Origin of the sequence: Capnocytophaga sp. oral taxon 335 str. F0486, from assembly GCF_000277665.1 — a bacterium.
Lineage (GTDB): Bacteria > Bacteroidota > Bacteroidia > Flavobacteriales > Flavobacteriaceae > Capnocytophaga > Capnocytophaga ochracea.
This window is the reverse complement of the sequence record NZ_AKFR01000006.1, coordinates 1-82,596: the sequence shown is the minus strand read 5'-3', so window position 1 is coordinate 82,596 and position 82,596 is coordinate 1. Positions and strand designations below refer to the sequence as shown.

The following is an 82,596-nucleotide window of genomic DNA, read 5'->3' as shown; positions in this document are numbered from 1 at the left end:
TTGAATAAGTAAATCATTATTATTCAATATCATAAAGAACTTATCTCTCCCTATTTTTGCTACCTGATGTATCTTATCTGATAACATATAATAAAGCTTCTTTCCTCCTATCTTGGGCAGTTCTCGACGTATTTCCTGTACCATCTCAATAATTATACTCTCACTGAGTGCTACCTCCTTAAACGATTTAACTGCTTTATAATGAGCTTGTCTACTAATACCAAAACACTTGCAAAGAGCGCTTATCTTTTCTGTTTTGGAAAGTACTTCAATAACTCTTGTTCTAACTTTTTTTTTATTTCATCGCCCATTCCTGTTTCCTGACCAAGAATTTGAAAATAAGTCTTATAAACTTTATTCTCTAAAGTCGTTTCAGCAAAAGCCTCTTTAAGGGCTTTTAACTCCTTTTTAAGAGCTTGAAGCTCCCCGATTTCATCAATTGTTTCCACGCGTACTATTTTATTTAATAAGTGATTTTTACCATACTTTTTAAGCCATTTTTGAATCGTTGTACTTCCTCCAATGCCGTACTTGCGTCGGCAGTTTTCAATACTCAATCCGTTTCTCTCAATCTCTTCTACGATACTCAACTTAAAGCAATCACTGTACCGAACTGTTTCTTTCCTCCCTATTGTCATATCTTTTTATGGTTTTTAGTGTAAACCTATTTCAGGATATGACACTATGGCCTAAGGGCTAATGCCTTTTCTCTAATTTCCTAATTCTCTAATTTTCTCATTTCCTAATTATTTCATACCTTTGCACTTTCTTAACTTATTATTTTAATAAAACAATGGCTCGTGTATTAACAGGCATTCAAAGTACAGGTACTCCCCACTTAGGGAATATCCTCGGAGCAATCCTCCCCGCAGTGCAAATGGCATCAGACCCTTCTAACGAATCGTTTCTGTTCATTGCCGATATGCACTCCCTTACTCAAATAAAAGACGGTGCGCAACTCCGCGCCAACACTTATAGCGTTGCTGCCACTTGGTTGGCTTTCGGTTTAGATACTGATAAAGTAACCTTTTACCGCCAGAGCGATGTACCACAAACCGCTGAACTCTCGTGGTACTTGTCCTGTTTTTTTCCTTACCAACGCCTCACCCTCGCCCATTCGTTTAAAGACAAAATGGACTATCTGCAAGACGTAAATGCTGGGCTCTTCACTTACCCTATGCTAATGGCAGCCGACATACTCTTGTATGATGCTGAGGTCGTACCTGTGGGTAAAGACCAGTTGCAACACCTCGAAATTACGCGCGATGTAGCTTCTCGTTTCAATCACCAAATGGGCGAAACCTTCGTATTGCCACAAGCTAAAATAGAGGAGAAAATAATGATTATACCAGGTACCGACGGCGAAAAGATGAGCAAGTCACGCAACAATTTTATCAATATTTTCTTGCCCGAAAAACAACTCCGCAAGCAAATAATGGCAATCCAAACCGATAGTACTCCTTTGGAAGCACCCAAAGACCCCAATACTTGCAACGTGATGAGACTCTACCGCCTGTTAGCTTCTCCTGAGCAAATACTAACGATGGAAGAAGCTTATCGCGCAGGAGGTTATGGCTTCGGTCAAGCCAAACAAACCCTTTACGAACTCATATTAGAAAAATTTGCGACCCCACGCGAGCGCTACGTTTACTATATGGAGCATCTAAGCGAACTCGATGCTATATTAAAAGAAGGTGCTGCCAAAGCACACCGCATAGCCGATGAAACTTTGCGCAGGGTACGCGCCAAAATAGGATATTAAAATGACAAAATTAAAAGCTGGCGTCCTCGGTGCAGGACATTTAGGAAAGATACATTTGCGATTGCTCAACCAATCCGAAAAATACGAACTCGTAGGATTCTACGACCCCGATGAAGCAAACGCTAAAAAAGTAAGCGAAGAGTTTGGCTACAAGCGTTTCGATAGTATAGATGCGCTCATCGCCGAATGTGATATGGTAGATGTCGTAACCCCTACCCTCAACCATTTTATGTGTGCCGAAAAGATTATCAAAGCAGGCAAGCACCTCTTTATCGAAAAACCTATCGCCACTACGGTAGAAGAGGCCGAAGCGATTATCGCTCTTGCCAAAGAACACCACGTGAAAGGACAAGTAGGACACGTAGAGCGCTTCAATCCGGCTTTTATTGCCGTACGCGACCAAATTCACAACCCTATGTTCATCGAGGCACACCGCTTAGCTGAGTTCAACCCTCGTGGTACCGATGTGCCCGTAGTACTCGACCTGATGATTCACGATATCGATGTAATCCTAAGCGTCGTAAAATCTAAGGTAAAACACATTTCGGCAAGTAGTGCAATGGTTATTAGTCATTCCCCCGATATTACTAATGCCCGCTTGGAGTTTGAAAACGGTTGTGTAGCCAATATCACTGCCAGTCGTATCTCTATGAAGAATATGCGCAAAAGCCGTTTCTTCCAGAAAGACGCTTATATATCCGTAGACTTTTTGGAGAAAAAAGTAGAAGTAGTGAAGATGAAAGACGCTCCAGAAGTACCAGGAGACTTCGATATGATACTCCAAAATGCAGAAGGAGAGCGTCGTCAAATCTATTTCGAATATCCCGAAATACAAAATAATAATGCTATCTTAGACGAGCTCGAAAGCTTTGCCAATGCCATAGTAAACGATACGACCCCTATGGTCACTCTCGAACAAGGCACCGAAGCCCTCCGAATTGCCAAGAAAATAGTAAGTTTATGAAACATATCATCACATTGCTCGCTTCTGTGGGACTCGCTTTCTCCCTAAAAGCACAATCTACTACCGATTTTAACATTAGGTACGAAACCTTTATCAAAGGGGATATCAAAATTATAGGGAATAACATTCTTAACTGTAAAGAAAAACGCAATAGCCCTAACGACCCTTATAACGACCGTAGCCCGAAAGCTAAACTCAACGACGAGTTCGATATGCAATACATCGATATCGATGCTGACCCTAATACGTTTTCATCTAGTAGTGCGAATTTCTCTTACGAAGGAACAGGCGGAAAGGTAGCTTATGCAGGTTTGTATTGGTCGGCTACCTATCCATATGCTAAGGGCACCCTAAGAGGTAATAAAAATATCCCTGTTGATACTAATAGAGGAGACGCCAGTAGTGTACTACTGAAAATACCCGAAACCAATACCTATACTCCTATCGCTGGTGAACTTATTTACGACGGACGCACCGACGATGAGCTAAAAAATTCAGCGCCTTATGTGTATTACGCCAATATCACCAATCTTTTAGCTCCGGCAACTAAAATAGAAGGCGATTATACCGTAGCCAATGTAAAAGCTGCTTTGGGGCAAATTGAAGGCGGTTCGGCAGCAGGCTGGGCGTTAGTAATAGTATACGAAAACCCCGATAGCAATGTGAAGAAAATCATTACTTACGATGGCTTTTCGGCTATTACTAATGAGGCTTCCAAAACCTTTACTTTTAGTGGATTTAAAACCCCTGAGGCAGGCGACTTTAAAACGCGTATTATGGGAGTAGCCCTCGAAGGCGACTTTAATATGGCAGGTGATAACGTAGCCGTTGGTGTACCTGCCAGCGGTAAAACCTCCTCTTTGGAAAGCAAATGGCGCCCTAATCAAAACTTTTTTAGCAGTGCCATTACAAATAACGATGAGATAGTAAAAACACGCACCCCTAACAGCGAAAACACCTTAGGCTTTGATATCTTCCGTATGGATATCAAAAACGACAATCAATACCTGATTCCTAACAACACCAATTCATTAGATTTGAGTTATACACGTAGTCGCGACCGTTATTATTTGTTCCTTACCGCTTTGGAAATAGAAAATAATCCAAAGGAGATTACCCAAATACACCGTTCAACGAGAATAAGCAAACTGAAAGTCACCGATACTCAGCAGGGTTATTATGTGGTAGTGGGAGTCTTCTTAAACTTCAATAATGTAAACAAACGGGTAGAAGAAATGAAGAAATGGGGTTATGATGCCCAAGTGTATTACAATAAAGACCAAGTACTAAACTACATTTATATAGCCCGTTATAATACCTATGACGAAGCTATGAAAAAGGTAGAAGAAGTACGCGAAAACACCGAAATCCCCGATCCGTGGATATTAGATGTGGCTAATTACGAATAATAAATGCTAAACAAAGATACACAGATAGCCTTGCAGAAGGGGGAACTCCTCCCCCTGATGGAGGCTTTTTATACCTTACAAGGCGAAGGTTTCTACAAAGGAACAGCAGCTTATTTCATTCGCTTAGGCGGTTGTGATGTGGGTTGCCATTGGTGTGATGTAAAGGATAGTTGGCAAGCCGAAGCTCACCCCTTAGTGCCCGTAGATACCATTGTAGCCGAAGCCTTAACACACTCCAAAACCATCATTATTACAGGGGGTGAACCACTGATGTGGAACTTAACTTTACTTACCGAAAAGCTGAGAGCAGGAGGTGCACGCACTCATATAGAGACCTCAGGAGCACACCCGTTATCAGGCTCTTGGGATTGGATATGCCTATCGCCTAAAAAAATAAAACGTCCCGTAGGAGACGTTCTTCAAAAAACTAATGAGCTCAAAATGGTAATCTATAACAATCACGATTTTATTTTTGCCGAAGAAATGGCATCGCAAGTATCGCCTGAGTGCTTACTTTACCTCCAACCCGAGTGGAGCAAACGCGCTGAGATAATGCCTAAAATTGTAGATTACGTAATGGCTCACCCTCAGTGGAAAGCCTCTTTACAAATGCATAAATACTTTGACATTAGATAATTAGAAAATGAGATAATTAGAAAATGTGAAGCTACCCAATCATTTTTTTAATTTACTAATCTGCTAATTTTGCAAGGTAATCAAAATGTTCACCTTCGGCGATGAGTTCGCATTGTAAGCCTACTGAAATTGCTACGTTTTGTAAAGTGTTGTAATCTACATACATCCAGGGGAAGGGCTTTTCTTTTCGACCTTTATACTTCACCACGTAATCTACTTCTCCGTAATAATCGAAATAGAGCGGTACATCATAACTGCCATCGGGGTTCTCATCGAACATATAGATAATATCAGAAGAATCGGTGAGGATTTGTCCGTGTGGAGCTAAGAGTGTTTTCAGATGAGCATAAAAAGCACCCATTTGTTTCAATCGTCCACACATACCTGCACCATTCATCAGTAAGAGAATAGTGTCGTACTGCCCTGTTGTTTCCAATACATTCTGCACTTTGGCATTGCGTAAACCTCTCAACAGGCACGCTTCAATAGCCTTAGGTGATAGGTCGATAGAATGTACTTCAAGCTTGCGTTCGTTCTGCAAATAGAGTCCGTGAGAGCCTGCTCCACACCCCACTTCCAATACTTTCCCTTTTGCCATTTGTAGGGCTTTTTGCTCTAACGCAGGCATCTGTTCAAAGGAACGAAACAAATAAGGCAAGGGCAATACATCTTCTTCGGAAATGGTAGTTTCCGTTTTGATATCTTCGGTGTATTGCCCTTGCTGATAATCTAAAATAGCTTGTCCGAATAAGTCTTTCATTAGTTATCCCACTCCAATAAACGGCGTTCGCCTTCTATTTTTTGAATATCGGTGATGTCTTGCGACATTTCAATCACGCCTTTGTAGTTCTTTTCTTTATCGCGCACAGCAAAATAACGCACATAGATAAGGCGACCGCGATAATTGAACCAGAAATTAGCTTCGTTTTGAGTACCTGCTTTGAAGTTCTCTACGATTTTAAGCACCGTGCCCACGCTCTTAGGAGGGTGGCAGAACTTCACTTCACGCCCTATGATACCGGCACTGCGAGGGAATACGCGTTCTTCGCCACGGTTGTAGAAAATCACACGATCGTGTTCATCTACAAAAGTAATATCAATAGGGAGGGTTTTGAGCAAGAGGTTTACCTGTTCAACCGTCATATAACCCTCGTCGTAATGCGTAGCATCGTCGCTAAATTGCACATCGGTGCGGGGTTCCGTATCCATTGAAGGGTGTACGTACACCGGTTCGCCGGGGTTGCTATTAGGGTAAGGGGCAGGTTCTTCTTTCAGCATCCAACCTATTTCCTCTTCGCCTTTGCGCATTTCAATCCAATCTTCTTCGGTGAGTAATTGCAAGGCGTTAGGGAACAGGATATTCGCTTCTACATTTAGCAAACGACCTAAGTTATCTTCGATATAGCGCACATTGGTTTGCGCCGCATCAAGGTCTTTTTCTTCTAAGTTTTTGCGTACCAAGCGGAAGATATCGCGAATGGTGTCGTGGAAAGACCACATATTTTGTGAAGGATTCGTCCAACCGCGTTTTTCTAAGAAAGGGAAGAGCTGGTTTTCCTTGCGAGCAAAGTGTTTTTCTACCGTTGCCAAATGGTTGAACACGTTGTAGAATTTCTGATAGTCGGTATGAGGGTCTATGCTGAGCAACTCGTCCATAAGTGAGTAAATAAGTTCAGCTTCAAGCATATAGGTATGCACGGGGTGTCCTGCGGGTAAAGTTTGTTCCATAAATGATTTTATTTTAGGACGCAAAGGTATGAAATAATTAGGAAATTAGAAAATTAAAGAATTAGGTACGAGTCGTACCGGCAGTCGTAGCACGACGGGCGGGAAATTAACAAGTGAGAGAATTAGCAAATGAGTAGTGATAAAAATAGTTTTTTGACAGGTCAGACTTTATCGAGCAAATCGGACAGGTTAGAGGTATAGCGATAACTCTTTCTTATCAATCTGGGAATTCTAGTTTTAGTTGTATGTACATTGGCTTCTTTACTTCTTCTTTTTCGGGTTCGTTGTTGAGGTGAGAAAGCGAGATGCCTAAGAGTCGTACTGATTCGGCAGGGCGTTCTTGATAGAGCAGTTCTTTGATGTGCAAGAGTATGTCGTCTTTACTACTTATGAAATCTTTAAGGGTTTTACTGCGCGTTTGCACCGTAAAGTTACTGTATTTGATTTTCAGGGTAACGGTTTTGCCGGCTACTTGCTGTTTGTCGAGACGACGGGCTACATCTTCGGCTATATGGTCGAGTTCGCGTAGCATATACACTTCGCTGGTGAGGTTCTCGACAAAAGTTTCTTCTGCACCTACTGATTTGCGTATTCTGAAAGGCTGTACCTCACTGCGGTGAATGCCTCGTGAGAGTTCGTAGTAATAATGACCACTATTACCAAAATTCCGCTCTAAGAACTCCAATGATTTCTCGCGCAAGTCCTTCCCTTTAAATATCCCCAGCTGGTACATCTTCTCGGCTGTTACTTTGCCAATGCCGTAGAACTTGCGCACATCGAGTCTGTCTAAAAAATCTTGCACTTCGGCTTCGGTGATGGTGGTTTGTCCGTTGGGCTTACGGTAGTCGCTGGCGATTTTAGCGATAAACTTATTTACCGAAATGCCTGCCGAAGCCGTGAGTCCGGTTTGTTGGAAGATGCGTTGGCGAATCTCTTGGGCGATAAGGGTAGCCGAAGGGTTGCTCTTTTTGTTTACGGTTACGTCTAAGTAAGCTTCATCAAGGGAAAGAGGTTCGACCAAATCAGTATATTCGTGGAAAATAGCGCGTATTTGCATCGATATTTGCTTGTAGCGCTCGAATCGAGGTTTTACAAAAATGAGATGTGGGCACAGTTTGCGCGCTTGCGCCCCGCTGATAGCACTACGCACCCCAAACTTGCGCGCCTCGTAGCTGGCAGTAGCAACCACACCGCGTGGTTCCCCTCCGCCTACTGCAATTGCTTTCCCACGCAGTTCGGGGTAGTCGAGCTGTTCTACCGAAGCATAGAAGGCGTCCATATCGATATGTATGATTTTTCTGTTCAAGGGATTAGGATTCAGTAATTAGATTGCTTCAAACCTCTTGCCTGGAAGGGGTTTTATCACTCCTTTGATTTCCATTTGAAAGAGGAGATTGGAGAGTTGGTAGATGGGCATTTGGCACCCCAAGGCGAGCTCGTCTAAACTTTGTTTGCCATTGGCTTTGAGAAATGCGCTAATAGTTTCTTCCTCAGGAGAAAGAGTTACAAAAAGTTCTTGCTGTACGGCTTTTGGGGCTGGGGTATCCCAACCTAATTGGTATATGAGGTCTTTGGCTGAGGTGAGTAGGGTTGCTTTACCGTTGCGTATCAGTTCATTGCACCCCATACTATACGGGTCGGTGGTGCGCCCTGGCACGGCAAATACTTCGCGATTGTAGGAGAAAGCTATATCGGCAGTGACTAAGCTACCTCCTTTTAGTCCCGACTCAACAACTACGGTCGCCTGTGAAAGCCCTGCGATAATGCGATTACGGCTGAGGAAATTCTTTCTATCGAACGGACTCTGGCTACTGAAATCGGTGATGAAACCGCCGTTTTCTTCCATTGCCTCACAATACTTACTATGAGTAGCGGGGTAGATAGTATTGAGTCCGTGAGCAAGACAAGCCACCGTTTGTAGGCGGTGTTTCATCGCTGCCTTATGGGCGGTAATATCTACTCCATAGGCATACCCACTGACGATTACCACATCTAACGAGGCGAGTTCTTCGATGAGTTTTTCGCAAAAAGCTGTGCCATAGCTGGTAATATTGCGAGTGCCTACAATACTGAGCAGTCGTTTATTTTGCAAGTGGATATTTCCTTTTTGGTAAAACAGTATAGGGCTATCTACACATTGTTTGAGAGAGGAGGGATACTGTTCATCGGTATAGGTTATAATGCTGATGTTTTGCTTTTGAGTGAATTGCAATTCGGTTTCTGCTTCGTGCAAACACCGAGCACTGAGTATGTTTTGAGTAATCTTAGAGCCAATACCTGTTACCTTCTCTAAGGCACTTTTGGGTTGAGCGAATACGTTTTGAGCACTTCCAAAGTGGGAGATAAGCTTCTTGGCAGTTATATCGCCTATGAGAGGGATTTTCTTTAAGGCAATAAGATACAACAAATCGTCTTTCATAATAAAGTATTAATGCGTAGTGCAAAGGTATAAATATTTTTTGAAATGGATATAATTTTCCTCACCCCCGTTCCCCCTCTCCAAAGGCGAGGGGGACAAGCTACAAAGGAGGAATGAGGAAATGAGGAAATGAGGAAATGAGGGAATGAGAAAATGAGGAAATTTGGAAATGAGAAAATGAGGAAATGAGAAAATGAGGAAATGAGAAAATGAGGGAATGAGAAAATGAGGAAATGAGGAGGTGTGAGGCATTACGTCCTCACCCCCGTTCCCCCTCTCCAAAGGCGAGGGGGACAAGCTACAAAGGAGGAATGTGGGGACGGTGATTATTGTTAAAACATATTATTAAAATAAAAAAAGAAGTATATTTGCGGGCTTTTGCCTATTTAACTGTATTTGGCTTTGAAACATTTGGTATACGACAGTACTTTTGAGGGGTTCCTCACAGCGGTATTTGCTGTTTTTGAGTATCGTTACAACGAGGTGACTATTGTAGCGAGACATCGGTTTGCGCCTTTGCTTTTTGGCGAGGAGGAAACGGTGTATACCAATGCTAAGAAAGCGCAACGGGTACTTACCAAAATAGAACAGTGTTGGGGTAAAGAAGGGGTGGCGATTGTGCTAAGGGCTTTCTTATCGGAAGAAACACATATGGAAGACTACTTATTGGAGGCTATTAGGCTGATGGTGAAATACCCTGAGGGGAAAGTGTTGGAGAACTTTGCCCATAGGGCTATTGCCTCTATACACAAAGCGGCTAAGAGTGTGGGGCGTGAAGTACACCGAATGAAAGAGTTTGTGCGTTTTGAAAAGGTAGGCGAACTTTACTTTGCCAAAATAGTACCTGAGTATGATGTGTTGCCACTGGTTGTTCCTCATTTCAAAACGCGTTTTTCTGACCAACAGTGGGTGCTTTACGACCCTGAACGGGGTTATGGTTTTATTTACAATCTACACGAGGTGTTGCCTTTTACTCCTGCGGATAAGCATTTTGGAGCACTTACTCCGGCTACTGCTGATGCTTATCAAACGCTTTGGAAGACTTATTTTCAGCATATTAACATAGCCGAGCGCAAGAACGCAAAATACCAAATGAGGAATATGCCGAAACGCTATTGGCAGTACTTACCGGAAGTGTAATTTAGTTTCTTTCAAAATAATTTGCGTAGTTCGACTCTATTTACTACTTTTGTCGCCGTTAAAAAAGTGTTTGAGGGCATACAGAGGGGGGAATGAGAGAATGAGAAAATTAGCAAATGAGAAAATGAGAGAATGAGAAAATGAGAAAATGAAAAAATGAGAGAATGAGAAAATGGGGTAAATGCCAATAATGCCAAAAATACCAGAAATGTCAATAATACCACCACCAAGGGAATGGACGGGACGGACAGGTTAGAGGAGGGGTTGGAGGTTTCGGAAGGAAACGGAAAAGTTCGGAAGAGGAGAAGAAGGGGTTTTGATGAAAAAAGGCTATGAGATGGGTGTGGTTAGCTTATAGAGAGCTTATAGGAAGCTTATACGAATCTTGGACGATTGGTATAGAAAGGGTATATAAATAGTTGACTCATAATATAATACAACAACGCTAAAAATGTTAAAAACAGGGTTTCGAGGCGAAAGAAAAGGGAAGAGGTGATAGGCCTTAGGCCATAGGCACTAGGAGGAAGTGTGACGGGAAAGAGAATTAGCAAATTAGCAAATTTGGAGATTAGGAAATTTGTGAGAGGAGTTTAGTGGGTGTGTGGTGGTGGAAAACCAAAAGAAACCTCCCCCTTCTCACATACTCCGCTCTCGCGGACTTCCTCTATGAGGGGGAATGTAGTGACGGAAAAGCGATTGAAAGATAGTTTTTTGACCTGCTGGACTTATGGGAGGAGTGGGACGAGAGTGATGACTTTATTAATGTATATAAAATGTTTATAAGAGGTATTGTTTACCAATAAGACCGTTTATGAAAAAATATGTAATAGCGTGGGGGTTCTTCCTCTGCTGCTTTGTGGGCGCTTTCGCCCAAATGATTAGTGTATCGGGCAAAGTAACCGATGTGACAAACCACCCTTTGGAAGGTGCAGCAGTAGTAGTTAAAAACGACAATATACTGCTATCTATGGGAACCCTTACCGATATCAAAGGGGAATTTCGGATTTCTGCAAAAGCAGGAGAAGTGATAAGGATTTCGTACTTAGGTATGAAATCACGTGAATTTACCGTTTCGGCTGAACAACCTTTCTTAAAAGTGCATTTGGAACCGGAGATTATCACTTTAAGTTCTACCGATGTAGTGGCTACGGGCTACCAAAATCTTCACAAAGAGCAAACTACTTCAGCTTATACCAAAATAAGGACAGACCAGCTCAACCGTCAGCTTAATAGAACCGTACAAGAGGCTATTGAGGGACAAATAGCAGGTGTGCGCTTTACAAAAGACCCTTTTACAGGGAAAGAGGTGCCTATACTGCGCGGGGTAGGTACTTTTTCGGGCAATGTGGGCTATTCGCCTTTGGTGGTGATTGACGATATCCCTACCGATACGCCATTAGAAGATATCAACCCCAAAGATATCGAGTCGGTAACGGTACTGAAAGACGCTGCTGCGACGGCTATCTACGGGGTGCGCGCTGCCAATGGGGTGATTGTGATTGTTACCAAAAAGGGCTTACAGAATGGTTTGCGTATCAACGTGCACACCGACCTGTTCTATACTTTCAAACCTAATATGAGCCGTATGCGCTACGCTTCGACGTCCGATCTTATCGACCTCGAAACGGCTTTCTACCAAAGCAAATTGGCTGATAGCAATGGCAATGTAGATGACCTTTTTGCTTCCTACGGAGAAATTGGGGGCAGGCAAACAGTGAGGTATTACTCGCCTCTCTTCCAGCTATACCGCGACCAAGCCAAAGGAAAACTCAGCCAGCAAGAGGTGAACAGTACGCTTAACGAGTGGCGCAACCGCGATTACCTTCGCGACTTCAAGCGTTATGTGTGGCAACCTATCATCAGCAAACGCTACAATATAAGCGTAGAAAGTGGTAATAACCGCAGTCAGAATTACGCTTCGTTGCAATATGAAGACACCGATGAGCGTATTGTTACCGAAAAGACGCGCGCTCTGAACCTTTATTTAAAAAACACTTACCAGCTCACGCCTTGGCTAAAAAGTACCATAGGGGTGAATGGCAGATATACCGCTGTTGATGCCGTAGCTGAACAAGTGCGGAATTTGTATACCGATTACTTAAAGCAACCGCGTTACACTCGGCTATTGGGAACAAATCCGTATGCGGGTTTTAATTTAGTTGCCCCCATAAACGGACATATTTTAGAACAAATTGCGGACAACGATGCTTTCCGCTCGTATAGCTTCAATTTATTGGAATCGATAGCGCAAGAACATCAAAAACAGTACAACCTCAGTTTGCGTCCGTTTGCAAATCTGCAAGTATCTATCCTCAAAGGCTTGCAATACCAAAGCTATTTTCAATATGAGTTAAACACTCGCAACAGTGAAACTTTCTTTGGCAAAGACACTTATTATATGCGTTTGCGCCACAACCAATTGGTAAAACAAGACGCTACTACTCAAAAATTCTCTTCTGAACTGCCCGAAGGCGGTTATTACGAACAGGAGAAAGGGCAAACACAGCATTATACCTTCCGTCAGCAGTTGGATTTCAATCGCACTTTTGCGGAGGCACACAATGTGACAGCGCTATTGGGCTTCGAGATGCGTCAGCACTACACCCCGCGCAATACTAAGGAAATGCAATATGGTTACGACGAGCAAACGCTCTCCTTCCCTACCCTGAACTGGAAAGACCTCTACAATCCGGGTGTTACTAGCTATCTCTACGGCAGGCAGTCGCTATCGCTGAGCCGTAATCAGCAAAGCGAGACCAAACACCGCTTTATCTCTTTTTATAGCACGTTGGGCTATTCATACCATCAGAAATACAACCTCACAGGGAGTGTGCGCGTAGACCAAGCTGATATGTTTGGGGCAGACCCCAAGTACAAATACCGTCCGCTATGGTCAGTAGGCGGTAGCTGGAATTTGCATCGCGAAGATTTCTTCTATGGTAATGTGGTAAACTTGCTAAAACTGCGCCTTACCTATGGTGTCAGTGGTAATGTAGACCAAACTACTACGCCTTTCTTACGCGGACGTTTGCTTACCGATGTGCGAGGCGCTTACCCTAGCCAACAGTATTTACAGTTCAACGATACCGATTTGCCTAACCCTAAATTACGTTGGGAAAAGACTGAAACCACCAATTTAGGTATTGACTTCGGTATGTGGTATTGGCTCTCAGGAAGTATCGACCTTTATCGTCGTTACAGTTCTGACCTGTTGGTACTGACCGAACTCGACCCTACCGTAGGTGCTCAAAGACGACTCATCAATAACGGAGCTTTACTGAACAAAGGAATAGAAGTGAGTTTGAATGCTACACGTGAGTTAGCCAAAGATTTGCAACTTACTGTAAGAACTACTTTTGCCTACAACAAAAATACCATTGAGAAAGTGAGTAGCAAGCCTACTAATGCTGTGGAATACGCTCGTAACCCCTTGCGTTATTACAAACAAGGAGACGACTTTAACTCGCTTTATGCCTATCGGTACAAGGGAACCACCAATGGCTACCCTATTTATTTAGACGAAAACGGCAACCCTAATACCACTTTCGACGCCAATGGAGTGCCCACTATTAAAGATATCATAAGCGAAGATGCCCTCGTAAGATTAGGAACGATGAACCCCACCTTTAACGGAGCCCTTAGCTTGCAACTGCGCTATAAGGCTTTTGAGTTCGGTACGATGTTTATATATGCGGGTGGACATAAACTTCGCAAAGACACTTATTCCATCAATCAAGAAAGCGAAACCCATCGAGATATTACCCAACGTTGGACAGCTACGAACCCCACTGATATGCCTCGTATGTCGTTCGATTATCCAGCGACTTTGAGACGCACTGCTAATACGGTGAATACACTTTGGCAACTCGGCGACAATCACGTGGTAAACGCCGATTATATCAAATGGCGCAATGTGTTATTTTCGTGTTATATTCCTAAAAACATTTGCGAGAAATTGCGCTTACAAGAGGCTAAAATTACCGCTCAGCTCAACAACCTACTCACTTGGTGTGCTGCTGGCGACGATATAGACCCCGAAACCTATCACCTCAACTCTGGAAGACGCGCTCTGCCCGTAGCAACAGCAGCGTTTTTCGGTATATCATTTAGTTTTTAGCCATAAATCACAAACTTTGTAAAAGTTCTTAGATTTTGACAAAGTGAAAGTAATATAAAAGCCTAACCCCCGTTCCCCCTTTCCGAAAGAAAGGGGGCAATCCATAAAAGTAACAATATATTGTTAATCAATTACTATTATTTTACAATGAAAAGAATTGAAACCATCATATTCATAGCCCTGTTTTTCAGCGCTTGCGACAAATACACCGACCTCACTCCCAAAGGTGAAAAGATTATCAACACCGCCGAGGAATACTACGATTTGGTAGTACTCCCCACTAAAAACTACCCTCCTTTTAACTTCCGCACTTTGGTAGACGACAACTGGGTGAAGGAGAGTAGTATCATCGGTAAGACACCCGACTTGAACAGCATCAACTTCTATTACGAAGAAAGTGCCCCGCGTGCCGATTACATCGAGTCGTCACCCTTTTATAACAATGTATACAGCTATATAGGTAGGTGGAATATGATTATCACTACCGTTGATAAAGCCAAAGGCGATGCGTCACTAAAAGCACGTGCCAAAGCCGAAGCCCGCTTGCTAAGAGCTTTTGATTATTTTATGCTGGTAAACGTTTACGCCAAAGGCTACGACCCTACCACAGCAGCTACCGATGGTGGTGTGTGCCTAATGCGTGAATTCGACTTAGAAGCTCACCCTACCAAAGCTACCGTAAAAGAAGTGTATGATTTTATTCAAGAAGATATTGAGGCGGCGTTACCTCTTTTGCAAGAACACCCTGTGAATGTATATCACCCCTCATTAGCTTTTGGCTATGCCTTGAAAGCCAGAGTGCACCTATTCAGAAGAGAATATCAGCAGGCATTAGTGGCAGCCCAAAAGAGTCTGTCGTACAACAACCAACTCATAGATATGGTGGCTTATGAGGCAAGTCCTACCCCTATCACAGTAGATAAAAACCTCGAAGTGCTCAACTTAGCCTATATGAACGGACATACCGAGATGAATATTTGGTACATCTACCCCGTGAGTCCTGAGTTTTGCAACCTTTTTGATGCCGAAAACGATATGCGCTTCAAGCTCTTCTTCAATAAGAACCACCGTTATAACGATAAAGGTTCGGGTACTGCCAACTGGGATATGCTCGCCACTAAGTTCTTCTACCCTACCGTAGGAATGAAAACAGGTGAGATGTACCTTACTTTAGCCGAGTGCAAAGCGCGCTTGGGCAACCTCAGTGGGGCGATGCAAACCGTAAATATCCTCCGTAGCAAACGCATAAAAGGCAATGGTGCGACCCTTGCTACCCCTGCTACTACTGAGGAGACCGTAAAACTCATCATCGACGAGCGCCGTAGAGAGCTCGCTATGGGCTTTAATCGCTTTTTCGATTTAAAACGATTGAACACCGAGAGTGCTTATGCCAAAACCTTGCAACGCACCTTCCCTCTGGTGAATACCACCGTACCGCAACGCACCTATACCCTGCCTCCCAATTCGCCTATGTACATCGTTCCCTTTCCTAAGGACGTAATGGAGAAGAACCCATCGCTTACACAGAATTATTAATCAAAATAACGACAACTGTCCACCGAAAAGCTCCTTATGCTTGTTGTGGCTATTAGCGATAAGCAAATGGCGAAGTTTGGCGGGTTCCATACTGCCTGCCAACGGCGTAGCCCCGCTACAAGTGATGAAGTATTTTGCTCTGTTTAAGGTTACCCCTATTTGTTTGAGCGAGTAATACGTGAGCTTCTGAAAAGTACGCGCCGCAAGTATCTTCTGTACCGACCGTACTCCCACCCCTGGAACGCGCAAGAGCATTTCACGCGGAGCCGTGTTCACATCTACGGGGAAAAGATGAGGGTGACGCAATGCCCACGCTAATTTAGGGTCTATTTCCAAATCGAGGAACGGTTGCCGAGCATCTAAAATCTCATCAGGAGCAAAGCCGTAGTAACGCATCAGCCAATCGGCTTGGTATAGGCGGTTTTCTCTCACTATGGGCACTTGGCTGTGGATAGACGGCAACCTACTATCCTGCAATACCGGCACATAACCCGAATAATACACTCGCTTCATTTCAAGCTTGTCATACATATAGCTGGCAACCTTTATAATCTTATGGTCGGTTTCGTCAGTCGCGCCTATAATCATTTGGGTGGTCTGTCCGGCAGGCGCAAACTTAGGCGTATGCTTAAACTTCTTCTTTTCAAGCGAATGCATTGCCAACTCGTTCTTCACCTGTTGCATCGGGGTAAGCATCTGCCGGTGGTCTTTCTCTGGCGCAAGCAGTTTCAACCCCTCTTTGGTAGGTATTTCAAGATTAACGGACAGACGGTCGGCATAAAGCCCTGCTTCGTGAATCAGTTCTTCGCTTGCCCCAGGTATTGTTTTCAGGTGAATATAACCGTTAAAGCGCTCTTCTGTCCGCAACTTCTTAGCCACACGCACCAATCGTTCCATCGTAGTATTAGGGTCTTTGAACACTCCCGAACTCAAGAACAGCCCCTCGATGTAATTCCGTCGGTAGAAATTAATAGTAAGGTCTACCACTTCCTGCACACTAAAAGCAGCGCGCTGTATATCGTTACTGCGTCGCGACACACAATAAATACAATCGTAGATACAGTGGTTCGTAAGTAAGATTTTGAGCAAAGAAATACACCTGCCGTCCTCAGTAAACGAGTGGCAGATACCGAAGTTCGCAGCGTTGCCCAATTCACCTTTCACCGCCTTACGAGCACTCCCACTACTCGAGCAAGACACGTCGTATTTGGCAGCATCAGCAAGGATAGCTAGCTTTTCTTTGATACGTTCAAAATCCATTTAATTTATTTTAGTATAACGAATCACGAGTGCAAATATACTACTTTTTTCTGAGATAAACAAGAAAAAATAATAAGCAAAAGAACTCACCAATTTCACAAAGTGAAGCCTAGATTTTTATTCAGCTTCTATAACGTAAACCATACTTCTTTAAAGGTTTAATTCCCCTCGCCCAACCCAAAATAAAACCTCTTAAATACCCTCCTTTTCTTCAAAAGTTGTATCTTTGCCAAAAATTCTTAGTTTTCTGCTTAAAATGAAGATTGCTATTTACATACGTCAGTACTCCGAGGAAAACGAAGCCATTCTCAATGAGCTTTTTACCCTTCTATTGCCCTCCGATAAGGTGTTTATAGAACGCGAAATCCTCAGCGACCTCAACGATCGCTCCGAGCAATTCCTCAAAGCAAAATCTTTTGCTTCCTTCGAAGACCTCAACTCCTCTTACGATGTAATGCTCACTATTGGTGGCGACGGCACATTGCTCAAAGGGGTTACTTATGTACGAAACCTGCAAATCCCCATTCTCGGTATCAATGCAGGACGCTTGGGCTTCTTGGCAAATGCACATAAAGACGACCTGAAAAACGTACTAACACAACTCCGCGAACGAAATTACAAAGTAGTAGAACGCTCCGTTATCGAAGCCGTTTACGCCGATACAGGCGAACCCGTAGCCCCTGTGAACTTCGCTCTGAACGAAATAACCTTTACTCGTAAAGATACCGCCTCTATGATTACTATCGATACTGAACTCAACGGCGATTTCCTCTCCTCCTATTGGGCTGACGGGCTCATCATCTCCACCCCCACAGGCTCCACAGGCTACTCTCTTAGCTGTGGCGGACCTGTAATACTCCCTACTGCCAAAAACTTTGTGATTACCCCCATCGCCCCTCACAACCTCAACGCGCGCCCGCTGGTAATCCCCGAAGATACCGAAGTAAAACTCACTGTATCAGGCAGAGAAAAGAAGTTTTTAATGTCGCTCGACTCACATATCAAGCCCATTGCTAACAAACACTCCATTATAGTCCGTAAAGCTCCCTTTGTCGTGAAAATGATACGCCTCGACGGAGACAGCTTTATAAACACCCTGCGCTATAAACTACTCTGGGGTGAAGACCGACGTAACAAGTAACTAAAAAAATGAAAGGATATATTTTCGACTTAGATGGTGTGCTCGTCGACACCGCAAAATACCACTATATCGCCTGGAAAACCATTGCCAAAGAATTTAATTTTGAGCTCACTCCTCAGCATAACGAACAGCTGAAAGGCATCGGGCGCGAAGTCTCTTTGCACCAAATCCTCCAATGGGCAGGCAAAACACTCTCCGAAACCGACTTTACCGATACCGCCTTGCGCAAAAACAAATTGTACTTAGAGCAAATCAGTAGTATCGATAGCTCCGAGTTACTCCCTGGTGTGTTAAACTTCTTACAGCTCCTCAAAGCCCATCACAAAAAGATAGCCTTGGGCTCTGCAAGCCGTAATGCCCATTTAGTGTTGGAGCGCACCGGCATTCTCCCCCTATTCGATGCTATTGTCGATGGCACAATGGTAAGCAAAGCCAAACCCGACCCCGAAGTATTCCTCAAAGCCGCCGAAGGTTTAGGGCTTCCCCCTGCTGATTGTTGTGTATTCGAAGACGCTCCCGCAGGCGTACAAGCCGCCAAGAGTGCCGGAATGAAAGTAATAGGAGTCGGCAATCCCGAAGTCCTTAAAGCCGCCGACACCGTGATTCCCAACTTTTTAAATATGAAGATATAAGCACCCAATGTAGCTAATAGTTGGAGAAACCTCTCAGAGACTCTCCAACTAATTTCCTAATTTTCTAATTTGCTAATTTGCCAATTCTCTAATTTTTCTTCTCCTTTTCCGTCACTACATTCCCCCTCTCCTTGGGAGAGGGACGGGGTGAGGATTCTTTTTCTTTCGCCTCGAAACCCCGTTTTTACCATTTTTAGCACTGTTGTATTGTACTATGAGTCAATTACTTATATACCCTTCCTATACCAATCGTCCAAGATTCGTATAAGCTTCCTATAAGCTCTCTATAAGCTAACCCCACCCTCCTTACACCCTTTTTTCATCAAAAACCCTTCCTCTCCTCTTCCGAATCCCTCCGTTTCCTTCCGAATTCCTCAACCTCTCCTCTGACCTGTCCGACCCGTCCATTTCCCTTGCTGGTATTATTGGCATTTCTGGTATTATTAGCATTTACTCCATTTTCTCATTTCCTCATTTTCTAATTCTCTAATCTGCTAATTTCCTCATTCTCTCATTTTCTCATTCTCTCATTTCCTAATTTCCTAATTTTTACCGCTCTTTTGGCATTTTTGGTATTATCAGTATTATTCCCTATCTTTGCACCATAAATAAACAAACTAATGGAAAACAACAGACAAAAGAAAATAGCAGGCATTATTCAAGAAGAATTAGCCAAAGTGTTGCAGCAATCCATACGCGATGCAGGGCAACAAAACCTACTCATCTCGGTAACCAAAGTAAATGTAACCGTCGATTTATCAGTAGCCAAGGTGTACCTCAGTGTATTTCCAGAAGCAAAGGCAGCTGAGGTGCTCAAAGGTGTAACCTCTAATGCGCCCCTCATCAAGCACGAACTGTCGCAAATCACCAAACACCAATTCCGTCGTATGCCCGAGTTGTTTTTTTATATTGACGATTCTTTGCAATACATCGAGGGTATTGAGCAATCCCTCAAAGAGGAAGAAAACCCCATCGAAAACCGAGACTTGCTCTACAAAAGAAAAATGACGTAAAAATAAAAGTTTGCTAATTTAACCTGCAAAAAATGGAAAACCAAAAAGGAGAAATCTTATTCTATCAGCGAGAAGATGGGTCAGCCCAAATAGATGTAAGACTTGAAGAGGATACCGTATGGCTTACACAAGCACAATTAGTTATACTATATCAATCCAGCAAAGCTAATGTAAGTGAACACATCAAGCATATTTTTGAAGAAGGAGAACTCATTGAAAATTCAGTTGTTCGGAAATTCCGAACAACTGCTCCTGATGGGAAAAACTACATTACAAAACACTATAATCTTGATATGATTATCTCTGTTGGCTATCGGATAAAAAGTAGTATTGCTACTCGCTTTCGCCAATGGGCAACACAACGACTGAAAGAATACATCATAAAAGGTTTTACGATGGACGATGAGCGCCTCAAAGGCAATGGAGGAGGTGATTATTGGAAAGAACTACTCAATAGAATTCGCGATATTCGTTCAAGTGAAAAAGCTTTATACCGCCAAGTGTTAGATTTGTATGCTACCAGTAAAGATTACGACCCTAAAAGTGAAACAACTCTCACTTTTTTCAAAGTAGTACAAAACAAACTGCATTACGCCAGTAGCCTGCAAACTTCAGCTGAACTCATTTATAACAGAGCTGATAGTACCAAAGATTTTATGGGACTCACTACTTTTAAAGGAGCATTACCTACTTTGAACGAAGCTAAAATCGCTAAAAACTATCTCACCGAAGAAGAATTATTTCGCCTAAACCGTCTTGTTTCAGCTTTTTTTGATTTGGCTGAACTTAAAGCACAAACACAAAGCCCTATGTATATGCAAGATTGGGTAGATGAATTAGATAAATTTTCAGCCAATTATGGCAAAGGCGTATTAAAAGGAGCGGGAACTATTAGTCACGACGAAGCTGAGAAAAAAGCAACACGAGAATACCGCACTTATGAAGCCAGAACCCTTTCACCTATTGAAGAATCATACTTAGAGAGTTTAAAAGTATTAGAAAAGAACACAGCTAAATTATTAAAGAAATAAAATGCTTTTAAAACAATTATTACAAGAGAAAGAAACAAAGCTAAAGGGCGGTATTTATCACCGCACTCAGATAGATTTTTGCTATAATTCCAATCATATAGAAGGTAGCCAGCTCACACACGAACAAACGCGCTATATTTTCGAAACCAATACCATTGGCATTACCCAGCAAGCAGTAAAAATTGATGATATTCTCGAAGCTATTAATCATTTTAAGGCTTTTGATGCAATGTTGGAATGCGCTACTGAACCTCTTACCCAAGAGATGATTAAAACCTTTCACGGCATTCTCAAAGCAGATACTTCCGATAGCAATAAAGATTGGTTTGCGATAGGCGACTATAAGAAACTACCTAACGAAGTAGGAGGCAATGCCACCACTCTGCCTGAAAATGTAGAACAGGAAATGACCGCTTTGTTAGTCGATTACCACCAAAAACAAACCAAAACCTTTCGTGATTTGGTCGATTTTCATTGGCGTATTGAAACCATTCACCCCTTTCAAGACGGCAACGGACGCATAGGGCGTTTGTTGCTCTTTAAAGAATGTTTGGCTAACAACATAGTTCCTTTTATCATTACCGAACAACTCCGTTGGTTCTACTATCGCGGGCTACAAAATTGGGAACAAACAGAAGGCTTTTTGCTCGACACTTGCTTAACAGCGCAAGATGAGTACAAGGCAGTAATGACGTATTTTAGAATTTGCTAATTCCCAAATTTTGCCAATTTGCTAATTACTCCATATCTTTGCACCTGTCATTAACCACTAACCATTAATCACTAATCATTAACAATGACTTCTATTTTCTACATAGCAAGGCGTTATATGTTCGCCAAAAGTTCGCAGAACGTTATCAACATCATCAATAGGGTTACGGCTTTTGTGGTAGTGTTGGGCGGTGCTGCCCTCTTTATTGTGCTCGCCGGCTTCGCAGGTCTCAAAAACTTTACGCTTTCCTTCTCCTCTACTTTCGACCCCGACCTAAAAGTGTTTCCCAAAACAGGAAAATACCTATCACTCACCGATCAAGATACACTCAAATTAAGCCAACTCTCATCGGTAGCACACTTTACCAAAGTGTTAGAAGAACAGGTGTTTCTCACTCACAACCAAAAGAACCACATCGCCTATATCAAGGGAGTAGATGCTGAGTACCCCAAAGTAAACGATGTCGATAGTATCCTCGTGCTGGGCAATTGGGAGCTCTCACCTCCCAGTGTGATAGTGGGCGCTACTATTTTCAATAATCTCGGTTTAAATCTCCTCGATGGTTCTTCCCCCCTACAAATAGTAGTTCCCAAGGCAGGCAAAGGCAGTATCCTAAACGACCCAATGCCCTACCGTCAAGCCTTTTCAGTAGTACAAGGCATCTACCAACTCACAGAAGAATTAGATAAGAAATACGTATTTTCATCATTAGACGAAGCCCAATTCTTATTGGGGCTAAGTAAGAAGCAGGTCTCAGCGATAGAAGTGAAATTAGCCCCCAATGCTGATGAAAAGCAAGTCGCCGAACAGCTCTCACAGCTCTTTCAAGAGCCCGTAGTAGTCAAGAACCGCGTACAGCTAAACGATGCGCTTTACCGTATGCTCAATACCGAAAATATAGCGGTGTATCTGATTTTCATCTTGGTACTCATCATTGCACTTTTCAACCTTGTAGGTGCTATCATTATGATGATACTCGACAAGAAAGACGACCTGCAAACGCTCTATGCGCTCGGTATGAACGAAAAACAAATGCGACAGATATTCTTCTGGCAAGGCACGATGGCATCGGTAATCGGCGCTCTGATAGGCATTGCCTTAGGCGTTGCGGTAGTCCTCTTACAACAACATTTCCAGTTTGTAATGATAAGCCCTACCTTAGCCTACCCTGTCGCCATTACTCCTTTAAATGTACTCATTGTATTGGCTACGATTGTAGTTTTGGGCGTTTTAGCCTCTTTAGTAGCTTCCTCACGAGTACGAGTAAAATAAAAAGAAATAATAGACCTTCTTTTTTTGGCGCAATTATTGCAGGATAATCACACACCCAATGATTTTTGAAAATGAATTTAATAATAGACGAAGGTAATACGTCCATAAAAGTAGCACTGTTCAAAAAAGGAATACAAACATTCTTTCTTTCCTTTGCCAAAGAGGGTTTTCAAGAATCTTTTTTAAGCAAAGTACCTTTAAACGAGGTAACTCATTGCATCATCGCTTCGGTGGTAACTGGGGTTAAAGAGCGTTTCTCTTTCTTAGAACAACTCCTGCCAGATGTGTTATACCTCACTGCTGAAACCCCTGTGCCTTTCGTCAATAAGTATGCAACCCCTCTCTCGTTAGGTATCGACCGTTTGGCTCTGGTAGCAGGTGCGGTAACACGTTTCCCCAACCGCAACGTACTTATCATCGATGCGGGTACCTGCATTACTTTCGATATAGTTACCGATAGAAAAGAGTACCTCGGAGGAGCTATCGCCCCAGGCATAGCAATGCGCCTAAAAGCGATGCACCATTTCACTTCCAAACTGCCATTAGTATCCGAACAGCTTTTTGATACTGAACAGTTTATAGGAAATACTACCGAAAGCTGTATGCTCTCAGGTGTCTATCACAATGTGGTGTGCGAAATCGAGGGAGTGATTAAAAAATACGAAGGAAAATTCCCTTCGCTTATCACTATTTTAACAGGGGGTAATCAAAATTATTTGCAAGAAAGAATAAAAAATCAGATATTTGCAGGCTCATACGTGTTGCTCGAGGGGCTGAATGCCATCTTAGAATATCAAACAAAAGAAGGAGAGGCACACGTTACTAATATTGGATAAATATTTATGAACAAGAAACTAATCACACTTATTAGTGCTTTATTTACAACCGTTTACGTGAGTTTTGCGCAACAAACTACTGAGTCGCCTTACTCTTTTTACGGAGTCGGTGAACGCAATTTTAACGGTATAGCCGAGGAAAGTGCTATGGGCGGAATTGGTGTCTATGCCGATTCTACTCGTATCAATATGCAGAATCCTGCCTCACTTTCGCACTTAAAATTCACCGCTTTTTCAGCCGGATTTACAATGCAAAGCAAAAATATTGTTACAAATGAAACAAAAATAGGTACTAAATCCTCCGCCTTCGATTATTTTACACTCGGGTTCCCTATTCTCGAAAACTTTGGGGTATCGTTTGGGTTGGTGCCTTACTCATCGGTAGGTTATAAACTCAAGCACACCACAAGCGAAACAGTAAACCAGTTTGAAGGAAAAGGAAATGTGAATCAGTTTTTTCTTTCCTCTGGGGTAAAAATATTCGGCGGATTCAGTTTAGGAGCTTCTTTTCGTTATAACTTTGGAACCATCGATATGACCGACCTCTTGCAACAAAAAGATGTACAATTCTATACCCAAGAGTTTAGCAAATCACGCCTAAAAGGAGGTGCTTTTAACTTAGGTTTGTATTACGAAGAGACTTTGAAACACCGCTTGCGTTTGTATACCTCATTGGTATATACGCCGCAAAGCAAACTGTCTTCTGAAAACCAACGCAATATCTCTACCTTAGGCTATGTAACAGGAAACAACAGGCGTTCCGCACCACAATTGGCAATACGCGAAACACGTGCTTTAGATTTAGAAGCCTTAGGGCTCAAAAACACCTCACTTACCTTGCCCACTCAAATAGAGTTTGGATTAGGTTTAGGAGAACACCAAAAATGGTTTACAGGGATTGAGTATACCTATGCCAATACAAAAGCATTTTCAAATCCATTCCTTACTACCACCAATGTCAGTTATACCGACGGATACAAAATAGCCTTAGGAGGTTTTTGGATTCCTAACTACAATTCCTATTCAAGTTACTGGAAAAGAGTAACCTACCGTATAGGTTTGCGCTATGAAAATACAGGAATTGTGCTCAATAACGAAAACATAAACGACTTTGGCACGTCTTTTGGACTTAGTTTACCCGTAAAAGGATTTTCAAATCTTACCCTTGTGGGAGAATACGGCATAAGAGGTACTACCTCAGCCAATTTAGTAAAGGAAAATTATTTCAACTTAAAAATAGGTTTCACTTTAAACGATAAGTGGTTCCAACGAACAAAATATCAATAAAAAACAAACAAAGAATGAGAAGAAGAATTTTATTAGCCACAGTAGTTGCAAGTTTCTTTTATGCTGCCTATGCACAAGCACAAGATTGCAAAAACAACGAAGAATTAAAGCAAAAACTCTCTATATTTAGTGAGTATGCCAAAGCCAAAAATTACAAAGAGGCTTATCCTGTATGGAAGGAAGTATATACCCAATGTCCTTCTTTACACTATGCTACCTTTGCCTATGGCGAACGCATCTTGCAAGACAAAATGAATACAACCACAGGTGCTGAAAAGACTCAAAATGCCAAAGAATTGTTACAACTCTATACCGATTATAACAAAACATTCCCTACACGTCTTTCAGCTACTGAAATGCGTATTCGTCAAGCCCTCTTGATGTTCGACGAAAAAATAGGAACAGATAAAGAGATTTACGATCTTTTGCACAAAGCCTTTACCGAAGATAAAGCTAACTTTAAAAACGAAAAGGCTCTGTACTTGTACTTCTCTGAATTAGTTTCTTTACACGAAAAAGGACAAAAAGAATTGCAAGAAGTATTCGATGCTTATGACAACGTATCCGATAAAATTCAAGACGAAAAGAATGAGCTTTCTGAAACTATCAACAAGTATTTAGCTCAAGAAGAAGCAGGTACTCTTAGCGAAAAAGACAAAAGGCTCTTGGACGGTTGTCGTAAACGCGTAGATAACTACGAAACTATTGCAGAGAGCGTAGATGCTAAACTCGGTCAGCTTGCTGATTGTAAAAACCTTATTCCTCTTTACACCAAGAACTTTGAGGCAAATAAGAACAATGAAGAATGGTTGCGCCGTGCAGCAGGTAAAATGTCAGATAAAGATTGTACCAAAGACCCTCTATTCGTGAAAATCGTAACCTCATTGCACAACGTAAAACCGTCAGCAAACTCAGCTTACTATTTAGGGGTAATGAATGACAAAGCAGGAAACTCTTCTAGAGCCATTCAGTACTACAATGAGTCAGTGAACTTAGAGACAGACAACTTTAAGAAATCAAAATTGCTCATTCGTATCGCCTCTAAACACAGCAAAGCACAAGCGGTTGCCTATGCTCAAAAAGCACTTTCTTACAACCCTTCAAACTCCGACGCTTATCGTATTATGGCACACGCCTACGCAAGCTCAGCTAATGAATGTGGTAGTACTCCTTTTGAAAAAAGAGCCGTTTATTGGTTAGCTGCTAAAACTGCTCGTAAAGGAGGTTTGGAAAGTTTAGCTGCTCGTTACGATGCTTTAGCTCCTTCAAAAGTAGATGTATTTGAATCTGGTTTAGCAGGTAAAAACATTACTTTTAAATGCTGGATAGGACAATCTATCACAGTGCCACGTTTGTAAAACATATGAAGGTATTGATTTTAGATATTACGAAAAGTATTGCCGTACTAATAAGTATGGCAATGCTTTTTTCGTGTAATAACGATATGCGCAATCTCCAACAGCTGAGCATTCAAAAGAAATTCCCGCAAGGAGAAGCCTTTGATTTTAAACTCGTATACACCGATTCTACTAAGGTGGTTGCTGTTGTTACCAGTAAATTAAATAAAGATTTTACCAATCAGCGTATGCCGTACTCTGAATTCCCCGAAGGGGTGAAAGTAGAGTTTTACGACCAAGCACGACATAAAAATATCGTAGAGGCTAACTACGGCATTATCTATCCGAGCTCCGATATGGTAGAACTGCGCGACAATGTAGTACTCACTACTTATGACGGTAAGAAACTAAAAACATCTCAGCTCTTTTGGGACCAAAAAGAAGATTGGATTTTTACCGATAGAGAATTTAGTTTTACCGATGAAACTAAAGGTACTGTTACTAATGGTATAGGTATGGATTTCGACAAGAAATTTTCGACTGTAAAAGCGCATAAAACTACAGGTATCTTAGCTATTGAAGATAACGAAGAAGAATAACAATATAAAATAGTATGAACGCACGTATATTTTTTGAATATGCCTATTTGGCAATCGCTCTTTACTGTGCCTATGAGGTTTATAACTTGTGGGGCACTGCTGACCGCACTCAGTGGTATTTGTACATCGCCTTTGCTTTGGGAGCCTTGGCAATGTTTTGGTTCAGACGTCAAACCCGGCTTAAACGCAAAAAATAATGATTGATATTATTGGTTATGCTGCTTCACTTTTTGTAGTGCTCAGCTTTTTGATTAAAGATAATCTTGTGTATATACGCCTTACTAATTTGGTGGGGTGCGCTCTCTTTGTTGTTTACGGTTACTTAATTAATAGTATTCCGGTGATACTGCCTAACAGCTTTTTAATAATAGTACAAATAGTGTATATTTGGCGAGAATTACGCAAGAAGAAATAAAAGAACTTTCTTGCATAATTATTATTTATCTTCATATAAAATCTTTCAATAAAAAAACGTTTCTTCCTATACAAAAACACCCTACTTTTGCACCCGTAAAACAAAATACAATATTATATGTCATTTGTAGGAAAACAATTCCCCAATATCGAAGTGAATGCTATGAGCGACCTTGGGGATACATTCAAAATAAACGTGCTTTCAGAAGCTGTGAACAACAAAAAGAAAGTTCTTCTTTTCTGGTATCCTAAAGATTTTACCTTTGTATGCCCTACTGAGCTTCACGCTTTCCAAGAAGCTTTGGCTGAGTTTGAGAAACGCAATGTGAAAGTAATAGGTGCTTCTTGCGATACTGCCGAAGTACACTTTGCTTGGCTCAATACTCCTAAAAACAATGGAGGTATAGAAGGCGTAACTTACCCTATCCTTGCTGATAGCAACCGCAACCTCGCTCGTATTTTAGGTATTCTCGACTCTCGTGAAATTTACGACGAAACAGCTGATGCTTACCTTCTTGAAGGTGATGATGTAACTTTCCGTGCTACTTATCTTATCGATGAAACGGGAAAAGTATTTCACGAAAGTATTAACGATATGCCATTAGGGCGCAATGTAAAAGAATATTTGCGTTTGGTAGATGCTTATACTCACGTACAACAACACGGTGAAGTATGCCCTGCTAACTGGGAAGAAGGTAAAGAGGCTATGCACGCTGACCGCAAAGGAGTAGCCAGCTACTTGGCTTCTCACTAAAAAGTAAACAACACTCTTATAGATAACTTGATCATTGTAAGGAACTCATTCTCCCCCTCTTCTCTTTGCGAGAGGGGGGATGAGAATGAGAAAATCACACACTAAAAAACTCATCACTATTTTATTTTTATAATGACAGAACTTACCCAAGATAACTTGCAAGAAATAATAGCTTCTAATCCTCTTGTATTCGTACAATACGGCGCAGGATGGTGTGGTAATTGCAAGATAATGAAACCAAAGTTTAAAAAGTATGCCAGCGAAACTCCTAATGCTACTTTTATTTATGTAGATGCAGAAGCTTTCACAGAGTCGCGTAAATTAGCCAAAGTAGATAATTTGCCTACCTTCGCTGCTTTTAAAAACGGTACTTTGGTGAACCAAATACAAACGAATAAAGCCGAACTCTTAAAGCAATTTATAGATGAGATTACCGGTAATTAAACACATCGTTCAATTTATTGAGACAAACGACCAAGATTACGTGAATGAGACGATAGAAACGCTCGAAAATCTCATAGAATGTGAGCAACTCAAAGATGAGGAGCTGGACGTAATAGGCGAATTGCTCTCCAACTTCTACGGAGCTATCGAGGTAGACAATATGATTAAACAAGGTACTCCACAGAAAGACGCCCTTAACAGCTTTATGAAGCGTGTAGTAGGGTCTATTGACAAGTAAAATTATTATTATTTCTTTCACTAACTAGAAACGAAAGAGCCGTTCAGAGATGTCTGAACGGCTTTTTCTATTTTATATACTCCCAAAGGTAAGACGAAGAAAGATTAGACCGACACAACATCAGTTTGAGTTAAAGTAAGCTGTGAAAGCTCGGGAGTTGAGGTATGTTAGAACGTTAAATATTTGTTAAACACTTTGCTTTATATCTCTTTTATAACTACCTTTGTGGGGTAATTTAACTACAAAACGGAATTATTCATTTTAAAAACGTATATATTATGAAACAAAGAGTACCTGTATCACAAATTATGAGTAAGGAGTTAGTAACTCTTACTCCTACTCAATCGCTTTATGAGGCTGAGCGACTGTTTAAGAAGCATAATATTCGCCATATTCCTGTGGTAGAAGGAGATAAGCTTATAGGTATCGTAAGCTATTCTGACCTTTTGCGCATTAGTTTTGCTGATATGACTGATGGCGAAGAGGAGGTTACTTCGGTGGTGTATGATATGTATACTATTCCACAGATTATGGCTAAAACACCTCTTACGGTGAGTGCTGATACCTCGATTAAAGAAGTGGCTGAAATATTAGCCGACCAAAGTTTTCACTCTATACCGGTGGTAGATAACGGCAAGTTAGTGGGATTGGTTACAACCACTGACCTTATTAAATATCTTTTGGAACAATACTAAGTGCGAGCCATACAGACGGTGTGAGCCACACGGGCGGAGAAAATTAGCAAATGAGAAAATGAGAGAATTAGAAAATGGGGTACGAGCTACAAGCTCGCACTAGCGGAGGGTGTACCCCTAAAAGTGACATATCTGAGGAAGCGGAATGAAACGGAGAAATTCAAAAGGTAGCTGAGAGGAATTTTGGTGAAAAAAGGGTGTAAGAAGGGTGGGGTTAGCTTATAGAAAGCTTATAGGAAGCTTATACGAATCTTGGACGATTGGTATAGAAAGGGTGTGTAAGTGGTTGATTCATACCATAATACAACAAGGCTAAAAATGCCAAAAACGAGGTTTCGAGGCGAAAGAAAGAGGAAGAGGCACTAGGCCTTAGGCACTAGGGGGAAACACCCCCCTCTCACATACTCCGCTCTCGCGGACTTCCTCGCTACCCTCAGCTGTTCTCATTTCTAACAACTAACTACTAATGAATAAAATTTGCTGATTAACAATTTATTATTACTTTTGCATCTAAATTCATAAAATATTACATCCAATGAAAAAAATTTTATTCAGTATCGCAGCAATGGCAATGCTTGTAGGCTGTGGCAGTAAAGACGATGATACCCCTCCTAATGGCGGTAATGGTACTACTACTCCTACTACCCAAAGTGACTACTTGCCTACTAAAAAAGTAAGTACTATTTCTTGTAACTTCATTATAGTGGAAATAGACTATACAGGTGGTGCTCCTGCCCCTTCTCTTGAAAGTACCTTAGAACCCTCTCTCAACGGTCAAAAATTTGTAGCAAAAACTTTGAACTTTGCTTATGAATACGATGAAAAAGGAAGAATCAAAAAGATTACTAGAAAGGAAGAGGGCAAAAGTGATAATGTAAAAACATTTATTTATGGAGATAGCTCTGTGAAAATAACTTTTCCCAATGAAGATACAGGGGGTGTAGAAAATTTTGAAGTAGGACTCAATGCCACTGGTAATATGTTAGGTTTAGGAACTTACGACAGCAAGGAACGATTAACAAATGTTCCAAAAATAGGGGATTTTGAGTGGACAAATGACAATTTGACTAAGATTAGTGAAAAGAGAAATTGGGACGGTAAAATTACCACCTTTGAAAATCAGCTTTCTTATAACAACAACTTGAACAAAAATAAGTTTTTGTTGTACAACTTTGAAGGGGATATCGTGGGTAGTTATATGCAGTATTTTGACTTTCGAATAGGTTGGATACAAGGAGTGGCTCCTAAGAACTTGTTACAACAAATGGTTTTAACAAAAGATGGCACTGCATTAAATTATACTCATAACTATACTTATACTTTTGACAACGACGGTTTTGTAAAGACTATCAACGAAACCCGAAATGCAAGAGCTGGTAGTAATACAGGTCTTGGTTATTTTACTGATGCTGATTATTTAACAAAATTAAACACACTTATTACTAACATTCAAAATGGTACTGAGAAAAGCAAAAAGTACCAATTGATAAGCGATAAAAGTGATGAAAAAGTGTTTGATATTATTATCCCTATAAAAGTAGAGAAAGATAAGAATGGTAAAACTATCGACTTAACAGTGAATAAAGTAGCTCGCCACACTTTCAAACTTAAAACTAAAAATGGAACACAAGTAATAGATAATATTGGTATTGATATTAGTTATAACAGTGATATGACTACTACTTATCAGTTGAATTACTAATATTTCTAATAGACAAATAATAAAAAAGCGACTCGAAAATGAGTCGCTTTTTTGTTGCAAACTTTGCAAAGTTAATATGAATACTAAATCTTCACTTTCAAACCTACAAACACGGTGCGAGGTAGCGAAGGACCATAGATGTAATCGGCGTCGCGTTCAGCACCTTTATCGAAATCTTTTTGATATTGGTTGAAGAGGTTTTTGATACCGCAACTCACTTCTAAGGGAAAGAAAGTTTGGAATTTAAACTCATAAGCGGTGTTCACGCCTACGTCCCACATTGCAGGAGTGGTCTCCAAACGCGTATCAGGAATATATCCCTTTAAGTGAGTGGTTTTCATACTACCTGTATATACAGTTACAAAGTTGATATCCCAATTAGGGCGTGGTTTATAAGTTGCCATTAGGTTGCCATACACACTTGGCGTGCGGAGAATTTCATCGGTATAGACGTTTTCTTCGGGGTTTTGCACACTATTGTATTTAGAACTTTGGATAGTAGTGGCGAGTTGTAGCATAAATTTGGGATTGGGGCTATACTTCACTTCTATATTTACTCCCTTCACTACGGCACCATCGGAATTGCGTTTCTCACGGATAGGCAATCCGTTTTCTAAACCTACATCTTCATAAGTAAAGCGATCGTGCAAAGCTGTATAAAACCCTTCAATCATCGCTACAAATTGGTGGTTATCGTGAGCGTGGTTATATTCGAAAGAAGCGGTAAAGCTATCGGAGGTCTCTTTTTTAAGATCATCAGCGAGTTTTACGCGTCGTGCTTCACCTCCTTGCAATTCGCTGTGTACATCTTCTGAATAGAAGAAAGGCGCTCTAAATCCTCTTGAATACGAACCCCGAGCAATGAAATTCTCATCGATATTGTAGAGGACACTCGCACGAGGGTTGAGTGCTGTAACGCTTTTCTTCATTATATCGGAATTGACATTGTCAAATCGGACACCCCCGAGCACTTTGATTTTGGGAGAGATACGCCAATCGGCTTGAGTGAAGAGACCAAATGTATTCGCTTTTTGGTTTACGGCAAGCACATTAGGATTCTGACGCTTTTCGGCTATCTTGTCGTATTGATATTCGGCGCCCGACGTCCATTGCAAATTGCCGTTGCCCGTAGGCACATAAGCCGTATGCTGTCCGCCGAGTAACCATATGTTTTCTTTAGTAACCCCATAGTTGCCAGAAGACGCTACTATATCAGTACCGTCGAAACTGCCGTAATAGTTATCGGCGCGAGTGCGTTCGGCACTGGTATAGGCGGTGAACTTATGGTTATAAGCAGGCGAAAAGTAGTCGAAACTTGCATTCCCTCCAAGCATTTGAGTGCGAATGCTCTCGGCAAGGTCGGCAAGGTGTTCGGGTTCGTCGAGTTTATTACCTCCGCGACGGTTTTCGTTGCTCACGTTCAGTTCGGCGGTGAGCTTATGACGGTCGGTGAAATCATTAAAGAGTTTCGCACCCGCATTAAGGTTGCGCAAACGAGTGATTTCGGTAAAGTCATCGCCATTATCGTCGTAAGACTGACGTGTGCGTTGCATAGCGTGGAAAGAGATACCGCGCATATAATTCTCACTCACGAGAGAGCCATTGAAGGAGCTTACCACATCGCCTGATTTACCGCCTATGAGATTGCCCACAATACCTGCTTGCGCCTCGTTTTTAGTAGGGTTTTTAGTAATCACGTTGATAGTACCGGCAATGGCATTAGAGCCAAAAAGCGCTGAGCCACCTCCACGAATCACCTCTATGCGCTCAATCATATTGGCAGGGATTTGGTCTAAGCCATACACACCATTAAGCGAGCCAAAGATAGGACGGCTATCGATGAGAATTTGGGAATAAGCACCCTCCAAACCGTTGATGCGCACTTGGGAAGTACCACAGTTCTGGCAGTTTACTTCGGTGCGCAAACCCGGTTGGAATACCAGACCTTCCATCAAGGTATGGGCTTTAACGTTTGCCAGTTCGCGATTGGTAGTAACACTCACCAATACAGGTGCGTCCTTACGGTTTTCTTTGGTTTTGGTAGCTGTTACGACCACTTCTTCCATTCCGACTACATCTTCTTTGAGAGAGACATCTTGAGAGAGAGTCTCTTCTCCTGTGATTACAACTTTATCGTTATAAGGAATATACCCCAACGAACGCACTTTTAGCCTATATTCACCAGCGGGTAAGGAAAGAGAATACTGACCATTGCGGTCGGAGGTTGTCCATTTTTTGAAGGTTTTACCTTCGAGTTGGACAGTTACGGCTTCTAAGGGTTGACCCTCTGCCGTGATAGTACCTTTGATAGTACCTTCCTGAGAGAAACTCAAAATACTAAAAGCTAAAGAGATAGCTAATAAAAAAGTTTTCATATATTACTAATATCATTATTTTGGGGCAAAGGTAGTATATTTTTAGATTATACGAAAACAAATTAAAAATTATTTTTAGGTTTATGTAAAAATAATTAAAGAGAGAACATTAAAAGTTGAAAATCAACGGTAGTTGTTTACGTTTTGCGAAATACACCTTGTGTGTGGTTACATCTATATTAGCCGATTATAAACATTCCTCCCTACCCTCCCTCAAATGGGGTAGTAGCGATGCTTATCATAGACGAAGAACATAACTCTTAATAAAAACAATATACTATTTTTCTTCAACTCTTAATTCGCTTTGTACATATCGAACTGAGTTATAGTTGATAATTTTGCGCAGTTGCTCTGTGAGACCTCTGACGGACTTTAAATAAATTTTAAACGGAACTACAGTGGGTTTTCAGTGGGTCTACAGTGGGTCTACAGTGGGTCTACAGTGGCTCTACAGTGGGTCTACAACGATGGTTAATAAAATTATAATCGAACATTAATTGAGCTTATGGTCTTGCTATCTGCTCATATCAGTCATTTTATAGGTTAGAATTGTCGGATATAAAATAAGTAACGTGGGCTGGAGGTAAAATGCTTGGAGTGGAATATGTGAGAGATAGTGAAAGAAAGGTGGTTTATTGCCTCAAGTAAGTAAAATACTAAAGGTAGCAATATGATTACTAAGTAATAAAAAAAGGCTGTTCAATAATATTGAACAGCCTTTTTTATAATATGAAAACAACATTTTTTTATTGTTTATATAACTTCGCAGTAATTGTTTGTGCGACTCGTACTATTTTTGTTGAGCGTCAATTACTGCAAGGGTAGCGAGATTTACCATTTCGTCGACAGTAGAACCGATAGTGGTGATGTGAATGGGTTTAGAAAGACCTAAAATCACAGGACCTATGGTGTCTAAGTGTTGGGTTTCCTTGAGAAGCTTGTAACTGATATTTGCCGCTTCGAGATTAGGGAAGATGAGTACATTAGCCCCTTTGCCCTTGTTGAGCTTAGAGAACGGATAGTTCTTGGCAATCTTCTCAGGATTGAGAGCAAAATCGGCTTGGATTTCACCATCGACTACTAAATCGGGGTGGTGCTTGTGGAGGTAAGCTACTGCCTCACGTACTTTCAGGCTACTTTCGGATACTGCCGAACCAAAGTTAGAATACGACAACATCGCTACCGAAGGTTTTAAGCCGAAGAACTTCACAGCACGAGCCGTAAGCAAGGCGATGTTAGCCAACTCTTCGGCAGTAGGGTCGATATTGATAGTAGCATCTGAAAGGAATAAAGGACCCTGTTTGGTGAGCATAATGCTGGTGGCTGCGATACGCTCTACACCTTCGTCTTTTTTAATAATCTCCAATACAGGGCGAATCGCATTAGGATAAGCGTGAGAGTAACCAGTAATCATTGCATCGGCTTGACCGGTTTCTACGAGCATCGTACCAAAGTAATTGCGCTCGCGCATTAGGCGTTCGGCTACTTCGTAGGTGATACCACGACGTTCGCGCAGTTTCCAATAATGCTTTACAAACTTCTCACGACGTGTTTTTTCGGCATCACTTTTAGGGTCGATTACATCTACACGACCGGAGAAACCTATTTCGTATTTGAGCGCTTTTATCACTTCTTTGTTACCCAAAAGCACAGGAATACCGATACCATCTTCATAAATGCGTTGAGCAGCTTTAAGCACTTCTAATTGGTCGGCTTCAGCAAATACTACGCGTTTAGGATTTCGTTTGGCACGGTCTTGCAATAGGCGTATTTCTTTGCTACCTACACCAATTCTGTCCATTAGTTCGCCTTTGTAGGCTTCCCAGTTGGTAATAGGCTTTTGTGCTACCCCCGAATCCATAGCGGCTTTGGCAATAGCGGGCGGTACTTCGTATATCAAACGAGGGTCGAACGGCTTAGGAATAATATAGTTACGACCAAAGGTGAGATTTTCACCTCCGTATACCAAACTTACTTGCTGAGGTACAGTTTTTTTGGCAAGATCGGCGATAGCACGTACCGCAGCGAGTTTCATTTCTTCGTTGATTTTAGTAGCGCGAACGTCCAACGCTCCGCGGAAGATATAAGGGAAACCGAGCACGTTGTTCACTTGGTTAGGGAAGTCGGAACGACCTGTAGCCATAATGATATCTTTGCGGGTTTTCACCGCCAAATCGTAATCGATTTCAGGAATAGGGTTTGCCATTGCAAATACAATAGCGTCCTTATTCATAGAGAGCAACATCTCGGGGGTAAGCACATCTCCCTTAGAAAGACCGATGAATACATCAGAACCTTTTACCGCTTCTTCGAGAGTACGGAGATTGCGGTCGGTAGCAAATTCGGCTTTTTGTTCGGTGAGGTTGGGAGCGTCTTTACGAATCACACCCTTACTATCGCACATTACGATGTTCTTAGGGTTGGCTCCCAAAGCCACGTACAAGCGTGTACAAGAGATAGCGGCGGCTCCTGCGCCGTTTACTACTATCTGCGCTTTGGCAATGTCCTTACCTACAATTTCTAAAGCATTGACAAGGGCTGCTGCCGAGATGATAGCTGTACCGTGCTGGTCGTCGTGCATTACAGGGATATCCAATTCCTCTTTTAGGCGACGTTCAATCTCGAAAGCCTCAGGTGCTTTGATATCTTCGAGGTTGATACCCCCGAAGGTAGGAGCAATAGCTTTTACGGTTTCTACGAACTTATCGACATCGGTGGCATCTACTTCGATGTCGAACACATCGATACCTGCAAATATTTTGAAAAGCAAACCCTTTCCTTCCATTACAGGTTTAGAGGCATCAGCGCCTATATCGCCTAAACCGAGCACGGCAGTACCGTTGGAGATTACGGCTACGAGGTTGCTCTTGGCAGTATACTTATAGGCGTTGCTTTTATCTTCGGCAATTGCCAAGCAAGGTTCGGCTACTCCAGGAGAGTAAGCCAACGCGAGGTCGTGTTGTGTAGAATGTTTTTTGGTAGGCACAATAGCGATTTTACCAGGTTGTGGAAACTCGTGATAGTGTAGTGCCTCTTCTTTTTTTCTTTGATCCATTTGATTTAGGTAAGAGGTAAGAGGTAAGAGGTAACGGCATTTGTTACCTAATTACTTGTTACCTATTATTTGTTTAGGGGGCAAAGGTAATAAATAATTACGAATGACGAATGAGGAATAGTGAGAAAGTTATTTAATTTAGATTTTGAGATACGTTTTTTTCTTCTTCAAAAATAGGGAATATCTGTCGGTTGTTTTGATATAAGAAGATTTGTTCTTCCTTGCCTCTGGTTTTATTTTTAAGCCATAGTACCGCATTTTTAGGTGCTTGATAGTATAGTTTTTCTGTTTTAGTCCCTTTTTGTTCGCCTAATGACACCCACCCTTTAATACCCTTGTTATAAAAGAGTTCATATACATCACCTTCTCTGATGAAATTATCATCATTACGGGGAATGAGTATTACTTTTGTAATGCTTTGTGGTGTACTGGATTTAAAGAATAGACTTGTGCCTGTTTCCCAAGTATGGAAATAAGAAACAGGGTCATTATCGTAACAATTTTTGAGCTGAAAAAGCGCAATATCTTTCCAAGGTTTGCCATTGCTATAGATAGTATCGAAGACAACTTCTTTGTTATCTTTCCCGAAAAAATGAATTTCAGCAATAGAAAGTACAGAATCTTTGGGTACTTCATATTGAAAATAACGATAGGCTTTTTGCGAGTGAATAGGTACTTCTATTACATTTTGAACAGGCAAAGACTTCATTATATGCAGGGTTTCAACAGGAGAAAAACTAACATTATTACTTGCTTTGAGTGTTGTATTTAAAAGCCAATTTTTAAAACGAGCAGAACTAGTTTTGCGCAAAGGGTATTTACGGGTAAGTACTACCTCTTGCTTTTCTTGAGGAATAAAACTGTGTACCTTATCTTTTTGAAGCATAAAAGGGTAGGCTATAGGCGTGAGTTCGCCGTTTTCATAGCTCAGAGGCTGGTAAATCACAAAAGGTTCTATATTTTCAAACGTGGCTGTATTATTTGTTACTTTACCTTGTCCTACGACTAACCACCCCATACGAGCGGTAAAGACCCCAATAAAAGCATTTTTAGCTTCGCTTTGTAGTGAAACAATAGCTCTGTTTTTACCAAAGTATTCTTGGGAAACATCTTTTAAGAAAGGATTTTGTAATGAGGGAGGTAGTTGAGATAACTCTTGAAAGGGGCGTTGGATTCCATAGGTCATTCTAAAGACCTTCACTTTTTTGCGTTTATCAGTAAAAGAGGGGTCGCGAGTAGCATCATATTGTTCATACCAAAAGGATAGATATCTGCCGGTAGTATCGCGCACCACACTCCACTCGTGGTCTGATTGGTATTCGGGAGAGTACAAATAGATATCTGTAGTAACAGGGATCCCTACTGCCCGCATCACGTAAGTAGCAATATCACAGGCATCCCGACAAGTACCTATCCTATTGTCTAACTGAAAAAGTGCTCCTTGACGAGGAGTGCCAAAATCAACGAAGTAATAGAATTTCTTTTCCTCTCGCAAGTAACGAGAAAGTATATTGCAAGCCTCTATTACATCTGTACCTTGATAGAGAGAATCTAAGATATGGTTATATTTTTGATAGTATTGCTTGCGCCAATTGGTTAATGGCTCTTCGGCAATACGATAAGGCAATATGAGCTCACAAAAATCTTCAAAAGAGAGGTTTTTATTCCAAGGTTTTTCCTTCCAAACTTTAAACGCATAGTCAATATTTTCAATAAGCATAGAAGCTTTTACCTCTTTGATATCTTGTTTATAAGTAACATTGGAGGTCTCCTCTTGCCAGCTTACTCCTTTTTGGCGTTCTGCTTCGGTTAAGTCTCCCTTTTTAAAGATATGCATTAAAAGTGTTTTTATACTATCTATCTCAGGGCTCACCTGATACTCATAATAAGGCATATTTTTTATAAGGAACACAGCAGCTTGATATTTTAAGCTGTCGTTTTGGTAGTGAGCTAATACCTTTTTTAACTCGGGGCGGTTAGTCCCCGCCTGTTGTAAAGCAAATTCTAAAGCCTCGTTTTTAGTGGAGCAAGAAAATAAAAGAGAAAGCAGAGTAATGGATATAAGATATTTCATAAAGAGGTACAAAAGCCCCTGCTTTTGGGCAAGGGCTTGTTTTAAAGATTAATTAAATACGTTGTGAGAAAAGACTGCTTTTCGGTCTTTGGCTGTGTTTTCTATGAAAATATAAGAGCGTACCTAAAAAAGGAAATAATAAGATAATAAATATCCAATACATTTCTACGGTAGGGTCTTTCTTGTAATGACGATAGAAAACATCTAACAGTCCCCAAAGTATTAAAAGGAAAAGCAGTATCAGAAAAGTTGTAACTAAAAAAGGTTCCATAATATAATATGATGGATTAAAAAAGTTTATCTAACAATCTTACTACACCTTCTGCTACAAAAACACCAACAACCACAGCTACAAATATAGTTATATAATCTATATTTTTTAGTGTCAAAATTGTATTAGTCTTTTGGGCTTGCCGTTCTTTATTATTGATAAATATATTAGCAAAGAGGACAGCCAAAACTACTATAGAGGTATACCCCTCGCTTCTTCCAAAAAAGGAAGAAAACAGCAGGCTAACTAATATTGTGGTAACTATGGCTATTGAATAAATAATAATCTGTTTTTTTAAAGGCATAATAAAATGGTTTAAATCATCCAATCAAGGAGTTTTTTCACACCTTCTGTTACAGAAGCTCCTACGGCACCACCTACAATAGCACTTCCATAAGCTACTTGTCCTGCAACTGGAATTACATTTACAATAGCAGCTCCAGCTGCGCCACCAGCAGCTCCAGCAACATCATATTTAACAATATCTTTAGTAGTTTCCCAACCACTATTACTATTACTATTTCCTTGTTCTGAGTCTGAGTCAGCCGATCTGCGTATCGCTCTCAATGTTCCTTCTTTCGATAAAAACTTCCATTTATCAGCATTTTTACTCCAATATGCGTAAGAATATTTTGCTGTCTGAGTTGCAGAAAAAAGAATGATAAGATTTTTCTCTGTTAATTTATTATCCATTTCAATTCTTTTTTCTAGATTAGAAATTTTTTCCCCAACATCTGTATTGGAACCAATCTGATCAAGAATTTTGTCTAAATCCTCTAAATACCCCTTTATTTCTTCTGGGAAATCTATAGTTGATTCATTAGATATAGAAACTCTTGAAGCATTAGATATAGAAACTCTTGAAGCAATAGTACTCTCTGAACTAAAAGCTTTTTTGATATTTGCGACAGCTAATTCATTTGATTCTTTAGAATACTTATTGTTAGATTCAACTCTTGAAATTAGGAAATCTTCTAATCTCTGTTTTCTGTTATCAATTGTTCTAGCTACATAGCTATTTTTTCGATGTTCTTTCTTTAGAAATTGGAAACTTTCTTCTAATAATTGGTTATGTTCAATCCCAACAAACTCCATACTTTTTGCTGTAATAGAAGATTTATTAGGTTTTTCAATTTCATTTTTCTTATCTGTTTGACAAGAATAGAATACTAAGCCTCCTATAATAATTAATGAGGCAATTACAATTTTAAAAACATTTTTTTTCATCTTTAATTTATTTTTTTTTTGATTAATACTTTTTGATTTTGCACTGTTTTTCGTATAAGGAAATAACTCGTAGCTTAGTTATCTATTTATCTTCTCGAAAGGCAAATATAAATCCTTGTTTAGCTAATGTGAATGTTTGCGGTATAATATTTATTGGTTTTTACGGCACAAACATACTACAAAAAAATGATAACTTCCAAATAAATTATAAAATATTTTTAAACACAGCTCTTATTCCTTCCAAATATTAATTATTTATTGTGTTATTAAATTAACAACAAATAGTTATTTTGTGTCTGGTTTATCATTCATTTTTAATAGTTCTTTCATCTCTTCTCGTATTTGATAAGTGGCGATAGAAGGTATTTTTACAGGCATTTGCAATATGATAGTAGCTTCTTGCTTTGCTTTGGTAAAGTTTTCTTGTTTCTCATACATCTTTGCTAATAAGTAGTGAGGATAGAGACGGTTAGGTATCATATCACAGGCTTTTTGATAGTGTTGTATAGCTTGTGGATAGCCTTGCAAAGCTGTGTAATTATCGCCTAAAGAGGTTTGAACAACCGTATTGTTTAAATATTGCTCTGCTTGGTGAAGCACAAAATTGGAGCATTGAGGTTGTTCTGCTAAGCTTAAAGCCTTTCCGTAGTGCATTAAAAACTCACCATTTGTTTTTAAATATTTACAAGAACTTTTATATAATGATATACTTTCTTTAAAATTCATTTCTTGATAAGCATCGAATGCTTTCTTCCAAATACTATAACCCGTATGCAAACTGTGAGCATTATAGAGTTGTAACCCTATCCAAGCAATGGTTATTGAAAGGATTTGCCAACGCATAAAAGCATAAGGCAGTTTGAGTTCTTGTTTGTTTTTTGCTGAAAAAGCAATAAATGCTATTGCGGTGAAAGCTATCAGTTTAAGGGGGAGAATCTGTAAAGGATATGAAAAACACGCAAATGCTGATAAAACAAGTATAAGGCAAGTACTTATGTTACGAACTATACTTTTAGGCTGTTTGAATATGAGCCATATAAGCGTTACAAGCAACAAAAATCCTAGAATGCCTTCTTCTATAAAAAACTGCAGAAAATCATTAAAGGCATATACTACGTTGTCAGACAAAGCTATTTCTTGTTTAGAAGCTTTGTTTTTAGCAAAATACTGCGCTTGATAATCCATATAATGAGCTTTATAACCATCAAGACCTGTGCCTGTGAGAGAAAAATCTTTGAGCATTTCAGTACTTATTTTCCATACTAATACGCGTCCATCGGCAGAGTCTTTTCGCATAGTGTAGAAAAAGAAAGTACATACGGCTATAAGCACAAATGCTGTTGCAATATATCTATATCGCTTGATAGAGAATTTTATCTTTTGAGTTACCTTTGTATAAACCATATAAGACGTCCCTATAATAAAAGCTAACCACGAAGCTCTTGACTGCAGGATAATGAGTACACCTATGCTCAATAAAATGTTTAAAACACTAAGATAATACAGGAATTTTACAATTGTTTTTCGTGCTTTTATACTGGTAATATATCTATAAAGACTCTTTCTGTACAATAGTAGAAATACACTAAACATACTACCTACCGCAATAAGTCCAGCGAAAGGAGCAGGATTGAAAAAGCTACCTGTAAGTGCATAGTTAGAATGGAAAGACTCAAATACATAAAAATATTGTCCACACCCGTATAGTGTATTGACAAAAATAGCTAAACTGACTCCTAATACAATAGCTAATATTGTCTTTTCTGCTCTTATGACATTCCTCAAGAACAAATAATAAGCATAACAGCTGATAAGGTCGTAATAACGCAATGAGTTGATTGTACCTTTTATAAGGGCATTAGAAATGATATGAACCAGCAGTGCAAATACAACAAGATCTATTGATGAGACAAATAAATTCTTTTTTGACAAGATTATTTGCCAAATGAAGTAAAAAATGAATCCTACAGAGAGAATTGTAAAAACTATTGTTTTAGAAGCGAAAGTACTATTTTGATAGCAGTCAAAAGTAACTAAACTTACTAAAGTAGTTATCAAAAACGAATTACTTAGTGTTATGCGCATTTTGTATTCTTTTTTTGCTTGGAGTTCTGCTTATTTCTTCATCATCTTTGCTGAAAATATAAAAATAAGTAGTACAATCACTCCCATTACCCACCAAAGGAGTTGCTGATGAGATTTTTCGGCAGGAGAGGAAGATGCTTTTACAGAAGCGCTTTCTGTTTTGGGTTGTTTGAGGACTTCGCCATATTGCAATTCGGTGAGTTGTTTGGGGATATCGGTTATGAAGTGCTCTATATCATATTCGGGGGTATAATCATCTTCTTTGCCATAAGCTAAATAATAGGTGCAATTAGGGTCTAAAAAACGAGCTGCTAAGGTATAACGTATTGCATACACTACGACTTCGCTAATAGGAAGAGGCTCGTTATCTCCGTTTTCTATTATTATTTGTCCGTATTTCACAAGAATATCATCAAAGGAGAAGGTATTATTGGTTTTAGAACTAAGAGGTGCTTCTCTTAAATCGTAAGAACAATAACTATCACAACGCTTTTGCGCATACGATTCGGTAACAGAAGTAGCGAGATTTAGCTTCCTGTAATAATCATAAGAGGCTTGAGGGACAACGCGTATCTTACAGATGCGAAGAGCCTGAGGCAGACTGAAGTTTATGTAACTGCATTTGGTTTCTTTACTGTTTATTACTGAGAAATTGACCTTGTGTTTTACGATGTTATTAGTGTCGATTACTGTATAAGGGACTTCGATGGTATCAGTAGCCGATACGCCATAAATACGGAGGTCAGTGCCATAACTTTGGAATTGTGCAAAGATATGGTCGGGTAGAATGAGTTTATGCCAAGTGTTCCCCTTTACACCTTTCAGTTCTTGCTTATAGGTGTAAGAAGAGAGTTGTGCATAAGTTGTAGTGGTTAGGAGAGTAAAGAGCAAAAGAAAGCGTTTCATATCATTGCTTATTAAAATATCTGTGCAAAGATAGCCTGTTTTAACTAAAAAAGCAAATGTTTTTAGGTTATTACCACAGTTTTGCCACCAAAAAACAGACTACTATGCCATATAGTACGGGCAAGAGTGTAGCAATGAGCGTCCATTTCTTGCTATGGGTTTCTTTGTATATCGTGTAGATAGTAGTACTACAAGGATTATGTAACAAACTGAATAACATTAGGTTTACGGCAGTGAGGAGCGTCCAACCACCAGCGTGTAGCAAGGTACCTACTTGAGAGGTTGAGGCTTCCATCAGTACGCCTGCCCCCTCGCCTACTGCTGTTTGCCCTAAGACCATAGTGGTGAGCATCAGCACGGTGGGAATGACGATTTCGTTGGCTGGAATGGCAACGATATAGGCAAGCAGGATTACGCCGTTTAAGCCTATAAACACGCCTATGGGGTCTAACCCTTGAATAAGCCAGAGAGCAATGGGCTGGTGAGCTATTTGGAGATTGCATATCAGCCATATTACTGCTCCCGCAGGCGCAGCAAATACAACAGCGCGCCAGAGCACGATAAGGGTTCTATCGATAAGCGATGTGTAGAGCGTCTGAAAAAAGCGCGGTGGACGATAAGGAGGCAACTCCAATACAAAGAACGACGATTCGCCTTTGAGAAGTGTCTTGCTCAATAGCCACGAGGTGAAGAATGAAAAGACAATACCTAATACGGCTATGCCTATGACAGCAAGCATTGCTACTGTATCGCTCCACTGCTTGGGCACTAAAGCCCCGATGAACAATGTAGCGATGAGTATTTGGGTAGGCCAACGACCGTTGCAAAGCGAAAAGTTATTGGTGATAATGGCAATGAGTTTTTCACGCGGACTGTTGATAATACGCGTTGCTACCACTCCTGCGGCATTACAACCAAAGCCCATACTCATTGTGAGAGCTTGCTTGCCGTGAGCGCCTGCTGTGCGAAAGAGCTTATCGAGATTAAAAGCCACACGAGGCAGGTAGCCAAAGTCTTCGAGGAGGGTGAACAGCGGAAAGAATATTGCCATTGGGGGTAACATCACTGAAATGACCCATACCGTAGCCAAGTACACTCCATCGATAAGGAAACCGCTGAGCCACCAAGGGAAATGCAGAGCATTTGCTCCATTTTTCAAGAGCGGATAGAGCCACCCTACAAATAAATCGGAGAGCCATTGCGAAGGGTAGTTAGCCCCGATAATGGTAATCCACAGCACACCTGCCAAGAGCAGAAACATAATAGGGAAACCCCAAATTTTATGTGTTACGATTTTATCTATTGCGCGGTCGATGCGGAAAGAGCGCGCAGTAAAATCGGTACTGACGGAGGCATTGGTAAGGGCAGTAGCTTGGGCGTAGATTGCTTCTACCAAATCGTTGCGGTACGTATCGCCTAAGAGATGGTGATATTCTTCGGCAATACGCAAGATACGCGCCTGTTTTTCGGGGTTATTTTCAGCAGAAAAAGCTCCTTCTTCTATACCTTTTTGTACACTCTCATCGCCTTCGATGAGTCGCATTGAGAGCCAACGTGTATTTGGTAAATCGGGATTTAGTTCAGAAAGTGCCAATTGCAGTTCAGCAATGGCTTCGGCATTTTGCTTAGGAAGGTCGATAAAGGTTTGTTTTTTCGTTTGGAATTTACCACTTACCACTTCTTCGATAGCAAAGAGTAAATCGGCGATACCTTCTTTGGTACGTGCAGATGTTGCCACTACGGGAATGCCCAAATCGCGTGAAAGGGTGCGGGTATCGATATTGATGTGATGCCGGCGCGCCTCGTCCATCAGGTTGAGACAAAGCACTGCCTTATCGGTGATTTCGAGTATTTGGAGTGCCAAGCTGAGGTTGCGTTCTAAACGACTTGCATCTACTACGATGACTGTTACATCGGGTTTGCCAAAGAGAATAAAGTCGCGTGCTACTTCTTCGTCTTCGGAAGTAGAAAGCAGAGAGTAGGTGCCCGGTAGGTCGATAATGCGGTATCGTTGCTTATGGAATGAGAAACTGCCTTCGGCACGTGTTACGGTTTTACCAGGCCAGTTGCCGGTGTGTTGGCGCAAGCCGGTAAGAGCGTTGAAAACGGTGCTTTTGCCGGTATTAGGATTCCCTGCGAGGGCAATGGTATAGTTATAAGTGCCTGCCTCTTCGCCTAAGGGTTTTAGGGAAGCGGAGGGGTTGAGGGCACAAATATCGCAAGTGTTTTTCATAGTTGTATAACAAGCCGAACGCTTGTTTGATTCGTTTATATTAATTTTCTCTTATTTACAAGGATTATCAACTTTGCCAAAGGTGCGAGCCACACAGGCAAAAACTTTGGTAAAGTGTAGCACATCTGACACCTAACCTCTATCTCCTGCCACCTGAATCAGTACACAGAGGGCATCGGTTTTGCGGAGGGCGATTTGGGTGTTGTGAATGCTATACGCAACGGGGTCGGATAGGGGGCTGACGTTTTCTATCTTGATTTTTGACCCGCGTACGAAACCTAAGTCGAGCAAACGTTGCCTTACTTCTTGTCGGCATTCAGGGATAAATCCGGTAATGACAGCGGTTTGTCCTATTTTCAGTGAGGCTAAGGTAATGGTCATATAAGCGTTTGTATTATCAAAATATATTTTTAGACAAGCAAAATTACAATCTTTTATTGAATTGACAAAATTATTTTAGGTTTTTAGATGTGAGGCCTTAGGACATAGGCCTTAGGGCATAGGCCTTAGGCACTAGGAATGGCGATGCAAAAGCGATGAGTGGAAAATGAGGAAATGGGATAAACGCCAATAATGCCAGAAATGCCAATAATACCACTAATCAACTTTGGCAAAGGTGCGAGCCGTACAAGAGAGGGAAATTAGAAAATGAGGAAATGAGGAAATTAGCAAATGAGAAAATGAGAGAATTGGTAAATGGGGTGCGAGGTTGTGTTAAGGGAATGAGGCTGTGCCTCAGAAATCAAACAAAATTTAAACAAAATCAAGGCTACGCCTTGTAACCCAGCGGAGGTATTGTCAGTTTATTCAACTTTGGCAAAGTTTAAAACTTTGCCAAAGTTTGAGATGAAAAAGCGATGTGTTGGGACTGTTAGGAGTTTTCGGAAGGAAACAAATAAGTTCGAAAGAAGGAAGGGAGGATTTTTGATGAAAAAAGGGTGTAAGAAGGGTGGGGTTAGCTTATAGAGAGCTTATAGGAAGCTTATACGAATCTTGGACGATTGGTATAGGAAGGGTATATAAGTAGTTGACTCATAATATAATACAACGATGCAAAAAATGGTAAAAACGGGGTTTCGAGGCGAAAGAAAAGGAATCCTCACCCCGTCCCTCTCCCAAGGAGAGGGAGAATGTTGGGACGGAAAAGCGGAGGAAACCTCCCCCTAGCCCCTCGGAGAGGGGGAACTGTGACAAGTCATTTATTCGGTAAGCCCCCAAACCCCCGAAGGGGAACAAGCTGGGAAAGGTGACAAACCTCCCCCTTCTCACATACTCTGCTCTCGCGGACTTCCTCTCCGAGGGGAAATGTGGTGATCAAAGAGAGGTTGTAAAAGGTTTTGGAGGGGCTCGGAGGGAGTCGGAGGTGGGGTGTTATGATGATTTTTTGGTGAAGATAAATTAATTTTATAGTTTTGCGCCCTCAAACTAAAAATACTAACACATATGAAGAAATTTCTATTTGGGGCATTTGTTGCCCTTGCGACAATGATTTCGTCTTGCGGAAGCAAAGATGATAAAACACCTGATCCTCCACAGAAAACTGCTGAACTGATAGGAGCGTGGCAAATGGAATCGTCTACCATAGACGGAAAACCGTCTTCGGTTTCAGAATGTACACTAAAAGAAACGATTGTTTTTACTGAAAAGACAATGGAACGTCTTTCGTTTAAGAAAAGAAATGGTAATTGCTCCTATGAGAAACAAGACCCTTTGACTTACACTCTTTCGGGGAACACCTTTACAACCAAAGATGGTACCACCACTTTTACCATTACTGAGGGTAAACTTGTGATAGAGGGAGTCTATACAGATGTACAAGGAAACAAAAAACCTTCTACCACTACCTATAAAAGAATTACCGAAAAAGAATTGGCAACGCTTAGAGCGATGGAGTATAAAGCTCCTGATTACAAAAAGCAACTGATAGGAGCGTGGCAAATGGAATCGGCAACTCTTGATGGTGAGAAGTTAGAGCTTTCGGAGTGCTCTTTAAAAGATGCTGTTATTTTTACTGAAAGCACAGTAGAAGAGCTTATCTTTAGAAAGTATGACGAATATAATTGTACCTATAAAAAACAAGAAATAAAACCCTATACTATATCGGGGACAACTATTACACGTGAAGGTAAGACAGTTACTTTTACTGTGACTGAAACTAAATTTGAGATAAACGGAACTGGATTAGATGAACAAGGGAGAAAGCGTTCTTTTTCATATACCTATAAGAAAATCAGCGAAAAAGAATTGACAGCCCTTAGAGCGATGGAGTATAAAGCTCCTGAAAAAACTACCGACCCCAAAGCACTCATAGGGGCGTGGCAGATAGAAAAAGCTACCTTTAATGGACAACCTATCGAAAAAGAACCCTGTGAAGATAAACAAGTAGATATTTATACCGCCAATACAGTAACTAATTATGACTTTGGCTTCAATAATAATACTAATCGTTGCGAGTTTGAAAAAGGCAGAGCGGTGCCTTATACTGCTTCTAATGGTACGATTACTAAAAAAGACGATACTCCTGAGAACTTTTTTGTAAGAGGAAATAGGCTTGTTGTTTCATTTATAGATAAAGATGATGACAATAATCAAGGAACGTATGAGTATACATTTAAGAAACTTACAGAGGCAGAACTTGCGGAGATAAATAAATTGGAGAAGAAATAAAAGCAAGACAAGAAACACTGATAATCAGTAATAAAGACATTATAGGTGCGTTAAAGTTTTGTTAAACTCTGGAATTATTTTGGTAGTTAAAAAAAACGCCGTACCTTTGCCGACGCAATGAGGGTGGTAGCTCATTGTAAAACTTCAAATAATAGTTTTCATAATTTAAAGTTTTGGTTGGTTAATGGAAAAGTCCGATAGTAATATCGGGCTTTTTTTTGCAGAAAAAGTATTGTTATTTAAAAAAGATTTTATACTTTTGCGGAGAAAAACTGATATAAAGAATGACACCCATATACAGCCAATTACTTATTCCGTTTCTCATTGCAATGGCAGTAGCCATTACGATGGGAGGTAGTGGTACCGCTCCTGCATTCTCGGCAAGTTATGGCGCTAATGTGATTAGAAAGACTGTTATCCCGGGGTTATTTGGGATAATGGTGTTTGTAGGGGCGTTTTTGGCAGGGAAGAAAACGGCAGGTACAATGGGGAGTGGCATATTACCCTCGGAGTATTTAGATTTTACGGTGGTATCGATAGCCTTATTTTCGATAGCGGTAACGATGCTTATTTCGAACATTTCCGGGATACCGCAGTCTACCAGTCAGGCAGCAGTATTAGCCTTAGCGGCACCAGCGTTGTATTTTGAGAAGTTAGACACGAATAGGCTATTTATGGAGATTATACCTGCGTGGTTTATATTGCCTGTGATTGCTTATTTTCTGAGTTATTTTGCGGGGAAATACATTTACCAACCGATGCGCAGGCGAGGACTGACGATACAGCGGGCGCAGAATGAGAACAAGAAGCATATTTGGGATGTGGCGTTGGTGATAATGGCTTTGTATGTATCGTTTGCGATAGGCTCTAACAACGTAGCTAATGCGACGGGACCTTTGTATACAATGACGATTAATGAGCTACACATTCGCGAGAGCGACCATATTGTTATCTTGATGTTGGCTACCTTGATAGTAGCCCCGTGTTTTGGCATTGGAGCTTCGCTTTTTGGACATAAGATACTGAAGAATACAGGGAAGGAAATAATACTTTTTGGGAAGTTTGAAGCGGTGATTATCGCATTTATATCGGGGAGCTTGTTGTTACTAGCTTCGGTTGTAAAAGGAATACCCACCTCATTGGTACAAGTGAATGTAGCAGCTATCTTAGGAATAGGCGTAGCGAAGATGGGACATAAGAATATTTTTCGCAAGACTCAAGTAAAGCGATTCTTTGCGATGTGGATGATAGCACCTATTATAGCGTTCTTTTTGTCGTTGTTATTGGTTTTTTTAGCTGATAAGAACCAAATGTTATAAACAAAATACTTAAAGAATTGTTAAAAAATAGGGTGGGAGAAGAGGAAATATGAGAAACAAGACAAGGAGAGAATAGAGTGTATAAAACTATAAATCAAACATATATAAAAAATACACAAAAAATAGAATATTAATATATAGTTAAAATTGAGAAAAGATGATACTACATTAAAAAAAAGTAGTATCTTGCGCCCGAATTTTTATGCTAACAAGTGTTTTTACTATGAAAAGAAATTTATTAAAAGTACCTGTTTATATGGCCTTAGCAGGATTGTTGCTCGCAGGTTGTGGCAAGAAGACTGATAAGAACACATCGAGTGCGACAGGTTGGAAAATCAACGCGAAAGAAGGTGGTTTTCAATACAATACAGATTTTAAAGACCAAGAGACAGGTCCTGGTCTTGTGCTCATTGAGGGAGGTACCTTCACTATGGGTCAGGTGGAAGACGACATAATGCACGACTGGAATAACACACCTACCCAACAACACGTACAGTCTTTTTATATGGACGAAACAGAGGTGACCAACAAGATGTATATGGAATACCTCGATTGGTTAAAACGTGTGTTTCCACCAGATGAAGAGCAATATAGAAATATATATATAGGTGCCCTTCCTGATACCTTAGTATGGAGAAGCCCTCTAAGTGCTAATGAAGCAATGGTTAGCAATTACTTGCGTCACCCTGCTTATGCTGAGTATCCTGTAGTAGGAGTAAACTGGGTGCAAGCAGTACAGTTTAGTTCTTGGCGTACAGACCGTGTGAACGAGGCAATCTTGGAACGTGATGGTTATCTTGCAAAAGATGCTCGTTACCAAGTAGATGCTACTAGCACATTTAGTACCGATACTTACCTAAACGCCCCATCACAAACTTACGGAGGTAAGATAGCTGGTGAAATGGGAGGTAAGAAAACCAATAAAGAAGGAGAAGCAACTTATGCTAAACAAACTAGCGGTATTTTATTGCCTGAATATCGTTTGCCTTCTGAAGTAGAGTGGGAATATGCTGCTAAATCTTTGGGTGGTATTCGTGAATATAACTCATTGCAAGGTAGAAAGAAATACCCTTGGGATAGCCAATACACTCGTTCTACCAAACGTAGAACTCGTGGAGACCTCTTAGCTAACTTTAAACAAGGTAAAGGTGACTATGGTGGATTGGCAGGTTGGTCAGATGACAAAGGTGATATTACTGTAGCAGTTAAAACTTACCCACCTAATGACTTTGGTTTGTATGATATGGCAGGTAACGTAGCTGAGTGGGTAGCCGATGTTTATCGTCCTATTGTTGATGATGAAATAACAGATTTCAACTATTACCGCGGTAACGTGTATATGAAACACGCTATTGGTGAAGACGGAAAACAAATAGTAGTAACTCCTGAGAATGTGAAGTATGACACTTTGATGAACGGTAAAATTATCGCTCGTAATTTGCCAGGAAATCTTGCTACTGTTCCTATCGACTCAAACGAAACCTATTTGCGTTATAACTTTACACACTCCGATAACCGCAGTTATCACGATGGCGATAAATCATCTACACGCAACTATCGCAACCAAAATGACTTGATGGCAGAAGGTTCAGAGTATACAAACTCAATGTACAATGCTCCTCGTCCTAAAAGACCAGGTAGCGATATCAGCGGTAAGGGCTATGATACTTCTAACGACCGTACTTCACTTATCGACGACGAAGTACGCGTATACAAAGGAGGTTCTTGGAGAGACCGTGCTTATTGGCTTGACCCAGCACAACGTCGTTTCTTACCTCAGTACATCGCTACTGATTATATAGGCTTCCGTAACGCTATGAGCCGTGTAGGTTCAAAAGCTAAAAAGAACCATAAAACTCCTAAAGGATAAAAAACATAAAATATTTCATAGGCAAAGAGTCTTCTTGAACTTTTCAAGAGGACTCTTTTCTTTTTTTACAGAAAGTAAGAGAAACAATTTGTTTAACTCAAAAAAACGCTGTAGTTTTGCATTATAAAAGAACTAATAGTTTATGATAGAAGAGCTTTATCAAAGATATATAACTTCAGCGGGCGTAAGTACTGATACCCGCAATATAACGCCTAATAGTATTTACTTTGCCTTGAAAGGAGCTTCGTTTAACGGTAACACCTTTACTCAAGAAGCTCTTGCCAAAGGAGCCTGCTATGCAGTAATTGATGACCCTGCTTATTACATCGCCGATAAAACACTTTTGGTAGACGATGTCCTCACTACACTCCAACAGCTCGCTACTTATCACCGCAGGAAGCTAAAAACACTTGTTATTGGTATTACCGGTAGCAATGGGAAAACCACCACAAAGGAGCTTATCAAGTCGGTATTATCACAACAACTGAATATAGTAGCTACACAAGGCAACCTAAACAACAATATAGGAGTACCTCTCACTTTGCTTACAATTAAACCAGAAACGGATATTGCTATTGTGGAGATGGGTGCCAATCACCCAGGTGAAATTGCCTTCCTATGTTCTATTGCTGAACCCGACTACGGCTATATTACCAGTATTGGTAAAGCGCATTTAGAAGGCTTTGGTTCTTTTGAAGGCGTGATAAAAACCAAAGGCGAGCTCTATGATTACCTCAAAACACACCATAAAACCATTATTGCCAATGCCGATAATCCTATCACCGAAGCGCTTTTGGAAAACTATAACAATGTGTACAGTTTTGGAGTAGGCGAAGGGGTAAACGTCTCTGTGCGATGTCTCAGCACTCAACCCGTGAAAATACAGTTTGCTGACTCGTCTCTACAAACCACCACAGAAGGATTCCCAGCCAATATAGAGGGCTTTAGTGATACTCCCACTGTCGCAACTTCTCATCTGGTAGGAAGCTATAACTTCACTAATATTGCTGCTTCGGTAGCTTTTGGGCGTTACTTCAAACTCTCTACAAAGGCTATTCAGAAGGGCATAGAGAGCTATATTCCTCAAAACAATCGCAGTCAGCTATTGCAATGGGGTAGTAATACTGTTTTGCTCGACGCCTATAATGCCAATCCTAGCAGTATGACTGCTGCTATCGACAATCTTCTTTCTATGAACAGCTCCTCTAATAAAGTGCTTATTCTCGGCGATATGTTTGAGCTTGGCGATTACGCTACTCAGGAGCATCAAAGCATTGTCGATAAACTCAAAGAGCACCAATGGGCAGGGGTCTACCTCATCGGAAAGAATTTTAAACAAACTAAAGCACCTTATCCGCAGTATGAAACCTTTGAGGATTTTCAAGAGGTCTTTAAGAAGCTTTCTTTTCAAGACACCCTAATACTCATCAAAGGTTCAAGAGGAATGGCTTTAGAAAGACTTATAGCTAACTCTTAAAGAGCATTAAAAAACAACGAAGGGCTGTCGGCATTGCCGACAGCCCTTCGCTTATTCTCTGATAACTACTGATTGTGTTTCTTCACATAATCAATAATTCTTTCTGTAAGATTGATATGGTCAGTACCCCGTACACCGTGTGCGTGCATCGGGTAGATAAATAACTCTATAAAGTCGTTTTTCTTGATAGACTCACGTGTAATACTCATCAGGTGCTGAGGCACTACTACATCGTCTACACTGCCGTGAATAAATAGTAGTGGGCGCTTCAAATTCGTGAGGTATTTGCCCACTCGGCTATTCTCGTAACCCTCTGGGTTTTCTTGTGGGGTGTCCATATAGCGCTCGCCATACATCACTTCGTAATACTTCCAATCGGTTACAGCCCCTCCTGCCACAGCAGTTCTGAATATTTCAGGGTGACGAGTGAGCAAGCTCGAAGCCATAAATCCTCCAAAACTCCAGCCGTGTACTGCTATCCTATTGCCATCTACATAAGGCAGACTCTTCAAATAATCCACCCCTTTAAGCTGGTCTTTTACCTCTATTTCTCCCAAACGACGGTGGATTACGCTCTCAAAAGCAAAACCTCTGTTTTCACTACCGCGGTTGTCTAAGGTAAACACAATATACTGTTCGTTTTCTACAAAAGCGTGTAACCACAAGTAAGTATCTGCCAACCATTCGTTTTTCACCTGTTGGGCGTGTGGTCCTCCATATACATAAATCAGCACAGGGTACTTTTTGTTAGGGTCAAAAGTCTTAGGTTTGTGCAATTTACCGTAAAGAGGCGTACCGTCTTCGGCTTTCAGCGTTACAAACTCAGTGGTACCTACCGCAATACCTTCCAGCGGATTCTTAGCCGTAAGCAAACGCTGTCTACTGCCTTTATCCGTACTTACAAGGTTTATATTTTGTGGAACGCTGATACTGCTATAGCTATCCAAAAGATATTTTCCGTCACTGCTCAGCTGTACGTTATGAGTTCCTGCTTCGGGAGTAAGAGCACTCACCTTTTTAGGGTTTTTAAGCTCTATCTTAAAGCAATGTTGCTCACGTGGGTCAGCACCTGTACCGGTGATAAATACGTATTTCCCTTGTGCGTCGAAGCCTAAAATATCTTGCACTACCCAACGGAAATTGCTAACTTGCTTAATGAGTTTGCCATTCACATTGTAATGGTATACATTTGTGAAACCATCGCGCTCGCTTAGCCATAAAAACTCATTTGCGTTGTTCGGTAAGAATACAGCTGGCTTTTCGGGCTCTACCCATTTATCGTTGCGCTCTTCAAAAATTGTATTTACCTTTTTGCCCGTACGTGCGTCGTAACGGTTTAAGGCAAAGTGGTTTTGCGCTCTGTTTACTTCCGCCAAAAGGATATATCGCTCATCAGGGCTCCAAGCCAAATTCGTGAGAAAGTGTTCATCGGTAGTGTTGATGTCTAAATAAGAAACCTTCCCGCTTTGGAAATCGTAAATCCCTACTGCTGCCTGCTCGCTCGGCTGACCTGCCATCGGGTATTTAATCGCTTTTAAGGTAGCAGGAGTGGTGGTAATATCCACCAAAGGGTAATCAGCCACCTTGCTTTCATTTTTCTGATAGAAAGCTAAATAATTGCCCTTAGGCGAAAAGAATATACCTTTATTAATGCCAAATTCGTTGCGGTGAATCGATTTACCCGCTACAATATTCGCATCAGTAAAAGCAGTGACCGCTTGTTTTTCATTCTTTTCAGTAGCCAAATACAAATTATTATCTAAGGTATATGCCACTGATTTTGTAAGAGGATTGTATTCAGCGTTTTCAGCCCCTTTGGGTAGTGTGATACTACTGAGCACATTCTTGCGCTCGTAATTGTAACGGTAATAAGTATTATCCACTTTTAAAACCATTTCCTCTTTACCGATATAGGTGATAGGAGGCAACAAACCGCTGTTTCGCAAGTAGCTTTGCAACCACTCAAACCCCATTGTGAGCTCACTGCCAATAGCGCCCACTTTTTCACCTTTGGGGTTGAAAATCTCATACGTATCACCTTTACTGTACAGATACAGGTCAGTGCCCTCAATCCACTGCAAATTATCCAAAGTTTCAGGAGAGAGCAAGCGGTATCCCATTTCAGAAGAAGGGTCTTGTACCGCGTGAAAAACCGCTTCGGCAACCGTCAGTTTACGGTCTTGAGCTAACGCCGAAAGCGTAATAAAAGCTACGAATAGCGAAGTAATAACTCTTTTCATAATTCAGTTTTACCAATGTAATGAATTGTTTTTACAGCGCAAAAATAAAACATTCTCTTCAAATAGCCAAAGCCTTCATCACTTATTTTTACCCTTTTTCTCGAAAAAATTCCCTATAAATTTGGTCAATTCATTTTTAAATACTACTTTTGCACCGTCTTAATTAAAAACAGACAGGTCTCATAGCTCAGTTGGTTAGAGCATCTGACTCATAATCAGAGGGTCGTTGGTTCGAGCCCAACTGGGACCACCCTCAAAACAAAAGCACTTACAAACATTTGTAAGTGCTTTTTTATTATACCCCAACTTCGGTTTAACTATATTTCCCATCACCACACACCTCCCTTTGAATGGAAGTCCACCTTCGTCATTCGTCACTCGTCATTCGTCATTTCTTCCCCTTTTCCGTCCCTACATTTCCCCTTTGAAAATAGCCAGCAATAGCTTTGTATGTGCCTCGCGAGAGCGGAGTATGTGTAAAGAAAAATATTTTCACCACATTACCTTCCCCTTTTCCGTCCCAACATTCTCCCTCTCCTTGGGAGAGGGACGGGGTGAGGATTCTCTTTCTTTCGCCACGAAACCCCGTTTTTACCATTTTTTGCATCGTTGTATTATGCTATCATTCAACCATTTATACACCCTTCCTATACCAATCGTCCAAGATTCGTATAAGCTTCCTATAAGCTCTCTATAAGCTACCCCCACCCTTCTTACACCCTTTTTTCACCAAAACTCCTCCCTTCCTTCTTCCGAACTTCTCCGTTTTCTTCCGAAAGCTCCTAACAGTCCTAACACATCGCTTTTTCATCTCAAACTTTGGCAAAGTTTAAAACTTTGCCAAAGTTGAATAAACTGACAATACCTCCGCTTGTGCTTTTCTTGTAGCTCACCCCTCATTTTCTCATTCTCTAATTCTCTCATTTTCTAATTTCCTAATTTCCTCATTCTCTAATTTTCCACTCATAGCTTTTGCGTCGCCATTCCTAGTGCCTAAGGCCTATGACCTAATACCTTTTTTTACTATTTATTATTATTCAAAATAATTTTCTTATCTTTGCACCCAAGTTTTCATTACATTAATGTTAACCTATCTATCAATTAAGTTGCCCATCGGTACACATCACAATTGTCAATTGAAAGACTATCCGTGTATTCTGTGCGAGACTTAAAAACAGCGAAGCTGTTCATTTGCTCGATTTTTTTTAAAGATTTGTAAGATTTCTGTAGCGTAAGCTACACTTTTCTTACATCGAACTCACGTTAAAAACAAACATTTTACAAAGCATTACCTTGATTTTGCTTAATTTCTGAGGCACAGCCTCACCTGTTCACATCAAACCTTTTTGTCTAATTTATAAAACAATCTGTTGTCGTGCTACGACCTACAACCAATAAGATGAAAAAAAAGATTCTATCCATCATTGCCCTGCTCCTTATAGTAATAGCAGGTTATTTCGTATGGCGAAAATACATCGCCCCCACCCGTATCGCATTGGTGAACTTCATCAGCTATCAGGCGTCCAATATCGCCCTTTCTAATTCCGATAAGTTTATCAAAATCGAAGAAGTCCCCCTCGACCAACTCGATAAACTCAAAAACTACGACTTCGTCCTCGTATGGGCAATGGGACTGAAAATTAGCGACGAACAGCGCAATCAACTCATCGATGCTGCTAACCGCGTGCCTTTTCACAGTTTCGCCGTTACCAATCCCGATAACGATATCAGTAGCCTCAACGAAACCGAACTCAAACACGTAGGCGACTATCTGATGAGTGGCAATAAAGCAAACTACCAAAACCTCGTTCGTTATGTCCGCAAATATATCGACAAGAAATGGTTTGCTACCGAACCCGCACCTCCTATCGAACGCAAAGAAAACGTCTACTTTCATTTAGACGACGAGCGCTCTTTCAGCTCCCTTAAAGAATATCAAGAGTATATTCAGAAGAATAATTTCTATAAAGAAGGTGCTCCTCGTATCGCCATAGTAGCAGGCTTACACGAGCCTTTTGGCGGAAATAAAGAACACCTCAATGGGGTAATAACCGCCTTGCAGAACGAGGGTATGAACGTCTATCCTTTCACCGCTCAAGAAAAACGCATCGACTTCCTTACCGAAATCAATCCCGATGCTATTGTCTATTTTCCTCACGGACAAATGATGATGGGGCAACCCGAACTGTTTATCAATTGGGCTAAGGAGCACAACGTACCTCTCTTCACGGGACTATCGGTCTTAGCAATGAAAGACGATTGGGAAAAAGACCCTATGGGTATGTCGGGCGGCTTTATGGGGCAAACCATTGTAATGCCCGAGTTAGACGGGGCGCTCTATCCTTATGTAGTGATTGCCCAAGAACAAAACAAACAAGGTTATTACTTCCTCAATACTATCGAGAACCGCGCCCGTAAGTTCGCCAAAATCATTCATAACTTCACCGATTTAAAACATAAACCTAATGCCGACAAGAAGTTGGCGATTGTTTACTTCAAAGGTGTGGGGCTTACACCCGCTGCCGCTCAAGGGTTGGAGGTCGAACCTTCACTATTCCGCTTTTTACATCAACTCAAAAACGAAGGTTATAACGTAGGAACGCTCCCCGCTACACAAGCCGAATTCAACCAGCTACTGCTCACGCACGCCAATACTTATAGAGCCAATGCCAAAGGCGATATCGAAAAGTTTATCAGTACAGGTGCACCTGCTTTGGTAGAAGCTCACGAATTAGATGCTTGGCTCAAAAAAACTTTACCCGAAAAACTCTATAAACAAGTAATCGAAAAGAACGGCACTGTACCGGGCACTTACCTCAATACTTCTAAGGACGGTAAAAATTATCTGGCAGTAGCCCAACTCACTTTCGGTAATATCACCATTCTACCTCAACCTCCTGCCGCCATTAGTACTGATGATGATTTTAAAGTGTTGCACGGCGTAAAAGAAATCCCTCCTTATGCCTATATGGGGGCATATCTTTGGGTACAAAACGGCTTAAAAGCCGACGCGCTCATTCACTTCGGTACGCACGGCTCATTGGAGTTCACCCCTAATAAACAAGTAGCCCTCTCCGATTACGATTGGGCAGATATCTGTGTGGGTACCGTACCACATTTCTACTATTATACTATCGGAAATATAGGCGAAGCGATGATGGCAAAACGCCGTTCGTACGGCAGTATTGTGTCTTATCTTACCCCTGCTTTCACCGAAAGCGATATGCGCAATACCTTCAATAATTTAGAGAACACCATTCTTTCTTATCAGAAAGCAAAGAACCCTATCGATAAACAAACCATTGGGTTACACATCAAAAAGTTAGCTGTAACAATGGGCTTACATCGTGATTTGCGTTTGGATAGTATCCTCTCCAAACCGTATACCGAAGCCGAAATCGACCGTCTTGCTAACTTCGCCGAAGAGATTGCCACCGAAAAGATTAATGGCGAATACTACGTAATGGGAGTCCCTTATACTCCTGATAAAATTAATTCTACCGTCTTGGCTATGAGTGCCGACCCTATTGCGTACAGTTTGGCTACCTTAGATAAGTACCACGGTAAAGTCACCGAAGCCGACCTTAAACGCAAAGCCTTTTTCACAACTCATTATTTAAACCCTGCTAAGAGCTTAGTAAACCAAATACTCGCAGGCAAACCAGTTACTACTGAACTGATTTGCAACTATGCTCATATCTCTGCTGACGATTTGCAAAAAGCTAAAGCTACAATGGCTAAAGAAGAAGGAAGTGGTATGCCTTATTTCTTACAACAGCAGATGAAAAAACAAGCTACAGCTTCAGCAACCACTACTGCTACTCACACAACAGCCACAGCTTCGGCTACTGCTAAAAAACCTGATGCCGTAGGTCGTCCTACCAAAATCAAAGCTCCTGCCAAAAAAGAAAACCGCAAGCCTCTTACTAAGGAAGAGCTGGCTACTCTCAACGCTCAAAAAGCTAAGATTGATTATGCACGTGCCTTGGTAGATATCGAAAGAACCATTACCAATGTAGCACTCTATAAAGACGCCTTGCAAAACAGTCCACGTTTAGAAGAAAAGGCTTTCTTCAATGCTCTAAATGGTGGTTACACCCCTCCTTCCTCAGGAGGTGATGCAGTAGCCAATCCTAAAGGTGTACCTACTGGTCATAACCTCTATGGGGTGAATGCCGAAAGTACACCGTCTAAACTCGCGTGGGATAGAGGTGTGGCTTTAGCCCAAAATGTAATTAGTGAATACCAAACCAAACACCACGAATATCCCAAGAAGATAGCCTATACTTTTTGGAGTTCTGAATTTATAGAAACCGAAGGTGTATCTATTGCCCAAGCCTTGTATATGTTAGGTGTTGAACCCGTATGGGATAGCTTTGGTCGTGTAGGCGATGTGCGCGTCATTCCCTCTGAAGAGTTGGGTCGCCCTCGTATCGATGTGGTGATTCAAACCTCAGGTCAGTTCCGCGATTTAGCAGCTTCTCGTTTGTTCTTGCTTACCAAAGCCATTCAAATGGTATCAGCTCTTCCCGAAGAAGCGTATGCCAATGAAGTGAGTGCAGGTAGTGTAGATATCGAAAAACAATTGGTAGAAGCTGGAGTATCGCCCAAAGAAGCTCGCGAACTTTCTACCGAACGTATCTTTGGTGGCTTGCAAGGTCGTTATGATACAGGCACTAAGGAGTTGATTAATTCCGGCGATAAGTGGGAAACTCAAAAGGATATCGCTGAGGTTTATATGCATAATATGGGCGCTTTCTACGGCAGTAAAGACAATTGGAGCAAGTTCCAAGAAGGTATGTTTCGCGCCGCCATCAAGAACGCCGATGTGCTCATTCAGCCTCGCCAAAACAACACTTGGGGAGCGCTTAGCCTCGACCACGTCTACGAGTTTATGGGGGGTATGAATGCCGCTATCAAAGAAGTAAACGGCAAAGACCCCGATGCCTACCTCGCCGATTATCGCAACCATAAGAATATGCACGTGCAAGAACTCAAAGAAGCCGTAGGGGTCGAAGCTCGCAGTACAATATTCAATCCTAAATACATCAAAGAAATGATGAAGGGTAAGGCTTCAAGTGCCGGGCAAATAGCCGAAATCGTTACTAATATGCACGGTTGGGAAGCTACTCGCCCCGAACTCATCGACGATGCAATGTGGAATGAGGTATACAACACTTATATAGAAGATAAACACCACCTGGGCATCACCGATTTTATAAAGAAAGAAAACGTAGCAGCCTTGCAAGAGGTAACTGCTGTAATGCTCGAAGCCACCCGCAAAGGTATGTGGAAAGCCTCCGATGCTCAAATCAGTAAACTCGCCGATATCCATACCGACCTCACCAAGCAATTCGGTGTAAGCTCTTCTCAATTCTCCTCCGAAAATAAGAAGTTGCAGGATTATATCAGCAAAAAGGCTTCACCTGCCAATGCCCAAGCGTATCAGCAACAGCTCGCTCAATCGCACCAAGGCAGTCAGGCACAAGCCAATACCCAAGACGCTAAAGTCCTCAAAAAAGAAGAAACCACTGCCGGAAGTCCTCAAGAAAAAGTATCACTCAGCGCCCTTTGGATAGGTGGAATAGTGCTCCTCGCTTTCGTCGGTCTCATCATCTTCATTCGCAAAAGAAGAAGATAATTTAAAGTTATAGCAAATAAGAAAGGCTACCCAATTGGGTAGCCTTTCTATTTTTAATTTCATCATAAATTTAATAACTCCTCCACGTACTCCCTGCTGTTCGAGAGTCGGGGTACTTTGTTTTGCCCGCCAAGCTTATCCTTGTGTTTGAGCCAGTCGTGAAAAAGTCCCGTGCGAGCCTTGTGCACTTTGGGCATATTCAGCGTCATATTGTTGTAGCGTTTAGCTTCGTAATCCGAGTTAAGTTTTTGCAGTTCGCGGTCTAATATCTCGGTAAATTGCTCCAAACTCTCAGGAGGTGCATCAAACTCTATTACCCATTCGTGCCCTCCTTTCAGCTTGTCTTGCATAAATATAGGCGCAACCGTGTAGTCTATCAAGTGACTATTAGTCTGCTCACAAGCCTTTTCTAAGGCGCGCTCCGCATTCTCTACGATGAGCTCTTCTCCAAATACATTAATAAAGTGCTTGGTACGACCCGTAATCTTAATCCGATAAGGCACTACCGAAGTAAACCTTACCGTATCTCCTATCATATAGCGCCACAAACCGGCATTGGTAGTAATCACCATCGCATAGTTCTTCCCTATTTCCACCTCACTCAGCGGAATTGCCTTTTGCTCCGCAGTACCAAAAGTCTCCATCGGTATAAACTCATAGAAAATCCCGTAGTCGAGCATTAGCAACATTTCGTCCGAATTGTTGCGGTCTTGAATCGCAAAGAACCCTTCGGAGGCGTTGTATATTTCGTAATAACGAAAACTATCCGAAGGAATAATATGCTTATACTGTTCGCGATACGGTATAAAGCTCACTCCCCCGTGAAAGTATACTTCTAAGTTGGGCCACAACTCCAAAAGATGTTCCTTTTTGGTTTCTTCTAAAATCCTATTTAAAAGCACTAACATCCAGGAAGGAACCCCCGCAATACTAGTCACATTCTCTGTTTTCGCCTCTTTGATAATCGCTTGTAACTTACTCTCCCATTCACTCATCAGCGATACCTTGTTGCTGGGGGTACAACTCCATTCTGCCCAAAAAGGCAGGTTTTCAATCAAAATCGCCGATAAATCCCCAAAATAAGTACCGTTTTGTTCATACAGTTGCTTGCTCCCCCCCAGTCGCAAACTCTTGCCTTTAAACAGATTCGAATCCTCGTTGTTATTTAGGTATAAGCACAGCATATCCTTCCCCGATTTGTAATGACACAGTTGCAGTGCCTCCTCACTTACCGGAATAAACTTACTCTTAGCGTTAGTAGTCCCACTGCTCTTGGCAAACCATTTTATCGGCGTATGCCAAAACACATTCCGCTCCCCTCGTCTTGCCCTTTCTACGTAAGGCTCAAAGGCTTCATAAGAAACTAATGGTGTATTTCTACTGAATTGCTCATAGTTTTTCACCTCAGCAAAGTTATATAGTTTGCCGAGTTCGGTGTCTTTGGCAGCATCGAGAAGCTCCAAAAGCACACGTTCTTGCACCTTATGTGGGTGCTCTACAAACTCTTGTATTTGGTCAATACGGCGTTTTAAAAACCACGAAGTAATAGAATTGAATAAAGCTAATGGCATATCCTGTATAACAAATTACAAGTGACAAAAGTAATAATTATTTCTGAACTAACAAGAAACTACTATTACAATTAAGTTACAAAAGTAACTTTTCTCCGCCGGTTTGTTGTCTTTCTGCAAGTTAAACATCTTATTCTTTTCAATAATCAGCAAGCAACCCTCCCCTAAGCGCTATCTTCCCCCGATAACAAAAAGTCCATTCCATAAATATCCCCCTCCCCTATCCGCCCCATCAAACAATTTTTCCCGTCTCTAATTGCCCCTTTGAAGATAGCCAGCAAAAGATTTTCATCACATTTCCTTCGTCATTCGTCTCTCGTCATTCGTCATTTCTTTCTCCTTTCCATCATACTCCCCCTATTGCCTAAGGCCTAAGTCCTAGCATCTCTTCTCTTTTCTTTCGCCTCGAAACTCCGTTTTTACCATTTTTTGCATCGCTGTATTATACTATGAGCCAACCACTTATATACCCTTCCTATACCAATCGTCCAAGATTCGTATAAGCTTCCTATAAGCTCTCTATAAGCTACCCCCACCCTCCTTACACCCTTTTTTCATCAAAAGACCTCTTAGTCTCCTTTTGAAAATTTCCGTTTCCTCCCGAAATTCCTAACCAGTCCGATTTGTCCGACAAGTCATATCTATCAAAAAACCATTTTTATCACTACCCATTCTCTCATTTTCTAATTTCCTAATTATCTAATTTTTAACCCTTATCCTACTACGACTTGCTAATTTGCTAATTACGTCGTATCTTTGCACCCAATAATAAAAGAAAACATCAAGAATGAATACACCCCAAGAATTGTGGCGCAACAAGTAATTAGTAATAAACACCGTAAACTTTGCCAAAGTTGAAACCCACTAAAAAATGACAGTAAAGATAAAAAACCTATCAAATAACGAGCTCCCTTCATATCAAACCGAAGGAGCCGCAGGCGTAGACCTAAGAGCTAATTTGCCTAACAGTAGCATCACCTTACAACCCTTAGAGCGCACCCTCGTGCCTACCGGCTTATTCTTAGAAATACCCGAAGGTTATGAAGCACAAGTGCGTCCGCGTAGCGGTATGGCAATCAAGCACGGCATTACAGTAATCAATAGCCCAGGTACTATCGATTGTGATTATCGTGGCGAGGTAAAAGTTCCTATCGTAAACCTATCCAATGAACCCTTTACCATTGCCCACAGCGACCGTATTGCCCAAATGGTATTTGCCAAGTATGAGAAAGCCACTTTTGAAACTGTAACCGAGCTTTCACAAACTGAAAGAGGTACCGGAGGCTTCGGAAGCACCGGAGGTAATTAGCAGATTATAAATGACAAATTACGAATTGAAATATGAGTTACAAACTATCATTTGCGGAACGGGCAAAGTTAGCTATGGAGATACTATCCAAGCAGCCTCCCGTTACCTTAGAGGAAGCAAGAGAACAAGCTCGCAAAGTGAGGGAGCGAAGTACTTCAAAAACGAAGAAACAGCGCGCCTTAGCCTTAGTAAATGAATAGAAGCTAAACACCATCTCAAACTTTGCCAAAGTTCTTGCCTGTGCGGCTCGCACCTTTGGCAAAGTTGAAAATCTTATTAGAACATTATGAAAAAAATCATCTTAATCCTTACAGCCTTGCTATTGGTGAGCTGTAAAACCAAACAAGCAGTGGTAACCCCCGCTGGTAGAACAAGCGTTGATAAACAAGCCAAAGAAATTATCAACCGCCACCTAAAATCGTTCCCTGCTTTTAAAACACTTAGCGCTAACCTGCAAGTAACTTATAAAGACGGTAAGAATGAGCAGAGTTTGCCTCTATCTTTCCGTATGGAGAAAGACAAAACAATATGGGTATCCGCTCCTTTGGGAGTAGCCAAAGCACTCATCACCCCTGAAAAAGCCGAATATTATAACCGTTTAGACAGTTCTTTTTTCAGCGGTGATTTTAGCTATATCAGCAAACTGTTAGGCATTGATGTAGGTTTTAACGAATTACAGAACCTATTATTAGGCAATGCGCTTTACAGTCTCAACTTTAAAAGCGAAGGTTTTATCAAGCTCCTCCCTGAGGACAACAACCGCTATAATATTGAAGTCACCGGCGAGTCGCCCGTAGAAGTGATTTACCGCTTCCTACCTGATAATTACCGTGTGGAGGTTACCGAAGTAAATCACTTGGGAGCAAACCAAAAGGCAATAGCAACTTACAGCTATCAGCAAGTGGGGGAACTCTTATTACCTCACACCATTAAGATAGTTGCCAGCGAGGGAGAGAATAGCACCCAAATCATTTTAGAGTTCAAAGGATTGGATTTAGATAAAAAACTATCCTTCCCCTTTAAAATCCCATCGGGAATGAAAGAGGTAACAGGTAATAAGTAACAGGTAAAAGATGAAGTTTACTTTAAAAATCACACTGCTTTTGCTTTGCTTCCCGCTACTCCTTACAGCGCAAACTAAGCAAAAAGAATTAGAACAACGCAAGAAGGCTCTGCTCGAACAAATCAAGCAGATGTCCGCTTTACGCCAACAACAAAGTCAGCAACACAAAACTACCATTCAGCAGATAGAAGTTGCTAATGAGAAGATATTAGCGCGCACACGCCTAATACAAATCAATCAGCAACAGGCGAATTTACTTTCTAAAGAAATAGCTGACAATGAGGAACAACTGCGTACCCTTAAAAAAGAATTGGAATACCACAAAGGAGAATACGCTAAGATTATCAAACAGTCGTTCAAAAGTAAGTCGGCACAAAACCGATTGCTGTTTTTGCTCTCTTCCGAAAGTTTTTCGCAAGCCTACAAGCGATTGGCTTATATGAAACAGTATGCCAACTATCGCAAAGAGCAGGTGAGCCTCATACGAGAAAAGACTGATAAAATAAAGACTATCAACAATACTTTGGTAGCCCAACGCAATACTAAAAACCAAGTATTGGAAGAGCAACGCCAAGAGCAAGCTACTTTGGAGACGGAGAAAAAGGAGTTGGAAGTGTTGGCTACCAATATCCGTGCCGCAGAGCGCAACTACGAAGCGCAGATACGCGAAAAACAAAAACAAGCTAACGCTATCGACCGCGAAATACAGCGCCTGATTCGTTTAGCTATTATAGAGGCAAATAAACGTGAGAAAGAGCGTTTAGCTGCTTTAAACAGAGGAAAAAATGCTCCTAAAACTACTTCTTCCCCTTCCTCAGGTTCTAATACTGAAATTATTTTTGTACTTACTCCCGAATCGCGTAAAGTAGCCGATAGCTTCGAAGCCAACAAGGGTAATCTTATTTGGCCAGTGGCAAAGGGCTACAAATCGCAAGGTTTTGGGGTGTATTACGACCCTGTATATCCTGAGTTGCAACATTACAATAATGGGGTAACCATTGCTACTGAAAAAGGTTCAGAAGCCCGTTGTGTGTTTGAAGGCGAAGTATCAGCCATACAATCGATACCAGGAAGTAACAAAGTAGTGCAAGTGCGACACGGTAACTACATCACTATTTATTACAATCTCACTGATGTGTATGTAAAGAAAGGAGATAAGGTAAAAGCCAAAGAGCCTCTTGGCAAAATCTTCACCGATAGCAATGGCAAGACTGAAATGAAGTTCTTTATATATAAAAACACTACCCGCCTCAACCCCGAATTCTGGATACATAAAATGTAATAACATAAGAAAATCCCTACAAAAGAAAGTAAACTTTTGTAGGGATTTTTATTAGAATAAACTCAACTGCTCCACGGGTAGTAACTGAAATGTTTTGCGGTGGTGCTTGGTAGCGCCGTACTCAGCAATAGCTTTGCGGTGTTCGGGGGTGGGATATCCTTTGTTTTGCTGCCAATGGTACTCAGGGAATTGCTGGGCAAGATCTTCCATATAGGCATCGCGGTAGGTTTTTGCAAGTATCGAAGCTGCTGCGATGGTTTGTATTTTGCCGTCGCCTTTCACCACACAAGCATAAGGTATTTTCTGGTAAGGCACAAACTTATTGCCGTCTACTGCAATAAATTCGGGGGTAGGGGAGAGCTGAGCAATAGCGCGGTGCATAGCCGTGATAGAAGCGCGAAGAATATTCAGCTCGTCTATTTCGGCAGGGAGTACGTGACATACAGCATACGCTACTGCCTCGCGCTCGATGATAGGTCGCAGGAGGTTGCGCTGTTTTTCGGTGAGTTGTTTAGAGTCGGTGAGAAGGTCGTTTTTGAAGTCGGAGGGCAATATCACAGCTGCTGCTGTTACGGGACCCGCCAAACAACCGCGCCCCGCCTCATCAGTACCCGCTTCTAATGAAGAATGATAGAATAATTGTAACATAGGTAAGAGATAAGAGATATAGATAGTTGGAAAAAGTGAAGAATATCTATTTCCTCCCCTTATAAAAAGCAATAGAAAAACCCGATTTTATTACCTAAAATCGGGTTTTTCTTAATTTTATTTTTGTGTAATGAATCTCGAGTAGTAGCTTACATCAAATATTTCATTTGTCCCTGAAATTTCGTTGTAGGTAGCGACACTAATAACAGATAAGGCTATAATCCCTGCAAAAAACAGCACTTTTCTTTCTGAAAATATAGCACAATACACCAAATATACAACAGCAGGTACGAAAAGCAAATAAGGAAGTACTACCCTTATATTGTTGAGAAATAAAGCAGCTACCATTAAAATTAATAGAAAAGGAGCGTGCATAAGTAATAACCCCTTGCGTGTTTCTTCTTTACTTTTTCTTCTGAACAAAAAGTAAGAAACCGTTGCCGATAGTATCAGGAATACAATTAGCATATAAGGTAGGTATCCATTAAAGATAAATCCCGCTAAAATGTAAAGCGATACGACTATCAAGTTGTTTTTAAGAGCCTGTTTCATAATATGATTATTTTTAAGATTAGAGTACAAATCTATATAATAAGAATCTAACAACCAAATAATTGATAAAGTTTAACTTTTCATCTGAGTAAAAAACTAAAAACAATCACTGTGCCAAACTATTGCTTTTCTTTATTTAGTTATATTTTATTGTTTTCAGTGTGCAACTATTTTAGCATATAACCTACATAACCATTTCTTTTTTGGATAGTCCCCTTTCGAGGTTGTTGGCAATTGCCGAGTAAGTGAGTTGGGGGGTCTATCCCCTAATCCCTATCCTCTATTTCCTAAAATTAAAGTAGAGCAATTGCCTCCAAAGCCAAAGGAGTTAGAAAGCACGTGCTGTATAGGTTTGTATTTCAGTTCAGTTTGTGGGCGGATAGGCACTTCTTCCATTGGAGTGCTGAAGTTGAGGTTAGGGAATACTACCCCGTGTTGTAAGGCTAATACACTAAATACCGCTTCTACTGCCGAAGCTACTGCCAAAGTATGCCCCGTAAAGGCTTTGGTAGAACTAAAATCGGGGACGTGCTCGCCAAAGATACGCATTAAGGCGCGACTTTCGGAGAGATCGTTGTTTACGGTAGCTGTGCCGTGTGCATTGATATAATCGATATCTGCGGGGGTTAATCCTGCTACTTGTAGGGCTTTTTGCATTGCTAAAAACGCACCTTCACCATCGGCGGAGGAGGCTGTTTGGTGATAAGCATCATTGGCATTGCCCCACCCTTTGATTTCTGCTAATATAGTAGCCCCGCGTTGTAGGGCATTTTCTTCAGTTTCTAATACCAAAAAAGCACCTGCTTCCCCTAAGTTTAATCCCTTGCGATGTTGGTCGAAAGGAGTGCAGTCGGTATCCGAGAGAATCATCAAAGTGTTAAAGCCGTTGATAGTGAATTTAGAGAGGGCATCAGCGCCACCGGCAATGAGGCAATTAGCTCTGCCAGTGCGTAGCAGGTTGATAGCCGTTATTATAGCATTTGCGGAAGAAGAGCAGGCAGTACTCACGCTGGTTACAACGCCTTTTATGCCTACATAATCGGCGATTTGGTGAGTTACCTCGCCTATGTTGTGAGTAGTGATATAGCGTCGCAGGGGTTCGTCATCGCCATAGCGGAAAAAATAGTTTTCGGTCATATCCATACCCCCCACCGTGGAAGCCATAATGAGTCCGCAGTGAGTGAGGGCTGAAGAGGTAAGACCGGCATTGGCAATGGCTTCCTGCAAGGCGATAATCCCCAAGAGAGAGGTGCGTGAATAGGCGTTCACTTCGGGTAATCGCAAAGCAGTAACAAACTCAGTGTTCGTGCGTTTGATTTCGCCTACCTTGATGTGGTCGGCGTGAATGGTTTCTACATTTTCAATCCTGCTGATACCTGCTTGGCGATGGGTAAGGGCATAAAAATGCTCTCCGACAGTGTTACCTATCGAAGAGTTGATACCCATTCCCGTAATGACTACTTTTTTCGGCATCGCTATTTGGTGCGGTGAGCGGTGATGTAATCAGCCATTGTTTTCACCGATTGGAAGATTTCTTTTCCTTTTTTAGGGTCGTCTAAGCGGATACCGTAATTCTTGTCGAGTAGTACGATAAGTTCGAGAGCATCGATAGAGTCGAGGGCTAAGCCAGTGCCAAAAAGGGGCTCGTTTTCATCAATATCCTCGGGGGTTACTTCTTCTAAGTTGAGTACTTCAATAATCTTGTTCTTGAGTTCTAAAATAAGTGCGTCCATTATAAAAAGTTATTATCAGGGGGCAAAGATAGTGAAGAATTAGCAAATTAGCAAATTTCGGAAATTAGCCGATTGAGCGACAAAAAAAGTAGAGACAAATCACTCATCTCTACTTTAAAGTTTGTTCTAAAAAACTATTTTAGGGTTCTTCAGAAATCTCATTGTCGTAGTGATTCTGGAAATTTAATTCAGTATCACTTTTATAAACACTGAGTCTTCCTTTAGGCACATAGATATGTGCTATTTTGTTGGTTACATTATTGAAGATAGGGAAACTTGTTCGTGGTGGATTAGCTCCTTTAAAAGTAGCCGAAGTGAGTTTACTACAAGAATAGAAAGCACAAACTCCTATGTTTTGTATATTTTTAGGAAAAGTAACCGAAACGATTGCATCGTTATAACGAAAAGCATCTCTACCAATAGCTTGTAGACTTTCAGGGAATTTGAGAGTTGGAATCTGACACGAACTGAAAGCGTTCTCATCAATAGTAATAAGTCCTTCTGAAAACTGAACAGTAGTAAGAAGAGATCCCATAAATGCTCCTTTTCCTATCACTTGTACTCCCGCAGGAATGGTGATACTATTGATTTTAGTCGCATAAAAAGCCTCTTTGCCAATATTTGTTAAACCATTAGGTAAAGTGATAGTGCCTAACTTTTTATGAGCATAAAAAGCTTTTTCACCAATAATTTTTACCTTGCTAAGGGTGCCATCGGCTTGCATATCAAGAACGGAAGTATTCTCATTTTTCCACTTCACTAAAGTAAGTCCGTCTGCACTCAGTTCATAATCAGAAGCTGGAATTGAGTCGTCGCTATCTTTTTTACAAGCAAAAAGAGCAAAAACTGAAAAGAGTAATAAAAATTTTTTCATTGAATGTAATTTTTTAAGTTTTTACGGTGCAAATGTATAAAATTAATCTCAACTAACAAGGGTTTAAAGGCTGGTTTTCAGTTTAGAGATTACAAGGGTTTTTGAGAGCTGCTGCGGAAGTGCAAAATATAGATTGTATCGTTTTCCTCATCTACTTGGTAATACAAAATAAATCTACTTTTAAAGAAAACTCTTTTATAAGCATCTATAGGTTCTACATAATTAGCTAAAAAATAAGGAGATGTAGTAATTTCTTTTACTAATTTAAGCGTCTCTACATCAATCTTTTTAGAATAAGAATCCGACATATTATGAATTGTCCAATACATCAGAGTCTGTTTAAATTCAATTTTAGCTTCTTCTGTCCAAAAAACTTTCATAATATGCTCTTGCTTCATTAAAAACCTCCTCATTACTGTGCACTCTCCCGTGTTTGATATCTTCGCGTGCACGCTCTATACTGCGGATATCTTCTTCCGTAATTTCAAAGGAATCTTCAGGTTCAGCAACCTCTATTCCCATATCAGCCAAAGCTTTTACTGCTAATTGGTACTGCTGAAAATCTAATTGATTTTTTAATATTATGGTATTCATTATTTTTTACTTTTAAAGTTATACAACGGCAAAGGTAGTGAAGAATTAGCAAATGAGCAAATTTGAAAATTAGCAAATTGTGCAATGAAGGTTATAAAGCATTTGTAATTCTGTTCTCTATGCTTTTAGCTAAAGAAACTATGGTTTCATCATAGTTTTGAGGCGTTTTTAAAATCTCGTTTAAATGATGCTTTATCTTCATTAATATTTCTGTTTCTATAGCACTATATCTTATACTATCGGATAATTGTGTTGCTATTTCAGTATGTCCTTTCTGCTTTAAAATGTTGATAAGATGGTCAGTCTCTTTGTATAAATCCATAAATTCTTTATAAACGTGATGAAAAATAACTGATTGTTGTTGTAAATAACTTAACCAAAGTTAAAATTTAGGCTAAGTTTGTGATGCTACACATTTTTTAATCTGCTAATTAGCTAATTTTACTAATCTATTAAAGTTGCTATGGCTCTATAATCGCCCTCTAAGAACTCTACCCACGCCATTAGTACACTTTCGGCTTTGCCTTGCGCTAAAAGCGAGTTGCTGTATTGCTCTAAAAAGGGTTGCGCCTCCTCGTAACTATCGAATACAAAAAAACTGTTCTCGGTTTTCAGCTGGTGGCGTATGCTTATCTCGCCTAAACAGATGTTGGGTAAGGTGTAAACAAACACAGCGGGACTGGGGTAATATTCGTGTGGGTTCGCGATAGTAGCTTGATGTTTAAGGTCGGTATCAAGACTGGCAGAACGATTGGCGAATACAAGGGCAACGCTATTTTTCTCCGACTGCGAAAACGGACGCAAGAGGACTTCGGCTGCTAAAAAAGCGAGCTTGCTGAGGTTATCCATTTTGAAGAACTTGGGATAATCCATTTGCAGGGCTTTGAGGGCTTTTTTTGAGAAATCGACGAAAGAAGTACTTTTATCGGAGAAAAGCACAGAGTCGTTGAGGGTTATGGTATTATTTTCTATCGTACAAGTTTTCATATTTTAAGTGATACTATATAAGGGAGCTCCTATGAGTTCAAAATCTTTCTTATTCAAGGTATAGATACTCATATCATAATAAATAGCAGTAGCTCCTATCAATGTGTCGGCAACTTTTGAATGAGGTTTTTGGAAAACAAGTTTCATTGCGACGTTACAAATATCATCGTTGATATTAATTACTGGAATGCTATTTATTACTGTTTTTAGCTTCATTCGCTTAGCCCTTTCGATACCTTCATAGAAAGCGAGCCAATTCATCAATTCAATATAAATAACAGGAGTAATGCATATATTTTGTATGCCTATAATTTCATCAATGGTTATCGTTATTTCTCCACTACTATTAAGAATGTAACGGCTTATTACATTCGTATCGCAAATTACCTTTTTCATTTTATCGGATAGGGTCACAAGGAGCAATTAACCCTTTTTTATAAAGGTCGGCTCCCACTTTTTGGGCTTCTTTTATAAGAGTAGTTAGGTTTTCTTCTTGATGTGAGTCTTCTTTTTCTTCTTTTATAAGAGCAAAACCTATTTTTTTATTACCTACATCTAAGGTAGTTTGCTTTTTTTTCTTTTCTAAAACATCTGTACCCATAATATTCATAATTTTCTGCAAAGATATAAATAATTTGCCAATATACTAACGTGATTTGTAAACATTTCTTATGATATTTTGGAAATATCTAATTGTTAATCACTTTTATTGCTAATGCTGTGTTGCTTCCGCCGAAACCTGAGGCGGTTTTTAGGAGGTGTTTTACTTCTGTATGTTGGGTTTGTTTTAGTACATTGATGGGCTGTGAAACGCCTAAGGTTTCATAATTTAGGCTCTTTAAGAGAATTTTATGGCGAGCAAATTCGATGGTGAGTACGGTTTCGAGCAAACCTGAAGTGCCTAAGGTATGACCGAAATAACCTTTATAGCTGTTTAGCGGAGGTGACAAGAGTCCGGCACGCATAAAGGCATTGCTCTCCATCTCGTCGTTATAAAGGGTGCCGGTGCCGTGAGCGTTGATGAGGTCTATCTGTTCAGGGCGTAACTTTGCCTCATCGAGAGCGTTTAGGACGCTTAAATAGAGCCCTTCGCCTGTACGTGAAGGTCCTGAAATATGGTTGGCATCGTTGATAGAACTGCTACCCAAAAGTTGTGCTTTAGCACCTGTTGCCTCACGGGTTACATAAGCCACCGCGGTAGCCTCGCCTAAGGTAATACCATCGCGTTGAGCATCATAAGGTCTGCAAGGTTGTGCACTCATCGCTTGAAAGGATTGAAAGCCCGAAAGCACAAATTCGCTTATTTCATCGCCTGCTAATACTATGGCATTATCGCAAGCATCGGCTTTTAGGAGTCTATCGGCTACCGAGAGTGCCATTGCTCCTGAGACACAAGCGTTGGAAACGACTATGGGAGTAGTGGTTACCCCTATGGCATTAGCCATTTTTTGAGCCAAAGTTGAAAGCAGAGGAACGCTATCGCCATTGGCAAGCTCTGAAATATTGCCTTTGGTAGAGGAAAGGATAAGAGCGGTTCGAGGGGTGATTCTGATTTTATGGAAAATAGGTGCTATTGCCAAGAGCAGAAGCTTTTCTAAGCGTGAAAAGTCATTGCGTTCTACCACCTGCTGAAATCGGTTTTCGATAGCTCCGTCGCCAATCTTAGAAAGGCAAACATCGGTGAGCTGTCCGTACATAGGATAACGGGCAATAGCTGAGCGTTCGCGCAGTAACAAACGGGCGGTGGTAGGGAGGTCGAAGCCTAAAGGGGTTACTATATTATAATGCTGGATATACATTTTTGGTGGCAGGAGCCTTACAAACTTTTGATATAAAGTGCAAAGATACGACGTAATTAGCAAATTAGCAAGTCGTAGCACGATAAGGGTTAAAAATTAGAGAATTAGGAAATTAGAAAATGAGAAAATGGGGTGTGAGGTTGAGTTAGAGGAATGAGGCTGTGCCTCAGAAATCAAACAAAATTTAAACAAAATCAAGGCTACGCCTTGTGAGGTAACTTTTTAGAACATCAACTTTGGCAAATTTTGAAACTTTGGCAAAGTGTGCACCTCAAAAACGATAGGTTGGGGTTATTAGGAGGATTCGGAAGATATCGGAGAAGAACGGAAGAGAGCTGAGAGAAGTTTTGGCGAAAAAAGGGTGTAAGGAGGGTGGGGGTAGCTTATAGAGAGCTTATAGGAAGCTTATACGAATCTTGGACGATTGGTATAGAAAGGATATATAAGTGATTGACTCATAATATAATACAGAGATACAAAAAACGGTAAAAACAGGGTTTCGAGGCGAAAGAAAAGGAATCCTCACCCCGTTCACATACTCTCCTATTCGGAGACTTCTCCCAAGGAGAGGGGGTGTAGTGACGAGTAGAGAGCGACGGAAAAGGGGGAATGTGGAGACGGAAAAAGGGAAGAAAAATTAGAGAATTAGCAAATTTGGAAATGAGAAAATGGGGTGGTGTGAGGTCTTAGGTAATAGGTAATAGGGGATAACATCCCCCTTTACACATACCCAGCTGTCACTGGCTACCTTCGAAGGAGGAATTGTAGCGACGGGAAGGGGGAATGTGGTGACGGGAAAAGTGTCGAGGACTTTCCAAAATAATGGGGGTGTAGTGATGTTTTCTTCTGTTTGTCAATTATCGAAAATGAACTTTTTGCCATCTTCGGCTAAAAAGACGTTCTTAAAGACTTCTTGTGCTTCCTGCTTGAAGAGATTGACATCGGGATAGCGAGAGGAGTAGTGCCCCAGAATGAGGGCATCGGCGTGGGCATTCTTAGCTGTAAGTCCTGCTTGGTAGGCGGTGGAGTGCATTGTTTTAACGGCAAGTTCTTCGTTTATCTTTAAAAAGGTAGATTCGTGATACACGACTCTTGCTCCTTGTATTTCGGTAGCCAAAACTTCGAAATAAAGAGTATCGCTACAATAGGCATAGCTTTGCGGGCGGTGAGGGTCGAAGGTGAGCTCGGTATTGGCAATAGTTTTGCCGTTTTCTAATGTTATATCTTTGCCGTTTTTGATATTCTGATAGTCGCACGTTTGTATCTCGGGATACTCAGCTATTGCGTCGATATTTAGGCGACGTTCGCCTTCTTTTTCTTGGAATAGGAAGCCATTGGTATAGACGCGGTGTTGCAACGGAATGGTGCGCACGAGTACTTTGTCGTCTTCGTATAAAAGTTCAGAGGTTTTGGAAGATAGCTCGTGAAAATGCAAGGGGAAAGGGGTATAAGCGCCGCCGAGTTTGAGGATGAGCAAGACGGCTTCTTTGATGCCCTTAGGACCGTAGATGTGCATTTCGGCTTCGCGACCGAGGAGTTGGAAAGTAGAGATGAGTCCGAAGAGTCCGTAGAAATGGTCGCCGTGGAGGTGAGAGATGAAGATGTGCTTGATGCGGGAGAACTTAGCATTGGCATTGCGGAGGGCGATTTGGGTAGCCTCTCCACAATCGATGAGGAACAGATGACCGCGCATTTCGAGCAGTTGTGCCGAAGGACGGGCGTTGGAGCGAGGGGTCGCACTGTGACAACCTAAGATAGTTACTTCCATAAGTCGCGTTCTATTTCGTCGAGTTCAATAAGGTCGTACGCCTCTTGGAGAGTAGGAGCGATATGCAGGGTGAGTTCAAAATCTTCGAGTGCTAAGGCACGTTGTACCACCACCACTGATTTGTGATGTTGCTGATTGTGCTGCTGGGCAAAGACGACGAGCGGTTTAAGGTCTTTCTTTAACCAGTGTTCCTCTTCGGGGAGAGTAATGATGATGTGCTGTTTTTTAAGGGTTCCGTTGGTATTAAAATCGGCTACCCAAGAGGGAAGTTGCGTTTTAGTGAGGGTAATTACAGTAGTTTCTTTCATTGAGTGATATTTAGATTGTTAGATTATCATAACTTTCTTCTACTTTTTCAGATTTAGGAATAAAAGCAGTTTTGTGTATGTTTCCTATAGGGTAATGTATTTCCTCATAGGCTTCAACAAGGTCAGTGAGAATCATCAACTCTATGTAATCGGGGTCATTTTCGTGAGTATCATCATTTACAACCTGCAAGAGCTCGTCGATACGTTTCATTATAGCGTTGTATTGTAGTTCATTTTTTATCATAATGTTATACTTTATTTATTTTTTCGATTTTATCATATTCTTTATGAGTGCCTATAAAACGGATATATACTATTTTGGGGACAAAAAGAATAAGAACAACCAATCTAAAGTGGTTTCCTTTGATATTGAAAACAAATCTGCCATTTCCTACAGCATCTACACTGTTAAAGTCATTTTTAATATCTGCAAAACAAGACCATTCTGCGGAGATAGCTTTTTTATACCAGTCTTCTAAAGGGATTTTTGCTCCAGGATGCAATGTATAAAAATCAACTATAGCTTTCTTAGCGATGATTCTCATTTTAATCGGTTGTAAATTTAAGGCAAAGTTATGAATAATATTTAAAATACAAAATAATCTTTTCAAATAAATAATCTAGAAGGTCGTAGCACGTATAGGTAATAAAAAACTTTGCCAAAATTTGAAACTTTGGCAAAGTTGTATAATATGTAGTTCGCACTAATTAATAATATCGAAGCCTGTGTATTTTCTGAGGACTTCGGGTACTACAATACCATTGGGGGTTTGATAGTTTTCTAAAATGCCAGCTAATACGCGCGGGAGAGCAAGAGAACTACCGTTGAGGGTATGTGCTAAGCGGTTTTTACCGTCGGCGTCCTTGAAACGCAATTTAAGACGGTTTGCTTGGAAGGTTTCGAAGTTAGACACTGAGCTTATCTCTAACCACTTTTCTTGAGCAGTGGAATATACCTCGAAATCGTAAGTAATTGCTGAGGTAAAGCCTAAATCGCCACCACAAAGGCGCAAGATATGGTAAGGGAGTTTCAACTCATTGAGAATCCCTTTTACGTGTTCTATCATTCCTTCGAGTGCTTTATAAGAGCGGTCGGGGTGTTCAATGCGTACAATCTCCACCTTGTCGAACTGATGCAAGCGGTTGAGTCCGCGTACGTGAGCGCCATAGCTACCGGCTTCACGACGGAAGCAAGGTGTATAGGCGGTACAGCAGATAGGCAAATCGCTTTCGTTGAGCAAGGTGTCGCGGAAAATATTAGTCACAGGCACCTCAGCGGTAGGGATAAGGTAGAGGTTATCTACCCCTACGTGGTACATCTGTCCTTCTTTATCGGGCAACTGACCGGTGCCATAGCCTGAGGCTTCGTTTACTACGTGAGGCACTTGGTATTCGTTATAGCCTGCCTCGGTGTTTTTGTCGAGGAAGTAGGTAATGAGAGCGCGTTGCAGTTTTGCTCCTTTGCCTTTGTACACAGGGAAGCCTGCACCGGTGAGCTTTACGCCTAACTCGAAATCGATGAGGTCGTACTTCTTGGCGAGTTCCCAGTGAGGAAGAGCGTCTTTACCTAAATCAGGAATAGTACCCGCCTCGAATACCACTACATTGTCGGCTTCGGAAGTACCTTCGGGCACCAACTCATTAGGGATATTAGGCACGCGGTAGAGCAAATCGTTAAGCTCCTCTACGGTAGTGTTGAGGGTATCGGTAAGGGTTTTGATATCTTCTTTAAGGGTAGCGGTTTGCTCTTTAAGGGTATTAGCTTTGTCGGTTTCACCTGCTTTGAAGAGGTTGCCTATTTCCTTAGAAAGGTTGTTGGATTTCGCCAGTGTTTCATCTAATGAAAGCTGAGTGCTACGGCGTTTTTCGTCTAAGGCGATAATATCGTCTATGAGAGACAACTCTTTAAAGTTGCGCTTTTTAAGACCGATGAGCACGCGGTCTTTTTCTTCTCTAATAGTGTTTAGTTGTAACATATCTTTTCAATTGACAATTGACAATTAAGAATTAACAAGGGAGGAGAGTGTAGTATTTTCAACTTTGCCAAAGTTTCGAGCCACACGGGCAAGAAACTTTGGTAAAGTGTGTGACAACCTAATTACAAAGCAGTTGCAAAGGCAAATAAACCAAAGACAATACCTGGTAAGTTCGCTAATAATATAGGATAGTCTCTTTTGGGTTTTTTGAAAAAGCCATATATCACCCATAACGAGCAGTTAATTGCTGCTACCAAAGGCTGTATAGGATTCCCCTTGTGTCCTGCAAGGTTATCACTGATTTGTGGTATGTATGACACATACATACTAATAGAGGCAGCCATTGCTACCCAACCTAAAATGTTAAAGAGTTTTCCGTTCTCCATATATAATTATTTTTTAAGTTTATATACTACGATAAATTTGTAAATAGATAATTGCTCGTGCAACTAGCACTTAATTACTCCGTAGGTGATAAGAAAGCAGTTTTATCAGCAATTTTTTGAGCAAAGGAGGCTATGGAGTTCTCGCTAAGTTCTCGCATAAAATTATCTCTGAAAGGCTGTACGGAAGCGTGTAACGGACAGGGTTTCTCTGATGAACACTCTTTGAAGCCCATCGCACAAGCGATAAACTTATCGGCTTCACCTATTTGCTCTACAACGGTCATTAAAGGAGCTTGTTTTTCCTTATCGGAGAGCCAAAAGCCTCCCCCAGGTCCTTTGTTGGAGCTAATTACCTTTTTGCGGGCTAAAGTTTGCAATATTTTTGCCAAAAAGGGCGTAGGAATATGTAGCGCTTCTGCCACGTCTTTGGGCGCTATTCTATGGCTTGCCGACGAGTGTATGGCAAGGTATATTACTGCATTGATGGCATACTTGCTGGAATTGGATAACATATTCGTTCGTTTTTAATTATGAGTTCTTATCTATTTGTCGACTGATGACTAATTTCTGTATTTCGGTTGTTCCCTCGCCTATGGTACACAATTTGGAGTCACGGAAGAATTTTTCGACCGGAAAATCTTTCGTATAACCATAACCGCCGTGAATTTGAATGGCTTCGGTAGCTACACGCACACATACTTCGGAGGCGTACATCTTTGCCATTGCCCCCGATAGCGTTACACGCTGACCGTCGTTCTTTTGGAAAGCCGATTTGTGCAAGAGCAGTTCGGAAGCTTCTATTTCGGTAGCCATATCGGCGAGTTTGAAACCAACGGCTTGTAGGTCGATGAGGCGTTTACCGAATTGCATACGTTCTTTGGCGTATTTGAGGGAGGCTTCGTAAGCGCCTTTGGCAATACCCAAAGAAAGAGCACCGATAGAAATACGTCCGCCGTCTAATATCTTCATTGCTTGAATAAAGCCGTCGCCTACTTCACCCAAACGATTGGCATCGGGAATACGACAATCTTGAAATATCATTTCGGCGGTTTCGCTGGCGCGCATACCGAGTTTGTTTTCTTTTTTACCACTGCTAAAACCCTTCGTACCACGTTCCACTACAAAGGCTGTGATGGCGTGTTTGTTACCCTTCTCGCCGGTACGAGCAATGACTACGGCTATCTGTCCTGTTTTGCCGTGAGTAATAAAGTTTTTAGTACCGTTCAGTATCCACTCGTCGCCGTCTTTTACAGCGGTAGTAGCCATACCTCCGGAATCAGAACCGGTATTGTGTTCGGTAATGCCCCAAGCACCTATCCATTCACCTGAAGCCAATTTGGGCAACCAGCGTTGTTTTTGCTGTTCGCTACCAAAGCTAAGGATATGATTGGTACAAAGAGAGTTGTGAGCTGCTATTGAGAGCCCTATAGAAGGGTCGACTTTTGAGATTTCTTCGACAATCGCGATATAATCGTGGTAGTCGAGACCTGAGCCACCGTAGGCTTCGGGTACTAAAACGCCCATAAAGCCAAGTTCGCCTGCTTTGCGGAATACCTCCACAGGAAATTCCTGACTTTCGTCCCATTCCATCACGTGTGGACGGATATATTTTTCGGCAAACTCTTTAGCCGCATCGGCTACCATTCGTTGTGTTTCAGAATAGTTAAAATTCATTCGTTATATGCTTATTCTAATACCAAGGGGCAAAGATATAAAATAATTACGAATTACGAATTACGAATTACGTTTTTTTTAATCAGAGGGTGAAAAGAAGAGTGTTAATTGTCAGAGAAGTGTTATTCAATAAAAATGGTGTATAGTGGCAATAAGATTGAAGAAAAAATGTTAAAGTTTGTTATATGGCAGATTTTTTTTCAGTATTAAACAAAGAAAATACTTTTAGGTATTTTATAGTATAAAACATATTAATCAGCTGTAAAACAAATAAATAAGTGTTTTACGTTTTCTGAAGAACAAGCGAACCTACACCGAAGGTAAAGCGAAGCTAAGACGAACCTAAGACGAAGGAAAGACGAAGGAAGAGCGTTAGTTAGTTGAATTTCAGTTGGTAGAAAGAGGGAGTTTACTTATTGAAAAAAAAGTGTTAAAGAAGAACGAATTTCTTTTTAATTATCTTGAAGGCTACTGTTCGATATAGAGATACAACTGCAATCGGGCGATACGTTGTTTATCAAAACCCTCTATTTGCAAAAGGTCATCAAAGGATTTGAGCGTACCGAGCTCAGAACGCAAGCCTACTATCTTCTTGCCTTCTCCGTATTTCACATAAGGAATTTTGCTGAGTTCGTACATATTGAGAGTATTGATGTCCTTCTTCTCTATCACGGGTGTTGTTTGTACCTCAAAGCGCTCGGCTACTCGTTCGTACACTTCCTTTTCGAGTCCGTAGACTTCTGCCACTTGGCTGATATAGGTAAAGCCGTGCAACTTGTTGCGGTATTTCAAGATGCGATTAGAAAAGCCTTCGCCTATACCGTAGATTTTCATCAGTTCTTCGGCAGTTGCGGTGTTGATATCTTGTTTTGGGTAGTGTTTTTGGGTGTATTTTTCATAGACATAAGAAGAAGTTTTGCGGTTTTTCACCCATTCGGGGAATTTGAAAGAAGGGGCTATTTTGTGCAGAAGACTGTCAGGCACACCGGTTACTTGTTGGAACTCTTCGGCAGAATTGACATACTTATTCTGTGCGCGAAAAGCTTGCAAGCGGTCGATTTGCTCTGGAGAAAGTCCGAGTTTGAAGCCTTTGTAGTCTGTAATAAAATTGGGATTGAAGGGGTAAATGGTATCTTTTTTAGGCAAGGAAACAAGAGTTCTTAACGAGTCCATCTCCCGTTGAAGTAGAGTAGTTTCAGTAGGGGCGAAAGTGCGGTTAAAGCTGAGATTACGAAAGGCGAATTGTAGTGCTATGATGAGCAATAGCAAAAAAAGGACACCTCGGGTTTGTTGGCGGTTCATCGGTTTTAGGAGATAGGGGTTGGAGAATTAGAGTCGTTGTTTGAGAGCTTCGTACAAGAAAACAGCACAAGCTACCGAAACGTTTAGCGAGCTAATATCGCCTACCATTGGCAATTTGGCTTTGCTATCTACTACTTTGAGTACTGCTGGCGATACCCCGACGTCTTCCGCCCCCATCACAATAGCAGTAGGTACCGTAAAGTCTTCGGCGTATAGCAATTGACTAGTCTTCTCGGTCGCTGCCACTGCCCTAATGCCACTGCCTTGCAGGTAGTAGACCGCATCTACAAGGTTTTCGACCTTGCAGATAGGCACGCGAAACACAGCCCCAGCCGAGGTTTTGACAGTATCGGCGGTGATACTCACACTGCCACGCTTAGGAATGATAATACCTGAGACGCCTGTACACTCTGCCGTGCGGATAATTGCCCCAAAGTTGCGCACATCAGAAAGGTGGTCTAACACGAGGAAAAGTGGTGTGGCTCCGCTTTCGGTAACCGAAATCACCAAATCCTCAAAATTGTGATAATCTACGGGGGAAAGGTTCGCCACTACTCCTTGGTGGTTTTTCTTGGTAAGGCGGTTCAGCTTCTCAACGGGCACATACTGCACAGGCACTTGGGCTTCTTGCAATAAGGGCATTAGCTCTTTATACAAGCCACCTTGTAAGCCTTTTTGCAAAAAGACTTTATCAATAGTTTTGCCTGCTTTGAGAGCTTCTATCAGGGCACGAATGCCGTATATTTGGGATTCTTGTTGCATTTTTCAAGATGAGGCTTGCGCCTCAGAAATTTTACGAATCTTTTTCAAATCAAACAAAGGATGATTGAGGGGACAAAGGTAGTGTATAATTAGCAAATGAGCAAATTTGGTAATTAGCAAATTGGTAGCGTACCAAAGTTGATATCACAAAAACGATGGAGAGGTTTATAACCATTTGATTATAAACCTCCCCTTATTCACATACTCAACTGCACCAGCTCGCTGACTTCCTCAAAGAGGGGAATTGTAGTGACTAAAAGTGACAACCAAGCTTTTTATGATACCTTATAGAGTGCTTCTACGCATTGACTAATTTACTCATTTTTAAATTTGCTAACTTCTTTGATATCTTTTCTCTTGGAATAAGCTACGGGCTTCGCATAACCGATGCGCAAGAGGATTTGTGGATAGGCTTTTGCAATGGCCAAATCGGCTTGCAGTTGCGCACGGAGTTCGGGCACTTCACACGGTTGATTGAGGTAAGCATTGGCGATGCCTGCTTCGGTGAGGACGAGCAAAAAGCGTTCTAATAAACGACCTGTGTTTATCCAAGTGCGGATATCGTCTTTCTCAGAAGTGATAAGCACTATATCGGAGGAAGATTGTATCTTCTTCAAGTCGGTTTTGTTTTGCTTATCGGCTTTTAGTGATGCCTTTACAATGGGCTCGGTTACCCAACGAGGGAGATTAGGAGCGCCGAGCACTGCGTAACTGAGTCCGTCGTGAGTGCTTTCAGAATGCTTTTTGTTGAAGCGTATCCACGAGAGGAGTTCGTTTTTGAAAGCGGGGTCAGCCATTTGCACAGCATTGCCTTGCATTACTGCTTCGGTGAGTGTTGCAAAAAGCGGAGAACCATTGGCGAATGTGTAGAGCTTTGCCCCCGTATCGTCCATAGCTTTGCTTACTAAACTTTCGAGCAAAGGAGCGTCGATGCGCTTGCCGTCGTATACCGAGCGGTTGGTTTGGCGTTTAGGAATGACAGCTGCTAAGGAACTGGGTGTTACATCTTCTCGTTTTTGCAAAAGCACGGTGATGACGCCTTCGCTGGTGAGTTGTACCTGGGTGTGATAGTGCAATTCGGTGGCTTTTAGGCAGAGGTTTTCCAGAGCACAGCCCAAGCTCATAAACAGTTCGCGGTGTTTGCCGTCTACGGCAGGGAGCGCTTTGGTAAAATCGGGCGTAATAATGATGCGGTTGTTCTCAACAGTGAAGAACCAAGGTTGAGAATTGTGACCTGAAGGGGCTTGTGTAGCCGCAGTGACCAATGTGAGGAGGTCAGGATTTTGACCGTTGGACTTTAAGGCAGTCAACGTCATAAGAAGTGTGATACTAAACATTTTTAAGTTCATTTTTAAGTTGTTTTTGTTTTACAGTGCAAAGTAACGGTGAAAAAGCGATGAAAAAATGAACTTGGGTTAAGAAATGCGTGAATGGCAATTAGAGAATTAGAAAATGAGGTGCGAGCCGCACAGGCAAAAACTTTGGCAAAG

The 82,596-nt window shown here is 41.1% G+C and carries 74 protein-coding genes and 1 tRNA gene; 34 read left to right on the top strand and 41 right to left on the bottom strand.

The genetic code is table 11. The features are described 5' to 3' along the window. Nucleotides 1–242 precede the first annotated feature (242 nt). Nucleotides 243–590 (bottom strand): transposase, encoded by a 348-nt coding sequence (locus tag HMPREF1320_RS00905; RefSeq protein ID WP_232207514.1) that lies wholly within the window; start codon nt 588–590, stop codon nt 243–245. A 203-nt stretch (nt 591–793) separates the two neighbouring features. Between HMPREF1320_RS00905 and trpS the strand changes: the two genes are divergently transcribed. The 4 genes from trpS to HMPREF1320_RS00885 are packed head-to-tail and all read left to right on the top strand — an operon-like array spanning nt 794 to nt 4,771. Further along, nucleotides 794–1,762 (top strand): tryptophan--tRNA ligase, encoded by a 969-nt coding sequence (trpS, locus tag HMPREF1320_RS00900; RefSeq protein WP_009417079.1) that lies wholly within the window; start codon nt 794–796, stop codon nt 1,760–1,762. 1 nt (nt 1,763) lies between these two features. Then, a complete protein-coding gene (locus HMPREF1320_RS00895; protein WP_009417094.1) occupies nt 1,764–2,726 on the top strand; it encodes a Gfo/Idh/MocA family protein in 963 nt (320 codons plus the stop codon). Then, a complete protein-coding gene (locus HMPREF1320_RS00890) occupies nt 2,723–4,135 on the top strand; it encodes an SPOR domain-containing protein (protein WP_009417127.1) in 1,413 nt (470 codons plus the stop codon). Before HMPREF1320_RS00895 ends, HMPREF1320_RS00890 begins: the two co-directional genes overlap by 4 nt. A 3-nt stretch (nt 4,136–4,138) precedes the next feature. Then, nucleotides 4,139–4,771 (top strand): 7-carboxy-7-deazaguanine synthase QueE, encoded by a 633-nt coding sequence (locus HMPREF1320_RS00885; RefSeq protein WP_009417077.1) that lies wholly within the window; start codon nt 4,139–4,141, stop codon nt 4,769–4,771. 55 nt (nt 4,772–4,826) lie between these two features. Here the strand turns inward: HMPREF1320_RS00885 and HMPREF1320_RS00880 are convergent, their stop codons facing one another. The 4 genes from HMPREF1320_RS00880 to dprA all read right to left on the bottom strand — a co-directional run bounded on the left by HMPREF1320_RS00880 (nt 4,827) and on the right by dprA (nt 8,918). Next, nucleotides 4,827–5,531 carry a class I SAM-dependent methyltransferase gene (locus HMPREF1320_RS00880; protein ID WP_009417131.1) on the bottom strand — a complete coding sequence of 235 codons (705 nt, stop codon included), beginning with the start codon at nt 5,529–5,531 and terminating at the stop codon, nt 4,827–4,829. Further along, nucleotides 5,531–6,499, bottom strand: coding sequence for a DUF438 domain-containing protein (locus HMPREF1320_RS00875; RefSeq protein ID WP_009417113.1), 969 nt, complete (start codon nt 6,497–6,499; stop codon nt 5,531–5,533). The genes HMPREF1320_RS00880 and HMPREF1320_RS00875 overlap by 1 nt, the downstream gene beginning before the upstream one ends. 217 nt (nt 6,500–6,716) lie before the next feature. After that, nucleotides 6,717–7,805, bottom strand: a complete 1,089-nt coding sequence (dinB, locus tag HMPREF1320_RS00870) for a DNA polymerase IV (protein ID WP_083835339.1) — start codon at nt 7,803–7,805, stop codon at nt 6,717–6,719. Between the two features lie 18 nt (nt 7,806–7,823). After that, nucleotides 7,824–8,918, bottom strand: a complete 1,095-nt coding sequence (gene dprA, locus HMPREF1320_RS00865; protein ID WP_009417075.1) for a DNA-processing protein DprA — start codon at nt 8,916–8,918, stop codon at nt 7,824–7,826. A 396-nt stretch (nt 8,919–9,314) separates the two neighbouring features. Between dprA and HMPREF1320_RS00860 the strand changes: the two genes are divergently transcribed. From HMPREF1320_RS00860 to HMPREF1320_RS00850, 3 genes are all read left to right on the top strand, one after another. Continuing rightward, a complete protein-coding gene (locus HMPREF1320_RS00860; protein ID WP_083835338.1) occupies nt 9,315–10,058 on the top strand; it encodes a TIGR03915 family putative DNA repair protein in 744 nt (247 codons plus the stop codon). A gap of 811 nt (nt 10,059–10,869) precedes the next feature. Continuing rightward, on the top strand, nt 10,870–14,175 hold the full coding sequence (locus HMPREF1320_RS00855) for a SusC/RagA family TonB-linked outer membrane protein (protein ID WP_009417081.1): 3,306 nt from the start codon (nt 10,870–10,872) through the stop codon (nt 14,173–14,175). A gap of 147 nt (nt 14,176–14,322) precedes the next feature. Next, nucleotides 14,323–15,711 (top strand): RagB/SusD family nutrient uptake outer membrane protein, encoded by a 1,389-nt coding sequence (locus tag HMPREF1320_RS00850; RefSeq protein ID WP_034553745.1) that lies wholly within the window; start codon nt 14,323–14,325, stop codon nt 15,709–15,711. Here HMPREF1320_RS00850 and HMPREF1320_RS00845 read toward each other — a convergent pair whose 3' ends face one another. Then, on the bottom strand, nt 15,712–16,971 hold the full coding sequence (locus HMPREF1320_RS00845; protein ID WP_009417078.1) for a putative DNA modification/repair radical SAM protein: 1,260 nt from the start codon (nt 16,969–16,971) through the stop codon (nt 15,712–15,714). Between the two features lie 256 nt (nt 16,972–17,227). Here HMPREF1320_RS00845 and HMPREF1320_RS00840 point away from each other — a divergent pair, with 256 nt between their 5' ends. The 17 genes from HMPREF1320_RS00840 (at nt 17,228) to HMPREF1320_RS00760 (ending at nt 31,078) form a co-directional block, all read left to right on the top strand. After that, nucleotides 17,228–18,112, top strand: coding sequence for an NAD kinase (locus HMPREF1320_RS00840; RefSeq protein ID WP_002674060.1), 885 nt, complete (start codon nt 17,228–17,230; stop codon nt 18,110–18,112). Between the two features lie 8 nt (nt 18,113–18,120). After that, on the top strand, nt 18,121–18,744 hold the full coding sequence (gene pgmB, locus HMPREF1320_RS00835; RefSeq protein ID WP_009417103.1) for a beta-phosphoglucomutase: 624 nt from the start codon (nt 18,121–18,123) through the stop codon (nt 18,742–18,744). A gap of 620 nt (nt 18,745–19,364) precedes the next feature. Further along, nucleotides 19,365–19,757 (top strand): 30S ribosome-binding factor RbfA, encoded by a 393-nt coding sequence (rbfA, locus tag HMPREF1320_RS00830; protein WP_009417134.1) that lies wholly within the window; start codon nt 19,365–19,367, stop codon nt 19,755–19,757. Nucleotides 19,758–19,789: 32 nt separating this feature from the next. Continuing rightward, complete coding sequence (locus HMPREF1320_RS00825; protein ID WP_009417124.1) at nt 19,790–20,788, top strand: virulence RhuM family protein; 999 nt, start codon at nt 19,790–19,792, stop codon at nt 20,786–20,788. 1 nt (nt 20,789) lies between these two features. Then, nucleotides 20,790–21,500, top strand: coding sequence for a Fic family protein (locus HMPREF1320_RS00820; RefSeq protein WP_009417100.1), 711 nt, complete (start codon nt 20,790–20,792; stop codon nt 21,498–21,500). A 117-nt stretch (nt 21,501–21,617) separates the two neighbouring features. Beyond that, nucleotides 21,618–22,772, top strand: a complete 1,155-nt coding sequence (locus HMPREF1320_RS00815) for an ABC transporter permease (RefSeq protein ID WP_009417086.1) — start codon at nt 21,618–21,620, stop codon at nt 22,770–22,772. A 71-nt stretch (nt 22,773–22,843) separates the two neighbouring features. After that, nucleotides 22,844–23,608 carry a type III pantothenate kinase gene (locus HMPREF1320_RS00810; RefSeq protein ID WP_009417119.1) on the top strand — a complete coding sequence of 255 codons (765 nt, stop codon included), beginning with the start codon at nt 22,844–22,846 and terminating at the stop codon, nt 23,606–23,608. A gap of 6 nt (nt 23,609–23,614) precedes the next feature. After that, nucleotides 23,615–24,895, top strand: a complete 1,281-nt coding sequence (locus tag HMPREF1320_RS00805; protein ID WP_034553740.1) for a membrane protein — start codon at nt 23,615–23,617, stop codon at nt 24,893–24,895. 14 nt (nt 24,896–24,909) lie between these two features. Further along, a complete protein-coding gene (locus tag HMPREF1320_RS00800) occupies nt 24,910–26,253 on the top strand; it encodes a hypothetical protein (RefSeq protein WP_009417067.1) in 1,344 nt (447 codons plus the stop codon). Nucleotides 26,254–26,258: 5 nt separating this feature from the next. Then, on the top strand, nt 26,259–26,831 hold the full coding sequence (gene lptC / locus HMPREF1320_RS00795; protein WP_009417097.1) for an LPS export ABC transporter periplasmic protein LptC: 573 nt from the start codon (nt 26,259–26,261) through the stop codon (nt 26,829–26,831). Nucleotides 26,832–26,845: 14 nt separating this feature from the next. Next, on the top strand, nt 26,846–27,028 hold the full coding sequence (locus tag HMPREF1320_RS00790) for a hypothetical protein (RefSeq protein WP_009409979.1): 183 nt from the start codon (nt 26,846–26,848) through the stop codon (nt 27,026–27,028). Next, a complete protein-coding gene (locus HMPREF1320_RS00785; protein ID WP_009417104.1) occupies nt 27,028–27,246 on the top strand; it encodes a YgjV family protein in 219 nt (72 codons plus the stop codon). The genes HMPREF1320_RS00790 and HMPREF1320_RS00785 overlap by 1 nt, the downstream gene beginning before the upstream one ends. A 117-nt stretch (nt 27,247–27,363) precedes the next feature. Continuing rightward, nucleotides 27,364–27,999, top strand: coding sequence for a peroxiredoxin (locus HMPREF1320_RS00780; protein ID WP_009417106.1), 636 nt, complete (start codon nt 27,364–27,366; stop codon nt 27,997–27,999). 132 nt (nt 28,000–28,131) lie between these two features. Beyond that, on the top strand, nt 28,132–28,443 hold the full coding sequence (locus tag HMPREF1320_RS00775) for a thioredoxin family protein (protein WP_009417068.1): 312 nt from the start codon (nt 28,132–28,134) through the stop codon (nt 28,441–28,443). Beyond that, nucleotides 28,424–28,681 carry a DUF6952 family protein gene (locus HMPREF1320_RS00770; protein WP_009417095.1) on the top strand — a complete coding sequence of 86 codons (258 nt, stop codon included), beginning with the start codon at nt 28,424–28,426 and terminating at the stop codon, nt 28,679–28,681. Before HMPREF1320_RS00775 ends, HMPREF1320_RS00770 begins: the two co-directional genes overlap by 20 nt. Before the next feature lie 278 nt (nt 28,682–28,959). Continuing rightward, complete coding sequence (locus tag HMPREF1320_RS00765) at nt 28,960–29,376, top strand: CBS domain-containing protein (protein ID WP_009417089.1); 417 nt, start codon at nt 28,960–28,962, stop codon at nt 29,374–29,376. 535 nt (nt 29,377–29,911) lie between these two features. Further along, nucleotides 29,912–31,078 carry a cell division protein FtsB gene (locus HMPREF1320_RS00760; RefSeq protein ID WP_009417072.1) on the top strand — a complete coding sequence of 389 codons (1,167 nt, stop codon included), beginning with the start codon at nt 29,912–29,914 and terminating at the stop codon, nt 31,076–31,078. An 83-nt stretch (nt 31,079–31,161) separates the two neighbouring features. On the opposite strand, the gene HMPREF1320_RS00755 is transcribed toward HMPREF1320_RS00760, so the two are convergent. The 10 genes from HMPREF1320_RS00755 to HMPREF1320_RS00715 all read right to left on the bottom strand — a co-directional run bounded on the left by HMPREF1320_RS00755 (nt 31,162) and on the right by HMPREF1320_RS00715 (nt 45,685). Further along, on the bottom strand, nt 31,162–33,453 hold the full coding sequence (locus HMPREF1320_RS00755; RefSeq protein ID WP_009417121.1) for a TonB-dependent receptor: 2,292 nt from the start codon (nt 33,451–33,453) through the stop codon (nt 31,162–31,164). Nucleotides 33,454–34,243: 790 nt separating this feature from the next. Further along, nucleotides 34,244–36,508 carry an NADP-dependent malic enzyme gene (locus HMPREF1320_RS00750; protein WP_009417116.1) on the bottom strand — a complete coding sequence of 755 codons (2,265 nt, stop codon included), beginning with the start codon at nt 36,506–36,508 and terminating at the stop codon, nt 34,244–34,246. Between the two features lie 133 nt (nt 36,509–36,641). After that, nucleotides 36,642–38,582, bottom strand: a complete 1,941-nt coding sequence (locus HMPREF1320_RS00745) for a hypothetical protein (RefSeq protein ID WP_034553737.1) — start codon at nt 38,580–38,582, stop codon at nt 36,642–36,644. A gap of 52 nt (nt 38,583–38,634) precedes the next feature. Continuing rightward, the gene (locus tag HMPREF1320_RS11825; RefSeq protein ID WP_009417115.1) at nt 38,635–38,853 is read right to left on the bottom strand and encodes a PLDc N-terminal domain-containing protein; all 219 of its coding nucleotides are present in this window, start codon (nt 38,851–38,853) and stop codon (nt 38,635–38,637) included. Nucleotides 38,854–38,869: 16 nt separating this feature from the next. After that, a complete protein-coding gene (locus tag HMPREF1320_RS00740) occupies nt 38,870–39,181 on the bottom strand; it encodes a hypothetical protein (RefSeq protein ID WP_232207518.1) in 312 nt (103 codons plus the stop codon). Next, nucleotides 39,169–40,080 carry a hypothetical protein gene (locus HMPREF1320_RS00735; protein ID WP_009417109.1) on the bottom strand — a complete coding sequence of 304 codons (912 nt, stop codon included), beginning with the start codon at nt 40,078–40,080 and terminating at the stop codon, nt 39,169–39,171. The genes HMPREF1320_RS00740 and HMPREF1320_RS00735 overlap by 13 nt, the downstream gene beginning before the upstream one ends. Nucleotides 40,081–40,365: 285 nt before the next feature. Continuing rightward, nucleotides 40,366–42,165, bottom strand: coding sequence for an O-antigen ligase family protein (locus HMPREF1320_RS00730; RefSeq protein WP_232207517.1), 1,800 nt, complete (start codon nt 42,163–42,165; stop codon nt 40,366–40,368). A 30-nt stretch (nt 42,166–42,195) separates the two neighbouring features. Continuing rightward, on the bottom strand, nt 42,196–43,071 hold the full coding sequence (locus HMPREF1320_RS00725; RefSeq protein WP_009417098.1) for a hypothetical protein: 876 nt from the start codon (nt 43,069–43,071) through the stop codon (nt 42,196–42,198). A gap of 70 nt (nt 43,072–43,141) precedes the next feature. Continuing rightward, the gene (feoB, locus tag HMPREF1320_RS00720; protein WP_009417080.1) at nt 43,142–45,304 is read right to left on the bottom strand and encodes a ferrous iron transport protein B; all 2,163 of its coding nucleotides are present in this window, start codon (nt 45,302–45,304) and stop codon (nt 43,142–43,144) included. 132 nt (nt 45,305–45,436) lie between these two features. Beyond that, complete coding sequence (locus HMPREF1320_RS00715) at nt 45,437–45,685, bottom strand: ferrous iron transport protein A (protein WP_009417090.1); 249 nt, start codon at nt 45,683–45,685, stop codon at nt 45,437–45,439. A gap of 1,062 nt (nt 45,686–46,747) precedes the next feature. Here HMPREF1320_RS00715 and HMPREF1320_RS00705 point away from each other — a divergent pair. From HMPREF1320_RS00705 to HMPREF1320_RS00690, 4 genes are all read left to right on the top strand, one after another. Beyond that, nucleotides 46,748–47,971 (top strand): lipocalin family protein, encoded by a 1,224-nt coding sequence (locus HMPREF1320_RS00705; protein WP_009417096.1) that lies wholly within the window; start codon nt 46,748–46,750, stop codon nt 47,969–47,971. 284 nt (nt 47,972–48,255) lie between these two features. Beyond that, on the top strand, nt 48,256–49,290 hold the full coding sequence (locus HMPREF1320_RS00700; RefSeq protein ID WP_009417073.1) for an inorganic phosphate transporter: 1,035 nt from the start codon (nt 48,256–48,258) through the stop codon (nt 49,288–49,290). A gap of 202 nt (nt 49,291–49,492) precedes the next feature. After that, the gene (gldJ, locus tag HMPREF1320_RS00695) at nt 49,493–51,160 is read left to right on the top strand and encodes a gliding motility lipoprotein GldJ (RefSeq protein ID WP_009420001.1); all 1,668 of its coding nucleotides are present in this window, start codon (nt 49,493–49,495) and stop codon (nt 51,158–51,160) included. Between the two features lie 142 nt (nt 51,161–51,302). Then, entirely contained in the window at nt 51,303–52,637 is a 1,335-nt protein-coding gene (locus tag HMPREF1320_RS00690) for a UDP-N-acetylmuramoyl-tripeptide--D-alanyl-D-alanine ligase (RefSeq protein ID WP_009417074.1), read from the top strand. A 65-nt stretch (nt 52,638–52,702) separates the two neighbouring features. Here HMPREF1320_RS00690 and HMPREF1320_RS00685 read toward each other — a convergent pair whose 3' ends face one another. Next, nucleotides 52,703–54,877 carry a S9 family peptidase gene (locus tag HMPREF1320_RS00685; protein WP_009417069.1) on the bottom strand — a complete coding sequence of 725 codons (2,175 nt, stop codon included), beginning with the start codon at nt 54,875–54,877 and terminating at the stop codon, nt 52,703–52,705. Between the two features lie 176 nt (nt 54,878–55,053). On the opposite strand from HMPREF1320_RS00685, the gene HMPREF1320_RS00680 reads away from it, so the two are divergent. Continuing rightward, nucleotides 55,054–55,127: transfer RNA gene (locus HMPREF1320_RS00680), tRNA-Ile, on the top strand. 1,149 nt (nt 55,128–56,276) lie between these two features. Continuing rightward, entirely contained in the window at nt 56,277–60,518 is a 4,242-nt protein-coding gene (locus HMPREF1320_RS00665) for a cobaltochelatase subunit CobN (RefSeq protein ID WP_009417132.1), read from the top strand. A 62-nt stretch (nt 60,519–60,580) separates the two neighbouring features. Here the strand turns inward: HMPREF1320_RS00665 and HMPREF1320_RS00660 are convergent, their stop codons facing one another. Continuing rightward, nucleotides 60,581–62,089, bottom strand: a complete 1,509-nt coding sequence (locus tag HMPREF1320_RS00660; RefSeq protein WP_009417122.1) for a GH3 auxin-responsive promoter family protein — start codon at nt 62,087–62,089, stop codon at nt 60,581–60,583. Nucleotides 62,090–62,960: 871 nt separating this feature from the next. On the opposite strand from HMPREF1320_RS00660, the gene dut reads away from it, so the two are divergent. From dut to HMPREF1320_RS00640, 4 genes are all read left to right on the top strand, one after another. After that, nucleotides 62,961–63,398 carry a dUTP diphosphatase gene (gene dut, locus HMPREF1320_RS00655; RefSeq protein ID WP_009417088.1) on the top strand — a complete coding sequence of 146 codons (438 nt, stop codon included), beginning with the start codon at nt 62,961–62,963 and terminating at the stop codon, nt 63,396–63,398. A gap of 32 nt (nt 63,399–63,430) precedes the next feature. Continuing rightward, complete coding sequence (locus tag HMPREF1320_RS11440; protein WP_198006255.1) at nt 63,431–63,598, top strand: hypothetical protein; 168 nt, start codon at nt 63,431–63,433, stop codon at nt 63,596–63,598. A gap of 86 nt (nt 63,599–63,684) precedes the next feature. Further along, nucleotides 63,685–64,461 carry a DUF4292 domain-containing protein gene (locus tag HMPREF1320_RS00645; RefSeq protein ID WP_009417133.1) on the top strand — a complete coding sequence of 259 codons (777 nt, stop codon included), beginning with the start codon at nt 63,685–63,687 and terminating at the stop codon, nt 64,459–64,461. 10 nt (nt 64,462–64,471) lie between these two features. Further along, nucleotides 64,472–65,743: a murein hydrolase activator EnvC family protein gene (locus HMPREF1320_RS00640; RefSeq protein WP_009417111.1), complete on the top strand. Its 1,272-nt coding sequence runs from the start codon at nt 64,472–64,474 to the stop codon at nt 65,741–65,743. Nucleotides 65,744–65,794: 51 nt separating this feature from the next. Here HMPREF1320_RS00640 and HMPREF1320_RS00635 read toward each other — a convergent pair whose 3' ends face one another. The 23 genes from HMPREF1320_RS00635 to HMPREF1320_RS00525 all read right to left on the bottom strand — a co-directional run bounded on the left by HMPREF1320_RS00635 (nt 65,795) and on the right by HMPREF1320_RS00525 (nt 82,455). After that, complete coding sequence (locus tag HMPREF1320_RS00635) at nt 65,795–66,391, bottom strand: ribonuclease HII (RefSeq protein ID WP_009417093.1); 597 nt, start codon at nt 66,389–66,391, stop codon at nt 65,795–65,797. A gap of 117 nt (nt 66,392–66,508) precedes the next feature. Then, nucleotides 66,509–66,943, bottom strand: coding sequence for a hypothetical protein (locus HMPREF1320_RS00630; RefSeq protein WP_009417092.1), 435 nt, complete (start codon nt 66,941–66,943; stop codon nt 66,509–66,511). Nucleotides 66,944–67,216: 273 nt separating this feature from the next. After that, the gene (locus HMPREF1320_RS00625; RefSeq protein ID WP_009417107.1) at nt 67,217–68,416 is read right to left on the bottom strand and encodes a beta-ketoacyl-[acyl-carrier-protein] synthase family protein; all 1,200 of its coding nucleotides are present in this window, start codon (nt 68,414–68,416) and stop codon (nt 67,217–67,219) included. Between the two features lie 2 nt (nt 68,417–68,418). Beyond that, nucleotides 68,419–68,676 (bottom strand): phosphopantetheine-binding protein, encoded by a 258-nt coding sequence (locus tag HMPREF1320_RS00620; RefSeq protein ID WP_002674344.1) that lies wholly within the window; start codon nt 68,674–68,676, stop codon nt 68,419–68,421. 139 nt (nt 68,677–68,815) lie between these two features. After that, nucleotides 68,816–69,550: a leucine-rich repeat domain-containing protein gene (locus HMPREF1320_RS00615; protein WP_009417125.1), complete on the bottom strand. Its 735-nt coding sequence runs from the start codon at nt 69,548–69,550 to the stop codon at nt 68,816–68,818. 89 nt (nt 69,551–69,639) lie between these two features. Continuing rightward, a complete protein-coding gene (locus HMPREF1320_RS00610) occupies nt 69,640–69,930 on the bottom strand; it encodes a type II toxin-antitoxin system RelE/ParE family toxin (RefSeq protein ID WP_034553730.1) in 291 nt (96 codons plus the stop codon). Beyond that, on the bottom strand, nt 69,902–70,144 hold the full coding sequence (locus tag HMPREF1320_RS00605) for a hypothetical protein (RefSeq protein ID WP_009417099.1): 243 nt from the start codon (nt 70,142–70,144) through the stop codon (nt 69,902–69,904). Before HMPREF1320_RS00605 ends, HMPREF1320_RS00610 begins: the two co-directional genes overlap by 29 nt. A 91-nt stretch (nt 70,145–70,235) precedes the next feature. Continuing rightward, the gene (locus HMPREF1320_RS00600) at nt 70,236–70,466 is read right to left on the bottom strand and encodes a hypothetical protein (RefSeq protein WP_009417091.1); all 231 of its coding nucleotides are present in this window, start codon (nt 70,464–70,466) and stop codon (nt 70,236–70,238) included. A 122-nt stretch (nt 70,467–70,588) separates the two neighbouring features. Next, on the bottom strand, nt 70,589–71,131 hold the full coding sequence (locus tag HMPREF1320_RS00595) for a hypothetical protein (protein ID WP_009417120.1): 543 nt from the start codon (nt 71,129–71,131) through the stop codon (nt 70,589–70,591). A gap of 3 nt (nt 71,132–71,134) precedes the next feature. Further along, complete coding sequence (locus tag HMPREF1320_RS00590) at nt 71,135–71,527, bottom strand: type II toxin-antitoxin system VapC family toxin (RefSeq protein WP_083835337.1); 393 nt, start codon at nt 71,525–71,527, stop codon at nt 71,135–71,137. 1 nt (nt 71,528) lies between these two features. Further along, the gene (locus HMPREF1320_RS00585; protein WP_232207516.1) at nt 71,529–71,732 is read right to left on the bottom strand and encodes a 3-phosphoshikimate 1-carboxyvinyltransferase; all 204 of its coding nucleotides are present in this window, start codon (nt 71,730–71,732) and stop codon (nt 71,529–71,531) included. 88 nt (nt 71,733–71,820) lie between these two features. Continuing rightward, entirely contained in the window at nt 71,821–72,930 is a 1,110-nt protein-coding gene (locus tag HMPREF1320_RS00580; RefSeq protein WP_009417117.1) for a beta-ketoacyl synthase N-terminal-like domain-containing protein, read from the bottom strand. 853 nt (nt 72,931–73,783) lie between these two features. After that, nucleotides 73,784–74,698 carry a ribonuclease Z gene (locus tag HMPREF1320_RS00575; protein WP_009417136.1) on the bottom strand — a complete coding sequence of 305 codons (915 nt, stop codon included), beginning with the start codon at nt 74,696–74,698 and terminating at the stop codon, nt 73,784–73,786. After that, nucleotides 74,689–75,006, bottom strand: a complete 318-nt coding sequence (locus HMPREF1320_RS00570) for a hypothetical protein (RefSeq protein ID WP_009417076.1) — start codon at nt 75,004–75,006, stop codon at nt 74,689–74,691. The genes HMPREF1320_RS00575 and HMPREF1320_RS00570 overlap by 10 nt, the downstream gene beginning before the upstream one ends. Nucleotides 75,007–75,016: 10 nt before the next feature. Continuing rightward, entirely contained in the window at nt 75,017–75,250 is a 234-nt protein-coding gene (locus HMPREF1320_RS00565) for an XRE family transcriptional regulator (protein WP_009417114.1), read from the bottom strand. A gap of 4 nt (nt 75,251–75,254) precedes the next feature. After that, nucleotides 75,255–75,551 carry a type II toxin-antitoxin system HigB family toxin gene (locus tag HMPREF1320_RS00560; protein WP_009410971.1) on the bottom strand — a complete coding sequence of 99 codons (297 nt, stop codon included), beginning with the start codon at nt 75,549–75,551 and terminating at the stop codon, nt 75,255–75,257. A gap of 159 nt (nt 75,552–75,710) precedes the next feature. Beyond that, the gene (gene serS / locus HMPREF1320_RS00555) at nt 75,711–76,982 is read right to left on the bottom strand and encodes a serine--tRNA ligase (protein WP_009417130.1); all 1,272 of its coding nucleotides are present in this window, start codon (nt 76,980–76,982) and stop codon (nt 75,711–75,713) included. A gap of 122 nt (nt 76,983–77,104) precedes the next feature. Then, a complete protein-coding gene (locus tag HMPREF1320_RS00550) occupies nt 77,105–77,368 on the bottom strand; it encodes a SemiSWEET family transporter (protein WP_009412761.1) in 264 nt (87 codons plus the stop codon). A 74-nt stretch (nt 77,369–77,442) separates the two neighbouring features. Continuing rightward, nucleotides 77,443–77,880, bottom strand: coding sequence for an RrF2 family transcriptional regulator (locus HMPREF1320_RS00545; RefSeq protein WP_009417128.1), 438 nt, complete (start codon nt 77,878–77,880; stop codon nt 77,443–77,445). A gap of 16 nt (nt 77,881–77,896) precedes the next feature. Further along, on the bottom strand, nt 77,897–79,042 hold the full coding sequence (locus HMPREF1320_RS00540; RefSeq protein WP_034553726.1) for an acyl-CoA dehydrogenase family protein: 1,146 nt from the start codon (nt 79,040–79,042) through the stop codon (nt 77,897–77,899). 468 nt (nt 79,043–79,510) lie between these two features. After that, nucleotides 79,511–80,344, bottom strand: a complete 834-nt coding sequence (locus HMPREF1320_RS00535) for a helix-hairpin-helix domain-containing protein (protein WP_009417070.1) — start codon at nt 80,342–80,344, stop codon at nt 79,511–79,513. Nucleotides 80,345–80,371: 27 nt separating this feature from the next. Beyond that, nucleotides 80,372–81,106: a 23S rRNA (guanosine(2251)-2'-O)-methyltransferase RlmB gene (gene rlmB / locus HMPREF1320_RS00530; RefSeq protein WP_009417123.1), complete on the bottom strand. Its 735-nt coding sequence runs from the start codon at nt 81,104–81,106 to the stop codon at nt 80,372–80,374. Between the two features lie 314 nt (nt 81,107–81,420). After that, the gene (locus HMPREF1320_RS00525) at nt 81,421–82,455 is read right to left on the bottom strand and encodes an Acg family FMN-binding oxidoreductase (RefSeq protein WP_034553723.1); all 1,035 of its coding nucleotides are present in this window, start codon (nt 82,453–82,455) and stop codon (nt 81,421–81,423) included. Nucleotides 82,456–82,596: the final 141 nt, after the last annotated feature.

Coding starts and splice junctions, on each gene's coding strand:
- trpS (WP_009417079.1), top strand. CDS start 794: ATGGCTCGTGTATTAACAGGCATTCAAAGTACAGGTACTCCCCACTTA.
- HMPREF1320_RS00895 (WP_009417094.1), top strand. CDS start 1,764: ATGACAAAATTAAAAGCTGGCGTCCTCGGTGCAGGACATTTAGGAAAG.
- HMPREF1320_RS00890 (WP_009417127.1), top strand. CDS start 2,723: ATGAAACATATCATCACATTGCTCGCTTCTGTGGGACTCGCTTTCTCC.
- HMPREF1320_RS00885 (WP_009417077.1), top strand. CDS start 4,139: ATGCTAAACAAAGATACACAGATAGCCTTGCAGAAGGGGGAACTCCTC.
- HMPREF1320_RS00880 (WP_009417131.1), bottom strand. CDS start 5,531: ATGAAAGACTTATTCGGACAAGCTATTTTAGATTATCAGCAAGGGCAA.
- HMPREF1320_RS00875 (WP_009417113.1), bottom strand. CDS start 6,499: ATGGAACAAACTTTACCCGCAGGACACCCCGTGCATACCTATATGCTT.
- dprA (WP_009417075.1), bottom strand. CDS start 8,918: ATGAAAGACGATTTGTTGTATCTTATTGCCTTAAAGAAAATCCCTCTC.
- HMPREF1320_RS00855 (WP_009417081.1), top strand. CDS start 10,870: ATGAAAAAATATGTAATAGCGTGGGGGTTCTTCCTCTGCTGCTTTGTG.
- HMPREF1320_RS00850 (WP_034553745.1), top strand. CDS start 14,323: ATGAAAAGAATTGAAACCATCATATTCATAGCCCTGTTTTTCAGCGCT.
- HMPREF1320_RS00845 (WP_009417078.1), bottom strand. CDS start 16,971: ATGGATTTTGAACGTATCAAAGAAAAGCTAGCTATCCTTGCTGATGCT.
- HMPREF1320_RS00840 (WP_002674060.1), top strand. CDS start 17,228: ATGAAGATTGCTATTTACATACGTCAGTACTCCGAGGAAAACGAAGCC.
- pgmB (WP_009417103.1), top strand. CDS start 18,121: ATGAAAGGATATATTTTCGACTTAGATGGTGTGCTCGTCGACACCGCA.
- rbfA (WP_009417134.1), top strand. CDS start 19,365: ATGGAAAACAACAGACAAAAGAAAATAGCAGGCATTATTCAAGAAGAA.
- HMPREF1320_RS00825 (WP_009417124.1), top strand. CDS start 19,790: ATGGAAAACCAAAAAGGAGAAATCTTATTCTATCAGCGAGAAGATGGG.
- HMPREF1320_RS00820 (WP_009417100.1), top strand. CDS start 20,790: ATGCTTTTAAAACAATTATTACAAGAGAAAGAAACAAAGCTAAAGGGC.
- HMPREF1320_RS00815 (WP_009417086.1), top strand. CDS start 21,618: ATGTTCGCCAAAAGTTCGCAGAACGTTATCAACATCATCAATAGGGTT.
- HMPREF1320_RS00810 (WP_009417119.1), top strand. CDS start 22,844: ATGAATTTAATAATAGACGAAGGTAATACGTCCATAAAAGTAGCACTG.
- HMPREF1320_RS00805 (WP_034553740.1), top strand. CDS start 23,615: ATGAACAAGAAACTAATCACACTTATTAGTGCTTTATTTACAACCGTT.
- HMPREF1320_RS00800 (WP_009417067.1), top strand. CDS start 24,910: ATGAGAAGAAGAATTTTATTAGCCACAGTAGTTGCAAGTTTCTTTTAT.
- lptC (WP_009417097.1), top strand. CDS start 26,259: ATGAAGGTATTGATTTTAGATATTACGAAAAGTATTGCCGTACTAATA.
- HMPREF1320_RS00790 (WP_009409979.1), top strand. CDS start 26,846: ATGAACGCACGTATATTTTTTGAATATGCCTATTTGGCAATCGCTCTT.
- HMPREF1320_RS00785 (WP_009417104.1), top strand. CDS start 27,028: ATGATTGATATTATTGGTTATGCTGCTTCACTTTTTGTAGTGCTCAGC.
- HMPREF1320_RS00780 (WP_009417106.1), top strand. CDS start 27,364: ATGTCATTTGTAGGAAAACAATTCCCCAATATCGAAGTGAATGCTATG.
- HMPREF1320_RS00775 (WP_009417068.1), top strand. CDS start 28,132: ATGACAGAACTTACCCAAGATAACTTGCAAGAAATAATAGCTTCTAAT.
- HMPREF1320_RS00770 (WP_009417095.1), top strand. CDS start 28,424: ATGAGATTACCGGTAATTAAACACATCGTTCAATTTATTGAGACAAAC.
- HMPREF1320_RS00765 (WP_009417089.1), top strand. CDS start 28,960: ATGAAACAAAGAGTACCTGTATCACAAATTATGAGTAAGGAGTTAGTA.
- HMPREF1320_RS00760 (WP_009417072.1), top strand. CDS start 29,912: ATGAAAAAAATTTTATTCAGTATCGCAGCAATGGCAATGCTTGTAGGC.
- HMPREF1320_RS00755 (WP_009417121.1), bottom strand. CDS start 33,453: ATGAAAACTTTTTTATTAGCTATCTCTTTAGCTTTTAGTATTTTGAGT.
- HMPREF1320_RS00750 (WP_009417116.1), bottom strand. CDS start 36,508: ATGGATCAAAGAAAAAAAGAAGAGGCACTACACTATCACGAGTTTCCA.
- HMPREF1320_RS00745 (WP_034553737.1), bottom strand. CDS start 38,582: ATGAAATATCTTATATCCATTACTCTGCTTTCTCTTTTATTTTCTTGC.
- HMPREF1320_RS11825 (WP_009417115.1), bottom strand. CDS start 38,853: ATGGAACCTTTTTTAGTTACAACTTTTCTGATACTGCTTTTCCTTTTA.
- HMPREF1320_RS00735 (WP_009417109.1), bottom strand. CDS start 40,080: ATGAAAAAAAATGTTTTTAAAATTGTAATTGCCTCATTAATTATTATA.
- HMPREF1320_RS00730 (WP_232207517.1), bottom strand. CDS start 42,165: ATGCGCATAACACTAAGTAATTCGTTTTTGATAACTACTTTAGTAAGT.
- HMPREF1320_RS00725 (WP_009417098.1), bottom strand. CDS start 43,071: ATGAAACGCTTTCTTTTGCTCTTTACTCTCCTAACCACTACAACTTAT.
- feoB (WP_009417080.1), bottom strand. CDS start 45,304: ATGAAAAACACTTGCGATATTTGTGCCCTCAACCCCTCCGCTTCCCTA.
- HMPREF1320_RS00715 (WP_009417090.1), bottom strand. CDS start 45,685: ATGACCATTACCTTAGCCTCACTGAAAATAGGACAAACCGCTGTCATT.
- HMPREF1320_RS00705 (WP_009417096.1), top strand. CDS start 46,748: ATGAAGAAATTTCTATTTGGGGCATTTGTTGCCCTTGCGACAATGATT.
- HMPREF1320_RS00700 (WP_009417073.1), top strand. CDS start 48,256: ATGACACCCATATACAGCCAATTACTTATTCCGTTTCTCATTGCAATG.
- gldJ (WP_009420001.1), top strand. CDS start 49,493: ATGCTAACAAGTGTTTTTACTATGAAAAGAAATTTATTAAAAGTACCT.
- HMPREF1320_RS00690 (WP_009417074.1), top strand. CDS start 51,303: ATGATAGAAGAGCTTTATCAAAGATATATAACTTCAGCGGGCGTAAGT.
- HMPREF1320_RS00685 (WP_009417069.1), bottom strand. CDS start 54,877: ATGAAAAGAGTTATTACTTCGCTATTCGTAGCTTTTATTACGCTTTCG.
- HMPREF1320_RS00665 (WP_009417132.1), top strand. CDS start 56,277: ATGAAAAAAAAGATTCTATCCATCATTGCCCTGCTCCTTATAGTAATA.
- HMPREF1320_RS00660 (WP_009417122.1), bottom strand. CDS start 62,089: ATGCCATTAGCTTTATTCAATTCTATTACTTCGTGGTTTTTAAAACGC.
- dut (WP_009417088.1), top strand. CDS start 62,961: ATGACAGTAAAGATAAAAAACCTATCAAATAACGAGCTCCCTTCATAT.
- HMPREF1320_RS11440 (WP_198006255.1), top strand. CDS start 63,431: ATGAGTTACAAACTATCATTTGCGGAACGGGCAAAGTTAGCTATGGAG.
- HMPREF1320_RS00645 (WP_009417133.1), top strand. CDS start 63,685: ATGAAAAAAATCATCTTAATCCTTACAGCCTTGCTATTGGTGAGCTGT.
- HMPREF1320_RS00640 (WP_009417111.1), top strand. CDS start 64,472: ATGAAGTTTACTTTAAAAATCACACTGCTTTTGCTTTGCTTCCCGCTA.
- HMPREF1320_RS00635 (WP_009417093.1), bottom strand. CDS start 66,391: ATGTTACAATTATTCTATCATTCTTCATTAGAAGCGGGTACTGATGAG.
- HMPREF1320_RS00630 (WP_009417092.1), bottom strand. CDS start 66,943: ATGAAACAGGCTCTTAAAAACAACTTGATAGTCGTATCGCTTTACATT.
- HMPREF1320_RS00625 (WP_009417107.1), bottom strand. CDS start 68,416: ATGCCGAAAAAAGTAGTCATTACGGGAATGGGTATCAACTCTTCGATA.
- HMPREF1320_RS00620 (WP_002674344.1), bottom strand. CDS start 68,676: ATGGACGCACTTATTTTAGAACTCAAGAACAAGATTATTGAAGTACTC.
- HMPREF1320_RS00615 (WP_009417125.1), bottom strand. CDS start 69,550: ATGAAAAAATTTTTATTACTCTTTTCAGTTTTTGCTCTTTTTGCTTGT.
- HMPREF1320_RS00610 (WP_034553730.1), bottom strand. CDS start 69,930: ATGAAAGTTTTTTGGACAGAAGAAGCTAAAATTGAATTTAAACAGACT.
- HMPREF1320_RS00605 (WP_009417099.1), bottom strand. CDS start 70,144: ATGAATACCATAATATTAAAAAATCAATTAGATTTTCAGCAGTACCAA.
- HMPREF1320_RS00600 (WP_009417091.1), bottom strand. CDS start 70,466: ATGGATTTATACAAAGAGACTGACCATCTTATCAACATTTTAAAGCAG.
- HMPREF1320_RS00595 (WP_009417120.1), bottom strand. CDS start 71,131: ATGAAAACTTGTACGATAGAAAATAATACCATAACCCTCAACGACTCT.
- HMPREF1320_RS00590 (WP_083835337.1), bottom strand. CDS start 71,527: ATGAAAAAGGTAATTTGCGATACGAATGTAATAAGCCGTTACATTCTT.
- HMPREF1320_RS00585 (WP_232207516.1), bottom strand. CDS start 71,732: ATGGGTACAGATGTTTTAGAAAAGAAAAAAAAGCAAACTACCTTAGAT.
- HMPREF1320_RS00580 (WP_009417117.1), bottom strand. CDS start 72,930: ATGTATATCCAGCATTATAATATAGTAACCCCTTTAGGCTTCGACCTC.
- HMPREF1320_RS00575 (WP_009417136.1), bottom strand. CDS start 74,698: ATGGAAGTAACTATCTTAGGTTGTCACAGTGCGACCCCTCGCTCCAAC.
- HMPREF1320_RS00570 (WP_009417076.1), bottom strand. CDS start 75,006: ATGAAAGAAACTACTGTAATTACCCTCACTAAAACGCAACTTCCCTCT.
- HMPREF1320_RS00565 (WP_009417114.1), bottom strand. CDS start 75,250: ATGATAAAAAATGAACTACAATACAACGCTATAATGAAACGTATCGAC.
- HMPREF1320_RS00560 (WP_009410971.1), bottom strand. CDS start 75,551: ATGAGAATCATCGCTAAGAAAGCTATAGTTGATTTTTATACATTGCAT.
- serS (WP_009417130.1), bottom strand. CDS start 76,982: ATGTTACAACTAAACACTATTAGAGAAGAAAAAGACCGCGTGCTCATC.
- HMPREF1320_RS00550 (WP_009412761.1), bottom strand. CDS start 77,368: ATGGAGAACGGAAAACTCTTTAACATTTTAGGTTGGGTAGCAATGGCT.
- HMPREF1320_RS00545 (WP_009417128.1), bottom strand. CDS start 77,880: ATGTTATCCAATTCCAGCAAGTATGCCATCAATGCAGTAATATACCTT.
- HMPREF1320_RS00540 (WP_034553726.1), bottom strand. CDS start 79,042: ATGAATTTTAACTATTCTGAAACACAACGAATGGTAGCCGATGCGGCT.
- HMPREF1320_RS00535 (WP_009417070.1), bottom strand. CDS start 80,344: ATGAACCGCCAACAAACCCGAGGTGTCCTTTTTTTGCTATTGCTCATC.
- rlmB (WP_009417123.1), bottom strand. CDS start 81,106: ATGCAACAAGAATCCCAAATATACGGCATTCGTGCCCTGATAGAAGCT.
- HMPREF1320_RS00525 (WP_034553723.1), bottom strand. CDS start 82,455: ATGAACTTAAAAATGTTTAGTATCACACTTCTTATGACGTTGACTGCC.